Below are 112,196 nucleotides of genomic sequence, written 5' to 3' on the forward strand. Positions count from 1 at the left end.
GACCCGACCGAACCAGATCGACCAGCTGCCTGCGAAACTCCGCCGGATATGGCGGCCGATGTCTCGGCATGTGAACACCTCCTGCTCAAGGGAAAAGGTGTCCACGTAAGCGGGTCAACTCCAGCACCTCGATCCAAAATTCAGCCTCGGGAGACTGGGCCGTCGTTGCCGATCGCAATCATACATGCGGCGGAGGCGCGTATCCTCACCCACGCAGTCGCGCGGGTCCGCAGAGACACATTTGCGGCGCTCGGGTTCAGCCGGCCGGCAGACGAGGGCAGAAGCTCGATAGGACGGGTGGTCCGCTCGCTTTTGGGACGCTGATGTGCGAAGTGGGATCGAGCCGCTGCGTAGGGAGAAATGCTCCTTCTCTCGTGTCGTTCACGTGGGCGTGTCCCCATCTAGACGTAAACTTTTTGAAGTTTAGCTTTGCGGCAACCAGGGTGAATGCCCTCGCCGCGACGTGCGGCCACGAAAACCCTCACATGAGAACAATCTACCGATCGGGGGACACGCGAGAGCTTAGGTCTCGGCTTCTCCGGCTTGAATTCGCACAAAGCTTCCGCGGGCAGCCGATTCGACCGATGCTCCGAATGTATCCTGCGACACGTCCCGCGCAGGAGCACATCCTGCCGTCTCCCGTGCTCGGCAGAGCGCGTTGGATCGGCTTCGCGCCCAGAGACCTCGAAGCACTGGAGATCCTAGCTCCACGAGGCAGCGTCGGGGAAATCCGGATTGACTCGATAGCGCCATTATCGGCACTGCAACTTGCTGGCACGCTTCTGCGCCAACCAACAGCGATGGCCCGTTTCATCTATAGCCGGTTCGCAGGCGTGCACGCGACGACTGTGTTTCTGCGATCTCTCCTCGACCTGGCTCCGCTTACGAACTTTGCCGATTTCCGGAGGACGCGAACCCGGGCTTTTGAGCCGGCGGGCCTCGACGCGGCAGTTACTTCAGAGGCTCGTATCGGGCCCGTTCCCTGTTTTGTGGTCGTAGTGGGATCAGAGGATGTTTCTCCCCTGGTTCAGACCTTAGCTTCGCTGGGACAGCAAGTTGATGCAGGTTTCCGGGTCCTAGTTGGGCTACATCCCGGCGCGCATCACCGGCAGAGCGTTGAGCACATCCATCGGTCCGGTCTCGCCGACCGGGCCGAGATCGTCCAACTGACCGATCTCGATTCACCTGCCCGGGTCGCTCTCTCGCTCGCCTGTGCGAGTTCTGCCGAATGGGTGGGGTGGCTGAAGCCTGGCGATCGCCTGTCGCCGGAGGCCACTCTTATTTTACGCGATTTCCTTGCGGGCGAGCCTAGCATGAGAGCGGTGTATGCCGACAGTGTCGCATCGCCGGCTGACAGCTCTACTGCATTACCCGAACTTAAGCCCGACTGGAGCCCGACATACCTGGACCAAATCGACTATGTTGGCCGACCTTGCTTGTTCAGGAGGCACCTGCTCGAGGCTGCGGTGCACGAGATCGATGATGCCGATCCCGACCCGTGGTGGACCGCACTCAGGCTGGTTGGGAGAGGTCGGAGCCGTGGCGAGATGGCTCATCTGAAAAGGCTTCTGCTCGAACATGCGCCAGTCACGGCTCCCAAGCCGAGGGCGCTTCCATCCTCGCCCTATTCTCTCAGTTCTGCGCGGAAGGCCACCATCGTCATCCCGACGCGTGACCGGCTCGATCTGCTGCAGCGTGCTGTCTCAAGTATCCTTAAGCATTCTGGCCAGTGCGACAATTGCGAGATCCTGATCGTCGACAATGAGTCTGTTGAGGCTGATACGCTAACCTACTTATCCGCCATTGATGATAGCGAACGGGTCAGGGTGTTGCGCCGTCCCGGCCCATTCAACTTCCCCGACTTGATCAATGCCGGAGCTGAGGCGGCGGAAGGCGATCTGCTCGTTCTTCTCAACAACGACTGCGAGGCGCGCGATGGGACATGGATCGCCGCGATGGCTAGCCTCGCCTTGCAGCCGGACGTCGGCGCTGTTGGGGCAAAGCTCCTCTACGAGGATGGGCGTTTGCAGCATGCCGGAGTCGCGCTCGGGTTAGGAGGGGAAGCGGGTCACCGGGATCGGAAGCTGCCAGCTGATCACCCAGGCAATTTGAATCGGCTGAAGGTCGTGCATGAGGTGTCCGCGGTCACGGCGGCGTGCCTCGCGGTCGAGCGTCGGAAGTTCGAGGAGATCGGTGGCTTCGACCGAGCCTTTGCAGTTGCCTTCAACGACATCGATTTCTGCCTGAGGCTCCAGGTGCGCGGCTACCGCAACCTGTTGAGCCCTCACGCGGTCCTCACCCACGCCGAGTCAGCGTCGCGTGGACGAGACTCAGGCCCGAAACGAGCTCGTTTCGAGGCTGAGGCCGCCCTGTTTCGTGAGCGGTGGCTGCCGCTCATTCACGATGATCCGTTCTTCCACCCGCTTTTCTCCACCACGCGCTTCGCTGATCATCTCGGGTGAGAGATTTCAGCCGAGGCGGTGATCCTCGACCGAGAGCCAGATCAGGGCAGCGATGCTCCATAGGACGAAGAGAGCCGTCGCGATCGCGATCGAGTACTCGAAGCGCTTCGGGTAGGTGTATTCCTGCGGTAGCCCCGGCGGCACGAAGACCGACAGGTAGACGGACTGCGCCTCGGCCTGCCGCCTCGCGCGGTCGAGACCGGCCTCCGCCAGCGCATAAAGTGTCTCGGCCATCTTCTGCTTGATCGCGACCTCCTCGAACCGCGCGAGCGAGGCTGCCACGTTCCGCGCCTCCTCGCGATTCCCGGCGAGCTGGGTGCGCAGGTCCGCCGCCTGCTGCCTGAGCGCCTCTATCCGGCTCGTCAGCCGGCGGACCGCAGGCGAATCGGGAGCGAGGGACCGGCTGGCGACGAAGAGTTCACCTTCGGCCGTGATCTGGTCGGCCAGCACCTTCGTCAGAAGTTTGCCAGTCTCTGTCGCGGTCTGGATCGGATCGATCAGCCCTTCGGCGTTCCGATACCGTTCCGTATCGCGGATCGCCTCGTACATGAGAGTCTGCGCGCGCTGAACCTCCTCGGTGGCGCGCCGGAGGGCATCCTGCCGGGCACGGCGGGAGATGTCGTTGACGAGCTTCTCGCTCAGCTCGCCAATGGTCCGCACCAGGAGGACGGCATCGTCCGGACGGAAGGCGCGGACTTCCACAGTCACGATCCCCGACATGGAATCGATATAGGTGCTGACCATCCCCCGCCAGTATTCGACCAGCTCCTCGATCGAGGCGTTCGCCTTCAGACGGGCATAGAAGTCGGCTTCCGGCCGGGTGAAGATCGTACGGAGATCGACGGTTTTCTGGATGTCGTCAACGATCGCCCGGCTCTGGATGTAGCTCGTCACGACATGGGCGTCCTCGGTCGCGCTGGTCCCGCCGGATCCGGAGCCGCCTCCCTTCACGGCCGAGAGCACGGAGGCGAGCCCCTCCTTTGCAGAGCCGTCCTGCGGTCCGAGGCGGACCACGAAGCGGGCCTCCGCGACGAACTGGTCGGACGCGATGAAGGCGAAATACAGCGACACCGCGAGGGCGGGGATCAGCACACACGCGACAAAGCTGAGCTTCCCCCACGGGAAATTCGAGGTTGCGGGCTCCGGGTCGAAGACGTCGACCGGAACGGCCTGCCGCGCCAGTCGTCCGCCCGAGGCGCGACTCAGCGCCCGCTGGTAGAAGCGGGTGAGGGGTCTGAAATGCTGCTTGGGACTGAGAGGCCCGACGGTTTGCACCGTCCCATCCAGAACGGTGCTGGCCGCCGCCCTGCGACCGGCGGGGATCTGCTCTGACATCACCCTCGGCTCAGACTCGCCTCGCTCCGCCCGCCGGGCGGGCACGTCCCCATCTAGCTCTCGATTAGTGACTTTTCAAAGGCTTCCGACAGGAAGTGAAAGACGGCAATGTCATGTTCGAGGAGCCTCTCGACGCTCGGCATCTCTCGCAGCCGAGCCCCCAGCTCGCGTGCTGCCGGAATCGGCTCTACCACCGGCACCTCACCCGTATGCAGCGAGAGCGCGTCCACGAGTGCGTCCGCGAAAAGCTCGGCTCGGTGCCGCACCCCGACGATCCGGAAGCCGGACAGGACGCTGAGCGCCTGGCCTATGGACGAGGGTTTCAGGACCTCGTCCGGCAGGCGGGTGGTGAGCTGCCGTGTAACCGGGTCGGTCAGCATATTGGCGACCTCAGGGTCCATGTCGCGGAAGGCCCGGCTGAGCGCCCTGTCCGAATCGAGCGGCAGGCCTGATGCGAAGCTTTTCACGGTCTCGAAGGTGACGCTGTCCCGCAGCCCGAGGATCCCCGCCCGGTTCTCGCCGATGAGCCGCAGGAGGAGGACCCGCTCTGCGAGTTCTTCGAACGGCTCCTGGACCATCGCGACCGAGGTGTAGCCCTGATCGAGATAGTACTCGACGCTCCGATAGGAGACCCGCCCGCTGGCATAGACGGAATCCGTATTGTTCATCAGGAACATCTGGTGCGTGGTCTCAAGGCCGAAACGGTCGATGCTCGGGAAATAGAACTGAAAGCGTGGTTGCACAGCCCGATCGATGCGGCTCAAGGGTAGAAGATGCGTTTCCAAGCGGAAGATCTTCTGCCGTACGATCGCCTCCGGATTGTAGCGGCGATAGATGATGACATCGCTCTCGGCATCCCGGATCTCGAGATCCGTGATCTCGGCGAGACCCGGAATCTCGCCGTCGTCGATCGTAAAGCCGCAGAGCCCCGTTTCGTGCCGGCCAGCATGGACGAGCGATTCGCGCAGGCTGTCGGTCTGTTTCGTGAGGAGCTCGTCGCCCCTTCGCGTGACACGGATCGTCGCTCGCCCCGTGAAGCCGTCCGGCACAAGGTAGCCGATGATCTCTCGGCCGAGATCGTGCTCGATGTTGAACAGCATGGATCGGTTCGGGGTCGCCCGGCCCGTCAGGCCTGGCTTCTGCGAGCAAGCACGCTGAAGGACGGTCCGTTCGGATGGTCGGCCTGCTCGTGTGCGATCTGGAGCGTGTCGAAGCCAAGCGCCCGCAGGACGGCCAGCAAGTCGTCTCGCTCGATCCAGCGATGGTCGTCGTAGAGGCCGCCGCAGAAGGAGGCGTTCTCCTCCGCCCGATGATAGCTGCGCGGATACAGGCGCACGTTGACGCCGTGGAATGAGCGGCGCTCCACCCCGTCACGGAAGACGCCCCGCCGGATGTCGGTGGGCGGCATGGCGGTCTCGCTCATGTAGTGCGTCCAGAGAAAGAGCGCGTCGGTCGCAGCCGCCGCACGTTCGAGGAACCCGAGCGGATCCCGAAGGTGATAAAGGACGCCGGAGGCCACGATCAGGTCGTAATGGAGGTCCGGCTGCCCGAGCCAGGTGATGAAATTGCCGAGATGGAAGCGGGCCCGCTGAAGCGCGACGAGTTCCTTGAACACGAGACAACGAAGGTAGGCGAGCTTGTTGGCCTCCACCGCATCGATGCGAGCCGCTCCCGCGCGTTCGATCATGTAGGTGTGGCTGCCCTCGAGCGGCCCAAGCTCTAGCACGCTGCGCCCCTCGAGCGTCCCGTACTGCTCCAGCATCCAGCCGATCCGGTCATCGGCGTAGAGCGGCAACGGCCCGGCTTTGACCGGCATCTCGGGCGGAAAGGCGCAGGTCCATCCAGGAACCGAGTCAACCGCGTTCTGGGGCGAGGGCATCGTGTCGACATATTGCTCGAAGAGCGAGGACACGGACTTCTTGCTGGCGACCATCTCGAACTCCGGGATGCGGCCAAGCGCCGGCAAGCGGCTGTCGAGACCCATCCCTGTTTAGATTGGGCGCTTAGCGAGGATGAGGAAGCTCGTCGAGAGCCCGGAGGCCGGGCACGGAGCCGCGCGTGTCGTGCCAGGGATTATACGCCGGGTCGTCGAACAGGTGGGTCGCATGGCGCTCCCGCAGGTTCTTCTGCTCGCGTCGGAAGCGTTCGACCTTGTCAGGCGCCTCGTCGCTGCCGCGGCTGGCCGATTCGTGGTGGATGAGCGTTGCGAACGGGGTCCAAACGACACGGAACCCCTTGTCCCGGGCTCGCAGGCAGAAATCGATGTCGTTGTATGCGATGGCGAAGCGCTCTTCGTCGAACGGTCCTGCCGTCTCGAAACAGGCCCGGGATACGAGCATCGCCGCGCCGGTGACGGCCGATAACGACTGGCGCACCGCCAGACGGCCCATCGGGCCCCAGAACCGGTCCGACTTGCCTCCGAACCAATGGCCGGCGAGGCCGCCGAGGCCGACGATGACGCCGGCATGCTGGACGGTGCGATCGGGATAGAGGAGCCGCGCTCCGACGATCCCCGTCCCCTCGTAGCGGAAGCAGGACACCATCTCCTTCAGCCAGCCGGCGTCCTCGATCTCGATGTCGTTGTTGAGGAGGAGCAGGAACTCGCCCGAGGCGCGCGCCACACCGCAATTGATGGAGCGCGAGAAGTTGAACGGGCCCGGCACGGGCTCGACGACGAACGGAACCGGCCCTTCCCGATGGTGCTCGTAAAGGACCAAGGTTGCGGCATCCTGCGTGTCGTTATCCGCGACCACGATTTCGAGGTCGGGGTAGTCGGTGCCGCGAAGACCCGCGAGGACGGTCGCCATCAGGTCAGGGCTGTCGCGGTTCGGGATGATCACCGAGACCTTTGGCCACCGTTCGATCGTGAGGTCGAAGCGTAAGCGATGGAGTTCGGGCAGGAGGGCATCGTCCACGGGGACGGGTCGGCCCGGCGCGCCATAGCGCTCGGTGAGGGTGCGCCTCGCGCTTTCGACCGCGACCGGCTTGAATTCCGTCGAGAAGCTCGCTTGGTGCCGACGCCACAGATAGGCGGGGTAGGGGAGATGCAGCACCCTCGCGGGATCGATCCCGTCGAGGTACCGGAGCAGCAGGTCGTAATCCTGCGACCCTTGGAAGCCCTCCCGGAATCCGCCAATCGCGGCGAGTCGGTCGCGCCGGTAGACCGAGAGGTGGTTGATGTAGTTCACACCGGACAGGAGAACGGGATCGTAGGCGGGCTTGAGCATGTAGCTCGTGGGCTTCATGCGCCCGTCCGTGACGACCTCGTCTGTGTAGATGAACTCGGCGTCCGGCCGCGCCCTGATCGTCCGGGCGATTTCAACGACGGCTCCGGGCGAGAGCGCGTCGTCATGGTCGGCCAGACCGATCCAGGGAGTAGTAGCGTGTCGCAGCGCTCGGTTCGTCGCAGTGGCGATGCCCTGGTTCCGCTCTCCGGACACGACCCTCACCCCTGCCACCCGGGCATGGGCATTCAGCCATTCCAGCGTGCGAGGCGATTTGGAGCCGTCGTCGCTAAATATCAGCTCGGCCAGGCCTGGCGGCTGAGCGAGGAAGGAATTGAGCAGGGTGTCGAGATGTCCGGGATCCGTCTCGTAGGTGGGGACGAGAAACGACAGGAGAGGCGTCTCGCCCGCGTCAAGCTCCAGGGGAGGACGCGCTGCCGCCATGGCCAGAACCTCGGTATAGTGCTCGGCGGTGCTACGATAACGGCGCGTGTCCCGGCCCGAACCGAGGCCCTCTAGCTCGATCCGAGAACTTGAGAGGCGCTGCACCCGCGTCGGTCCGTGCCCATAGCGGTCGCGGTCGAGCCAGCGGACGAGCCGTCGCGCAAGGAAGCGACTGGGTGTGGTAAGAGCAGCGACCGTAACCCTGCCCGGCTCGGAAGACGGGTCGAACCGGACGCGCCGCACCTCGGGCATCCGGTCGAGCTCGAGCCAGCAGATCGCTCTCCCGCACGGTCTAAACGCTACGCTCTGCGCATCGGTGAACCCATGACCCGTATCCAGGAAGAGGGCCGGCTCGATCCGTACGGACACAGCGTCCGCGACCAGGATCAGGTTCCGTGGGCGTAACGGGCCTGCCACCCGGTAGATGAGCTGCGGGTCGTGGTCGAGCGCAGTCCACTGCAGGATACCGACGCGCTTAAGCCCGATGGCCTTGCGCGCCATCGCTGGGAAGATCATAGAATGCCGTGCTTCAGCCGGTCTCGAAAGGCGGCTTGGGTGGTGGGCTCTGTCGCGGCGCTTGCCACGCTTCCGGTCGCCAGGATAGCTTAACGAGATGGCAGCGCGAAAGCCTCGGCCGACGCTTTCGCGCTCGATCGACCGATGGATGCGCGGCCGCGAGCCGACCAATATAGACTTACGCCATGAATCCGCCACGGGCTGGTGACATGGGGGTAGGCCATAGCAATCCCCCGTACGCAACAGCACGCGAGCTGCCGCCACGCGACACGACAAGCCTGTCGGCGCGCCCTTTTAGGGCGTGTCGGAGAGCTTCACGAACGATGATCCAGCTCTCCAACGTCTATAAATACTACAAGACCGAAGCGCACCGGAAGGTGATCCTGGACCACGTGTCCACCGTCTTCGAGCAGGGTTGGTCTTACGGGCTTCTCGGAGTGAACGGTGCGGGCAAGTCGACGACCATGCGGCTCATCGCCGGGACGGAGCTGCCGAATTCTGGCAAGGTCCGCCGTTCGACACGCGTGTCCTGGCCGCTGGGCTTTTCGGGCGGGTTCGATCCCCTGATGAGCGGGCGCGAGAACGTGCATTTCGTAGCCCGGATCTACGGTGAGGACCCACGCAAGGTCTCGCGCTTCGTCGAGGACTTCGCCGAAATCGGCGACTACATCAACGAGCCGGTGAAGACCTACTCCTCGGGTATGATGGCGCGGCTCGCATTTGGGCTCTCTATGGCCATCGAGTTCGAATGCTACCTGATCGACGAGGTGACCGCCGTAGGTGACGCGCGGTTTCAGGCCCGTTGCGAGGAGGTGTTCCGCCGACGGCGCGAGAACACCGACCTGATCGTCATCTCGCACTCGATGGCGACCATCAAGTCCTTCTGCAGCCGCGGCGCTGTGCTCGTTGACGGTCGTTTGATGATGTTCCAGGACGTCGACCAGGCGATCGAGATGTACAATCGGCTGAATCGATAGTGTCCGACCTGACTGCCATATTCGGGCGCCTGGCTGGCCGCCCCGGAGGGGCCGGCTCATGAGCGTCGAGCCGATCACCTCGCCGGTCCGCGTCCCGGCCGCGCAGCGCGCCCAGAAGGTCTCCGAATCCCTATCGGAGGCGGCGCGCCGCCTGCGCTTCGCGACGGGCGGGCGCAGCCCCGTGCCGACCACCCATCGGGCGCGCCGGAATCGGCAGATCGCGCGCCTGGTGACCTGGCTGGGCTTCCTCGCCTTTGTCGCGGTACCCACGCTTGCGTCGACGCTCTATTTCGGCCTGATCGCGTCCGATCAGTATGTCGCAGAGGCGCGGTTTGCGGTCCGCAGCGGTGCGATGGCGGGCCTCGACGCGCTCTCCTCCCTCACCGGCATCCCGTCGATCCAGGTGATCCAGGACACCCAGGTCGTCACGAACTACATCGAGAGCCGTGCGCTGGTGGAGTTGCTGGCCGAGAAGGCCGACCTGAGGGGACGCTATAGTGTGCCGGAGGCGGATTTCTACGCGCGCCTGAACCCGGACAAGCCGATCGAGCGGATCGTCAAGTATTGGAATTCGATGAGCCATGTGGCGATCGAGATGCCGGGCGGCATCGTTGTCCTGACGGTCCGCGCCTTCCGTCCCGACGACGCGGTCGCACTCGCGAATGCTGTCGTCGACGCAAGCGAGCAACTCGTGAACGACATGAACGACCGGGCAAGGCGCGACGCCGTCGCGGATGCCGAGAGGGAACTGCAGCTTGCGGCGGGGCGTCTCTCGCAGGCGCGCGCGGCGCTGGAAGTCGCGCGAAACCAGGAAGGCATAATCGACGCACCGACCGAGGCGAAGAAGACGGATGCGCTGATCTCGGCTTTGAGGGCGCAGCAGCTTGAGTTCGAGCAGCAATATGCCGTCGCGCGCAAATCGGTGAGCGACGACGCGCCGCAGATGAGGAACCTACGCGCACGGATCGACGCGACCGCGCGGCAGGTGGAGAAACTGCAGGCCGAGCTGACGACCCGCCCGAGAGGCGATACCGCGGGCCCCGTGCTTACGAGCTCGATGACGCGGCTCTCGGCCCTCGAGCTTGAACGTCAGATCGCGCAGACGCAATACACGAATGCAGCGGCCGCCCTCGAGCGGGCGCGGCTGGCGAGCCTGTCGAAGCAGATCTACCTCACCTCCTTCGTCCGGCCCGCGGCTGCCGAGGAGGCGCGCTATCCGCGGCGGGCACTGAACATCTCGGTGACCCTCGGGGCGGGGCTCCTCGCATGGGTTTCGTTCCTCGGACTGGCGAATGTCGCTCGTGCCCGGATCGGGCGATAGACCCCGCCGTTCAATTCGACATGGTCCAGCTTCTCCGACGAAGCAGTTGAAAAGTCCTGGATCGCATTCCCGGCTTGCGATTCGCCCGCCGGACGTGCTCTAGCCTCCGGCCTTGCGCTGGGCTCGGCTTCGGGCCGGAGATGTTGGGCACGATGGTTGAAAAAGGTATCATCCTGGCGGGCGGGCAAGGGACGCGCCTCTATCCCACCACCCGTGCCGTCTCGAAGCAGCTTTTGCCCATCTTCGACAAGCCGCTCATCTATTACCCGCTCACCACCCTGATGCTGGCCGGGATTCGGGACGTCCTGGTGATCTCGACCCCTGCGCACCTGCCGCTCTTCGAGGAACTGCTCGGCTCCGGTTCGCAGTGGGGGCTGAACATTTCCTATGCGCCCCAGCCGGAGCCGCGGGGCCTCGCCGAGGCTTTCCTTATCGGAGAGCGCTTCGTGAGTGGCCATTCCTGCGCGCTGGCGCTCGGGGACAATGTGTTCCACGGTGCCGGCCTGACGGCGCAACTCGTACGCGCCGCATCGCTCGAAAGCGGCGCGGTCATCTTCGCCTATCCGGTTGCGGATGCCCGAGCTTTCGGGGTCGTCGAGGTCGACAGGACGGGGAAGGCGCTCTCCATCGAGGAAAAGCCGGCCGAGCCGAAGAGCGATCTGGCCGTGACGGGGCTCTATTTCTACGATTCCGATGTGGTCGAGGTTGCGCGGGATGTGCGGCCCTCGGCACGAGGAGAGCTCGAGATCACCTCGGTCAATGCGCATTACCTGGAGCGGGGGAAGCTGACGGTCGAGATTCTTCCGCGCGGTACAGCATGGCTCGACACGGGAACGGTCGAGGCCATGCACGAGGCCTCGGCCTTCGTGCGCGCGGTCGAGCATCGTCAGGGCTTCAAGATCGCCTGCCCGGAGGAGGTGGCCTGGCGACAGGGCTTCATCTCGACCGATGAGCTTCTTGCGATCGCCGGCACCCTGCGGAACGAGTACGGCGCCTATCTAAGGCGCATTGTGGCATCGCCGCGTCACTGATCGGATCTGGTTATGGCTACCGTGCAACTCGTGAAGCCGCGCCGCTTCGGCGACGCCCGCGGTTGGTTCTCGGAAACCTATAGCCGACGCGCCTATGAAGCTCTTGGGATCGGGCCGGAATTCGTCCAGGACAACCACTCCATGTCGGCGGCTATCGGCACGCTGCGGGGGTTGCACTTCCAGGTCCCGCCGCACGGGCAGGGCAAGCTGGTGCGCTGCACGGCCGGCGCCATCATGGATTACGCACTCGACATACGCCACGGATCGCCCACTTACGGACGGTGGCTCTCGGCGGAGCTGACGGCCGAGAACGGCTACCAGCTCTGGGTCCCGGTCGGGTTCGCGCATGCCTTCGTGACGCTGGCTCCGAACACCGAAGTCATCTACAAGGTAACCGACTACTACGCGCCCGAATGCGATAGCGGCGTCCGCTGGGATAGCGTCGGAATCGAGTGGCCGCTCCCCTTGGGTGGACCGGTTCTGTCGGACAAGGACCGCGCGCTGCCCACCCTGGCCGAGCTCGAGAGTCCTTTTCCTTATGACGGCGAGCCCCTACCGGAACGTCTGGCGTGACAACCGGAGCCTTTCGGTGACCAAACGCGTTCTCGTGACGGGCGGGGCCGGCTTCATCGGGTCGGCGGTCGTGCGCCATCTTATCGCGGAAAGCGACTACGAGGTCCTGACGCTCGACAAGCTGACCTATGCCGGGACGCTCACCTCGCTCGGGCCGGTGAGCGAAGATCCGCGGCATGCCTTCCTCCAGGCCGACATCTGCGATGCGGAGGCGGTTGCCGGTGCGTTCGCGCGTTTCGATCCCGACATCGTCCTCCATCTCGCGGCCGAGAGCCACGTCGACCGCTCGATCGACGGGCCGGCCGTTTTCGTCGAGACGAACGTCGTCGGCACGTTCCGCATGCTGGCCGAGGCGACCCGGCATTGGCAGGGCCTCGCTCCAGGCCGGAAGGAACGCTTCCGGTTCCATCACATCTCGACGGACGAGGTGTTCGGCTCGCTTGGGCCGGACGGCTTCTTCGTCGAGGAGACCCCCTACGATCCGCGCTCGCCCTATTCGGCCTCGAAGGCCGGGTCGGACCATCTCGTGCGTGCCTGGCATCACACCTATGGCTTGCCGACGCTGGTCACGAACTGCTCCAACAATTACGGGCCGTATCACTTCCCGGAGAAGCTGATCCCGCTCATGATCGTGAAGGCCCTCGCGGGTGAGCCGCTTCCGGTCTACGGACGGGGCGAGAATGTCCGCGACTGGCTGTTCGTCGAGGATCACGCCCGTGCGCTGCGCCGGGTCTTCGAGGCCGGAACGCCTGGCGAGACCTACAATATCGGCGGAAACTCGGAGCGGCGGAACATAGAGGTGGTCCAGGAGGTCTGCCGCCTCCTCGACACCATGCGCCCGCGCCCCGATGGCCGCTCCTATGCCGAGCAGATCGCCTTTGTGGCCGATCGCCCTGGCCACGACCAGCGCTATGCCATCGACGCCTCGAAGATCAGGCGCGAGCTCGGCTGGTTCCCCCTTGAGACCTTCGAAAGCGGCCTCGAGAAGACCGTCCGCTGGTATCTGGAGAACGAGGCGTGGTGGCGTGCCATCCAGACAGGTCAATACCGCGGCGAGCGGCTGGGGCTGAGGTCGGGTGAGCATCACATGTGTACGGCTCGAACGGACGTGCGGCCTTGAGAGGAAAGATGACGCGCTCGGGTGTCTGCCCCTGAGAAGTGGTCCTCCCTGAGGTATGGCTTCGAGCCATGTTGGTCCTGCCCCTGTTTGTGGTCCAGGGTCTATGCAAGTCGCCGGACTTCGATAGCTTGGTTGGCGAAGGCGCTCGGGGTCAACGCCGCCGAGGCCCGTGAGAGATCGGTTTCCGTTGTAGTCGGTCCTCCATTCCTCAAACCGATCGCGGGCATCGGCCATCGACAGGAACCATGACGCATTGAGGCATTCCGCCCGAAGACAGCTGTTGAAGGCCTCGATATAGGCATTGTCCGTGGGCTTTCCCGGCCGGGAGAAGTCGATCTCGACACCGTTTAGGTACGCCGGCCGCGCTCCTTGGAGAGCCGATCGAGGATCTCGGTGACCTGGTAGGCGCGGAAGTTCACTCTTGGGACGAGCGCAAGCGCCTCTCGCATGTGGCAGTCCACGATCGTCAGGATCCGGAAGGGACGTCCGTCGAACAGCCGATCGAATGCTCTAGGCTGGATGAGATTGGAAGTGTGGCGCCCGTCGTTCTGGGGAATGGCCGCGGGTGATGGAAGCAGAGCGTCGGCATCCTGGTCGCCCCAACAACGCCGTAATCGCTATATCTGAAGAGTGGGGAGGCTCCTTTCTTGTTCTTATTTCCTTCTTCAGCCACTTCATTCCGAGGGCCGTTCGTAGCGCAGGCTCGCGTTATCAAGGCGCTTATATTGCGCGATATTCGGACCCGCTTTTTCGGGCACGGACTGGGCTATCTCATAGCGATCGCCTGGCCTCTTGCTCACATCGTAGTTCTGATCGGAATTTGGAGCTTCATGGGGCGCGCAACTCCCTACGGCTCGAGTTTGGCCCTCTGGTTCGCTACCGGCCTCGTTCCTGTGATGTCGTTCATTTACGCGTCCCGTTGGATTATGCTTTCGGTGGTGGTCAATAAATCGCTTATGGCATTCCCCGCTGTGAAACTGGTCGATATCCTTGTGGCACGTGCAATTCTGGAGTCAGGTGCAGCGTGTTGCATGGCGCTAGCGCTCTTCGGGTTGTTTTTTGCCTTTGGAATTGATCCATTTCCAGCATCCGCCGTGGATGCAATGAAAGCTGTTGGTGCAGGTATACTGCTTGGCATTGGTTTTGGTTTTATCAATGGCGTAATCGCTGCGATCTACCAGTTATGGGTTACGGTCTATACTCTTGCGACGATCGTCCTATATATCTTGTCAGGCGTCTTATTCGTACCGGATCATATGCCAGAAGCCGCGAGAGAGGCTCTCTCGTGGAATCCTCTTGTGCACGCTGTAGAATGGATGAGACTCGCGTATTACGGAGCGTATAGCAGCAGGACATTCGACCCAATTTACCTGATAAGTTGGGGGTTGGTGACTATATTTATTGCTCTTTTGGTTGCCAGATTTGGGCGTCGTTTTGTGAGCAATGCCTGAAATATTCTAGTGGTTTCGACTGTGTCGGGCGCTGCGCGAACCTGGAGCGTTCAGGGTCGGAGTCGTGGCGACATCGCCAAGAGGCCCGCCGAAGGTGGTCAGCTCCGTGACCTCGAGCGGGTCGCCGCCCGACTTGCGAGCACCGGAGAGCGCTCCCTGGTGCATTCTCGGCTGCGCGGGTTTTCCCCTCGGGAGGGCGTTGAGGGTTGGAGCCGGGAAGCGGCGCCATTATGGTGCCGGCATGGGCCTGAGCTCATCCGTCTCGGCCCTGGGAGTTCATGAATGAAGAAGGTCTATCCTGACGCCCACGCGGCGCTTGCGGGCGTGATCAGCGACGGCATGACGATTATGGCCGGAGGCTTCGGTCTGTGCGGCATTCCCGACCTCCTGATCGAGGCCATCCGCGATTCCGGCGCGAAGAACCTGACGATCGTCTCCAACAATGCCGGGATCGACGGCGTCGGGCTCGGGGTGCTCCTCGAGACCAGACAGGTCAAGAAGATGATCTCGTCCTATGTCGGCGAGAACAAGACCTTCGCGCAGCAATATCTGGCGGGCGAGCTGGAGATCGAGTTCAACCCGCAGGGCACCCTGGCCGAGCGTATCCGCGCGGGCGGCGCCGGCATCCCGGCCTTCTACACCAAGACCGGCTACGGCACCCTGATCGCGGAAGGCAAGGAGACCCGCGAGTTCGACGGCGAGATGTACGTCATGGAGCGCGGCCTCTTCGCCGACCTCGCGGTCGTCCACGCCTGGAAGGGCGACACGGAAGGCAATCTCGTCTACCGGAAGACGGCGCGGAACTTCAATCCGATGATGGCGACCGCCGCCAGGGTCACGGTCGCCCAGGTCGAGCACCTCGTCCAGCCCGGCGAGATCGATCCCGACCACATCATCACGCCCGGCATTTTCGTGAGCCGCATCGTGCACGCTCCCAATGCCGCCAAGCGCATCGAGCAGCGCACGGTCCGCAAGGCCGCCTGAGGAGGACAGAGCAACATGGCTTGGACACGCGACCAGATGGCCCAGCGCGCCGCCCAGGAGCTGCGCGACGGCTACTACGTCAATCTCGGGATCGGCATCCCGACGCTCGTCTCGAACTACATCCCGGAGGGGATGACCGTTCAGCTCCAGAGCGAGAACGGCATGCTCGGGATGGGGCCGTTTCCGCTCGAGGGCGAGGAGGATCCGGACCTCATCAACGCCGGCAAGCAGACCATCACGGAGCTCCCGACCACGAGCTATTTCTCCTCGGCCGATTCCTTCGCGATGATCCGCGGCGGGCATATCAACCTGTCCATCCTCGGCGCGATGCAGGTCGCCGAGAACGGCGACCTCGCCAACTGGATGATCCCCGGCAAGATGGTGAAGGGCATGGGAGGCGCCATGGACCTCGTCGCCGGGGTCAAGAAGGTCGTCGTCGTGATGGAGCATTCGGCGAAGGGCAAGGACGGCTCGATGGAGCCGAAGCTGCTCCACCGCTGCACCCTGCCGCTCACCGGCACGCGTGTCGTCGACATGGTGATCACCGATCTCGGCGTGTTCACGATCGACAAGCACGGAAACGGCGGCATGAAGCTCGTCGAACTCGCGCCGGGCGTCACCGTCGAGGACGTCAAGGCGCAGACGGAGGCAAGCTTCACCGTCGCGCTCGGCGAGGCCGCTCAGAAAGCCGCCTGATCGGGCAGGGGCGCGCGGGCTCCACCCCGCGGGGTCCGCTCCATAGCCTGCGTGAGCCAGGCGATCGGGCCGAGCCCCGCCAGCACGATGACGAGGGCGGCGAGCGCGCCGTCCTCGAAGGAGCCCCTCGATGCGGCCCCGTAGACGACGGTTGCGAGCGTTTCGAGGTTCAGCGGCCGCAGCAGGAGTGTCGCAGGCAGCTCCTTGATGCAGTCCACGAAGACGAGCAGCGCCGCGCCGCCCAGGGCGGGCCGCAGGAGCGGCAGTTGCACGTGCCAGGCGAGCGCCGCCGGCCGGGCGCCGAGCACGCGCGCCACCTGGTCGATCTCCGGCGGGGTCTGGGCGAGCTGCGCGGAGAGAGCCACGATCCCGACCCGCATGAAGCGGATCACGTAGGCGATCACGAGCGTCGCGCCCGAGCCCATGAGGATCAGCCTGGCCTTCTCGCCGGTCGCGAGTTCCCAGGCCCGGCTCAGGGCCGTGTCGAGCCCGACGAGCGGCCCGAACAGGCCGAGGACCAGGATCGTGCCGGGGACGGCGTAGCCGAGTCCTGCCACGAACCCGATCCGGCGTGCGAGCCGGGTCGGACGGATCCGCGCCGCCAGCACGATCGCGATCGACCAGAGGATTACCACGGCCGTCGCTGCGAGCGCCAGGAACACGGTCGTCCAGAGATGGCCGATCAGGGCGGGCCCGGCGGCCTCGAGGAGCTCGCGCCGGACCACCTCCAGCGCCAGGAACCCGGCCGGCACGACGAAGCCGATTATCACGGGCAGGGCGCAGAGGAGGAGGGCGATGCCGGCGCGTATCCCGCGAAGCTCGACCGGCTCGCCCCGGGCGGTCGTGTTCGCGGAGCCGTGATACTGGCTCCGGTCGCGCTGAAGCTCCTCGACGACGAGGAGGAGGGCCACGACGAGGAGCGCGATCGAGGCGATCTGCGCCGCCCCCGCGAGATCGCTCTGGTTCAGCCACGCCGTATAGGCCGAGACCGTGAGGGTCCTGACGCCCAGATACTCCGTCGCCCCGATGTCGTTCAGGCTCTCCAGCAGGACAAGCGTCGCGCCGACCGCGATGGCCGGGCGGGCGAGCGGAAGCGCCACGCGCAGGAACAGATGGACCGGGCGGCTGCCCAGGGTGCGTGCGGCCGCCATGATCGAAGGGTCCCGGGCGAGAAAGGCGGCCCGCGCCGCGACGAAGACGTAGGGGAAGAGGACGAAGGCGAAGAGGACGATGCAGGCCGGAAGGGACCGCACCTCGGGGAACCAGGCATCGGCGATCCCGCGGCCGAACGCATTGCGCAGCCCGGACCGCACCGGGCCGGCCGCATCGAGAATCTCCACATAGACGAGCGCCGTGACATAGGTCGGCACGGCGAGCGGCAGCGGCAGCAGCCAGGCGAGCACCCGCGAGCCCGGAAACCGGAAGGCCGTCACGAGCCAGGCGGCGCCCGAGCCGATTGCCGTCGCCAGGATGCCGACTCCGCCAAGGAGAAGCGCCGTCTCCGCAAGGGCGACCGGCAGGACGGTGGCGGCGAGCCGCGAGAGCGCGCCCGCCCCGCCGAGCAGGGCCGTGATCGCCAGCGAAAACAGCGGAGCCGCAACGAGCGCGGCTCCGAGGAGCGGCAGCGCGAGGATCAGCGGGGGGCGAGCGCTGCGGCGCGGCAGCCAGCGCCGCCCAGGCTCGTCGGCAAGCCGCCCCGGAACGGCCTCGGCGACGATCAGCGGTCGAACCCGACCTCGTCCACGAGCTCGCTCGCCCGCTTACGCGCCTTCGCCACGTCGGCGAGGCTCATCGGGTCGGGCTTGAGCGCGCCGAAGGAGGCGACGAACGCATTCACCGGCACGCCCGCGCGGATCGGGTACTCGTAGTTGACGTCCGCGAAGACTTGCTGGGCGTCGGGGGACGTCATGTACTCGATGAGCTTGATCGCGTTGTCGCGGTTCGGGGCATGCTTGGTGACCACCGCGCCCGAGACGTTCACGTGGGTCGCGCCGCCTTCGAAAGTGGGCAGGACGGGCCGGATCGCGGCCGCCCACTTCTTCTGCTCCTCGTTCTTTCCGTTGGCCATCAGACCCACATAGTAGGAATTGCCGAGGCCGAGATCGCAGACGCCGGCCGCGATGTCCTTGGCGACGTCGCGGTCGCCGCCCGACGGCTTCTTCGCAAGGTTCGCCTTCACGCCTTCGAGCCAGGCCTTGGTCTTCTCCTCGCCCTTCTTCACGATCATCGCGGCCGTCAGAGCGACGTTGTAGGGGTGCTGGAAGGAGCGGGTGCAGACCTTCCCCTTCCACTTCGGATCGGCGAGGCTCTCGTAGGTGAGGGCGGTGTCCTGGACGCGCTCCTTGGAGACGTAGATCGTGCGAGCGCGCATGGAGAGCGCGGTCCAGCGGCCTTCCGGATCGCGCAGGTTCGCCGGTACCGCCGAGGCGACCACCTCGGATCGGATCGGGGCGGCAACGCCGAGGTCGAGCGCCTGCTGGAGGCGGCCGATATCGACCGTGATCAGGACGTCGGCCGGGCTCTTCTCGCCCTCGGCCGCGATCCGCTCGGCGAGGCCCTGCTCGGAGAAGATGGCATTCACCTTGATGCCGGTGGCCTTGGTGAATTCATCGAGCGTGGCGGAATACAGTCCCGGCTCGCGGTTCGTATAGACGTTCACCTCGCCGGCAAGCACGCCCGAGGTCCCGACCAGGAGAGCCGCCCCGAGCGAGGCGAGACGAAGCCCTTCGCGATAGGTGCGCACCTTTTCCTCCTGCTCTCGCCCAAGCGCATGGCTGGCTAAGAGCACGACCGGGTGCTCTCGCGCAAGGAAAAGCTGTGATTCGTCAGTACCTTAGATTAAGTCTAAATCGTATCTGCAGAGCTGCGGCGGGTGAGGCGGCCAGCGTCTTGCGCAAGCGCGGGAGAGTTTCGTCTCCCGGAACCTCCGATCGCGACCGCCAGGGCGCCACGCGACGGAGCTCGCAGCTCCGAGATCGCCAGAATGGCGCCTCAGGTCCGCCATCGCCGGGACAGGAGGCGCTGCCAGGCTCGCCTCTGGTCTGCCGTCCGGGCGCCGATATTCGACCTTTTCTATACGCCACCGGGGCTGAAAGGGTCCTGCAGGTGCGAAAACTCACAGAGGAATGCCCCTTGAGCGTTGACGGCGAGCGCCCCTCTGCTCAAGGGTCCGGCGCTGCGGTTGATTCCGCGACTAGAGGAGATGGCGGGAATGGCCAAGGAAACCAAGACGGCGAAAGGCGACGCGAAGCCGAAGGCGGCCGCGAAGGGCGGCGAGGGCGGCGGCCGCAAGGTCAATCCGGCTCTGATGAAGCCGATGACGCCTTCGAAGGAACTCGGCGCCGTGGTCGGCACCAAGCCGCTGCCGCGCACGGAGGTCGTCTCCAAGGTTTGGGAATACATCAAGTCGAACAAGCTCCAGAACCCAAAGAACGGCCGCGAGATCCTGGCCGACGACAAGCTGAAGAAGGTGTTCGGGACCGACAAGGTCACCATGTTCGAGATGAACAAGCACCTGTCGAAGCATCTGAGCTGAGCGCACCGGGCGTCCGGCCGATCTCCGCCCGCGATCTCCGCCCCGCCGCGCCGCGAGCGCTGCGGGGCTGCCCGGCTCGGCCGGTGCGATACCGGTCAAGGGGGGCTGCCGTGCGGCAGCCCCCCCTTGCTTGGAACGCGCCGTCAGCGCGCCACGATCGATCGGGCGCTGCTCCCTCCGGGGTGAAGGCTCCGGCGACGCGCGGCATCGGGCTGGCGCATCAGGGTGAGGGAGGCGGAAATCGCCCGCTCAAGCCAGGCGTGAGATGACAGAAGTCGAGGTCGCCATCGTCGGAGGCGGCATCGCCGGAGCTTCCGCGGCGGCCCATCTCGCGCCTCACCACAAGGTCGTCCTGCTCGAGCGGGAGGACCAGCCGGGCTATCACGCGTCCGGCCGCTCGGCGGCGCTGTTCACGGAAACCTACGGCAACGCCGTGGTCCGGGGCCTGACGGTCGCGAGCCGGCCGTTCCTCGCCTCCCCGCCGCCGGGTTTCGCCGAGCATCCGCTCCTCACGCCGCGCGGCGTCCTGCATGTCGGGGGCGAGGACGATCTCGACCGTCTCTCCGCCCTTCACGCGGAGACGAGCGCGCTCGTGCCGGACGTGCGCTTCCTCGGCGGCGCCGAGGCGCGCCGCCTCGTCCCGGCGCTGAAAGAGGGCTGGGTTCGCGGCGGGGTCCTGGAGCCGGATGCCCGGGACATCGACACCCATGGCTGTCTGCAGGGCTTTCTGCGCGTCGCCCGCGCATATGGTGCGGAGATCCTGACCCGCGCCGAGGTGGTCGGGATCGAGCGGCGGGGCGGCCGCTGGCGCCTTCGCCTGCCGGCGGCGGAGGTCTCGGCCGACATCCTCGTGAACGCCGCCGGCGCCTGGGCCGACCGGGTCGCCGCGCTCGCCGGCGTGCCGCGGCGCGGCCTGCAGCCGATGCGCCGGACGGCCTTCCTGTTCGGGCCGCCGGACGGCGTCTCGGCCCGCGACTGGCCGATGGTCGTCGGCCCGGGCGAGGCGTTCTACTTCAAGCCGGATGCGGGCCTGCTCCTCGCCTCGCCGGCGGACGAGGCGCCGAGCGAGCCGACGGACGCCCAGCCGGAGGAGATCGACGTCGCGGTCGCGGCCGACCGCATCCAGGAGATCGCCGAGCTGCCGATCCGCCGGATCCTGCGGCGCTGGGCGGGGCTGCGCACTTTCGCGCCGGACAGGACGCCGGTCGTCGGCTTCGATCCGGCTGCGGAGAGCTTCTTCTGGCTCGCCGGCCAGGGCGGCTACGGCTTCCACACCGCGCCGGCGCTGGCGGCCATCGCGGCGGGGCTGATCACCCGCAATGCCGTTCCGGAACCCGTCGCCGATCTCGGGATCGCGGCCGACCATCTCGCGCCGGGGCGTCTGCCGCCTCGCTGAGCGGAACGGCACCATCCATCACGGACGCTCATCGCAAGCCTGACGCGATTTTGTTGGCGTCGCCGGCCCGCCTTCGGACAGAAAGCGAAGCCCTGCCGGAGACAGCCATGCCGACGCTCGTCATCGCCAACAAGTGCTATTCATCCTGGTCGCTCAGGCCGTGGCTGCTGCTGAGGCAGCTCGGCATCGCCTTCGACGAGGTTCTGATCCCGCTCGGGCAGCCTGACACCGCCGCGCGCATCCGGGAGCACTCGCCGGCGGGGCGCGTGCCGATCCTGAAGGACGGCGACGTTACGGTTTGGGATTCGCTGGCCATCATGGAATACGCCGCCGAGCGCTGGCCCGAGGCGCAGGTCTGGCCTGCGGAGCGGAGGGCGCGGGCGCTCGCGCGTTCCGTGTCGGCCGAGATGCATTCCGGCTTTCAGGCGCTGCGGAGCGGCTGCCCGATGAATCTCGGAAAGAGATTCGGAGCCAGGGATCGGGGGGAGGCGGTCTCCCGCGACGTCGCCCGGATCGACGCGATGTGGCAGGACATGCGCGTGCGCTTCGGCCAGGGCGGGCCCTTCCTGTTCGGCGCCTTCTCGGCCGCGGACGCCATGTACGCGCCGGTCGTAACGCGGTTCGACACCTATTCGGTCGAGGTTTCCGGCGTGTCGAAGGCCTATATGGAGGCGATCCTCGGGTTGCCGGCCTTCGGCGAATGGCGCGCGGCGGCGCTCGCCGAGCCCTGGTTCTACAAGGAGGACGAGGTCGACGAGGAGCCGTTGGCCAACTTCCGCCCGGTCCGCTAGACGTCGGGCGACCTGGAGCGCTCCGATGAACGCGATGAACACGCATTATCCCGACCCGACCCTGGTCGAGTCGGTGAACCGGCACACGCTGGCCGTGGTGGTGGATAACGAACCGGGCGTGCTGGCGCGGATCGCCGGCCTCTTCTCGGGACGCGGCTACAACATCGAGAGCCTCACCGTGTCCGAGACGGAGCACGAGAAACATCTCTCCCGCATCACCATCGTCACCGCGGGAACCAACGCCATCCTGGAGCAGATCAAGAGCCAGCTGGAGCGGCTCGTCCCGGTGCACCGGGTGGTCGACCTCACCGTCCAGGGCGGCGCGATCGAGCGCGAGCTCGCGCTGGTCAAGGTGCAGGGAAAGGGCGAGAGCCGGGTGGAGGCGATGCGCCTCGCCTCGGCCTTCGGGGCCAAGACGGTGGATGCGACACTCTCGTCCTTCGTGTTCGAGCTCACCGGCACCACGGACGAGGTCGAGCGCTTCATCAACCTCATGGTGGCGGTCGGGCTCGTGGAAGTCTCCCGCACGGGCGTCGCCGCCATGGGGCGCGGTGCCGACCCGATGTAAGCCAGATGTACATCGTAGATTTCTGAACCGGCTCGAGGCTTCGGAACGCGAATGAAGCTCGTCGCGACCTTGCTGCCGAAGGCGATCTACGGACCAGGCGCAGGGTTTCTGGCCTGACCACGCCCCCGGGAAAGAGAAAACGAGACGGAAGGCGCATGATCTACGAGGAGCGCGACTACCGCATCAGGCCGGGCAAGCTCGCCCAGTTCGTCGCCACCTATGGCCGGTATGGCCTGCCCTTGCAGAAGAAGCATCTCGGCACGTTCGTAGCCTATTTCACGACCGAGATCGGCGAGCTCAATCACGTCGTGGCGCTCTGGGCATACGAGAGCCTCGGCGACCGCGAGGCTCGGCGGAAGGCGATGCTCGCCGATCCGGAGTGGCAGGCCTATCTCGACCGGGTCACCGACCTGATCGACATCCAGACCACCCGCATCCTGAACCCGGTCTCCTATTCGCCGCTCCAGTGAGCGGCCCGCGCACAGCAGCGCGTGGGCCTCGGGGCTGCCGAATCGGACCGACTTGACCCGAGAACGCACCCGCCGGCACTGACATACCTGTAAGTCAGGACGGCTTCGGCGTTCGCCGGCTGGACGACGGACGGAAGGGCCAGGAATTGGGCATGTACGGTCTGGAAGGACGCCGCGCGATCGTCACCGGTGCCGCCTACGGCATCGGCAAGGGTATCGCGTCGCGGCTTGCGGCCGAGGGCTGCGATGTCGGCCTGTTCGATCTCGACCTCGCCGCAGCTGAGCGCGTCGCGGTTGAGCTTTCGGGCTCCGGCCGGCGGGTCGCCGTCGCGGCGGGCGACGTCTCGTCCAAGACGGATGTCGAGGCGGGGATCGGCAGGTTGCTGGCGGAGCTCGGCGGTGGCGCCGACATCCTGGTCAACAATGCCGGCATCTGCCGCATCGGCAAGCTGCTCGAGATGAGCGAGAGCGACTGGCGTGCAACCTTCGGCATCAATGTGGACGGCCTGTTCTATGCCTCGCGCATGGTCGTGCCGGGCATGGTCGAGCGCCGCTCGGGGGCGGTGATCAACCTGGCCTCCTGGATGGGGAAGTCCGGCGCGGAGGCGTATGGTGCATACTGCGCCTCGAAGTTCGCGGTCGTCGCCCTGACGCAGACGCTGGCGCTCGAAGTCGGGGAGCATGGCGTGCGCGTGAACGCTGTCGCGCCCGGCCTCGTCGTGCAGACCAAAATGCGGGACGAATCGGAGGAGAGGCGCCGCCGCGAGGGGCTGCCGCTCGCGGAGGAGCGCGCCAAGGCCATCCCGCTGCGGCGCGCCGCCGTGCCGGAGGACATCGCAAAGGCGGTGGCGTTCCTGGCCTCCGACGAGGCGGCCTATATCACGGGGGAGACGCTGAGCGTCACCGGCGGCGTCTGGAACGACTGACCCCAACCGAGACGAGGGACATGCCGCGCCCGACGCTGTCGAGCCGGACTCGCGTCGTCGAGAGATGTGCGTCGATCACAAGAGCTGGACCGTCGAGAAGTGCTGCTCGATGGCCGATAGCAGCGAGCGGCTGACGATCCAGGACGTCTTCGGGTTGTCGGGCGAAGGACGGTTCACGACCGAGAGCTCCAGGCTGCCGAGCTCGCTCGCGACCGCGATGCCGTGCGTGTTGCCGCGCGCCTCCGGGTCGACCACCACGGAGACCTCCGTCCTGTCGAAGCCGATCCCGGCAAGCGCCAGCGTCGCGGCGACGTTCAGGTTGGCGGGATACCGCGCGGCCGCCTCGCGCGCGCTGCCCTCGAGCAGCGTGACGGGACGGGCCGGGCGCTCCACATGGCCGAGCCGCCGGAGCTCGTCGGCCCAGGCTGCAGGCGGTTTGCGCGACTCGTAGCGGATGCGCAGGTCGCCGGCGGCGCGGGCCGCCAGCACGTAGTCCAGCCCCGCCAGGGCGCCCGAGGGCAGGTACAGGCGCGTTCCGGCGGCTTCCGCCGCTTCGACGAGGGCCGCGCGCAGTCCGTCGTCGTGCAGCGCACCGACGGATGACAGGAGGAGCGGGACGCCGAGCCCGAGGGAAGCGGGTCCCCATTCGCGGACCGCTTGCGCGCCGGCCGCCTCCACCACGATCGCAGGCCGGAAGGCGGCCAGGGCCGCGGGATCATGAACTGTGACGCAGTCCGGACCGACCTGCCCGGCGCGCGACGAGCCGGGCCGGAGCACGACCGCGACGGCGTACCCGCCGCGCCGGAGCAGGGCGGTCGCGAGTTCGCGGCCGATCGCGCCATGGCCGATGATCGCGACGCGCCGCATCACGCAAGGCCCCGGGCGAAGACCGCGACGTCGCGGGCGAACTGGTCCGCGCGGGTCACGGGGAAGAAGTGGCCGCCGTCCGGATACGTGATCGCCTGCGGGCGCCCCGGCAGGGCCGCCGCGAGTTCCTCCTGCAGGAAGGCGGGGACGATGACGTCGTCCGCGGCTCCGAGGACCAGCGCCGGGCAGGCCAGGGACGAGATCCAGGCGGAGCCGTCGAAGGCCAGCAGCGCGTCGATCCGCTCGCTCACGATGCGCCGGGCCGCGTCCGACGCAGGCGGCCTGGCGATTGCCGCCTCGTACACGTCCCAGTTCGCTTCGAGCCAGGCCGGCGCATAGCCCAGCACCGCCCCGGTCGCGGCATAGATGCGCGGGTCGAGCTCGAGGATGCGGCGCCGCGCGGCGAACAGCGCACCCATGTAGCGCGAGGGCCTGAGCCAGGTCGCGCTGAGAACGAGGCCGCGCAGGCGTCCTGGCGCGATATGTGCGAGCGTCTGCCCGATGGCGCCGCCAGTCGAGTGGCCGACCAGAACCGCATCGGCGATCCCGGCCGCGTCCATGACGGTGAGGCAGTCGCGCGCGAGCTGGTCGATGCTGCAGGCCGCCGTGCCCCGGCTGCTCGCTCCGATGCCGCGCTGGTCGAAGCGGGTGACGCGGAAGCTCGGCGCCAGCCCGGGGAGGACGGGCGACCAGAAAGCCGCCGTGCCGCCGAGGCCGGACACCAGGAGGATGTCGGGGCCATGGCCTTCCGTCGTTATGGCGAGCCGGGCACCGTCAGCCGTCTCCGCATGAGGCATCACGGCCCTCCATCAAGTCCGATCCATCACACCGAGCCGGGGGTCCCTCCCGGGCAGGAATACCGGCCGACCAACCGATGCCTCTCGCCTGGATTGGATATGATATTCGATCGCCTGATCCGTCGTCGCTTGGCAATGCTCCTCAATTCGCTACCGCGGCGCGATCTCCTCTGCCGACGCTTGCACATTTTCGACGTGGATGAATATCGTTTCTAGTGATGCCGATTGGCCGCCAGTCTCTGACGGACGTGGCGTTCATGAGAAAAGTTCCCGTGCGACCGGCGGGTGAGTGCCGGGCTGCCCCACCTTCCCGGCGGCTGCCGCCGCGAGCTGTCGCGAGGCGCGCGGTCGAGGACATCTGCGACGGCGAGGCCAGTGCGGCCAGATCGAGTTTCCAAACCGAACGCACAGGAGCAGCGACATGGATGTGCTGGACCACGGGAAGCAGGAGATCGAGGTCTGGCGGGACGGCGTGAATACGCGCATGCGCGTGTCGGCGCTCACCAACTCGCATCAGCTCCTGATCTTCGAGCAGTTCTGCGATCCCGGGCACGGCGCGCCGATGCACATCCATGCGGTCGAGGAGGTTCTCGAGGTGGTGGAAGGCGTTGCCGAGATATCTCTGGGCGACAGCAGCCGTGTCGTGTCTCCCGATCAGTCGGTCGTCGTCCCCGCCGGCATGCGCCACGGCTTCAAGAACATCGGAGACGGAATCTTGAAGGTCAGGGCCACGATGGCAGCGCCCATCTTCGAGGCGAGCTACGACGTAAGAGGCGAGATCGCTCGCCGGTACAGCCCCTCTTGAAGCGTCTTGCGGGCGAGCGCCGTCACGGTACGGCCGTGCGCCCATAGAAGGACGGCTCCCGCAGCCAAGTTTTCGTCGGGTCCCAGTCGGTGCTCGGCGATCGCAGGCGCATCTCCTGGGCTGCGCGACGCAACGGAACCAGGAAGCCCTCCTTTGCGTCCGTCTCGCGCTCAGGCTTCCCGAGATGGTGTCGACGCTGATCGAAGCCAGGAGCCGGCCCTTGCCGTCGCGGACCGATACGGCCAGTCCGCAGGTCGAGCTCGCCATCCACCCAGGCGAAGCCGGATTGCGCGACCTTGGCGAGTTCCGCACGCAGGAAGAGCGTCCAGGTTCCGCTCCAATAGGGGCGGACGGCTCAAGGAGCGCCGACGTGATCAGCCGGGTTCTGGTGCGGTGCGGCGCGCATTCATCGTGAGCAGATCGTAGCGGGCGACGGTTTCGCCGTTCTGGTTGAACACCTCCGCGTCCCAGCGCACCTCGCCGTAATCGGGCTGGCGGGCGGCGTTCTTCGACTTCACCGTGAGCCGGACGCGGATCGCGTCGCCCGGCGAGACCGGCTTCAGGAAGCGCAGGCCGTCGAGGCCGTAATTCGCCAGCACCGGCCCGGGCGGCGGGTCGACGAAGAGCCCGGCCGCGAAGGATAGGATCAGGTAGCCATGCGCGACGCGGCCGGGGAAGAACGGGTTCGCCCTGGCGGCCGCCTCGTCCATATGGGCGTAGAAGGTGTCGCCCGTGAAATGGGCGAAGTGCTCGATGTCCTCGAGCGTGATCGTCCGGCTCGCCGTCTCGATCGTGTCGCCGATCCTGAGCTCGTCGAAATCGAGGCGGAACGGGTGCCGCGCGCTGGCGGGCGCCGGCGCGCCCCTGATCCAGGAGCGGGTGAGGGCGGAGAGCTGCTTCGGCGAGCCCTGGATGGCGGTGCGCTGCATATAGTGGAACACGCCGCGGAGGCCCCCGAGCTCCTCGCCGCCGCCGGCCCGGCCCGGCCCGCCATGGACGAGGCCGGGAAGGGGCGCACCGTGCCCGGTCTGCTCGCGCCCGCAATCGCGGTCCACGATCAGCAGCCGGCCATGGAATGCCGCGATTCCGAACGTCACCGTCGCGGCCACCTCCGGGTCATAGGTGTAGAGCGAGGCGACGAGGCTTCCCTCGCCCCGAGCGACGAGCTCGACAGCCTCCTCCAGACTGTCATAAGGCATCACGGTCGCGACCGGCCCGAAGGCCTCGACCGTGTGGATGGCCCGCGCCTCGGCCGGCCGCTCGCAGCGGAGCAGGACCGGCGGCATGAAGGCCCCGCCGTCCAGCCCGGCCGGTTCGGCGGCGGGATTGCCCAGGACGATCTCGGCCTCCCGCGCCAGCTCGCCGACGGCGTTTCGTACCGCCTCCCGCTGCGCCCGGCTGACGAGCGCCCCCATCCGGGCATCCTCGGCCGAAGCTGGGCCGAGCCTGACCTCCGCAAGCGCCGCCCTCAGGGCTACGACGGCTGCGTCGGCGGCCTCCCGCGGCACCAGCGCGCGGCGGATAGCCGTGCATTTCTGGCCCGCCTTCACGGTCATCTCGCGCACGACCTCCCGGACGAAGAGGTCGAATTCGGGCGTGCCGGGCCCCGCATCCGGCCCCAGGATGGCGGCGTTCAGCGAGTCCCGCTCCGCGATGTAGCGTACGGCGTTGCGGCCGATGCCGGGATGGATGCGGAGCTTCTCGGACGTCTCGATCGATCCCGTGAAGGACACCACGTCCTGGCCCGTGAGATGGTCGAGGAGATCCCCCACCGAGCCGCAGACGAGCTGCAGCGCGCCGGGGGGCAGGATGCCCGATTCCACGATCAGCCGCACCAGCGCCTCCGTCACGTAGGCGGTCGCGGTCGCGGGCTTGGTGATCACCGGCATCCCGGCCAGGAAGGCGGGCGCGAACTTCTCCAGCGGCCCCCAGCACGGGAAATTGAAGGCGTTGATATGGACCGCGACGCCGTGCAGCGGCGTCAGGATATGCGTGCCGACGAAGCCGCCGGACTTCGACAGCGTTTCCACCCCGCCCTCGACCACGAATCGCTCGGAGGGCAGCTCGCGCCGGCCGCGCGACGCATAGGCGAAGAGGGTGCCGATGCCGCCATCGACGTCGAAGGCGTTGTCGGCCTTCGTCGCTCCGGTATCGGCGGAGAGGCGGTAGAGCACCTCCTTGCGCTCGTTCAGGTAGCCGGCCAGCGCGCGCAGCCTGTCGGCGCGCTCGTGGAAGGTCATGGCCCGGAGCGCCGGCCCGCCGATGCCGCGGGCGTGGCGGACCATGGCGCCGAAATCGAGCCCTTCGCTGGAACAGGTCGCGACGATGCGGCCGTCGATCGCGCTCGGGATCTCGATGAGCTGGCCTGCAGGTGCGACCCATCTGTCCTGAGCGTAGCTTTCGAGCGCGACCGCCATCACGTCCTCCCGGAGCCCTCCCGGCTGTTGCGCCGGCTGAGCCGGGCTTCTGGCACCTGCGCGCATGCGGCGCCAGGGGGAGGGAAGGCGAAAGGACGGCCCCGCCGCCGCGGGCGGGCGCCTGCTCCCGCGCCTCTCCCGAAGCGGCCCCGCCGGCGGGCGCGGAACTTGTCACCGCCGAGCCGGTCCCCCATAGCACGTCAGAACGGTTTCAAGCTGCGGGCGCGCCCGCGCGGGGAAGGGACATGGAACTGCCCGAACGGGAATCGATGGAGTACGATGTCGTGATCGCGGGCGGCGGGCCGGCCGGGCTCGCGACCGCGATCCGGCTGAAGCAGCTCGCCGCGGAATCAGGCTCCGACATCTCCGTCGTCCTGGTCGAGAAGGGCTCCGAGATCGGCGCGCATATCCTGTCGGGCGCCGTGATCGACCCGATCGGGCTCGACCGGCTCCTGCCCGAATGGCGCGAGGCGTCGGACCGGCCGCTGACGACGGAGGTGACCAAGGACGAGTTCCTGTTCCTCGGCCCGGGCGGCGGCGTGAAGATCCCGACGATCGGCCTGCCGCGGCTGATGGACAATCACGGCAACTTCATCGGCTCGCTCGGCAACGTGGTGCGCTGGCTCGGACAGCAGGCGGAGGCCCTCGGGGTCGAGATCTATCCCGGCTTCCCGGCGGCCGAGGTGCTGATCGAGGACGGGAAGGTCGTCGGCATCGCGACGGGCGACATGGGGATCGGCCGCGATGGGAAGCCCAAGAGCGACTACACCCGCGGCATGGAGCTGCGCGGCAAGTACACGATCCTTGCCGAGGGCGCCCGCGGCAGCCTGACGAAGGGCATCATCCAGCGGTTCGAGCTGAACAAGAACTCCGACCACCAGAAATACGGCATCGGCATCAAGGAGCTTTGGCAGGTCCAGCCCGACAGGTTCCAGAAGGGCCTCGTCCAGCACTCGATGGGCTGGCCGCTGCCGAACAAGGCCGGCGGCGGGTCCTGGCTCTACCATTTCGACGACAACCTCGTGTCGGTCGGCTTCGTCGTGCATCTCAATTACGAGAACCCCACCCTGTCGCCCTTCGACGAGTTCCAGCGCCTCAAGACGCACCCGATGATCCGCGACACCTTCGAGGGCGGCAAGCGGATCGGCTACGGCGCGCGCGCCATCATGGAGGGCGGCTGGCAATCGGTGCCGAAGCTGGTCTTCCCGGGCGGATGCCTGGTCGGCGATTCGGCTGGCTTCGTGAATGTTCCCAGGATCAAGGGATCCCACAATGCGATCCTGTCGGGCATGCTCTGCGCCGAGCATGTCGCGGCCGCGATCGCCGAAGGCCGCCAGCACGATGAGATATCGGCGTACGAGAATGCCTGGCGCGGCTCGGAGATCGGCTACGATCTTTTCCGCGTCCGTAACGTGAAGCCGCTCTGGTCGCGCTTCGGCACAATCGTCGGCATCGGGCTCGGCGGGATCGACATGTGGGCGAGCGAGCTCCTGGGGACCTCGCTCTTCGGCACGCTCTCGCACGGCAAGCCGGATCACGCGACGCTGAAGCCGGTCGCGGAGGTGAAGCGGATCACCTATCCCAAGCCGGATGGCGTGCTCACCTTCGACCGCCTCTCCTCCGTCTACCTGTCCAACACGAATCACGAGGAGGACCAGCCGGTCCATCTCCAGGTGAAGGACATGGACTTGCAGCGCCGTTCCGAGCACGACGTCTATGACGGCCCCTCCGCCCGCTACTGCCCGGCCGGCGTCTACGAATGGGTGGAGGAGGGCGGCGCCCCGCGCTACGTCATCAACGCGCAGAATTGCGTGCACTGCAAGACGTGCGACATCAAGGATCCGAACCAGAACATCAACTGGGTGACGCCCGAAGGCGGCGGCGGGCCGAACTATACGGGGATGTAGGTTCGGAACCGGACCCGCCTCTCCGGGCTTCTTGGGGTTTGGAATTCCAAGGAGGCGACGATGAGTCTGTTCAGCTTTATCAAGGAGGCCGGCCAGAAGCTGTTCGGCGGCGGCGCACAGGCGGCGACCGCCGACGATCTCAAGAAGGAGGTCCAGGGGCACGGATTCGACGCCACGAAGCTGCGGATCGATGTCGAGGGGGACAAGGTGAGAGTCTCGGGCCAGGCGAAGACGCAGGAAGAGGCGGAGAAGCTCATCCTCTCGCTCGGCAACACGATCGGCGTAGCGCAGGTAGACACCAGCGATCTCAAGGTGGATCAGCCGGCGTCCGAGGCGAAATTCTACACGGTCAAGAAGGGCGACACGCTCTGGAAGATCGCCGAGGAGCATTACGGCAAGGGGAACGGGGCGAAATACACCGAGATCGTCAAGGCGAACTCGCCGCCGGTGAAGAACCCCGACCTGATCCAGCCCGGCTGGGTCTTGCGCATTCCGCCGCTCGCGGCGTAACTCGGCCCGCACATGCGCCGGCGCCGCCTCGGACAGCGCGGCGTCGTTGCGCCTTGCCCGCCCTGGGCGAACCCGCCATGGTGACCCGGCGCAACGCAGCAGCGGCGGCGCCTGGTTCTTCTGCGGCGGAGAAGCGGAGCCGAGATGGTGGCCTGGTTGAGGAAGCGTTCCCTCGCGGGATCGGTCGGGGCGGCGCTTGGCCTCGCGCTCGGCCTCGGGATCCTGCCGGCGCTGGCCAAACGCGGCCCCGCGGCTCCGGGTGTCGAATCGAAGCTTGGCTACGGACCCGCCGCGAGCCTCGAGGGAAATTATCTGGCGGCCTACATCGCCGGGAACGCCCGCGACACCGCGGCTGCGGCGATGTTCTATCGCGAAGCGCTCAAGGAAGACCCGCGCAATCCCGAGCTGCTGGAGCGCGCCTTCATTTCGCTCCTGGCCGATGGCGACGTGAACGGCGCCGCGAAGGCTGCGGAGCGGATCGTGCAGCGCGATCCGCAGAACGGCCTCGCCCAGCTCGCGCTCGGGGTCCGCGCCATCAGCGCGAAGCGATATGCAACCGCCCGCTCGCTTCTGGTCCGCAGCGGCCGGGGCAGGGCGGCGGACGTCACGGCCGCGCTGCTCACGGCCTGGTCCTTCGCGGGATCGAGGGAGAGCAAGCGCGCGATCGAGGCCGTCGACCAGCTCCGCGGGGAGCGCGGCGTGGCCGCCTTCCGCGACTACCATGCCGGGCTCATCGCCGGCCTACTCGGCAACGAGCCCGAGGCGGAGAGGCGGCTGAAAGCGGCCTATGACGCCGAGAAGACGACGCTCCGCATCGTCGACGCCTATGGCCGGCTGCTCGCACGACGCGGCAACACTGAGGCGGCGCTCGCGGCCTATCGCGGCTTCGAGGCGCTGTCTCCCCGGCACCCGATGGTGAAATGGGCCATCGACCAGCTCACGGCGGGCAAGCGCCTCGGACCGCTCGTCGCCAGCGCCCAGGAGGGTGCCGCCGAGGTTCTCTACGGGCTCGGCTCGGCCGGCAGTCAGCAGGGCGACGAGCTCGCCTCCATCGTCTATCTCCGGCTTGCGCTGCAACTCCAGCCGGATCACGATCTGGCGCTCCTCACGCTCGCCGAAGTCTATGAGCGCCTGAAGCGAACCGAGCAGGCGATGGAGATCCTGAAGGCGATGCCCGCGGCGTCGCCGCTGCGTCCGAGCGCAGACGTGCAGATCGGGATCAGCCTGGAGCAGCTCGGCCGCGGCGAGGAGGCCGTCCAGCACCTGGAGCGCCTGGGCAGGCAGCGGCCGGACGACAACGACGTGCTCGTCGCACTCGGCAACGTCTACCGCTCGCGCAAGCAATACGCCCAGGCAGCCGAGATCTACGGGAAGGCGATCGAGCGCACGCCGCCCGGCGACCCGGGGCTTTGGCCGCTCTACTACTATCGCGGCACGGCCTATGAGCGGGCGAAGGACTGGCCCAAGGCGGAGGCCGACCTCAAGAAGGCGCTGGAGCTGGTTCCGGACACCCAGCCGCTCGGGAAGAGCCAGGTCCTGAACTATCTCGGCTATTCCTGGGTCGATCAGAACATCAACCTGGACGAAGCCTTCAAGATGCTGCGCCGCGCCGTCGAGCTGAACCCGCGCGACGGCATGATCATCGACAGCCTCGGCTGGGCTTATTACCGGTTCGGGCAGTACGAGGACGCGGTCCGGGAGCTGGAGAAGGCGGCCGAGCTGAAATCGGGCGATCCGGTCATCAACGACCATCTCGGGGACGCCTATTGGCGCGTCGGGCGGAAGCTCGAGGCGAAATTCCAGTGGCAGCACGCCAAGGATGCGGGTCCCGAGCCGGAGGACCTGAAGAAGATCGAGGAGAAGCTGAGGAACGGCCTGCCGGACGAGCCGAAGCCGGCCGAGGTTCAGACCAGCGTGCCGCCCGGCGAGGCGAAGAGCGGCGGTTGATGCCCTCCGGCGTGCTTGCGACGCGCGCCCCCGCCAAGGTCAACCTCACGCTCCACGTTCTCGGCCGCCGTCCGGACGGCTACCACGAGCTGGAGAGCCTGGTCGTCTTCGCGGGTGCGGCCGACCGGCTGGAACTGGAGCCGGGGGATGGGCTGTCGCTCCGGATCGAGGGCCCGACCGCGGCCGCGGCCGGCCCGGCCGACGACAATCTGGTGCTGCGGGCCGCGCGCCATCTCGCCGAGCGAGTGGCCTTCCTGCGCATGGGCACTTTCCGCCTGACGAAGAACCTTCCGGCTGCGGCCGGGATCGGCGGCGGCTCGTCCGACGCCGCGGCCGCCCTGCGGCTCCTCGCCTCTCTGAACGGCCTGCCGGCGGACGATCCCCGCCTCTTCGACGCTGCCCGCCGCACAGGCGCCGACGTGCCTGTCTGCCTCGACCCGCGGGCCCGAATGATGCGCGGGGTCGGCGAGCGGATCGGGCCGCCGCTCGACCTGCCGCCGCTGTTCGCCGTGATGGTGAACCCGCGCGTCTCCGTCCCGACCCCGGAGGTGTTCCGACGCCTCGGCCGCGTTCCGGGCGATCTCGGGCCGCCGGACCATCCCGCCGTCCCCGGCCGGATCTCGGCTGGGGATCTCGTCTCCCTGCTGGTGGCCGGCGGCCGGAACGATCTCGAGCCGCCGGCCATCGCGGCCGAGCCCGTGATCGGGACGGCGCTGTCGCGCCTGCGGGCGCTCGATGGCTGCCGCCTGGCCCGCATGTCGGGCTCGGGCGCGACGGTGTTCGGCCTGTTCGACGACTGCCGCGCCGCCTCCCGCGCAGCCCGGGCGCTCAGGGTGGCGGAGCCTTCCTGGTGGGTGAAGGCGACTGTCTTCCGGTAGCCTCAGCTCACCCGCGCGATGCAGAAATCCACCGCCCGGAGCAGTGCCGTCTTCATCTGGCTCTTGGGGAAGAGGGCGAGCGCATCGCGCGCGATCGCCCCGTAGTGGCGGGCGCGCTCGATCGTGTCCTCCAGCGCCCGGTGCCGGCGCATGATCTGGTGGGCGCGCTCGAGATCGCCCTCCTGGACGTCGGCCCGCTCGAGGGTGCGTCGCCAGAAGGCGCGCTCCTCCTCGTCGCCCCGTCGGAAGGAGAGCACGACGGGGAGGGTGACCTTCCCCTCGCGGAAATCGTCGCCGACATTCTTCCCGAGCGCCGAGGACGTGCCGCCGTAATCGAGCGCATCGTCGACGAGCTGAAAGGCGATGCCGAGATTCATGCCGTAGGAGCGGCAGGCCGCCTGCTCCGCCTTCGAGCGCTCGGCGATGACCGCGCCGACCTCGCAGGCCGCCGCGAAGAGCTCGGCCGTCTTGCCGCGGATGACCGCGAGGTACTCGTCTTCGTTGGTCTCGGTATTCTTGGCTGCCGAGAGTTGGAGGACCTCGCCTTCGGCGATGACCGCGGCCGCTGAGGACAGGATCCCGAGTGCCGGAAGAGAGCCCACCTCGACCATCATCTTGAAGGCCTGGCCGAGCAGGTAATCCCCTACCAGCACGCTCGCTTCGTTGCCCCACTTCATCCGGGCCGCGATCTTGCCGCGCCGCATGGTGGAGGAATCGACCACGTCGTCATGGAGCAGCGTCGCCGTGTGCATGAACTCGACGGCGGCCGCCAGATTGATGTGGCCGGTCCCGCGATAGCCGGCGAGCGCGGCGGTCGCGAGCGTCAGCATCGGGCGCAGGCGCTTTCCGCCGGACGAGATCAGATGGTTGGCGACTTCCGGGATCATCGTCACCCGGGAGCCCGTGCGCGAGATGATCAGCCGGTTCACGCGCTCCATGTCGTCCCGGACGAGCGCAAGGAGGTCATCGAGGTCCGGCGGGGTGCCGGGCGCTCTTTCCTCGAATGACAGCACGACGCCCACGGGCTACTCCCAACAGCCGAACGTGCCGGCCGGACGGCGCGGACGCTCGCACGACCCGGCACCTGCCGCAACGGGCGGGGTTGACGCAAGAGGGATGCAGGGAACGGCATGATCGAACTCGTGCGGACCAACGACCTCGTGCTGATCGACTTTCTCGAAAGCCTGCTTCATGCGGACGGAATTCCCGTCCTGGTCGCCGACGGCCATATGGGCGCGCTGGAAGGCTCCATAGGCGCTTTCCAGCGGCGCCTCCTCGTGCCGGAAGACTGGGCGCGGCGCGCCCGCCAGGTCGTAACCGAGGCAGGACTGGCAGCCGAGCTCAGGGATGAGTGACCCGCTGGCGGAAGTCACGGAGGACCGGCTCCTTGGCGGGGCCGTCAGGCTGCTCCAGCTGCGCCGCGGCCACCGCGCCGGCACGGATGCGGTTCTTCTCGCCGGCCTGGTGGAAGCGACGCCCGGCGACATCGTAGCCGATCTCGGCGCGGCAACTGGGGCGGTCGGGCTGATGGTCGCCGCGCGTCAGCCGGATGTCCGAATCCTGCTCGTCGAGCGCGAGCCCGTGCTCGCGGCGATCGCGGACCGGAACGTCGTGCTGAACGGCCTCGGAGAGCGGGCGAGGGTGATCCTGGCCGATCTGTTCGCGCCGAAATCGGCCAGACGGGAGGCTGGCCTTGAGGCCGGGATGGTCGATCTCGTTCTGACGAACCCACCCTTCTTCGAGGGCGTGACCCGTCCTTCGCCGGAGCCCGGCAGGCGCTCGGCCCATGTGATGGAAGGCGGGAAGCTGGCGGAGTGGCTCGCCGCGGCCGCGAACCTGCTTCGCCATCGCGGCCGGCTCGCCCTGATCTACCGCGCAGATGGCCTCGCACGCTGTCTCGCCGCCCTGGGGCGGCATTTCGGCTCGGTGCTGTTGACCCCCATCTACCCGCGGGAGGGGGAGCCGGCCACGCGCATCGTGGTCCAGGCCGTGAAAGGCGGACGAGCCCCGCTGCGCATCGCGCCCGCCCTGATCCTGCATGCGCCCGGCGGCGGCTTCACGGCGGCCGCGGAACGGCTTCACGGGCCGCCGGCGTGAAAGAGGGGCGCCGAAGCGCCCCATCAGAACCTACCAGCGTCCAGAACCTACCAGCGTCGCCAGCAGACCCGCCGGGGTCCCCATGGCGTCGGCCGGAACCGGCACACTACGCGAGGTCCGTAGTAGCGACGAGGTCCGTAGTAGCCGTAGCCTGGGCCCCAGTGCCGACGCGGGCCCCAATACCGGCGCGGACCGTAATAGCCCCAGCCGGGCCCGTAGCCCCACTGCACCGTCTCGGCCGCGGTCGGAACCGCGATCCCGCCGCCGGCCGGAACCGGGGCGGCCGAGGCCGAGCTGGCGATCGCGATGCCGCCAGCCAGGACGGCCGCCGCGAGGATCATGGACCGAATCCACCCATCGTGCTCTCCTCCGGATTGCGCCCGCCCGCACGGATCGATCCGCCTCCACAGGCTGGACGAGCGAAGCTGAACGGAACCCGACGGCGCAGGTGTCCCCCGGTTCACTTCGAGGCGGACTTCGCGGCCGCACCGGCGCAGGCTGCCCGGTCGGCCTCGCCATAGCCGGCATAGACGACCTTGACCTTGCGGGTGCAGGGAGAGGCCGGCTCGGGCACCGCGACCGGCGTGGTCACGGCGACCGAAGCCGGTACGGAGGTGGAGGCCGGAGCGGCGGCGGCAAGGGTCGCTTCGCCCGCCGCCGGCTTCGCCATGGCGGAACCTGCAATGGCGACGCTGCCCAGAAGAACGGTCGCAGCAACAAGACGGATTGCGATGTGAGGCGTGACCATGTCCCGATGTCTCCCGCCGGCTCTGTCCTGCTCTACTTGGCGGACCGGCCGGCCTTTAGCTGTGCGGCGTCACACATGAAGCGTGGCGTCCTAAGTCGGGTGAAGAATGCGGGGCCGAGCTTGAATGTTCCCCGCCAAGCTGCGGATACGGTTACGACTTGCCGACTGCGTTCGGTGAGCGGACCGTTACTTTCCCGGCCAGCTTGACAGGAGGGGGCTCGCCCTTATCGGTGCCCGCATGACCACCACCACAACCGGCCAGGGCGCCGCGACGGCATCGTCAGCCCCGGCCGCCCTTCCGCATATGCGCCCGGAACGCTCGTTCCAGGGCCTCATCCTGGCGCTCCAGACCTTCTGGGCCGAGCAGGGCTGCGCTGTCCTTCAACCCTACGACATGGAGGTCGGCGCCGGGACCTTCCACCCGGCGACGACGCTCCGTGCGCTCGGTCCGCGGCCCTGGCGCGCCGCCTATGTCCAGCCGTCCCGGCGGCCGAAGGACGGCCGCTACGGCGAGAACCCGAACCGGCTGCAGCACTACTACCAGTTCCAGGTGATCCTGAAGCCGAACCCGCCGAATCTGCAGGACCTCTACCTCGCCTCGCTCGCGGCGATCGGTGTCGACGCCTCGCTGCACGACATCCGCTTCGTCGAGGACGACTGGGAGAGCCCCACGCTCGGCGCCTGGGGCCTCGGCTGGGAATGCTGGTGCGACGGAATGGAGGTTTCCCAGTTCACCTATTTTCAGCAGGTGGCGGGCTTCGAATGCGCTCCGGTCTCGGGCGAGCTCACCTACGGGCTCGAGCGCCTCGCCATGTACGTCCAGGGCGTCGAGAACGTCTACGACCTGAACTTCAACGGGCGCGACGGGGACGAGAGGGTCACCTACGGCGACGTCTTCCTCCAGGCCGAGCGGGAATATTCGAAGCACAATTTCGAGGTCGCTGACACGGAGATGCTGTTCCGCCACTTCCGCGACGCCGAGAAGGCGTGCCGCGACTACCTGGAGGCGGGCTGGAACGCGGACCGGACGGCGCACGCTATGGCGCTGCCGGCCTACGACCAATGCATCAAGGCCTCGCACATCTTCAACCTGCTCGATGCGCGCGGCGTGATCTCGGTGACGGAGCGGCAGAGCTACATCCTGCGCGTGCGTGAGCTCGCTAAGGCCTGTGGGGCGGCCTGGCTCGCGACGGAAGGCGGGAGGCTGGCGGCGTGAAGCCCGGATCCTCGCGCAACATCCATATCTCGATCACGCGGGTCGCCTACGACCTCGTTCTGACGGCCACGAACGACACGGGCGTGGCCAAGCTCACCGGTGTCGGCGCAACGGCAGAGACGGGCGAGGAGATCGGCGACGTCGACATCACCATCTGGGGCTCGACGCCGGCCCAGCTGAAGATGCGCGCCCGCTCCTGGCCGGATCGCTTCGACCGCGTCGAGGACGATTATTTCGGCGTATCGAGCGCAGGCGAACAGCGCTTCGACATCTTCCTGTCGGGCGAGCGCTTCTTCCGCCTGCTCGATCTCGCCCATGGTTCCCGCCGCGCTATCATCCGGCTGCGCTGCGACGTGTCCGAAGACGGCCAGTACGACCTCGTGCGCGAGGTGGAGATATCGGCGGGGCGGGGGTGACGATGTCGGGCTGCCGTCATGGTACGGGGTGACAGGCTAGGACCGTCAGATTATACATTTTGGCCGTTTGATATAATCTGATCCGGCTCGATGATACCTGATGAAAAAGGCCGATTTCGAGGGTTCGCCCAGCGGGAGGCTCGTTCCGACCGAGCGGGGGCAATGGGCCTTCGTTCCGAACGATCTCCCGCCGCCGGCCTTGGACCTCGGCTCGCTCGCTACGCCCTTGGGCGAGGCGTACCAGGCGCTCGGTGAGCTGAACGGGATGGGTCGCATCCTGGGCGACCCATATCTTCTGATCAGGCCTCTTCAGAACCGAGAGGCCCTGGCCTCGTCGAGCATGGAAGGGACCTACACGACGATCGACGATCTCCTCCTGGCAGATGCAGGGTCGGGCGAGGCAGGCCAGACTTCCGATACGCGAGAGGTGCTGAACTATCGGATTGCCCTCGCACAGGCGCTCGAAAGCATGGAGAGCCTGCCTCTCTCGCTTCGTACGTTACGGGATGCGCATCGCGTTCTCCTCCGCAGCGTCGCCCGTCATCGCGGGAGCCGCGCCCTGCCGGGAGAGCTCAAGCAACACCAGAACTTCATCGGCGCCTTCACCATCGAGGACGCCCGGTTCGTACCCCCGCCTCCAGCCGATGCGCTCCGGTGCCTAGACGCCCTGGAGCGGTTCATTCACCGCGAGGACCGGCTCGGAATACCGGATCTCGTCGATGCGGCATGCATCCACTACCAGTTCGAGACGATCCACCCTTTTGCGGACGGAAATGGTCGTGTCGGGCGAATGCTGATCCTCCTCCACCTCGTGATGCGCGGAGTGATCCGACAGCCGACGCTCTATCTCAGCCCGGTGCTCGAGACCCGTAAGGACGAGTACATCGACCTGATGTTCGAGGTCTCGCGCCGAGGCGCCTGGCTGCCCTGGATCAGGTTCTTTCTCGAGGTCGTGAAGGTCGCCGCAAACGAAGCTGTCTCAACGGCGGAGGCTCTGCTCGCGCTGCAGACCGACTACCGGATCCGGCTTCAGCGAGCGGGACGATCGGCAAATCTCCTGGCGATCGTCGATCTGCTGTTCAAGCGGCCGGTCGTGACGATTCCGCAAATTGCCGAGCACCTGGGCGTGACCTATCGCTCGGCCCAGCTTAACACCGAGACGCTCGTCGCTGCCGGGATCCTGTCGGAGCGCCCAGGGACCAGCAATCCTCGTTTCTTCGCGGCGCGCGACGTGCTGACGATAATCTCCGGATCCCACTGACCGTGCCCGACCTTCTGCTCGAACTCCTGTCCGAAGAGATCCCGGCGCGCATGCAGGCGCGGGCTGCGGACGACCTCAAGAAGCTCGTCACCGACGCTCTCGTCGAGCGCGGCTTCCTGTACGAGGGTGCGGTCGCCTTCGCCACGCCGCGCCGGCTCGCGCTGCACATCGCCGGCCTACCCGCCAAGGGGAAGGACGTGCGCGAGGAGCGCAAGGGTCCTCGCGTGGGCGCCCCGGACGCGGCGCTGGCCGGCTTCCTGAAAAGCGCAGGCCTGTCCTCCAAGGAGGAACTGAGCGTCCAGTCCGACCCGAAGAAGGGCGACTTCTACGTCGCGCTGATCGAGCGGCCCGGCCGGCCGACGCCGGAGGTGCTGGCGGAGATCATTCCCGATGTGATCCGCTCCCTCCCCTGGCCGAAATCCATGCGCTGGGGCGCGGCCTCCGCCGAGCCGGGCTCCCTGCGCTGGGTCCGTCCGCTGCAATCGATCCTGTGCGTCTTCGGGGCGGAAACGGAGACGCCGGAGGTCGTGCCCTTCTCGGTCGGGAGCATCGCGGCAGGCGACATGACGCGGGGCCACCGCTTCCTTGCGCCGGCGGAGTTCCGGGCCCGGCGTTTCGACGAGTACGTGGCGGGGCTGGAGCGCGCGAAGGTGGTGCTCGATCCTGCCCGCCGCCGCGACATGATCCGCCACGACGCTCGCGACCTCGCCTTCGCGCAGGGGCTCGAAGTGATCGAGGACGAGGGCCTGCTGGAGGAGGTTGCGGGCCTCGTCGAGTGGCCGGTCGTGCTGATGGGGAGCTTCGACGAGAGCTTCCTCGACGTCCCGCCCGAGGTGATCCGCGCGACGATCCGGGCGAACCAGAAGTGCTTCGTGCTGCGCAAGCCCCACCTCTCCCCGGCGGGGAGAGGTCGGACCGAAGGTCCGGGTGAGGGGGCTGCGAGTTCTCCGGAAAGTGCGGTTCCCCCTCACCCCAACCCTCTCCCCGGCGGGGAGAGGGAGCGCGGCGGTGCTTCCCTCGCCAACCGCTTCATCCTCGTCTCGAATATCGAGGCGCGGGACGGCGGGGCGGCGATCATCGCCGGCAACGAGCGCGTGGTGCGTGCCCGGCTGTCGGACGCGAAGTTCTTCTGGGACACGGACCGCAGGACGCCGCTAGAAGCCCGGCTCGATAAGCTCAGGAGCATCGTCTTCCACGAGAAGCTCGGCACGCAGTTCGAGCGCGTGGAGCGCATCGCCGCCCTTGCGTGCGAACTCGCGCCCGTGACAGGCGCCGATCCGGACCTCGCCGAGCGCGCCGCCAAGCTGGCGAAGGCCGATCTCGTGACCGAGATGGTCGGTGAATTCCCCGAGTTGCAGGGTCTCATGGGCCGCTACTATGCGACCGCCCAGGGCGAGAATCACTCCGTCGCGGCCGCAATCGAGGAGCATTACAAGCCGCTCGGCCCCTCGGACCGCGTGCCCACCGACCCGGTCTCGGTCGCGGTGGCCCTCGCCGACAAGCTCGACACCTTGGTCGGCTTCTGGGCCATCGACGAGAAGCCGACGGGCTCGAAGGACCCCTACGCCTTGCGGCGCGCAGCCTTGGGGGTGATCCGGCTGGTGCTGGAGAACGGGCTGAGGGTGCCGTTGCACGCCGTCATGGCCGGGCTTGACCCGGCCATCCAGAAGAGAAGGACCGGAGCTGCCGGACTGGATCCTCGGGTCAAGCCCGAGGACGACGGTGCCTGGGCGTCCGACCTCCTCTCCTTCTTCCACGATCGCCTCAAGGTCTATCTTCGCGATCGCGGGGCGCGGAACGACCTCATCGACGCCGTGCTGAGCGCTGGCCCTGTCATCCCCGGCGAGCGCGGCGAAGCCGGCGCGAGGGAAGGGGATCCAGGGGCTCGCGAGACGGCTGGACCCCCTTCTCCGTCCGCTCCTTCGGAGCGTCCAGCCGGGGATGACAGGGCGTCCAACGACGACCTCCTAACCATCGTCCGCCGGGTCGAGGCGCTCGGGCGCTTCCTCGACACGGAGGATGGCGAGAACCTGCTCGCCGGCACGAAGCGCGCCGCGAACATCCTGCGCATCGAGGAGAAGAAGGACGGCCGCGCCTATGACGGCGCGCCGGATCCCTCCGCCTACGTCCTGCCGGAGGAAAAGGCCCTCGCGGCCGATCTCGACACCGCGTCCGCAGAGGCCGCCGGCGCGATCGAGCGGGAGGATTTCGAGAGCGCCATGACCGCGCTCGCGCAGCTGCGCCCCTCGGTCGATGCCTTCTTCGACAAGGTCACGGTCAACGACCCCGACCCGCGCCTGCGCGAAAACCGCCTGAAGCTCCTGGCCGGCCTTCGCGCGGCGACGCGGGCGGTCGCCGATTTCTCGAAGATCGAAGGGTAGGTTTTCGGCCGCCGGGAGCGTGACGCCTCCGGTCGCCAGCCGTATATTGAGACGCGGGAGAACCCCATGGCGTCTTTGACCATTTCCGTTCCCGCCGCGCTCCACGAGCGGGTCGAGTCGCGTGTCGAAGCCGGCACCTATGCGGATGCGGGCGACTGTATCCGTGACCTGATCCGCCGAGACCTAACGGCGACGGGCGACGATGAAGCGCTGGCGGCCTGCCTGGCCGAAGGCGAGGTGAGCGGCGTCAGCGAGCGACAGGCGCCTGACATCCTTGCCGCCCTCCGGCAGGAGCTTCGCGGCACCGCCGCTTGAGCTACTATCGGCTATCCCGGCGCGCCGATCGCGACATCGAAGGCATTGTTCGCTTCACCGTCGGACGCTGGGGCTGGTCTCAGGCCGAAGCCTTTATCGGCGTCTTCACCAAGCCTTCGAAACAGTCGCTCGGTTTCCAGAGATCGGCCGCCGGATCGACCAAATCCGGCCCGGCTATTTCCGGTTCGAGCACGCGAGCCACTCCATCTTCTACCGGATCGTGCCGGACGGCGTACTCATCGTCCGTGTGCTCCACGCCAGAATGATGCCTCAGGGACGTCTTTGACGGTCATCAATTGGGGCTATTGAGCCCCGACCCGCGCCAGATCCGCCAGGATCGGGCAGTCGGGCCGGTCGTCGCCCGCGCAGCAGCGGGAGAGCTCGCGCAAGGTGTCGGCCATCGCCTGCATCTCGGCGATGCGCGCCTCGAGATCCTGGATGTGGCGCTCGGCGATGGCCTTCACCTCCCGGCTCGGGCGCTGTCGGTCGCGCCACAGCGAGAGCAGGCGCGCGATCTCCTTGACGGAGAAGCCGAGCGAGCGCGCCCGCTTGACGAAGCGGAGCTCGTTCACGTCGCGCGCATCGAAGGAGCGGTAGTTGTTCTGCGCCGAGCGGTCCGCTCGGCCGATCAACCCGATCTCTTCGTAGTAGCGGATCATCTTCGCCGAGACGCCGGACGCCCGCGCGGCTTCGCCGATATTCATGCCGGGCTCCGTTGCGGCTGGAAGCGCCGGAGGCGCAGCGCATTCGCCACCACGCTGACGCTCGAGAGCGCCATCGCGGCGGCAGCCAGCATCGGCGAGAGCGTCCAGCCGAGGACGGGCGTCAGCACGCCGGCCGCAGGCGGGATGAGCAGGACGTTGTAGCCGAAGGCCCAGCCGAGATTTTCGCCGATGTTGCGCAAAGTCGCGCGGCTCAGGCGGACGGCATCCGCGACGGCCCGCAGGTCGCTCGACATCAGCACCACCTCGGCGCTCTCGATCGCGACATCCGTCCCCGTGCCGATCGCGATGCCGACATCGGCGGCCGCGAGCGCCGGCGCGTCGTTGATGCCGTCGCCCACGAAGGCGACGCGGCCATGCCGGGCGGCGAGCTCCTTCAGGGCCGCGACCTTGCCCTCGGGCAGGACCTCGGCCACGACCTCGTCGATCCCGAGCTCCGCCGCGATGGCCTCCCCCGTCCGGCGATTGTCGCCGGTGATCATCGCGACCTTCAGGCCGAGACCGCGCAGGCTCCGGATGGCCTCGGCCGTGGTCGGGCGCAGCGGGTCGGCGACCGCCAGGATCGCAGCGGGCCGGCCGTCGATCGCGGCATAGAGCGGCGTCCTCGCCGCTTCGGCGAGCCGGGTGCGGGCGGCGTCGAGAGCCGAGACATCGATGCCGAGCTTCGCCATGAAGCGGTCGGCTCCGACGGCGACGCGCCGGCCCTTCACCTCGGCCGAAGCTCCGAACCCGGCCACCGCCTCGAAGCGCTCGGCCTGCGGGATGGCGAGGCCGCGGGCTTCCGCCGCCCCGACCAGGGCGCGGGCGATCGGATGCTCCGACGAGCGCTCGACAGACGCCACGAGCGACAGGACCTCCGCCTCGTCGAAGCCGGGCGCGACCTCGATGTCGGTCAGCGCGGGATGGCCGAGCGTCAGGGTGCCGGTCTTGTCGAGCGCGACGAGCTTCACATCGCGGAGCGCGTGCAGCGCGTCGCCCTGGCGGAACAGGATGCCGAGCTCGGCCGCCCGCCCGGTCGCGACCATGATCGAGGTCGGCGTCGCGAGCCCCATCGCGCAGGGGCAGGCGATGATTAGCACCGCGACCGCGTGGACGAGCGCCGGCCCGATGGCGGGAGCCGGCCCGAAGGCGAGCCACCCGACGAAGGTGGCGGCCGCGACCGCCATCACGGCCGGCACGAACCACATCGTCACCCGGTCGACGAGGGCCTGGATCGGCAGCTTCGACCCCTGCGCCTCCTCGACCATGCGGACGATGCGGGCGAGGACGGAATCCGCCCCGACGCTCGTCGCGCGGTAGGTGAAGGCGCCCGTCGTGTTCAGCGTCCCGCCGACGAGGCGGGCGCCGGCCGCCTTCTCCACCGGGGCCGGCTCTCCGGTGATCATCGATTCGTCCACGAAGGAGGAACCGGACACCACCTCGCCGTCGGTCGGCAGCCGCTCGCCCGGCCGCATCGCGATCATGTCGCCGCTCTGCACCGCTTCGATCGGCGTCTCGACCTCGCTTCCGTCCCGGACCACGCGCGCGGTCTTCGCCTGGAGCTTGACGAGACGCCGGATCGCCTGGCTTGTGCGACCGCGCGCGCGAGCCTCGAACCAGCGGCCGAGGAGGATCAGCGTGACGATGACCGCGGCCGCTTCGAAATACACCTCGTCGGCGCCGGCCGGCATCAGGCCGGGAGCGAGCGTCGCGACCCCCGAGTAGGCCCAGGCCGCACTCGCACCGAGCACCACCAGCGAGTTCATGTCCGGTGCGAGGCGGAGCAGGTTTGGCACGCCGATGCGGTAGAAGCGCAGGCCCGGGCCGAACAGGACGAACGTCGCGAGGACCAGGCTGACCATGCGCCAGGCCCGGTCGCCGATGGTCGTCCCGACCCAGTGGTGCAGGCCGGGAAAGATGTGCCCGCCCATCTCCAGCAGGAACAGCGGAGCGGTTGCGACCGCGGCGAGCAGGACCGAGCGGCCGAGCGCCGCCGTCTCGGCTTCGCGCGCGGCCTGTTCCCGATCCGGGCGGGTCGTATCCGACGCGGTGACCGGCGCCGCCTTGTAACCGGCCGCCGCGACAGCGGCGGCGAGCGCGGCCGCATCGACCGCGCCCGCGACGATCTCCACCTCGGCACGGCCGGTCGCGAGATTGACGCTCGCGCTCGTGACGCCAGGAACCGCCTGCAAGGCACGTTCGACCCGCCCGACGCAGCCGGCGCAGGTCATGCCGGTCACCTCGAGGGTCAGCTTCCGGATCGCCGGAGCGTAGCCTGCCTGCCGGATGGCGGCCGCGACCGCCGCCGGCTCGCCGCCTTCCACATGCGCCCTCTCGGTCGCGAGATTGACGTTCGCCGTGGTGACACCGGGAACGGCCTTAAGGGCGCGCTCGACCCGGCCCGCGCAGCCGGCGCAGGTCATCCCCGTGATCGGGATGTCGAGGATGGATTGGGCGGGGTGGGCCATGACGGGTCGCGGGAGAGAGGCTTGCACCCGGCTCATGTAAGGCTTCCCATGATGGGAGGGTCAAGGGGCCAAAGCGAGACTTCCGCGCTTGCATGTCCGGGTTCCGTCGGTTTGCATATACGCAAATGCCTCACAATCGGTCAGAAAAACACCAATAATTCCAGCTGTATGACCGCTTATTGTGGAGCGATCGAAAGTCATCGATGACAATCTGAAAGTTCGTCAGGGTAGGATGCCGCCTACCAAGGATTGCCGGAGACTCGTCTGATTCCGATATTGGCGATATGGATATTTAAGGGAATGGCTCTTATTCCGGGCCGGGGCAAGGCCGTCAGAGCGCAGCCAACGCATGAACGAGTCCGATCGCAGCATGCCCGCGCCGGGCGCGGTGAAGCTGTCCGAAATCCTGAGCGCGTTCAGCTTCGCTCTCGACATGACAGAAGGTCAGCCGGACGGGCATTGCGTGCGCTGCTGCTGGATCGGCATGCATATCGGCCGCGAGCTTGCGCTGTCGCACGCTCAACTCTGGGAACTCTACTACGCGCTTCTGCTGAAAGATCTCGGAGGATCGAGCAACGCAGCGCGGATTTGCGAGCTGTTCCTGACAGACGATCTCCGCTTCAAGCGCGACTTCAAGCGGGTCGGGGATGGCCTGTCGGAGGTTGTGCGGTTCATCCTGTCCCACACGGGCCAGAAGACGAATCTGTCCGCACGGTTCCGCGCGATCCTCAACGTGGTGCGCAACAGCTCGAAGATCGCGCGCGAGTTGACCGCGACCCGCTGCCAGAGGGGAGCGGAGATCGCCCGCCGGCTCCGCTTTTCCGACAGGGTCGCCGAGGGCATAGCGTGCCTCGACGAGCACTGGGCCGGCAGTGGCAGACCGCGCGGACTCGCGGGCGAGGCGCTGCCGATCTATTCCCGAATCGCCCTGCTTGCGCAGGTGGTGGACGTCTTCCAGATGGCAGGCGGGCGGGAGGCGGCGCGGGCGGAAGTGGCCGCCCGGGCGGGCACCTGGTTCGATCCGACCGTGGTCGCGGCTTTCGAGCAGGTGGCCGCCGGTCGCGCCTTCTGGTCCGGCCTTGCCTCGCCCGATCTCGCCCGCGCCATCTTCGAGCTGGAGCCCGCCCAGCACAGCCGCCCCGTGGAGGAAGATTACCTCGACGACATCGCGGAGGCCTTCGCCCAGGTTGTGGACACGAAGAGCCCCTTCACGAGCGGGCATTCGACCCGCGTCGCGTTCTTCGTCGATCTCACCGCCGCGGAGCTTGGCTTCGCCCCAGAACGGCGGCGCTGGCTACGGCGTGGCGCCCTCCTGCACGATCTCGGCAAGCTGGGCGTCTCGAACTCGATCCTCGACAAGCCGGGGCGTCTCGACGAGGCCGAATGGGAGATCATGCGTCAGCATCCGGCACAGACGGCGCGCATCCTGTCGCGTATCGAGGCCTTCCGCGATCTCGCCCGGATGGCCGGCGCCCATCACGAGCGCCTCGACGGCAAAGGCTATCCGGACGGGCTTACGGCGGACCGGATTCCGCTCGACACGCGCGTCATCACGGTCGCCGACGTCTTCGACGCGCTGACGTCCGACCGTCCCCATCGGTCCGGGATGACGCCCGGCGAGGCGTTCCGCGTTCTCGACAGCGAGGTCGGAACGACGGTCGACGGCGAGTGCCTGGCCGGGCTGAAGAAAGCCCTGGACGGGCTCGGACGGGCGATTCCGCAGGCGCAGGCTGCGGCCTAGGACCGGGCGGGATCGCGGGCGAGCGCGGCGAGCGCCGTAGTCCCTTCGACGCGTATGCCCGGCGGCCAGACCCACCAATCGGCGCGGCCGGTCACCGCGGCCTCGAGACGGCGCTTGTAGTCTCGCCGCGGGATCTCGATCGCGCCGAGCGTGGCGAGATGGTCCGTTCGGAACTGCGCATCGAGGAGCGTGAAGCCGCCCACCCGGAGCCGCGCAGCGAGGTGGACGAAGGCGACCTTCGAGGCGTCCCGCTCGCGGTGGAACATCGATTCCCCGAAGAACGCCGCCCCGAGGCTCACGCCGTAGAGGCCGCCCACGAGACGTCCGCCGCGCCAGGCCTCGACCGTATGGCAATGGCCGAGATCGAAGAGCTCGCCGTAGAGCCTGCGGATGCGGGCATTGATCCAGGTCCGCTCGCGGTCGTCGCCCGGTGCCGCACATCCCGCGATCACGCCTTCGAAATCCGTGTCGACCCTGATCTCGAAGAGATCCTGGCGGACGGTGCGGGCGAGGCGGCGGGGGATGTGCACGGCGTCGAGCGGGATGATGCCGCGCGCCCGCGGCTCCACCCAGAACAGGCTCGGATCCTCGGCATCCTCCGCCATCGGGAATATGCCGGCCGCATAGGCCCGCAGCAGGATCTCGGGCGTAATCTCGACGCGGGGAGAGCCGGCCATGGCTCGGATTCGTCTGAAGGAAAGCTCAGGAGCGATCGCTGCCGACGGCGTCAGGCAGCCAAGGCCCGAGCACGTCGCTGTTTGAAAACCGCGTCTCGCCGAAGCGCCGGCTCGCGGCGGGCGACCATTCCCCATGTCGGGGCAGGCTGACCTCCGCAAGCTTTCGCGCCTTGCGCTCCGCCCTATCGAGGCTGTCGGGCAGAGAGGCGCGAAGGCTGGGGCTCTCATCGAGCAAGGACTCCACCTCGATGCGCTCGCGCATGACCGTTTCGACCCAGCCGCCGCGTGGGTCGGCGGCTGTCGAGACCCCGAGCTTCAGGAGGTGCTCGATGATGGTCGCGAGCCGGTTCCGCAACTCAGACCGAAGCGACCGTCCCAAGCCGTCGATCTTCTCGGCGAGGTTGTCCCAATCCAAAGGCAGGTTCGTGCCAGAAATCCCCGCAGCCCGCAGAGCATGCGCCTGCTCCTCAGACCAGCGGACGAAATCCTGCTCATAGAGCGACAGCCCGTCGGCCATGACACCGCCTCCTGGCAAGCTCGGTTCGGCCATCCCCGAAAAGCTAGCCAGCGCACCGCGGGACAACAAGGGCTTCAGGCGGGTGCGGTTTCGGCCGCGAGATGTTTCTCCAACCAGTGAATATCATACAGACCGTTCTGGATATCGGCGTTGCGCACGAGCTTGCGGTAGAGCGGCAGGGTCGTCTCGACGCCGTCGACCACGAACTCGTCGAGCGCCCGGCGCAGCCGCATCAGGCATTCGTTCCGGGTGCGGCCGTGGACGATGAGCTTGCCGATCAGCGAGTCGTAATGGGGCGGGATGCGGTATCCCTGGTACGCCGCCGAATCGACCCGCACGCCCAGGCCGCCCGGCGGGTGGAAATAGGTGATGAGTCCGGGCGAGGGCCGGAAGGTCGAGGGATGCTCCGCATTGATGCGGCACTCGATCGCGTGGCCGTTGAAGCGGACCTCCTCCTGCGCCACCGAGAGAGGCGATCCGGCTGCGACCTTGATCTGCTCGTTCACGATGTCGATGCCCGTGATCATCTCGGTCACGGGATGCTCGACCTGCACCCGGGTGTTCATCTCGATGAAGTAGAACTCGCCGTCCTCGTAGAGGAACTCGATCGTGCCGGCGCCGGAATAGCCGAGCTTCTTCATCGCGTCCGCGACCGTCGCTCCGATGCGGCTTCGCTCCTCCTCGTTGAGGGCCGGGGAGGGCGCCTCCTCCCAGACCTTCTGGTGCCGGCGCTGCAGCGAGCAGTCGCGTTCGCCGAGATGGATCGCGTCGCCCTGGCCGTCGCCGAGCACCTGGATCTCGATATGGCGCGGCTTCTCGAGGTACTTCTCCAGATAGACGGAATCGTCCCCGAACGCGGCTTTCGCCTCGACCCTCGCGGTGGCGAGCGCGTCCGAGAGCTCCTCCTCCGTGCGGGCGACCTTCATGCCGCGACCGCCGCCGCCGGAGGCGGCCTTCACGAGCACCGGATAGCCGATCTCGGCCGCGACGCGCTTCGCCTCGGCATCCTCCGTGATGCCGCCATCCGAGCCGGGCACGCAGGGAATGCCGAGCCGGCGCGCGGTGCGCTTGGCCTCGATCTTGTCGCCCATCACGCGGATATGCTCCGCCTTCGGGCCAATGAACGTGATGCCGTGATGCTCCAGCACCTCGGCGAAGCGGGCGTTCTCCGACAGGAAGCCGTAACCCGGGTGGATGGCGTCCGCGCCCGTGATCTCGCAGGCCGCGATCAGGGCCGGTATGTTCAGGTAGCTTTCGCGGGCGGGCGGCGGGCCGATGCATACGCTCTCGTCCGCAAGCCGCACATGCATCGCGTCGGAATCGGCGGTCGAGTGCACGGCCACGGTGGCGATGCCGAGCTCCTTGCAGGCGCGAAGCACGCGCAAGGCGATCTCGCCCCGGTTCGCGATGAGGATCTTGTCGAACATGCGGGGCTGGCCGCTACTCGATCACGATCAGCGGCTCGCCGTATTCGACCGGCTGGCCGTCCTCGACGAAGATCGCCTTCACGGTGCCTGCGCGCGGGGCGATGATGTCGTTGAAGGTCTTCATGGCCTCGATGAGGAGAAGCTTGTCGCCGGCCGCGACCGTCGAGCCCACTTCGACGAAGGGCTTGGCGCCGGGAGACGGCCGGCGATACGCGGTCCCGACCATCGGCGAGGTCAGCGCGTCCGGATGATGGCGCGGATCGAGGGGGTCCGCCGCTGCCGCGGGGGCGAGGGCATGGACCGGCACGGCCGGCGTCGCGTGAACGGGCGCGATCGAGGTCTGCGCAACCGTGACGCTGCGCGCCACGCGGATGCGCAGGTCGCCCTTCTCCACCTCGATCTCGGTCAGGTCGGTCTCGGATAGGAGCGAGGCGAGCTCGCGCACGAGCGCGGGGTCGAACGGGTGCGGATCGGACATCTGATGTGGGTGCCTGCTGGCGGGTGCCTGTGGAACGTATTGGGTCTCAGCAGACCGCGTGGCCGCATTGGCGCATGCCGGCGATCGCCTGCCGGAGCGGACCGGCGCCGACCGCGCCCGGAATGACCTCCTCGCCGATGATGAAGGCGGGGGTCCCGTTGATGGCGAGCCGCTCGGCCAGGCGCCGGTTCTCGTCCAGCGCGGCAGCCACTTCCGGACCGGCCGCGTCCTTCTGCAGCCGCGCCACGTCGAGCCCCATCTCGCGCGCCAGCCCGAGGGCGCGCTCGGCGCCTACGCGTCCGCGGGTCGCGAGGAGGCGGGTATGGTATTCGAAGAGCTTCTCGCCGCTGAGCTGCGCCTTGGCGGCGAGCGCGATCCTGCTCGCATCCAGGGACTCCTGGCCCAGCACCGGGAGGTCCCTCAGGACGACGCGGAGCTTCGGATCGGCCTTGATCAGCCCCTGGATGTCGCCGACGGCATGTTTGCAGTAGCCGCAATTGTAATCGAAGAACTCGACCAGCGTGACGTCGCCTGCCGGGTTGCCGACGATGTTCCCGTGCCTGGAGGCGAGGAGCTCGTTCCGCGTCTCCCGGATCGCGACCGTCTGGGCCGTCTTCTGCGCTTCGGTCTGACGCCGCTCGAGCTCGACGATCGCCTCCTGGATCACCTCGGGATTCTGGATGAGGTACTCCCGGACGATCCGACCGATCTCCTCCTTCTGCGCTCCGCCGAATGTCTGGGCGCCGGCCGGCAGGGCGGCCGAGACGGCGGCGAGCGCCATCGCGGCGAGGCCGAAGCGTTTGAGCGGGCGAGAGAGCATGCGGGCCATCCATGCGGCCCGGGTCTCCGTCTTGCGGAGCCGGGCCGGAAGCGTGCGGTGATATCGCCGGGCGGGCAGGCCCGGTCAACCTGCGGCTTGAGCCGCAGGCCTGGAGGGTTTAGCGAGCCCGGCTCTTTGGACGCTCAGCATCGATGAACGGCATCAGGAACCGGGCGCTCGGAACGGCGACGCGGCTTCAGCGCGTCGAGCCGTTTCTCGCCATGGATGTATTGGCGGCAGCCGCGGCGAAAGAAAGGCGCGGCGACACGGTCGTGCATATGGAGGTCGGGCAGCCATCCGCGCCCGTGCCGCGCCTGGTCAGGGAGGCGGCCGCTCGCGCCCTGGAGGAGGGCCGCATCGGCTACACGGAGGCGCTCGGGATCGCGCCGCTCCGGGACCGGATCGCCCGGCACTACAGCGACAGCTACGGCCTGGAGATCGCGCCGGAGCGGGTCGTGGTCACTACCGGCTCCTCTGCGGGGTTCGTGCTCGCCTTCCTGGCGCTGTTCGAGAAGGGCGCGAGGGTCGCGATCTCGGCTCCGGGCTATCCAGCCTATCGGAACATCCTGGCGGCGCTCGATCTGGAGCCCGTTCCGGTGCCGCTGCGCGCTGCCGACTGCTGGCGGATGACCGCCGCCGGCATCGAGGCCGCTCAGGCACAGGGCGACCTCGCGGGCGCGCTCGCGATGAGCCCGGCCAATCCGTCCGGCACCATGATCCCGCGCGAGGGCCTCGCCGAGATCGCCGCGACCTGCCGGCGACACGGCCTCTGGCTTATCTCCGACGAGATCTATCACGGGCTGACCTACGGCGCGCCGGCCGAGACGGCGCTTTCGGTCGAGCCGGACGCCGTCGTCATCAACTCGTTCTCGAAATATTATTGTATGACCGGCTGGCGGATCGGCTGGCTCGTCGTGCCGGAGAGGCTGGTGCGGCCGATGGAGCGGCTCGCGCAGAACCTCTACATCTCCGCCCCTTACCTCTCGCAGGTGGCGGCGCTGGCGGCATTCGAGGCGACCGAGGAACTCGAGGCCGTGAAGGCCGGCTATGCGCGAGCCCGCGAACTGCTCCTCAACGAGCTGCCGCGGCTCGGGATAACCGAGTTCCATCCGGCGGACGGCGCCTTCTACATCTATGCGAATATCGCGCGGTTCACGAACGATTCGATCGGCTTCTGCCGCCGCATGCTGGAGGAGGCGGGCGTGGCCGCGACCCCCGGGATCGATTTCGATCACGAGAACGGCGGGCATCATCTCCGCCTCTCCTTCGCGGGGGGCGAGGATGTCTGCCGCGAGGCGATCGCCCGCCTCGAGCCCTGGCTTCGCTGAATCGGGAACGGGGTGGAGTTGGTCGGCCAGGCGGGGCGGGCGCTGGAGCGGATCGTCGGCCAGATCGGCGCGATCAATGCGGTCGTGACCGAGATCGCAACCTCGGCCAAGGAGCAGGCCACGGGCCTCGCCGAGGTGAGCACGGCCGTCAATCAGATGTACCAGGTCACGCAGCAGAATGCCGCCATGGTCGAGCAGTCGACCGCCGCGAGCCACCCGCTCGCGCAGGAGGCCGAGGAGCTGGGCCGGCTTCTGGCCCGGTTCGACTTGGGATAGCGGTCAGCCGTCGCGATCGCCGCGCCTAAGCGGCCCGGACCTGTGCAGCGCGGCGTGACGGCACTGAAGAGCGTCGGCGGCCGCGGCGTCTCGGCTCTGCGCAAGCCGGCGCACGAGAGTTGGGAAGAGTTCTAGGGCGAGCCGCTCTCGTCGGCGCGGGGCCAGCGCAAACAAAAGGCCGCGGAGCGATCCGCGGCCTCTCTTCTGTGCGGCTATGCTGCCGATGCCGGTTCAGGACCCGCCGAGCGCAGCCTTGGCCTTGGACCACCAGCCGCCGCGCTTCGGGCGGTTCGGATCGGGCGGCGTGAGCACGATGGCGACCGGCTCCGGCTCGGGCTCGGCAGCGGCCTGGGGCTGCGCTGGCTCTTCGGCGACCTCCCCGACCGTGCTCCGGTGCGCGCCGGGCGAGGTCTCGATGTGGATTGCATCCGGTTGCGATTGCGGCCGGTCGGGCGCGTACTCCGGATGGGCCGAGGAGCCGGTGGCGGGCTGGTCTTCGTAGCGGGGCAGGGTCGCGACGACCTCGTCATCGTCCTCCTCCCTGCGGGACGAGACTTCCTCGGCAGCCGAAGCGGCGCGGAGATCGGTCCCGCTCGCCTCGTCCTCCTCGTCGCCTTCCTCTTCGTCCTCCTCGCCCGAGCTCTCGCCCTGTCCCTGCGCGGCCTCGAACTCGCGCGGCCCGCGCCCGCGCCGCCGGCGCCGACGACGGCGACGGCGGCCGTTCTCGCCGGCGCCCGCCTCCTCGGACGCGGCCGAGGCGGGCTCGGAGGCGTCGGCCTCGGCCTCCTCCTCTTCCTCGCGCTCGTATTCGAGCGTGGGCTCGATCTCGATCGGCTCGTCGACGGGCGTCACGGTCTCCATCCGGACGCCGGTCGAGCTCGGCCGACGTTCGGCCGGCGTCGCGGGCTCGCCGCGGTCGATGGCGAAGGTGACGCTGCCGGAAAGAGAATCGTCGGCCACGACCGTGACCGTGATCCCGAACCGGGTCTCGATGTCCCGCAGGTGACCGCGCTTCTGGTTGAGAATGTAGAAGGCGGCCTCGGCCCGCGTGCGGACGATGAGGTTGTGGGTCGCGCTCCGCAGGAGCGACTCCTCGATCGAGCGGAGGATCTGCAGCGCCACGGACGGCGTGGAGCGGACGAAGCCCGACCCGCCGCAATGCTGGCATACCACGGAGGAGGATTCGAGCACGCCCGTGCGGATGCGTTGGCGCGACATCTCCAGGAGACCGAAGGGCGAGATGCGGCCGACCTGGATGCGCGCCCGGTCGTTCTTCAGGCACTCCTTCAGCTTCTTCTCGACCGCGCGGTTGTTCCGCTTCTCCTCCATGTCGATGAAGTCGATGACGATCAGGCCGGCGAGGTCGCGCAGCCTGAGCTGTCGGGCGATCTCCTCCGCGGCCTCCAGATTCGTCCGCAGCGCGGTGTCCTCGATGTTGTGCTCGCGCGTGGAGCGGCCCGAGTTCACGTCGATGGAGACGAGCGCCTCGGTCGGGTTGATGACGAGATAGCCGCCCGATTTCAGCGTCACATGGTTGGAGAACATCGCGTCGAGCTGAGCCTCGACGCCGTACTGGGCGAAAAGGGGCTGCGGCTCGCGGTACAGCCTGACCGCCTTCGTTTGCGAAGGCATGATCATGCGCATGAAGTCCTTGGCCTCGCGGTAGGCCTCCTCGCCCGCGACCACGACCTCGTCGATGTCCTTGTTGTAGAGGTCCCGGATGGCCCGCTTTACGAGCGAGCCCTCCTCGTAGACGAGGGCCGGGGCGGAGGAGGAGAGCGTCAGCTCACGCACGCTCTCCCAGAGTCGCATCAGGTACTCGAAGTCGCGCTTGATCTCCTGCTTGGTCCGGTTGGCCCCGGCGGTCCGCAGGATGATCCCCATTCCGTCCGGCACCTCCAGGTCCTGCACGACCTCCTTCAGGCGCTTGCGGTCCTCGGCATTGGTGATCTTGCGCGAGATGCCGCCGCCCTTGCCGGTATTCGGCATGAGCACGGCGTAGCGGCCGGCGAGCGAGAGATACGTCGTGAGCGCGGCACCCTTGTTGCCGCGCTCCTCCTTCACGACCTGGACGAGCAGGATCTGGCGGCGCTTGATGACCTCCTGGATCTTGTAGTGGCGGCGCTGGATGCGCGGGCGCTCGGGCACCTCCTCGAGGGCGTCGCCGCCGCCGACCTGCTCGACGATCTCATGCTCCTCGAGCTCGTCGTCGTCGTCGTCATCGTCGTCATTCTCCTCGCCATCCTCGTCTTCCTCCTCGTCCTCTTCCTCGTCGTCATCTGACGTGGCGCGAGCGGTGTCGGCCTCGAAGGGCGCGGAGGCGTCCGCAAGGGTTTCCACGTCGCCGGAAGCCGGCTCCCCGGCGGCCGGGTTCGGCGCGGCCGCGCCGTCTGCAGGCTCGCCGGACGTGGGCGCCTGCTCCGTCTCGGCAGCCGCGACCGGCGCCCCCGCATCCGCAGGCTCGACCGGCCTCACCTCGATGTCGGACGGCACGGACCCCGTATCGGCTTCGGCCGCTCCGGGCTGCTCGCTCGCGACCGCTCCGGCAGGCTCGGCTTCTCCGGTGGGCTGGACCTGAGCCTCGCCATTCCCCGACCCGAGCTCATCCTCGGACCCGGCATCGCCGCCTCCTGCGAAGGCCGCGGCCTCGTCAGCGGGACGGGTCTCGCCCTCGCTCTCCTGGCCGAACTCCTCCGGCCGTGCCGAAACCGTGGCGTCGCGCTCGTGGCGGCGGCGCGAAGCGCCTCGCCGGCGGCGTCCGCGCGGGCGCTCGGCCTCCCGCTCCGCCTCGCGCTCGGCACGCTCCTCCTCCTCCAGGAGGGCCTGCCGGTCCGCGACCGGGATCTGGTAATAGTCCGGGTGGATCTCGCTGAAGGCCAGGAAGCCGTGGCGGTTCCCGCCATAATCGACAAAGGCGGCCTGCAGCGAGGGTTCGACCCGGGTGACCTTGGCGAGATAGATGTTGCCGCGCAGCTGGCGGCGGCTCGCCGATTCGAAATCGAATTCCTCGACCTTGTTGCCGCGAGTTACGACAACGCGCGTCTCCTCCGGGTGGGAGGAGTCGATGAGCATCTTGTTGGCCATGTTCGACTCTCGGAAGGGCGTGCGACGGGCCGGTCTCCGGGGAGGCCGCGCACGATGCAGGCGGTGTCGGTCGCGGCTCCGGGCTGTGCGGAGGCGGGACCGGCAGGCTGCCGGCACGCCATGGCGCGCCGAGATGCGGCGCGCCGGGGTTGCATGATCGTGGGATGTCCGTCGCCGGATTGGGACGACGGGCGGGTGTCTCGGGTGATCACGGCTCGGGCGTCAGCACGGGTGGACAGCAACGCTGATCCCGCTCCTCTGCCCATGCCTCGTATCCTTCGACGGCGGCGTGCAGGAAGCTGCGCGCCGAAAGCGGCTTTGGATCGCCGCGAAACGACTTCGTCTCGGCTTGACCGAAAGAGGGGAGGGCGAAGCAGCTCCGGCAGACGGCGCTCCGCGACCGCGGCCACCAGCCGGACGAAGTCACGTCCATTACATATGTCGGACGCGCTTTGACAAGTGCAATGCCGCCGATGCTGCACAAGTTAGGCGACCATCCCGCGGGCCGGTCCCTGGGCGCAGCCGGCGCCGACAAGCGGCCGTTAACCAAAGCCGTTCAAACCGGCCAAGACGCCGCCGGAGACCTCCCACATGCTCGACGCGTCCGCCGGACGCAGGACCGCGAAGGCCGTTGGGCTCGCGCTGGCGCTCGGCGCGGCCCTGTTCGGCCGGCCCTGCGCGGCGACGCAGCCCGGCCCGGCAGACCGCGCGGTGGCGATCGCGGCCGAAGTCGCGGCCGAGGGGTCAAGGACCCTGCTGACCCTCACGCTGTCCAGGCCCGTCTCAGCCACGGCGTTCCTGATGGAACGGCCGGACCGAGCCGTCCTGGAACTACCCGAAGTGAACTTCCAGCTCGGCGGCGAGGGAACGAAGCGGCGAGCCGGGGTGGTGTCCTCCTTTCGCTGCGGGCTGTTCGCTCCGGGCCGCTCGCGCATCGTGATGGACCTCTCTGCGCCGGCGCTGGTCACGCGCGTGGAGAGCCGGGAGGCCGGCCCCGCCGGGGCGAGTCTGCTCACCGTCGAGCTGACCCGCACCGACCGCGAGACCTTCCGCCGGACCGCGGCCGCGGACCAGGCCGACCTGACGCTCACGACAGGATCGCTGCCCGCGCCCCAACCCGGCGAGGACCGGCGGCCGCTCGTCGCCATCGATGCGGGTCATGGCGGCGTCGATCCCGGCGCCACCGCCCCGAACGGAACGCTCGAGAAGGATGTCACCTTCGCCTTCGCGTCCGTGCTGCGCGACCGCCTCGCGGGCGATGGGCGCTACCGCGTCCTGATGATCCGCGATCACGACGTCTTCGTGCCGCTGGAGGAGCGCGTCCGGCGCGCCCGCGAGGCCGGGGCCGACCTCTTCCTGTCCATCCACGCCGATTTCATCGGCAGCCCGCAGGTCAGCGGGGCGACGATCTACACGGGCAGCGACCGGGCCACCGACCACGAGGCGGCGAGCGTCGCCGAACGGGAGAACGCGGCCGACCAGGCGGGCGGCCTCGTCCGGGCGAGTGCGCCGGGCGAGGTGGTCGACATCCTCCAGGAGCTGACGCTGCGGGAGACGCGCGCCTTCTCGCACCGCTTCTCCGGCCTGCTCCTGCGGGATCTCGCGCCCGTGATGCGCTTCAGCGCGCAGCCGCAGCGCGAGGCGGGCTTCAAGGTCCTGCGCACGCCCGACCTGCCTTCCGTGCTCATCGAGCTGGGCTACCTGTCGAATGCGCGCGACCTCGAGCACCTGCTCTCGCCCGAGTGGCGTGAGCGGACATCCGCCGCGATGGCGACCGCGATCGACCGCTTCTTCTCCGCGCGGGTCGGCGCCCGTGCCCCAATGTCACCATAGAAACGGTGTCGAAGGAGGGTTCGCTGACTGCGCCGCATTGACAGGGCCCACGATCGGGGGCCACGTCCGAGCACGGCGAAGCGACACCGGGCACCGCCCTTGCGGGGCCATGGCGGATTGGAGCGGATGCGGTTCATCCTTCGATTCTTCGGCTTTCTGTTCTCGGTCGGAGCGATCGCCTTCCTGATCGCCGCGGCTGTGGCCGGGTATTTCTACTGGACGTATAGCCAGGACCTGCCCGATCACGCCGCGCTCGCCAATTACGAGCCACCGGTGACGACGCGCGTCCACGCGGCCGACGGTTCGCTCCTTGCCGAATATGCGCGCGAGCGCCGGTTGTACCTGCCCATCCAGGCCGTGCCGAAGCTCGTGGTCGGCGCCTTCCTGTCGGCCGAGGACAAGAACTTCTACAAGCATAGCGGCATCGACCCCGAGGGCATCGTCCGTGCCGCGCTCAACAACTTCCGTTCGGGCAGGCGCCAGGGTGCCTCGACGATCACCCAGCAGGTGGCGAAGAACTTCCTGCTGAGCAACGAGCAGACGATGGAGCGCAAGATCAAGGAGGCGCTGATCGCGCTCCGGATCGAGGCGACCTACTCCAAGGACAAGATCCTCGAACTCTACCTCAACGAAATCTTCCTCGGCACGATCATCCCGGGCCGGAACGTGCACGGCGTGGCCGCTGCCGCACTGGAGTACTTCTCCAAGTCCGTGCACGAGCTGACGCCGGCCGAGGCGGCATATCTCGCGGCTCTGCCCAAGGGCCCGAACAACTACCACCCGTTCCGCCGGACGCAGGAGGCGCTCGCACGTCGGAACGACATCCTCGATCTGATGGCGGCGAACGGCTACATCACGCGCGACGAGGCGGTCCGCTCCAAGGCCTTGCCGCTCGGCATCAACGTGCGGAGCATCTCGCCCAACAGTTCCGCCTCGGGCTTCTTCGCCGAGGAGGTCCGCCGCGAGCTGTCCGACCGCTACGGCGAGAAGGCGCTGTATGAAGGCGGCCTGTCCGTGCGGGCGACGCTCGATCCGAAGCTCCAGGCTTTCGCCCGGGCGGCGCTCATCAACGGGCTGATCCGGTTCGATGAGTCCCAGGGTTGGCGCGGCGCACAGCTGAACATCCCGCTCGCGGGCCGCGAATGGGGGATGGCGCTTGCCGAGGTGCCTGCGCTTGCCGACGTGCAGCCGTGGCGGCTGGCCGTCGTTCTCGACACATCCGGCGGCCAGGCCCGCATCGGCCTCCAGCCCAGGAAGGAGCCGAACGGCCAGGTCGTGCGCGAGCGCGAGCTCGGCGTCATCCCGGCCGAGGGCCTGCGCTGGACCCGTCGCACCGCCGCTCAGGCCTTCCAGGTCGGCGACGTCGTCTATGTCTCGCCCATGGCGGACAAGCCCGGGCAGTTCCGCCTGCAGCAGATCCCGGAGGTCTCCGGCGGCCTTGTGGCCATGGATCCGAACACGGGCCGCGTGCATGCCATGGTCGGCGGGTTCTCGTTCGATCAGAGCGAGTTCAACCGTGCCACCCAGGCGCTCCGGCAGCCTGGCTCCGCCTTCAAGCCCTTCGTCTATGCGACGGCGCTCGACAACGGCTACACGCCATCCTCGATCGTTCTCGACGAGCCGATCACGATTGAGGGTGGTCCCGGCCAGGAGGCCTGGTCGCCGCAGAATTTCGAGGGGAAGGCGACCGGCCCGCATACGCTCCGCTACGGCATCGAGAAGTCCAAGAACCTGATGACCGTGCGGCTCGCGCGCGAGGTCGGCATGCCGCTGATCGCCGAATATTCGCGGCGTTTCGGCATCTACGACGATCTCGCCCCGCTCCTGCCGATGTCGCTCGGCGCGGGCGAGACGACGGTGCTGCGCATGACCGCCGCCTATTCGATGCTGGCCAATGGCGGCAAGCGCATCAAGCCGACGCTGATCGACCGCATCCAGAACCGGACCGGCCAGACCATCTACAAGCATGACGAGCGCGAATGCATCGGCTGCAGCGCCGAGAGCTGGGCGAACCAGGACGAGCCGAAGCTCGTCGACAAGCGTGAGCAGGTGCTCGATCCGCTGACCGCCTATCAGATGGTCTCCATCCTCGAAGGCGTCGTCCTGCGCGGGACCGCGGCGCGGCAGAAGGCCATTATCGGCAAGCCGGTGGCGGGCAAGACCGGGACGACGAACGACGCCAAGGACCTCTGGTTCGTCGGCTTCTCGCCCGACCTCGCCTGCGGGGTCTATATCGGCTACGACAAGCCGCGCTCGATGGGCGACAGCGCTCAGGCCTCGCAATATGCGGCCCCGATCTTCGGCGAGTTCATGAAGCACGCGCTCGCCGACAAGCCGCCGACGCCCTTCCGCGTTCCGCCGGGCATAAAGCTCATCCGCGTCAGCCTCGCCACGGGGCAGCGCGCGAGCGGCGGCGAGAGCGCCGGCACCATCCTGGAGGCCTTCAAGCCGGGCACCGGTCCCACCGAGAGCTACGCGACCGTCAGCTATGGCGGCGGGGGCGGAGCGGGCCCGGACAATGAGCCGGCCGTGAGCACCGGGACGGGCGGGCTCTACTGAGCGACCTTCCCGGCGCTTCCGCCGGGATCGGTGCTGCGACGGTTTACAGCTGCCGCCGCGGTGCCTATCTGTCCTCCGTTCCCCGACAGGATTGCGCGGACCACAACGCAGATCTCATGCGCGCCGAAATCGTTTCGCTCCTCGAAGCCGCCAAGCAGTCGATCGGGCTGCTGAGGAGGCATCTTTGACTGGGATTCCGTCGACCGCCGCCTCGGCGAGCTGAACGCTCGCTCTGAGGATCCCGACCTCTGGAACGACCCGGAAGAGGCCCAGAAGGTTATGCGCGAGCGCAACGCGCTCGACGAGCAGGTGACCGCGATCCGCAGGCTCGAATCCGAGCTCGAGGACGGGGTTGGCTACATCGAGCTCGGCGAGGCCGAGGGCGACGAAGCCACGATCGCCGAGGGCGAGGAGATGATCCGCCGCGTCCAGGCCGAGGCCGCGCGCCGCCAGGTCGAGACGCTGCTCTCGGGCGAGGCGGATGCGAACGACACCTATCTCGAGGTCCATTCCGGAGCCGGCGGCACGGAGAGCCAGGACTGGGCGCAGATGCTCGCCCGCATGTATGCCCGGTGGGGCGAGAAGCATGGCTACAGGGTCGAGCTGCTCGAGCAGCAGGACGGCGAGGAGGCCGGCATCAAGAGCGCGACGCTCCTGCTGAAGGGCCACAACGCCTATGGCTGGCTCAAGACCGAATCGGGCGTGCACCGGCTCGTGCGCATCTCGCCCTTCGACTCGAACGCGCGCCGGCACACGAGCTTCGCATCCGTCTGGGTCTATCCCGTCGTCGACGACCGCATCCAGATCGACATCAAGGAATCCGACTGCCGGATCGACACCTACCGGTCGTCGGGCGCTGGCGGGCAGCACGTCAACACGACCGACTCGGCGGTGCGCATCACGCATATCCCGTCCGGGATCGTGGTCGCGTGCCAGCAGGAGCGCTCGCAGCACAAGAACCGGGCGACCGCCTGGAACATGCTTCGTGCCCGCCTCTACGAGGCCGAGCTGAAGAAGCGCGAGGAGAAGGCGAATGCCGAGGCGGCCTCCAAGACCGATATCGGCTGGGGCCACCAGATTCGCTCCTATGTCCTCCAGCCCTACCAGCTCGTGAAGGATCTCCGGACCGGCGTCACCTCCGGCGTTCCTTCCGACGTGCTCGACGGCGACCTCGACCGCTTCATGGAGGCCGCGCTCGCGCAGCGTGTCTATGGCGGTGCGGCCGAGGTTCAGGACATCGACTGAAGCCCGCCATGCGGTGGGCGGGGTGGGCAGCGCGCCCTAGCCTCGCAGGTCACGCCGGCTTCGGGTGGGGTCACCCACCCTCCTCGAGCGCGATGGCGTCGCGCTTGCGCCTGAGGGTCGGCAGGGTGGCGGAGACAAGGAGCGCCGCCGCAAGTAGGAGGCAGGCCGCCGAGATCGGCCGCGTCAGGAACCCCGAAAGCTCACCCTGCGACAGGATCAGCGCCTTACGCAGATTGTTCTCCAGCATCGGCCCGAGCACGAAGCCGAGTACCATCGGGGCCGGCTCGTAGCCGAACTTGCGGCAGAGATAGCCGAACAGCCCGAAGCCGATCATCACATAGATGTCGAAGACGTTGTTCTGGCTCGCATAGACGCCGACGATCGAGAACAGAAGGATGAGCGGGAAGAGGAGGTTGTAGGGAAGGCGGAGAAGCTGCACCCACATACCGATGAGGGGCAGGTTCAGCACGAGCAGCATGACGTTGCCGACATACATGCTGGCCACGATGCCCCAGAACAGGCCCGCATTCTGGGTCATCATCAGCGGCCCGGGCTGCAGCCCGTGCACCACGAAGGCGCCGAGCAGCAGCGCCATCACGACGTTCGGCGGGATGCCCAGCGTCATCAGCGGGATGAAGGCGCCACCCGCCGCCGCGTTGTTCGCGGCCTCCGGCGCGGCCACCCCCTCGATGGCGCCGCGGCCGAAGCGCCCGGGATCGCGCGAGAAGCGCCGCTCCAGCGCATAGGCCGCGAAGGAGGCGATCACGGCGCCGCCGCCCGGCAGGATGCCGAGCAGGAAGCCGAGCACGGTACCGCGCCCGATCGGGGCCGCGCTGGCCCGCCAGTCGTCCCGTGTCGGCAGCAGGCTGCCGATGCGGGCGGCGATGACGTCCCGGCTGAGCCTGCGCTCGATATTGGTCAGGACTTCCGCGACTCCGAAGAGTCCCATGACCAGCGGCACGAGCCCGATTCCGTCGAAGAGCTCCAGCCGGTCGAAGGTGAGGCGCGGTTGCGCCGTGATGCTGTCTAGGCCGATGAGCCCGATCACGCCTCCCGCCGTCGCCATGATGAGCGACTTCAGGATCGCGCCCTGGGTGAGAAAGGCGAGCAGCGTCAGCCCCAGCACCATCAGGCTGAAATATTCGGCCGGCCCGAAGGCAATGGCGACCCGCGACAGGGCCGGCGCCACGAACATCAGCGCGATGATGGCGAGCGTGCCGGCGATGAAGGAGGAGAGCGCCGCCATCCCCAGCGCCGGGCCGGCGCGGCCCTGGCGTGCCATCTGGTGGCCGTCGAGGCAGGTGACAACGGAGGCGGCCTCGCCCGGGATGTTGACCAGGATGGAGGTGGTCGAGCCGCCATACATCGAGCCGTAATAGATGCCGGCCATCATGATGATGCCGGCCTCCGGCGTGCCCGAGAGCGTGACGGGCAGAAGGAGGGACATGGCGGAGATCGGCCCGATCCCCGGCAGCACCCCGACCAGCGTGCCGATGAAGACGCCGATGAAGCAGGCCAGGAGGTTCAACGGCTGGAGCGCGACCCCGAACCCCTGTCCGACGCTCGCGAGGATCTCGGGCATCGCGCCGCCTCAGCCCAGGGGTCCGGCCGGAAGCTGGATGGCCAGGAGTCGCGCCAGAACCCACCAGACGACCAGGGTCGCGCCGAGCGCGATCGGAACCGCTTGCCGCCAGGGGACCGGGTCGACCACCCGCAGGAGGACCAGCATGAGCGGCGGCGTCGCGAGCAGGAACCCGAGGGTGGTCAGGGAGACGGCATAGGCCGCGAGCGCGGCCGACACGATCAGGACGCGATCCGCTCGCGCTCCCTTCCAGAGCGAGGCGAGGCTTTCGGGCGCGCCGCGCACGCTCTCGACCGCCATTCCGGCCGCAAAGAGCGCGATCAGCACGCCGCCCCAGAAGACCAGGAAGCCGCTGCCCGGCTCGCTCGCGCTCCCGATCCCGAGATCGCGTCCGGCCACGATCAGGAAGGCGGCGAGGCTCAGCCAGAATGCGGCCGCGACAGCCTGGGCGTTGATCCGCAAGGCCGGCCTGCGTTCGTCTATGTGGAGCCGCTAATTGCTCGCCCGCGCCAGGCCGAGCTGCTCGATGATCTGCCGCTCGGCCGCGATGTTCTCGTCGATCGCCTTCGCGTAATCCGCCGAGTTCTTGTAGTTCACGACCATGTCGTATTTCGTCAGGGTCGCCTGGACGCCCGGATCGTCCAGCGCCTTCTTGAAGGCGTCGTGGATCTTGGCGACGATCTTCGGATCCATGCCCTTGGGCCCCGCGATCCCGAAAGGCGAGTCGAAGACATAGGGCATCCCGAGGTCGCGCAAAGTCGGGACGTCCGGGAAGTCCTTCAGCCGGTCGGCGGTCCAGACCGCCAGGAGGCGGAGCTGCCCGGCCTGGACGAGCGGCTTCCAGCCGGAGGAATCGGCCGCCACCATCGTGTGGCCGCCGAGCACGGCGGCGTTGGTCTCGGCATTACCCTTGAACGGAACGTGAGTGAACTTCACGCCCTGCCGGGCCGCGATCGTCTCCATGCCGATATGGAGCGAGGTGCCGGCGCCCGGCGTGCCGTAGGTGACCTTGCCCGGGTTCGCCTTCGCGAAGGCGATCATGTCGCCGAAGGTCTTGAAGGGCCCATCCCCCTTGGCGATGATCCCGAACGTATAGCCCGTGAGGTGGATGATGTAGGTGAAGTCCTTCTGGGCATCCCAGGAGGTCTTCTGCATGAGCGGCAACCGGAACACGGTCACGGGGATCTGCGAGAGCGTGTAGCCGTCGGGCTTCGCGGTTGCGGCCATGGTGGCCGGCCCGACCGTGCCTCCGCCGCCGGCCCGGTTGTCGATGACGATCGGCTGGCCCAGATGCTTGGCCGCCACCTCGGCCATGGCCCGCATGGTGATGTCGGTCGAGCCGCCCGCGGTCCAGGGCACGATGAGGGTGATCGGCTTGGTGGGATAATCCTGCGCCGCCACCGCCGTGGCTCCGGGGCACGCCGCTCCCAATATCCACGCGGCCAGCACCGCCCGGCGGCTCACCATCGGCATTCCCTCCCGTTGCGCGCAGGGACGCTGCCCTGTCTTGCGGCAATCCCACCATGTCTCGGGGCGACGGTCAAACGCTTGGCCGCACGTTCCGGGAAGGCCGGCGGGTGGCCTCCCCTGCTGCGCCGCGAGCCGACTACCCGCCTGCCATTGTCCCGGGCGGTAACCATATCCCGCGCTGGTGCGCGGGAGCCCAATTATCCGGCTTTCCATTCAGAACAAAACATGAACATACTAGGGCCGTAAACGACGGAGGAGCTGATGTTCGGGATGCGGCAGAGCCGGAGCTGTGAGGCGGCGGGTATCGGTCTGCCGGTCTGGGCGGGTCGCCGGCTGGATCAGGTCGAGACCGACGAGCTGCTCGGGCGCATCGGGTCGCTCCGCGAGGAGATCGCGCGGGTTCGCGGCCAGCTCACCCGCGAATCGATCCCGGAGGCGACGCTCGGCGCGCTCGCTTCCGCGCTCGACCATACCGCGCGGCTGATCACGGGCGGCGAGGGCTGCGCCGGGCGGGGGCGCGGCGCCTCTGCCGTGCTGGCGCGCCGTCTCGGCTGACGCTCAAGGCACTTGTGCGAGCAGCGCCTCGAGCGCGAGCTCGTAGGAGAGGGGGCCGAAGCCCGCGATCACGCCCCGGCACACGGCCGAGATGTAGGACCGGTGCCGGAACGGCTCGCGGGCATGCGTATTCGAGAGATGAACCTCGATCGTGTCCGCCTTCGCCCCGGAGATGGCGTCGCGCAGGGCGACCGACGTGTGCGTATAGGCGCCGGCGTTCAGGATGACGCCCGCGCCTTCCTGGCCGGCCTCCTGGATCCAGGTGACGAGCTCGCCCTCGTGATTCGACTGCCGGAAAACGATCTCGGCTCGGTCACCGGCGCGTGCGCGCAGCCGCGCCTCGACATCGGTGAGCGTCAGCGTCCCGTAGATGCCGGGTTCGCGCGTGCCGAGCAGATTCAGGTTGGGTCCGTTCAGGACGAAGATGCGGGCCATCGGGAGGTCTCGTCGGACGGATCGGGCTGTCCATCGTCGGATAGCGGCTTCCCGGGGCGGGTGCCACCCTCGGGGTCGTGCTTCGGTTCCGTCCGCGCGCTATAGCGTCGGGGAGGGAGGACGCCGGGCCAGGCCCGGCGAGAACGGCCGGATGCAAGATTTCGGAACTTACGACTACGTCGTGGTCGGGGCGGGCTCGGCCGGCTGCGTGCTGGCGAACCGGCTGTCGGCCGACCCAGGAAACAAGGTCCTAGTGCTCGAGGCCGGCGGCCGCGACCGCTGGATCTGGTTCCACATCCCGGTTGGCTATCTTTTCGCGATCGGCAATCCGCGCGCCGACTGGATGTTCATGACGGCGCCGGAGACCGGGCTCGGCGGGCGGACGATCGCCTATCCGCGCGGCAAGGTGGTCGGCGGCTCCTCGGCCATCAACGCGATGATCTACATGCGCGGCCAGGCGGCCGATTACGACGGCTGGCGCCAGCTCGGGCTCGCGGGCTGGGGCTGGGACGACGTGCTGCCCTACTTCCTCAAGCACGAGGACCATATCGACCCGCCGAACGAGTTCCATGCCTCCGGGGGCGAGTGGCGGGTCGAGCATCCGCGCCTGCGCTGGGACCTGCTCGATGCGATCCGTGACGCGGCCGCGCAGGCCGGCCTCCCCAAGATCCCGGACTTCAACACCGGCGACAACGAGGGCTCGTCCTATTTCCAGGTCAACCAGAAGCGCGGCCGGCGCTGGAGCGCCTTCCGGGGCTTCCTCAAGCCGGTCCTGAACCGCGCCAATCTCCGGCTCGAAACCGGCGTCCATGTCGAGAAGGTCGAGCTTACGGGCGGGCGCGCCACGGCCGTGATCTTCTCGCGCGGCGGCGAGATCTACCGGGCTGCGGTCGCGGGCGAGGCGATCCTCTCCGCGGGTGCGGTCGGCTCGCCGGTCCTGCTCGAATCGTCAGGGATCGGCGACGGCGAGCGGCTGTCCGGCCATGGCATCGACACCGTCCGGCACCTGCCCGGGGTCGGCGAGAACCTGCAGGACCATCTGCAGATCCGCCCCGTCTACAAGGTGACGGGCGTGCGCTCCCTCAACACCGATTATGCCAATCTCCTGCGCCGCGCCTGGATGGGTGTCGAATACGCCCTCTTCCGCACCGGGCCCCTCACCATGGCGCCGTCCCAGGTCGGGGCCTTCGCGAAATCGTCGCCGGACTACGCGACGGCCAATCTCGAGTTCCACTTCCAGCCCCTCTCGCTCGACAAGTGGGGCGAGGGCCTGCATCCCTTCGCGGCCTTCACGGCCAGCGTCTGCAATCTTCGGCCTTCGAGCCGCGGCAGCGTCCATCGCGGGCCTGAGGGCAAGCCGCTGATCCAGCCGAACTACCTGACCACCGACGAGGACCGCCGCGTCGCGGTCGACTCGTTGAAGCTCGCGCGCAAGATCGTGAGCCAGCCGGCGCTCGCCCGCTACGGCCCGGTCGAGCACCTGCCGGGGCCGGGCGTCGAGACGGACGAGGACATGCTCGTCGCCGCGGGGCGGCTCGGCACCACGATCTTCCACCCGGCCGGCACGGCCGCCATGGGCCCGGACAACAACCCGATGGCCGTCCTGGACGAGCGCCTGCGCGTGCGCGGCGTCGGCGGGCTGCGGGTAATCGATGCCTCGGCCATGCCGCGCATCACGTCCGGCAATACCAACTCGCCGACCATCATGATCGCCGAGAAGGGCGCCGCCATGATCCTCGAAGACGCGAAGGCGGCGCGGCGCTGATCAGGCGCCGCGGAAAGCGGGCTTGCGCTTGTCCAGGAAGGCGCGGCGTCCCTCGTCGAAATCGGCCGACGTGAACAGAAGCGCCTGGGCGTCCGCCTCGGCGCGCAGCATCTCCTCCAGATCGCGCGGCATCCGCGCAAGCAGCGCCTTGGTGTAGCCGTTGGAGAGCGGCGAGACGGCCGCGAGCTCTTGCCCGATCGCAACCGCCTCTGCGAGCGCCCTTCCGGGCTCGCACAGAACCTCCGCCAGGCCCCAGCGCTCGGCCTCCTCGGCCCCGAAAGCCTGGCCGCGCAGCATGATGTGCTTGGCGCGGCCAAGGCCCATCCGGAGCGGCAGCGTCCAGGCCGCGCCGAGATCCGGCATGAGGCCGATGCGGTTGAACGAGCAGGCGAATCGGGCGTCGCGGGCGGCCACGACGATGTCGCAGGCTGCCGCCAGCGAGAGTCCCGCCCCGTAGGCGTAGCCCTCCACGGCCGCGATCACGGGCTTCTCGCCCGCGACCAGCAGGCGGATCAGACGATGCACGTTGCTGAGGCGCTCGCGCCCGCCCACGCCCGTCACCCCCTCCATGCTGGAGATGTCGCCGCCGGAAGAGAAGTTTCCCTCAGCACCCGCGAGCACGATCGCGCGGATATCGCGGTCAGTCATGGCGGCCCCGAGCGCCTCGGCCAGCGCCGCCCGCAAGGGGAGGGACAATGCGTTCCGCCGTTCCGGGTAGTTCATGGTCAGGATCAGGACGGCTCCGTCCCGCTCCTGCCGGAGGATGCTGCTCGACTCGGTCGTCATGTGGATGCCCTTACGGTCTTCTGCTCAGGGCACATGCGTGAAAATCCCGCTCGCGCGCAAACCGTCGAGGACGAACTGCATCGCAAGCGCGGCGAGGAGGATACCGGATACCCGCGCGACCACGTTGACGCCCGTGATTCCGAGGAGCTGGACGAGCCGCGGCGCAAGCAGGAGCGTCAGCGCCGTCGCGATCATCACGACCAGGAGCAGGCCGAGCACGAGGCTCATCTCCGCCGTGCCGGAGGCGCGCTGCATGAGGAGGATTACGGCCGTCATCGCGCCGGGGCCGGCGATGAGAGGAATCGCGAGCGGGAAGACCGCGATGTCGTGCGTGGCGGCGGCCTCCCTGGTCTCGTCCGTCGTGATCGAGGAAAGCCCCGTCCGATGTGCGAAGATCAGGTCGATCGAGGCGAGGAGCAGAAGCAGCCCGCCTGCGATCTGGAAGGCCGCGGTGGAGATCTGGAGGAGTTCGAGGAGCTGGGCGCCGCCGAGCGCGAAGACCAGGAGCACGGCCGTCGCGATCGCGACGGCGCGGAGCGCGATCGCGCGCCGCTCGTCCATGCCCATGCCCGGCGTGAGGCCGAGGAACAGGAGGGCGGTCCCGAGCGGCTCCACCGTCACGACCAGCGTGACGAGAACGGACAGCGCGAAGTTGCTCATCGCCCGGCGCGGCCCCGATCGCGCGAGGCTCGGCGCTACCCGACCCTTCCGCTCTGCACGCGGCCGCCCGGCAGCCTGCACAGGCAGCGGGCACCGCGCGGGGCCGAGGCCGGGCAGGTCACGCGCGGCGTAGCGCAGATGCCTGCGCCCCTCCGGCCTACGGGAGGCTGCGGGACCGCGAGGCGCCGCCCGGCCGGAGGTCCGCCGTAATCCGGTCCGCCGCCCACCGCGCCGAAGCCGCCATAGCCGCCGCCCCTCGCCGTATTCTGGGCTTGGGCGGGCAGCGAGAAGGCTGCCGCGAGAAGGAGGGCGGCAAGGGCGATGCGCTGCATGGCGGCCTCCCGGCGCGTCCCGCGCCGACGATCCCTTGTAGCGGAGCGGGAGCGGGGCGAACAGCAGCACCGCAGGTTGCGGCGAAAGGGGGGCGTAGCTATCTCGCGCTCAAACTTGCCAAGAAGAACGGTGGTCCCGCCATGGAGCCCCTCAAGCTCGCCGCCTTCGACGCCGACGATCTCGCCGTACTGTCCGCCCATCTGCAGGACGCGGTCGTCCGCGTCGCCGACCTGACCTACCTGCCCGGGCAGCGACGCTTCGCGCTCGTGGGCAGGCGCTTCGACTGGGAGGCTGGCGAGCGCGAGGCGCGCCGCCGCCTGACCGGTTGCCATTTCGAGCGCGTCCTGTCGGTCAAAACGCGCGGCATCGACCGGAGCCATCCGGAAGCGATCCTCAACCTCCTCGCGATCACGTTCGAGCCGGGCGAGCCGCCGTCCGGCGCCGCCATCTTGCATTTCGCGGGCGGGGCCTGCATCCGCCTGAATGTGGAATGCATCGAGGCGCTGATGAAGGACATGGGCCCGATCTGGGCGGCAAGGCAGCGCCCGGCGCACGACGTGGAGCGCGCCTGATGCCGCAGCGGCTGGACGCCGCGCGGCCCGATTTCGAGCAGGCGTTCGCGGCCCTCCTGGCGGCCAAGCGGGAGGTGTCGGAGGACGTCGATCGCGCCGTCGCCGCCATTGTCGCCGACGTGGTGGCGCGGGGTGACGAGGCCCTGGTCGAGCTGACGCGGAAGTTCGACCGGTTCGAGATCGCGCCCGAGACGTTGCGCGTCAGCGATGGGGAGATCGAGACGGCGTTCCGGGCGTCCGACCCGGAGGCGCTCGAAGCCCTGCGGCTCGCGGCCGGGCGGATCGAAACCTACCATGCCCGGCAGATCCCGCCCGATCACGACGGGACCGACGAGGCGGGCGTCCGGCTCGGCTGGCGGTGGACGCCGATCCAGGCCGCGGGCCTCTACGTGCCCGGCGGGACGGCGAGCTATCCGTCCTCCGTCCTGATGAACGCGATCCCGGCCAAGGTGGCCGGCGTGGAGCGCGTGGTCATGGTCGTCCCGACGCCGGACGGCGTTCTCAACCCCCTGGTGCTGGCGGCGGCCCGCATCGCCGGGGTGGACGAAGTCTACCGGATCGGCGGCGCGCAGGCCGTCGCCGCGCTTGCCTACGGCACGAGAACCATCGCCCCTGTGGCGAAGATCGTGGGGCCGGGCAACGCCTATGTGGCGGCCGCAAAGCGCCGCGTCTTCGGCCAGGTCGGGATCGACATGATCGCGGGCCCTTCCGAGGTGCTGATCCTGGCGGACGGGCAGGCGAATCCCGAATGGGTCGCGGCCGATCTCCTCGCCCAGGCGGAGCACGACGCGGCCGCCCAATCGATCCTGGTGACGGACTCAGCCGAACTCGCCGATGCCGTCGAGCAGGCTGTCGAACGCCAGCTCGCGACGCTGCCGCGGGCGGAGATCGCGGGCGCGAGCTGGCGAGATTTCGGCGCGGTCATCCTCGTGCCTGATCTGGAGAGCGCGCTGCCCCTCGTGGACCGGGTGGCGCCGGAGCATCTCGAGATCGAGGCCGAAGCCGCGGATCTGCTCGCCGCCAGGGTCCGCAATGCCGGCTCCATCTTCCTCGGCTCCTGGACGCCGGAGGCGATGGGGGATTACGTGGCCGGGCCTAACCACGTCCTGCCAACGGCACGCTCGGCCAGGTTCTCGTCCGGGCTCGGCGTGATCGACTTCATGAAGCGCACCTCCTTCCTCCGCTGTGACCGGCGCTCGCTCGCGACGCTCGGGCCGGCCGCCATCGCGCTCGGCCGCGCCGAGGGTCTGGAGGCGCATGCGCGCTCGATCGCGATCCGGCTCGGGCGTTGACCGGATGAGCGACAAGGCGCCGCCCGAGAAGAGGAACCGGCTCGTCGCCGTGACGCTCGACGAGACCTCGATCGGCCGCGGCAATCCGGACCAGGAGCACGAGCGGGCGATCGCGATCTACGACATCGTCGAGGAGAATTCCTTCGGGGTCCCCGAACACGACAGCGGCCCCTACACGCTCCATCTTGCCATCGTCGACAAGAAGCTCGCCTTCGAGGTCAAGGCCGCCGACGGCTCGGGCTGCGTCACGCATTACCTCTCGCTCACGCCCTTCAAGCGCGTCATCAAGGACTACGAGCTCATCTGCGATAGCTACTACAAGGCCATCCGCTCCGCCTCGCCAGCCCAGATCGAGGCCATCGACATGGGGCGGCGCGGCCTCCACAACGAGGCCTCCGAGCTCCTCGTCCAGCGGCTCGAGGGCAAGGTCGATATCGACTTCGACACGGCGCGCCGCCTCTTCACGCTGATCTACGCGCTCCACTGGAAAGGCTGAGGGTTGGCCGACCCGTCGCCGCTGCCGCCGGGTGATGCGCCCCGCCGCAAGGTGCAATCGGTCCTGTTCGTCTGCGCGCACAATTCCGTGCGCTCGCCCATGGCCGAGGCGCTGGCCCGCCACTATTTCGGCAAGTCCATCTACGTGCAGTCGGCCGGCGTGCGGGCGGGCGAGCGGGACCCCTTCGCGGTCGCGGCGCTCGACGAGCTCGGAATCGACGGCTCGAAGCACAAGCCCCGCACGCTGGCTGAACTGGAGGAATGGGAGGGGCTTAATTTCGACCTGATCGTCTCGCTCTCGCCGGAGGCGCACCATGCCGCGCTCGAGCTCACCCGCACGCTCGCCTGTGACGTCGAATACTGGCCGACCGCGGACCCGACCATCGTCCAGGGCTCGCGCGACCAGATCATGGACGCCTACCGCAACACGCGCGACGGGCTCTCCTACCGCATCCGGCTTCGGCTCAGATCGGAAGGAGGAGCCTGATCCCGGCCGCCACGCCGAGCCCGGCGGCGAGCGCCAGCACCTCGTTGCGGACGAGCGCCATGGTCAGGACGCCGGCCACGATCCCGGCGATCGCATCCGGCCCGGACCGGGCCGCGATGGGCAGTACGGTCGCGGCCACGATGGAGCCGGGCAGCGCCGCGAGCGCCCGTTGCACGGCGGGCGTCAGGCGCACGCGGCTCATCAGGACCACGCCCGACACGCGGCACAGATAGGTCGCGGCCGCCATGGCCAGGATGGCGAGCGCCGGCCCGTACCCGCCCAGATCACCCGCGGTCACGGACGAGCGCTCCCGTGAAAGCGCCGGCGAGCGCGCCGGCCACGATGAAGAGGTAGCCGGGCACGAGCGCCTGCACGGCGAGCCCGACGAGGCCCGCGACGGCCCAGGGCAGGGCCGAGGCACGGAGACCGCGCCAGAGCGGCACGGCCATCGCGGCGAAGAAGACCGGCATCACGAGGTCGAGGGCAAAGCGGCGCGGCTCGGCGACGAGCGAGCCCGCGAGGTAGCCCGGGATGGTGCCGGAAACCCAGACTACCCAGCTCAGCATTCCCGATCCGAACAGGACGCCGAGGTCGCGCCCGCCCTCCTCGCGATAGCGTGTGGCCAGGATCCAGCTCGCATCGACCAGGAAGAATAGGCCGAGCGCGCTGCGCACCGGTGGGCCGCCCCGGAGCCAGGGCTGGATGGAGGCTCCCATGAGGGCGAAGCGCGCATTGACGGTCGCCGTGACGAGCGCGACCGTGAGCAGGCTCGCGGCGGTCCAGGTGGATTGCCAGAGCTCGAGCGACACCATCTGCGCCGCCCCGGCATAGACGATGGCGCTCATGGCCGTGGCTTCGGCAAGGGTCAGCCCGCGATTGGCCGAAGCCGCCCCGAAGGCGAGCGAATACACGACCAGGCCGGGCAGCACCGGCACCAGCATCCGGGCGCCGAGGAGGCAGCCCTGCAGGGTCAGGGTGGGGCGGGACGACGGCAGCGACACGATGCGAGCTCCGGCCGGGCTTCGCCGACTCGGGCATGGGCGTCAACGGCGCGAGCCGCGAAACGGGGCTCGTCCTCTCGCGAGGCCGACCGCAACCGGCTATGCCAAGGCCATGCGGCCGATCTCGCGTCCCGAGCACTGGGCGGGCGAATGGCCCGCGGTCGTCGTCGCGGCGGCGGGTCGGGACGAGCGCCGGACGCTGCTGCGCGCGCTCGCCGCCCGCATGCTCGATCTGTCCCCGAACGAGGTCTCGATCTCGCACGGGGAGGGGCGGGCGCCTCGCCTGACCAGGCCCGCCGGAACCCGCCTTTACCTGTCCTGCGCGGGCCGCGCAGGCCTCGCGGCGATGGCGGTCGGCCGTGCGCCTATCGGCGTGGACGTCGAAGCGGTCGAGCCGGAAGCCGAGCCGGCCTGGAACGTGCTGCACGCCGAAGAGCAGGCCTTCCTGTGCCGGCTCGCCCCCGGGGAGCGCGGGGGGGCCTTCGCCCGGCTTTGGGCGTGCAAGGAGGCCTACCTGAAGGCGCTCGGAACCGGCCTTGCGCGCGAGCCCTCGAGCTTTGCGGTCCTGCCCGGGCCGGACGGATCGGTCTGCGTCCGCGACGCCCACGCGCCGGCCGCGGGCATCGCGCTCTCGGCGGCCTGGGTCGCCTTCGAGGGGCGGGATTTCGCGGTCGCGCTTGCAGAATTGGGCGCCGCGAGCCGCAGGACGGGATCACGGGATGCAGGGATGCCGTGATCCTTGCCGCGGTCGCTGCCATCCTTGCTCCGGCGCATCTCAGGTTCGCCGGATCATGGCGGACCAGGAACCAGGATCATGCGGGAATCGCTTCCCGCGGGGACCCCGGAGCGACCCTGCTTTGAAGGGCGCGTACCCCTGTTGACTCTCTTCAGTTCCAGAACAAAATAGGAACATCGAAATCCAGGGCGGTTGACCATGGCCGAGCTTCGATGCGGGAACGTCACCCATGCGGCGGAGGGACCGCGCGAATCCGACCGGGAGGTCGCGGCCGCCATCGACGCCTATCTGAAGCTCGCCAACGGCGATCTCAGGCTCGCGCTCGCGGTCTCGGTGGCCGACGGCATCGCCGTATCGAAGCTTGTCTCGACCGGCTTCGCCCGCTGGCGCCAGCCGAGATCGCGCAGGGGGGCCTGAGGTCCGCGCCGAAGGTGCCCGTCACAGGCCGCGGCTGAGCAGCCAACCCACCGCGGAGAGCGGGGCGACGATGCCGAGCAGGGTCGGCAGGATGTGCCGGGCCATGGGGGCCTCCTTGTCGGCGAGCTTTTCGCGGGACCGCGTTGCGGCCGGATGTCTCGAAACGGGACGTTGTTCCGGGGCGGTTGCGCCCCCCGTTCGACGGCCGCCTGCCCGGATGTTAGGCAGCGGGCGACTCGCCGGACCGGGCGAGCCTCCGGTCGCGGTCGTGTTCCTCGCTCTTCTCTTCCCCTACCTGCTCAGCCAGTTCTATCGCGCCTTCCTGGCCGTGGTGGCGGGCGACGTCTCGCGCGACCTGGGCCTGGACGCGGCGGGGCTCGCGAGCCTTCAGGCCGCCTTCCTCCTCGCCTTCGCGCTGTGCCAGATCCCGGTCGGCGTGGCGCTCGACCGATTCGGGCCGCGCCGGACGCTGGCCTGCGGCATGTGCTCGGCCGTGATCGGCGGCGTGCTCTTCGCCTTCGCCGGCAGCCTGTCGCAGGCCCTGGCTGCCATGGCGCTCACCGGCGGCGGCTGCGCGCCCGTGCTGATGACCGGCTTCTACCTGATCGCCCGCACCTATCCGGCCGCGCGCTTCGCGACGCTGTCCTCCCTGCTCCTCGGCCTCGGCTCCCTCGGCGATCCCCTGAGCGGGACGCCGCTGGCGCTCGCCGTCTCGGCATTCGGCTGGCGCCCGACCATGCTTGGGATCGCGGGGATCGCGGCCCTGAGCCTCGTCTGCGTCTCGCTCGTGCTGCGCGACCCGCCGCGCGCCGATGCGCCGGGCGGCGCCGTTTCGCCGCTCGCCGGCGCGCGGCAGATCCTCGCCATGCGGGCGCTCTGGCCGATCTTCCCCATCGCGCTCGTCAGCTATGCCTGCGTCATCGCCACCCGCGGCCTCTGGATCGCCCCGTATCTGGATACGGTGCACGGCTTCTCGCCCGAGCTGCGCAGCCTCGGCGCGACGGCCATGGGCTTCGCCATCGCGGCCGGAGCGCTCCTCTACGCGCCGCTGAACCGGCTCTTCGGCAATGCCAAGTACACGGCGGCCGCGGGCGTCGGGATCTCGGTCGCGGCCTGGCTCGTCCTCGGGCTCTTCGGCGAGCGGTCGGGCGCACTCGCGGTGACGCTCCTCCTGCTCGTCGCCTGCCTGGGAGCGCCCTTCGCCATCATCATGGCGCATGCGCGCTCCTTCATGCCGACCCACCTGCTCGGGCAGGGCGTCACGATCATGAACCTCGCCTTCATGGGCGGGGCCGGGCTCGGGCAGTGGTTCTCGGGCCGCTATGTACGGGCGGCGGAGCTCGCCGGCACCGCGCCGTCCGACCTCTACGGGCGGCTCTTCACGGCTTTCGGGCTGGTGCTCGGCGCGACGCTCGCCATCTATCTCCTGGCCCCGCGCGAGCGGCGCTGATCCTATTCGCCAGGCGCCCGCGCCCGGATCGCCAGCGCGTGGAGCCCGTTCGGCCCGAACGCGTCCGCCAGCGCGGCATTCACCATGCGGTGGCGCTCCACCCGGCTCTTGCCCGCGAAGGCTTCCGACACGACATCGATCCTGAAATGCGTTTCACCGCCTTCCCGCCAGCCGGCATGGCCGGCATGCAGATGCGATTCGTCCTCGATCGTGAGCTCCAGCGGGCGAAGCTCCCGGGTCACGATTTCGACCATCCGATCCCTTAAGCTCACTTCGTTCCTCCATGTGCGAGGCGGCGTTCCCTCGGCTTGCCGCTTCGTCCCGCGCCATCGATAATCGGTTCGTCATGGGTCTCAATTCGCCGCTGTTCGACAAGGTCCGCATCAAGCCGCGCTGCGAGGAGCCGCGGCGGGACGCGCCGACCTGCGAGCGCGCGGGCTGCACGCAAGCGGGGCTCCACCGCGCCCCCAAGGGGCGGGGGCGGGAGGGCCAGTACTGGAACTTCTGCCTGTCGCACGTGCGGGAGTACAACGCCGCCTACAACTACTTCGCCGGCATGTCGGACGAGGACGTCCAGGCCTACCAGAAGGAGGCCGTGGTCGGGCATCGGCCGACCTGGAACATGTCGGTCAATGGCGGCCACCGCCGCCGGGACGGGGCGGCGAACCCGGACGAGTTCGATTATCTCGATCCGCTCGGGATCATGCGCTCGGCCGGATTCGAGCGGGCAAGGGCCACGCCCGAGCCGGCCCGGCCGCGCCGTCCGGGGCCGGTCATGCAGGCACTCGAGACGCTCGGCCTCGACGAGAGCGCCGGCGCGGTCGAGATCAAGGCGCAGTACAAGACGCTCGTGAAACGCTTCCATCCGGACGCCCATGGCGGCGACCGCTCCTACGAGCCGCGCCTGCGCGACATCATCCGCGCGCATGACACGCTCAAGGCCGCGGGCCTGTGCTGAGCGGTACGCAACGGACCCCGGCGCCCGGGCAAATTGCGCCCGGGGCAGGGCGCCGCTAAGGACAGGACGTATCCCAGGTCACCCCACCAGGATCGCCGCATAGAGCGCGGCAGGGCTCTTGCAGAGCCGCCGCCGAAGAGGCTTCTCGATGCTCGCCACTGACAGTTCCGTTCCTGGCATGCCGGACATGAAGGTGTCCGTCCGGCAGGTCTTCGGGATCAATTCCGACCTGGAGGTTCCGGCCTATTCGCAGACGGACCCGCATGTCCCGGACGTCGATCCGGACTACCTCTTCGATCCGCCGACGACGCTGGCGATCCTGGCGGGCTTCGCCCGCAACCGCCGCGTCATCGTCACCGGCTATCACGGCACCGGCAAGTCGACCCATATCGAGCAGGTGGCCGCGCGGCTGAACTGGCCCTGCGTGCGCATCAACCTCGACAGCCACGTCTCTCGCATCGATCTGGTAGGGAAGGACGCGATCGTCCTGCGCGACGGCAAGCAGGTGACCGAGTTCAGGGACGGCATCCTGCCCTGGGCGTACCAGAACAATGTCGCACTCGTCTTCGACGAATACGATGCCGGCCGGCCGGACGTGATGTTCGTGATCCAGCGGGTGCTCGAATCGTCGGGGCGCCTGACGCTCCTCGACCAGAGCCGCGTCATCCGCCCGCATCCCGCCTTCCGGCTCTTCGCCACCGCCAACACGATCGGGCTCGGGGATACGACAGGCCTCTATCACGGCACGCAGCAGATCAACCAGGCGCAGATGGACCGCTGGTCCATCGTGACCACCCTGAACTACCTGCCGCATGACGAGGAGGTCGAGATCGTCCTGTCCAAGGCGCACCACTACCGCACGCCGGAGGGCCGCGACATCGTAGGCAAGATGGTGCGCGTGGCCGATCTCACCCGCAACGCCTTCATCAGCGGCGACCTTTCGACCGTGATGTCGCCCCGCACCGTGATCACCTGGGCGGAGAACGCGGAGATCTTCGGCGATATCGGTTTCGCGTTTCGGGTGACGTTCCTGAACAAGTGCGACGAGCTCGAGCGGACGCTCGTCGCCGAGTTCTACCAGCGCTGCTTCGGCAAGGAGCTGCCCGAGAGCGCGGTCAACGTCGCCCTGAGCTGAGGAACGCCGCCGCGGGAGCGCCTCGATCTCTGCTATCATCGGGCTCGGCAAGGGAGGCTTTCATGAGCCACTCCGCGATCAAGAACAGGCCCGATTCACCCGCCCGGGCCGCCACGCGACACGACGAGGATCTCTACACCTGGGTGCAGGAGCAGGTTGCCCTGCTCCGCGCCGGACGCCTCGACGCGGAGAACATCGCCGAGGAACTGAGCGACGTGGGCAAGAGCGAGTTCTCCAAGCTGCAGAGCGCGCTCGAGATCATCCTCGCCCTCATGCTGAAATGGAATCATCAGCCCGAGCGGAGAAGCCGGAGCTGGGCCAACGCGATCGCTGCGCAGCGCGGCGAATTCTCCGACGTCCTGACCGACAATTCGGGACTGAAGTCCCGCCGCTCTGAGGCGTTGCGGCGAGCCTATAGGACGACGCGCCTAGCCGCGTCGTCCGAGACGAACCTTCCGAGTGAGAGCTTTCCAGACGAGTGCCCTTATGGTTGGGAAGAGATACTTGACCGTCCGTTCATCTACGAACCGCTTGCCTCCTCGGGTGGGAAGCACCGCTGATGTCCATCTCCAACCGTAAGCCGGGCGAGCGCAAGGAAGCCCCGAACGAGCCGCTGAAACGGGCGATCGCGGGCGCCATGCGGGCGCTCGCGCGCCAGCCCGATCTCGAGGTCACCTACGCGTCCGACCGCCCGTTGCTCACGAGCGGCAAGGCGCGGCTCCCGGAGCCGCCCCGCAAGCTGTCGGCCGAGGACGTTGCGATCGTGCGCGGCCACGCCGACTCGATGGCGCTCCGCCTCGCCTGCCACGACGCCGCCTTGCATCGCCGCCATGCGCCTCAGGGCCAGGCGGCCCGGGCCATGTTCGACGCGGTCGAGCAGGCGCGGGTGGAGGCCATCGGCTCCCGTCGCATGGAGGGCGTCGCCGGCAACATCTCGGCCATGATCGAGGACCGCTATCATCGCGGCGGCAAGTACGAGGACATCACCGACCGGGCGGACGCTCCGCTCGAGGACGCCGTCGCCCTCCTGGTGCGGGAGCGTCTGACCGGCTTGAAGCCGCCCGAGGCCGCCGCGAAGATCGTCGACCTGTGGCGCGACCACATCGAGCAGAAGGCCGGACACGACCTCGACGGCCTCCTGAAGAACATCGAGAACCAGCGCAGCTTCGCCCGTTCGGTCCGCGATCTCCTCGCCTCGCTCGACATGTCGGACGAGAGCGCGCTCGAGCGCGACGAGCAGGAGGACGAGGACGAGAATCAGACCGAGAGCGAGGAGCAGGGCGGCGAGGGCGAGGCGGAGGAGCAGCGTCAGGGCGAGCGGGCGGAGGTCGATCTCCAGGAGGAGGCTGCCGACGAGCTCGAGGACGGCGCGATGGAGGCGGCGGACGCGCCGTCCGGCGAACTGCCGGAGGAGGCCGACGACACCGATTCCGAGGCCGCATCCGAATCCTGGCGGCCGCCTGCGAACCGCGGCAACGAGCCGCGCGGGCCGGAATACAAGGCGTTCTCGACGAAGTTCGACGAGGTGGTTGAGGCTGACGAGCTGTGCGACCCCGACGAGCTCGCGCGCCTGCGCGCCTATCTCGACAAGCAGCTCTCGCACCTGCAGGGCGTGGTCGGGCGCCTCGCCAACCGGCTGCAGCGGCGGCTTCTCGCACAGCAGAACCGCTCCTGGGACTTCGACCTCGAGGAGGGGATCCTCGATCCGGCGCGGCTCGTCCGGGTCATCATCGATCCGCACCAGCCGCTCTCCTTCAAGCAGGAGAAGGACACGCAATTCCGCGACACGGTCGTCACGCTGCTGATCGACAATTCCGGCTCGATGCGGGGCAGGCCTATCACGGTTGCGGCCACCTGCGCCGACATCCTGGCCCGCACTCTCGAGCGCTGCGGCGTGAAGGTCGAGATCCTCGGCTTCACGACGCGCGCCTGGAAGGGCGGGCAGTCGCGCGAGGCCTGGCTTCAGGCCGGCAAGCCGCCGAATCCCGGCCGGCTGAACGACCTCCGCCACATCATCTACAAGCCTGCCGACGCGCCCTGGCGCCGGGCCCGCAAGAATCTCGGCCTGATGATGCGCGAGGGATTGCTGAAGGAGAACATCGACGGCGAGGCCCTCGACTGGGCCCATAAGCGCCTGCTCGCCCGGCCCGAGCAGCGCCGCATCCTGATGGTGATCTCCGACGGCGCGCCGGTTGACGACTCGACGCTCTCCGTGAACCCAGGCAACTACCTGGAGCGGCATCTCCGCTTCGTCATCGAGGAAATCGAGACGCGCTCGCCTGTCGAGCTGATCGCGATCGGCATCGGCCACGACGTGACGCGCTACTACCGCCGCGCCGTGACCATCGTGGATGCCGAGGAACTCGGCGGAGCCATGACGGAGAAGCTCGCCGAGCTGTTCGACGAGACGGCGCCGCCTGCCATCGGCTACCCGCGCCCGCGGTACGCCGCTTGAGGCTCAGCCGCCGGGCGGCGCTTGCGTTCGCAGGCGCCGCTGCCCTTGCTCCTGTCGGCCTGCACTTCGCCAGGGCGAGGGGGCCGGGCGAAAGCGATGGGCCGCGTCCCTCCCTCCTCCATGCCAGACCGATCCTGGCGCTTCTGCCCAGAGAGGCCGAGCGACGCCGGTTCGGCGCGCTGACCTTCAGAGCCGGGCTCGAGCTCTGGTCGGATGATCCGGACTTCGGCGGCTGGTCGGGCCTGTGGCGCTCGCCCGACGGGCGCCGCCTCGTCGCGGTTTCGGACCGGGCGCATTGGCTGACAGCCATCCCGCACTATGAGGAGGGGCGGCTGGCAGGGCTCGACGAGGCCGTTGTCGCGCCCATTCTGGGCAGCGACGGGCGGCCGCTTCGGGGCGGGCGCGCCTTCGATGTCGAGGCGCTCGCGATCGCCGACGGCGCGGCCTTCGTCGCGATCGAGCGGGTTCATGAGGTGAGGCGCTTCGACTGGGACCGTGACGGCATCAGGGCGAGGGGAATCCCCGTCCCGCTGCCCTCGGAGGCGGATCGCCTCCCCTTCAACGAGGGGCTCGAGGCGCTGGGCGTCGCACCGCCGCGCCATCCCCTCGCGGGCTGCCTCGTGGCCATAGCGGAACGGGCTGCGGCAGGGGACGAGGCGCCCACCCGCGGCTGGGTCGTGACCGGGCCGAACCGGTTCGCCTTCACTGTCAGGCGCTCCCTCGGCTTCGACGTCACCGACATCGTCTTCCTCCCGTCAGGCGAGGCGCTGCTGCTCGAGAGACGGTTCAGCATTCTGAGCGGGGTGGCATGCCGCATCCGGCGCCTCGCGCGGGACGCCTTTCGACCCGACGGGGAACTCGACGGCGAGGTCGTTTTCGAGGCCGACCGCGGATACGAGATCGACAACATGGAGGGAATCACGGCCCACCGCGATCCGGCCACCGGCGAAACGGTCGTGACCCTCATCTCGGACGACAATTTCTCCTTCCTGCAGCGGACGGTGCTGCTGGAATTCTCGCTCGCTCCCTGAGCTCAGCCGCCGAAGCGGAACGCCTTATCGAGCCGCCACGGCCCGCCGAGATAGCGCCACAGGTTCAGGCCCTCGGCGCGGGCGGTGAATGGGCGGAAGCTGCCTTCCAGCTCGCGCAGGGTGACGCGGGCGACATCTGCGCCCGCCTTGTTCTGGATCGTCACGTGCGGGGCGATCTTCGCCGTATCCTGGGGCGTGAGCCAGTCGCGCCACTCGCGGGCCAAGGTTTGGCGGAGCTGAACGAGCTCGGGGGACGCGAAGGAGATCGCGACGCCGTAGCCCAGGAAACGCAGGCCCGTCGCCTGGAGAGCGAAGGGCTTGTGCCGTCGGCAGATCCCGGCGAGCTCGCGCCGAACCCGCGCAGCCTCTTCGCCGGGCAGTGCGTGGAACAGCGTCAGGTGGGCGGGAACCTGGTTGCGCTCGGGCGGGTAGTGCCGGCGCCGCAGCGCGTCCAGGTAAGCGAAGGCCGCGCCGTCCAGGGCGAGGGTGAGAATGAGCGGCCGTTCCCGGTCGCTCATCGGGGCCCGGCCCGGTGCGGAGCCGCCCCGGTCTACAGCTTCAGCGTCTCGCGGGCTTCCTCGAGCTGCCCGATCGTCTCGTCATAGGCGCGGCGGGCGAAGTCGTCGTCGGTGCCGTCGCGGCGGGTCTGGAGCTCGGTGATCTCGCGGTCGATCCTCTCGGGCGTCAGCTCCTCGACGGGGGTCGCCCGCTCGGCGAGCACGATGACGCCCGCGGCATTGATCTCGGCGAAGCCGCCGCGGACGAGGACGCGCTCGCCGTGGTTCTTCGAATCGGTCGCGACCACGAACCCGGCCTTCAGCGTCGTGATCGCGGGAGCATGGCCCGGCATCACGGTCATGTCGCCTTCCGTGGCGGGCAGGAGAACCGCATCCACCTCGCCAGAGAACAGGATGCGCTCGGGCGAGACGAGCTCGAAATGCATGGTTGCCACGTTCGGAATTCCGTAATCAGCGGCGCCGGCGGTCGAGAGCGAAGCCGGCCAGAAGGCCGATCATCGCCCCGCCGATCGCGAAAGCGCCGACATGCTGCCACTGGCCGGTCGTCATGGCGCCCCGGTCGCGAGGCGAGGCGGCTCGGTCGGACTGAACCTCGATCGAGACCGGGCCGAGATTGAGCTGCGCCGCCTCGGGCCGGGTTAAGTACCCGACCAAGCCGCCGAGCAGAAGACCGGCGACGAGAAGAACCAGCTTGAGGTTCATCGGGTCAGGCGCTGGCCGCGAGGCGCTGCGCCTTCTCGACCGCCTCCTCGATCGTGCCGACCATGTAGAAGGCGGCCTCCGGGAGATGGTCGTACTTGCCCTCGACCAGGCCCTTGAAGCCCTTGATCGTGTCTTCGAGCGCGACGAGTTTGCCCGGCGAGCCGGTGAAGACCTCGGCGACGAAGAAGGGCTGCGACAGGAAGCGCTCGATCTTGCGGGCACGGGCGACGGTCAGCTTGTCCTCTTCCGACAGCTCGTCCATGCCCAGGATCGCGATGATGTCCTGGAGCGACTTGTAGCGCTGCAGCGTCTGCTGCACCTGGCGGGCGACGTTGTAGTGCTCCTCGCCGAGGATCTGGGCCGACAGCATGCGCGAGGTCGAGTCGAGCGGATCGACGGCCGGGTAGATGCCCTTCTCGGCGATCGAGCGCGACAGCACGGTCGTGGCGTCCAGGTGGGCGAAGGAGGTTGCCGGCGCGGGGTCCGTCAGGTCGTCCGCGGGAACGTAGATCGCCTGCACGGAGGTGATCGACCCCTTCGTGGTCGTGGTGATGCGCTCCTGCAGCGCGCCCATGTCGGTCGCGAGCGTCGGCTGGTAGCCGACCGCCGACGGAATGCGGCCGAGGAGCGCCGAGACCTCCGAGCCCGCCTGCGTGAAGCGGAAGATGTTGTCGACGAAGAAGAGCACGTCCTGGCCCTGGTCGCGGAAATGCTCGGCGACGGTGAGGCCGGTCAGGGCGACGCGGGCGCGGGCGCCCGGCGGCTCGTTCATCTGGCCGTAGACCAGGGCGCACTTGGAACCCTCGGTGGAGCCGTGCTCCTTCGGGTTCTTGTTCACCCCCGACTCGATCATCTCGTGATAGAGATCGTTGCCCTCGCGGGTCCGCTCGCCGACGCCGGCGAAGACGGAATAGCCGCCATGGGCCTTGGCGATGTTGTTGATCAGCTCCATGATCAGCACGGTCTTGCCGACGCCGGCGCCGCCGAAGAGCCCGATCTTGCCGCCCTTCGCGTAGGGGGCGAGGAGGTCGACGACCTTGATGCCCGTGACCAGGATCTCGGCCTCGGTCGCCTGCTCGGCATAGCTCGGGGCCGGCTGGTGGATGGCGCGGTAATCCTCCGCCGGGACCGGGCCCGCTTCGTCCACCGGCTCGCCGATGACGTTCATGATGCGGCCGAGCGTGCCGTTGCCGACCGGCACGCGGATCGGGGCGCCCGTATCGCGCACTTCCTGGCCGCGGACGAGACCCTCGGACGTGTCCATGGCGATGCAGCGCACGGTGCTCTCGCCGAGCTGCTGGGCGACCTCGAGGACGAGCCGGTTGCCGCCGTTCGTGGTCTCGAGCGCGTTCAGGATCTCCGGCAGGTGCCCGTTGAACTTCACGTCGACGACGGCGCCGATCACCTGGGTAATGTGGCCGGTCGTAGTGGCCGGCGGCATGGCCAAAGCGGCTGACATGATGCTTCCCTCGTATCCTGCTTACTTGGCTCAGAGCGCCTCGGCGCCCGAGATGATCTCGATGAGCTCCTTGGTGATCATCGCCTGGCGCGTCCTGTTGTAGGTCAGCGTCTGGCGCTTGATCATGTCGCCCGCGTTGCGGGTGGCGTTGTCCATGGCGCTCATCCGGGCGCCCTGCTCGGAGGCGGCGTTCTCCAGCAGCGCCCGGAAGATCTGCACGGCGATGTTGCGCGGCAGAATGCTCGCCAGGATCTCGCCCTCGTCCGGCTCGTATTCGTAGACCGCATCGGTCGCGGTCGCGGAACCGGCCTCGAACTGTGCCGGAATGATCTGCTGCGCGGTCGGGATTTGCTGGATCACCGAGCGGAAGCGCGAGTAGAACAGCGTGGCAACGTCGAACTGCCCTTCGTCGAACAGGCGCAGCACCTTGCCGGCGATCATTTCGGCCTGCTCGTAGCCGACCTGCTTCACCGAGCGCAGGTCGACGAGTTCGATGATCTGCTTCTCGAACTGCCGCCGCAGCAGGTCGAAGCCCTTCTTGCCGACGCAGAGGATCTTGACCGTCTTGCCCTCGTTCATGAGGCGGACGGCGTGGTCGCGCGCGAGGCGGGCGATCGAGGAATTGAATGCGCCGCACAGGCCGCGCTCGGCGGTGCAGACCACGAGCAGATGGGTCTGCTCGGAGCCCGTCCCGGCGAGAAGGCGAGGGGTGTCGGGCCCGATCGTGATGCCGCCCGCGAGGTTCGCCATCACGGCCGTCATCCGCTCGGCGAAGGGGCGCGCCGCCTCCGCGGCCTGCTGCGCGCGGCGCAGCTTGGCGGCCGCGACCATCTGCATGGCCTTGGTGATCTTCTGCGTCGCCTTGACCGAGGCGATGCGGTTCCGAAGGTCTTTTAGCGAAGGCATGGCCTTTTCTGCACCCCTGACCCGTCATGCCCGGGCTTGGCCCGGGCATCTACGCAAGGTTGCGTCGAGCCAGGCAACGTGGATGGCCGGGTCAAGCCCGGCCATGACGGCGTGAGACTACGTGAACGATTTCGCGAAGGCCTCGACCACGCTCTTCAGCTTGGCCTCGGTTTCGGAGGTCAGATCCTTGGAGGTCCGGATCGAATCCAAGATCTCGGCATGTTTCCCCCGCAGCGTGGCGAGCAGGCCGTCCTCGAAGGCGCGCACCCGGTTCACGGGCAGGCTGTCGAGATAGCCGTTCACGCCCGCATAGATCACCGCGACCTGCTCCTCCATCTTCAGCGGCGAGAATTGCGGCTGCTTCAGGAGCTCCGTCAGCCGCGAGCCGCGGTTGAGGAGGCGCTGGGTCGTGGCGTCGAGGTCGGAGCCGAACTGCGCGAAGGCCGCCATCTCGCGATACTGCGCGAGCTCGCCCTTGATCTTGCCGGCCACCTTCTTCATCGCCTTGGTCTGCGCGGCGGAGCCGACGCGCGACACCGAGAGACCCACGTTCACCGCCGGGCGGATGCCCTGGTAGAAGAGGTCCGTCTCCAGGAAGATCTGCCCGTCCGTGATCGAGATGACGTTGGTCGGGATATAGGCGGAGACGTCGTTCGCCTGCGTCTCGATGATCGGCAGCGCCGTCAGCGAGCCCGCGCCCATCGCGTCCGACATCTTGGCGGCGCGCTCCAGCAGGCGGGAATGGAGGTAGAACACGTCGCCCGGATAGGCCTCGCGGCCCGGCGGGCGGCGGAGCAGGAGCGACATCTGGCGATAGGCGACCGCCTGCTTGGACAGGTCGTCATAGGTGATCACGGCATGCATGCCGTTGTCGCGGAAGAACTCGCCCATGGCGCAGCCCGAGAAGGGCGCCAGGAACTGCATCGGAGCCGGGTCGGAAGCGGTCGCCGCGACGACGATCGAATATTCGAGCGCGCCGTTCTCCTCGAGCGTCTTCACGAACTGGGCGACGGTCGAGCGCTTCTGGCCCACCGCGACATAGACGCAATAGAGCTTCTGGCTCTCCGGCGCGCCTTCGACGTTCAGCGGCTTCTGGTTGAGGATGGTGTCGAGCACGATCGCCGACTTGCCGGTCTGGCGGTCGCCGATGATGAGCTCGCGCTGGCCGCGGCCGATCGGGATGAGCGCATCGACCGCCTTGAGGCCGGTCGCCATCGGCTCGTGCACGGATTTGCGCGGGATGATGCCCGGCGCCTTCACGTCGACGCGGCGGCGCTCGGTCGCCTGGATCGGACCCTTGCCGTCGATCGGGTTGCCGAGCGCGTCGACGACGCGGCCAAGCAGGCCCTTGCCGACCGGCACCTCGACGATGGCGCCCGTGCGCTTCACCGTCTGGCCTTCCGCGATCTCGCGGTCGGAGCCGAACACGACGACGCCGACATTGTCGACCTCGAGGTTCAGCGCCATGCCGCGCACGCCCGACTCGAACTCGACCATCTCGCCCGCCTGGACGTTGTCGAGCCCGTAGCATCGCGCGATGCCGTCGCCGACGGACAGGACCTGGCCGACCTCGGAGACCTCGGCTTCCGTGCCGAAGTTCTTGATCTGGTCCTTGAGGATCGCCGAGATCTCGGCGGCGCGGATATCCATTACCGGGCCTCTTTCATCGCAATTCGCATGGAGTTCAGCTTGGTCCGAAGCGACGCATCGACCATGCGCGAGCCGATCTTCACGACCAGCCCGCCGATCAGCGCCGGATCGACCTTCACGTCGACATCGACCTCGGAGCCCGCCATCTCGCGGAGCGCCGTCTTGATCTCGTTCAGAATCCGCGGCGAGGGCTCCTCGGCCACCGTGACGCTGGCCGGCACGATGCCACGCGACTTGGCGACGAGCGCACGATAGGCGCGGATCATGTCCGGAAGAACGAAGAGGCGGCGCTTGGACGCCGCCAGCCGGATCAGGTTGCCGGCGAGCCCGCGGATGCCGGCCCGGTCGAGGATCGTGCCGACCGCCCTAGATTGCTCCTCGGCCGTAAAGATGGGGCTCTTCACGAGCCGGAGAAGGTCGGGGCTCTCGGCCAGCATGCGGTCGAAGCTGTCGAGGTCGCGGGCGACCTGGTCGATCGCATTCTCTTCGCGCGCGAGCTCGAACAGGGCGGAGGCGTAGCGGCCGGCGACGCCCGATACGCCATGAGCTTCAGCTTTGCCTTTGTCCGCCACCTGTCACTCGTCGCTGTTCGCCCGAACCCGCTGCTTCGCCCTGGAGCAGCGCGCCCAGCCTGGCACGTCTGGAAGTTGGACGCCCGGATCCGCCCGCCCGAGAGGGGGCGCTCGCAAGGCACGGCGGTGCCCTAGCATGCACGTCCGGGTGGGGCAAGAAGGAGGGAGTCCCCCCAGACCAATGGCGGGACCGCACCCGGCATGAATTGCTTCCGGACCCTGTTCCAGTGCGGACAGGGTCGGAAAGCCGTCCGCGTATCGGCCCTACTCGCAGCGGATCATCGATAGCGGGCTTGCGGCGCCCTCCTCGACCGGCTCGAAGCGTCGGGTCTCCGGATTGCGCACCAGGAGGCGCCCGGTCGCGACCCCGAAATAGGCCCCGTGCAGATGCAGCTTGCCGCGCTCGACGAGGATGCGCACGCAGGGAAACGTCATCAGGTTCCTGAGGCTGAGCTCGACGCAGGCGAATTCGAGCCGCGTCAGGTATTCCGCCCGACCCTCGCCCTCCGGGGCGGGGCCGAGGCTCTCGGCCGCGGGCGCGATCTGCGACATCCAGCGCCCGATGAAATCGCCGGGCGAGAGAGGTTCCTGCTCGTCCGCGAAGGCCCGGATGCCGCCGCAGAGCGCGTGGCCCAGAACCACGATGTGCTTCACCCGCAGCGCCTGGACGCCGAATTCGAGCGCGGCGCTCGTTCCGTGCTGGGTGGTAGAATCCGGCTCGTAGGGCGGGACGATGTTGGCGACGTTGCGCACCACCAGGAGCTCGCCCGGCGCGGCGTCGAAGATCACCTCCGGCGAGACGCGGGAATCGACGCAGCCGACCACCATGATCTCGGGCCGCTGCCCCTGCTCGGCCAGCGTCTGGTAGCGCGAACGCTCGCTCGCGAAGCGCCGCTCCAGGAAACCGCGATAGCCCTGCCGCAATCGTTCGGGAAACATGGGACGTCCATGACCGATCCGCGGCCGGCACGCAATGCCGGGAGAGGGTCCGGAGCCCGTCACAGCTCCTTGAAGAACAGCACCGTCGTGCAGGGACGGCCGTCAGGGAGAAGCGCGTAATTCGGAATCGTGCCCACGCGCATCCAGCCGGAGCGCTCGTACAGCCTCTCCGCCTCGGGGCTCGCGGTATCGAGCACGAGCAGCGTCTTGCCGGCGTGGCGGGCTTCCTTCTCGACGGCCGCCATGAGCGCGGCGCCGATCCCGCGGCGCCGGGCGGCGGAGCGGACCAGCATCTTGGAAACATCCGCCCGATGCGGCTGGTTCTCCGGCTGCGCCGTCACGAGCTGCACCGTGCCCAGGACCTCGCCGGTCCCGGGCTCCTCGGCTACGAGCAGCACCCGCTCGCCCGCCCCGACGCTTGCCGCGACGCCGTCCCAGAAGTCGCGCGCCTTGTCGAGCCCGAGGGGCGACATGAAGCTCACCGACGCCCCGCCTTCGACGCAATCGACCAGAACCTCCGCGAGCGCCCCGGAGAGGGTTCGGGCCTCCGGGCCGGCGAGCCGGCGGATCCGGATCCCGTGACCAGGCATGGCCGCATCCCACGGAACCGTCCCCGCGGCGTGCCTCGCTTCCACCCCTCTCCTCCCTCGGCCGAACGGATGCGGGGTTTGCATAACCCATGCCCAAACGAGGAGAGAACCGGCTGCCGCACCGACCCGCCGCGACCGAAAATCCGGCCCGCTCCGCTTGCCCTCCCGGATCGCGGCGGCTATAGGCTCCCCCGCTCAGTCGGAGTGTAGCGCAGTCTGGTAGCGCACCACGTTCGGGACGTGGGGGTCGCAGGTTCAAATCCTGCCACTCCGACCAAAAATCCCGTGAGCGCTAGGACTTTCTCGAAGACCTCGCCGGCATGGCGTTGGTAGGGCATGATGCCCGGGAACGGATCGCTCGCCGGCGGGCGCCGGCCCGCAGCATCCGGCTTGGTTCCCCCAACCGTCTTCGCAAGTCGGCTGCGGCCGACGTCCACCGATCCTCGACATCCGCGAAGGGCGCCCGGTTTGCCGAGCCGCTGCGGAGGGACGGGGCGCCTGCAATTCTTCCCGCATGTTCGGGGCCGGCACGAATGGCAGGTGGCGAACCTCCGCGGCAGGCTCAAGGCTGGGAATCTCGGGCCTGCTTTCCATCTACTTGGACCAGCTCGCGCCATTCCCGGCGCAGACCGAAGAGGAGACAGAGATGCCGAGCGAAGACCCGCTCGTGGTGCTTGAGGTCGGCGAGCTCAAACAGAATACGCTCGTCCCGAACGAGGTCAGGAAGATCGCCATCCGGGCGAGCTCCATCCTGCGCATCGAGGCACGCACGGATAGCGCCGGTACGCCCTATTGCGAGGTGCTGCTCAAGTCCGAGGAGCTACCTGTTCTGGCCGTCTATGACGAGATCGGGCTGCTCGTCGCATCGATCAACGCCTTGACCGCGAGCTAGCCGCAGCAGGCCAGCCACTGGGCCGGCGCCGAGTCCTTGCCGCCTCGTCGCGTCGCGCGGTCCAACTCTCTCTCTCTCTTTCCGCCGTGCGATCCGCGAGCTGATCGCGCCCGTCGGAGAGGAGGGGGCTGGGCTGTGCGGGCGCGAGACGGTCCGTGTCGGACGAGACCGCGGGTTATGCTGGATAGTTACGGGGATAGATCAACGGGTTAGGCCGAGATCGTCACGCCGATAGAGAGCCGCCGCTTTGAAGCCCGGGACCGCAGGCGTCGCGACTCGGAACGGCCGCTGGTTGTCACCGCGTGGCGGCAACTGCCTTGTCGAAGCCCTTGAAGGGGAGGGTGAATTTCACGCCTTGCCCGGCGATGCTGAACATCGTCGCCTCCACACTGTCGGAAGCCGATGCGTCGCGGATAAAGGCATCGTCCATCTCGAGGCTCGCTTCGCAGCGGGTCGTGTCGCAATTCACGAAGGCCGCCTTGCGCGGGGTCCCGCGCGCGAGCTTCACCTCGACGCCGGGCGCGAGCGTCACGCCGGTCGGCGTCTGCAGCACGCTGATCAGCTTGCCCTCGTTGTTCTTGCCCAGCACCCACGTGAAGAGCACCTGGTTGTTGCCCTGCTGGACGACCTGGAGGACCGCCGAGCAGCTGCGCCGCCTGTCGGCGAAATCGCGGCAGGTCACGGTCCAGTTCTCGTGCGGGACGATCTCGGTGCGCACGGGCTGGGCCTGGGCGGGAGCCTGCCCCTGCGGCGCCGGCTGAGCAGGAGCCTGGGCCTGACCTTGGGCCGGCTGCGCGGGCCTCTGCCCCTGCGGGTTGGCCGGACGCTGCTGCGCCAGCGCCGCCCCGGAGGCCAGCGCGAGGCAGGTCGAGATGGCGAGGGCTCGCGTCGCGGAGGCCATGAGATTTCCCGAACCGCTGCAGTCGCGGCAAGACAACGCGCCCGCTTAACCTAGCCGCGACGCAACATTCAATATGACGGGCCCTCCTGCTATAAGCCGACGACCTTGGCCGGACGGCGTGGCGATCGTCACGCTTCGGGCCAGCGGCCTGCGCTAGACGGTCGGTATGGGGATGTCGCGGCAAGGGAGCCTTCGCGGCACGGATGCGCAGCCGGCGGCCGGCACCGCCGCGAGGATGCGCGCCCATGAGCTCGGCAGGCGCCCCGTCCGCGCCCCCGCCAGGCGTCAGGGGATGGGGCTCGCCCTCAAGCTGATCCTGGCCGTGCTGGTCGCCTGGGCTGCGGCCGCGACCTGGTTCGCCTGGTCCGGCCGAGCCCGCATCGCGCTGCTCCAGGAGGAGCAACTGGAGATGCGTCTGGCGCACGACGAGAAGGAGAAGGCGCTCGTGCGGCGGCTCGTCGGCGTCGCGAGCCACGGCATTCTGGAGCAGGAGGGCCTCTCGGGCCGACTCGCCGACATCATCTCCCGCCAGGTCGAGCTCGAGAACCGGCAATGGACCTTGATGCAGATGAGCGACCGCGTGGCCGGCGGGCTCGCAGCGCCGTCCGGGGCTCCGGGCAGTACGGTCTCTCCCGCGGCCTCGGGGCGGAGCGAGGACGGGGTGCCTGCGGCGAGCCGCCCCCGCGGCATCGGGCAGGAGCCCTCGGCACGGGCGGCGGAGCCTCCGAAGCTCCGCCTCGGAGCGCCTAGGCCCGGCGAGCCTGCTCCCGCGGCACCCGGCCCGCGCTCGTCGCTGGACCTGCCGGGCGTCGCCAGCCAGGCCCCCCGCGCCTCGCGCCTCCTCGACGGGGTGCAGAGCCTGCCGCTGCGCGAGCAGTTCGGGGCGCTCGAAGCTTCGATGAGCCGGCTGGAGGGTGCCCAGATCCGCTATCTCGGCGCGCTCGCGAGCGGCGCGCAGAACGGCGTCGCGCTGATCCGCGCCTCGCTCGCGACCCTCGGACTCTCGGTCGAGCCCGCGGCCGTGCCGGAGCGCCAGCCTGCCCGCAGCCTCCGCCTGTCCACGCGCGCCGCTGCCCTCAACCCGTTCGAGGCGAAGCTCGCGAGCCTGGAGACGGAACTTGTGCGGCTCGATCGCTGGCGCGGGCTCGTGGACGCGGTGCCGGTGCGGCGGCCGGTCGAAGGCGAGGCGGGCCTGACGAGCAATTTCGGCCTGCGGAAGGATCCTTTCACGGGCGCCGCGGCCATGCATGCGGGTATCGATTTCCGCGGTCCCTTGGGGACGCCGATCCGGGCCGCCGCAGCCGGCCGGGTGGTCTCCGCGGAGGTGTCGGGCGGCTACGGCAACCTCGTTGAGCTCGAGCACGGGAACGGTCTCGTGACGCGCTACGCGCATCTCTCGGCGCTCAACGTCTCGGCGGGGCAGAGCATCGGCCCCGGCACCGTCGTCGGCCTGCTCGGCTCGACGGGCCGCTCGACCGGGCCGCACCTGCATTACGAGACGCGGCTCAATGGGAGCGCGGTGGATCCTATGCGGTTCCTGCTCGCCGGGGCACAGCTCTTCAACCATCCGGCCCCTGTCGAGATGACCTCCGGGCCCGACGACGACACGGCCTTCGACTGACGCCCGAATTTGCCTCGCCAGGAGGTCGGAGCTAGGATCATTAGTGGAATCCAGCCTCCGCCCGGTGCATGCGCGCCCTCCTGACGCTGATCGTCGGCGTTATCCTTGTTCTCGCCGCGGAGCCCGCCTGGGCCGCCTCGGACCGGAGAATCGCGCTCGTCGTCGGCAACTCGGCCTATCGCAAGTTCCCGTCGCTTCCGAACCCGAGGAACGACGCTGAGGACGTCAGTGCGGTTCTGAAGCGCGTCGGCTTCACGGTGCTCGGCGGCACGGACATGACGCGCGAGCAGATGCGGGACAGCCTGCGGCAATTCGCCCGCGCCGCCCAGGACGCAGAGGCTGCCCTTGTCTTCTACGCCGGGCATGGCCTGCAGTACCGGGGCCGCAACTACCTCGTTCCCGTCGACGCCAAACTCGAGGACGAGTTCGATCTCGAATACGAGACGGTCCGGGTCGACGACGTGGTCGAGGAGCTGAACCGGGCCGACGGGCCGCGGATCTTGGTGCTCGACGCCTGCCGCAACCTGCCGCTTTCGACCCGCAGCCGCGACCCCTTCTCCTCGACAGGTCTCGCGAAGCTCAGCGGGCGCGGCCTCATCGTCGCCTATGCGACGCAGGCGAACCAGGTCGCCTATGACGGCACCGGCCGGAACAGCATCTTCACGGGCGCCTTCATCAAGGCCCTGCCGGAGCCGGGGCTCGACGTCGCGCAGGTCTTCCAGCGCGTCAGCATGAACGTGGATCGGGTCACCGGCGGGCGGCAGACGCCGGAACTCTCGCTCTCCTATCCGGGCCAGTTCTACTTCAACAAGGGCGAGACCGAGCGCGAGGCGTGGCCACGGGCGCGGGCGAGCAACGACCCGCAGGTTCTGCGCGATTTCATCGCCAAATACCCCAACAGCTTCCTGGTGGACGATGCCAGGGACCTGATCCAGCGCCTCGAGGCCCGAGCCCCTGCCAGGGCCGACGGCCCGGTCATCGCGCAGGCGGAGCGCAGCGTCACGGCCCAGGCCGAGCGCGGCGGCGCGCCGCAGCCGGAAAGGGCACCGACCCTCCAGCTCGCGCGTCGCCCGGAGGACCTCGCTTCCGCTCGCGCGCGGGAGGAGGCCGAGCGCCTCGCCTGGCAGCGCCTGCAGGAGGAGCAGGAGCGTCGCGCCGAGGCGCGCAGGCAGGCCGAGCGCGAGAGGCTGCTGGCGGAGGAGCAGGAGCGGCAGCGGCTTGCCCAGGAGGAGGAGCGGCGGCGTCAGGAGGCGCGTCGGGCCGAGCAGGAGCGGCAGGCCGAGGAGGCGCGGCAGAGGAAGCTCGCGGAGGAGCGGGCCGCGGCCGAGGCGCGTGAGCGCCAGCGCCTGGAGCGCGAGGCGCGGCTGGAGGAGGAGCGGCGGCGTCAGGAGGCGCGCCGGGCCGAGCAGGAACGGCAGGCCGAGGAGGCGCGGCAGAGGAAGCTGGCGGAGGAGCGGGCCGCGGCCGAAGCGCGCGAGCGCCAGCGCCTGGAGCGGGAGGCGCGGCTCGAGGAGGAGCGGCGGCAGGCGGAGGCGCGCAGGCTGGAGCAGGAGCGGCTGGCCGAGGAGGCTCGGCAGAGGAAGCTCTCGGAAGAGCGGGCCGCTGTGGAGGCGCGCGAGCGCCAGCGGCTGGAGCGGGAGGCGCGGCTCGAGGAGGAGCGTCGGCAGGTCGAGGCGCGCAGGCTCGAGCAGGAGCGGCAGGCGGAGGAGGCTCGGCAGAGGAAGCTCGCCGAAGAGCGGGCCGCGGCCGAGGCGCGCGAGCGCCAGCGTCTGGAGCGGGAAGCACGGGTGGAGGAAGAACGGCGGCAGGCCGAGGCGCGCAGGCTGGAACAGGAGCGGCTGGCCGAGGAGGCGCGGCAGCGCAGGGTGGCGGAGGAGCGGGCCGCAGCAGAGGCGCGCGAGCGCCAGCGGCTGGCGGAGGAAGCCGCTCGCCGCGAAGACGAGCAACGGCGGGTCGAGGCCGCCCGGGCCGAGCAGGAGCGCCTGCGCCTTGCGGCGGCCGAGCAGGAGCGGATAAGGCTCGCGGCGGCCGAGCAGGCCGAGCGCGAGAGGCTCGCCTGGCAGCAATTGGAAGAGCAGCAGCGCCGCCGCGCGGCTGCCGCTCAGGCCGAGGCCAGCGCGCCGGTTGCGGCCGCCCCGGCGGTGCAGACGGCTGTGGCCGCGCCGGCAGACGGATCGGTCCAGACGACGCTCGACGCCCTGAAGGCCCCTCGCGCCGCTCCCTCGGCGGCTCTGGTGCCGAGCGCCGAAACAGGCGCGCCTCCGGGCGGGCAGAATCCGGCTCAGCTGCGGCTTGCATTGAACGACCCGACGCAGCCTCTCGCTGCCAGTCCGGCCCAGCCGAGCGCCTTTCCGAAGGCGGTCCTCGACCAGGACAGGCTCGTGCGCGAGACCAAGGCCGAGCTCGAACGCATCGGCTGCTACGACGACGAGCCGGACGGGACATGGGACAGGGATGCCCGCGACGCCCTGCGGCGGTTCGGCCGGCAGGTGAAGCTCTCCCCGATACCAACGGATCCGAGCCCGGAACTCCTCGAGGATCTCAAAGGACGTCCGGCGAATCTGTGCCCGCTGGAATGCGGGGCCGGCGAGCGCGTGCAAGGTGACCGCTGCGTCGCAATTGCCCGGCCCGAGACCAAGCCGGTGCGGCGCCGCGAGCCGAAGCCGCGCGCCGTCGCCCAGGAGCGGCGCACCCCCGCTCCGGAGCCGCGCGCCGTGCGGCCGCGTCTGGCGCCGGCCCAGGCGCCCGTCTCCACCGCGAGCGCGCCGAAACCGGCCGCTCCGCGGGCGATTATGGGCGTCGGGTTCTGAGCCCGGCCCGGCGGACGGACCCGATGTCTTCCGACATCGTCCGGGAAGCGGCCTGCCTTCGGCCGAGCGTGGGGCCGCCCGATCGGCTGGTTCCGAGCGGATATCCTCAGTAGTCGAACCGCGTTCCGCCGCGCGCCGTGACCTTCAGGAGGTCGCCGCAATTTCCGATCGGCGCGCCGGATGCTCCCGTGCAGGCGAGCACGTCGTTGACGAGGACCCGGCCGATCTCCGGGCAGGCCGCCCCGTTGAGATCGAAAGGCACGACCTTGGTCCGTTCAGGGCGGATATCCGGGAAGGTGAGGCCGATGCGGCGCGTGATCTGGCCGCCCCCATCGAAGATGAAGGTATCCAGGCGGAGCTCCTTTACCCCCTCCTGCGTGCGGTTCTCGACCACGAAATAGGCCCGGCAGCCGCCGCTCCCCGGCTCGAGCTTGTTCAGCTCGAGCGTGATCGAGGGAGCGGCACGCTTCGGGTCGGGGGCGCCCTGAGCGAGCGCGGGGCCAGCCGAATGAGCGGCGAGAGCGAGCACGGCGATAAGGCGGGCGGTCAAGGCGAGGCTCTCCGGACAGAGACGGGAGGCTGGAAGAACGGCGTGCTTCCTATCACGCGATATCTCGCGGCAGAACGCTGCGAGAGCAGAATCTGGGCGGGCACTCAGCGCTGCCCGGCTTCGGGCTCGTCCTCGTAGCGGTAAAGCTGGCCCCACTCGGCCTGCCAGAGGTTGTCCGGGTCCATGACCACCATCGGAACCTTGAACTCGTTGGCGAGACGGACCGCTGACCGGAAAGCCTCCTTGAGCGGCAACTCGCCGCTGGAGAAATCCTTCGGCAGCCGCCCCTGAGACGCCGAGCGCGGGCATTCGATGATCCCGTATTGCTTCTCGCCCTCCCGCCCCAGCACCAGGGTCATGGCGTCCTCGGCCCGCTCGTCCACCTGCTCGAAACGATTGCTGGTCATGGTCCCGCCTTTCGGTACCTCACCCTGTGCGGGCGAGCTCGCTTCAGCCGCCTCTTGGTCCTCGACAGCGCCTTGCCCGCCGGAGAGAGACAGGGCCTTCGCCTCGGCCGAGACGATTGCCGGCCCGTTCTCTTCCACTGGATCGCTTCTGGCACGGATGGAAACGCTGCCATAGCCGTAGATCCCCGCGCCGCGGCGGCGAACGCGCCTGGCTCAGCGGCTCTGCCACTCGCTGCCGAGATCCGCGATCGATTCCCAGGTGTCCATGGCGGCGAAAACAACCGGCAGGCCCTTGGTGGCGACCCGCGCCGCCGGCGCCGCCGTGGCGCGCAGCCCGGTGCTCGCCATCCGGGCCTGGTTTTGAGCGATCCTCCGCTCCAGCGATTTCCGGTATTTTGAGCGCGTCGCCTTCTCCAGGCTGGCGGAGAGGCTGCGCACCTTGCCGACGGCTTCCTGGAAGAGCTGCTCCTGGACCGTCAGCGCTGCGGCCGCCTTCTCGGCGCCGCGGTTCGCGCCCTCCTTTGCAAGCTCTTTGCCCTCGTCCCAGGCGACAACCCCGACATCCTTGCCCTCGGCGACGTTCTTGGCCGCGGACTTGGTCAGGCTGAACACAAGCGAAATCCCGCCGGCGGTCGCCGCGAGCGTCACCCCGCCTACGGCCGCCGCGCCGATTGGCGCCCAGGCGAGGAAAAGGCAGCTCCCTGCCTTCACGGCTGCCAGCGTGTTGATGGAGAAGCGCAGGCGGTTGTCGATGGCCGTGTTGATGGTGCGCGCGGCGGTGAAGTAGTTCTGCACCTCGGCCAGCGCTCGCGCCTTCTCCTTCTCGAGCACCTCGAGACAGCCGGCTACCTGGGCCGGGCCCTTGCCCGACTGCTCCAGGATGTCGGCGACGTATTTCCGTGCGAAGCGGTCTCGCTGGCTCTCGATCGCACGCATGTCCTGCTCGACGCTGGCGAAGCCCCCTTCGCCCGTGCAGGCCATGATCAGCGCGTTCATGATCCCGTTATCGGAGAAGCGCCCGAGCTTCACGCTCGTGCCGAGCGCGGCCGCTTTCGCGTAAGCTACGCTGTTCGCGAATCCGACCATTCGCCTGAGATCGTAGGCGGCGACGTTGTGCCTTTTTCCCCCGCTCTGCGCCATTTCAGTCCCCAGTTCGATGGTTGATGCGGTTCGCGGATCAGGCGGGGCTGGGCGCGTCCGGCCGAGGCTCGTCGACCGGGAAGGCCGGTAGGTCTTTGCCGAGAGGGCCCGCAATGGCAGCACCGTCCGGCAGCTCTCCCGTTCTGTCGGAGTCGTCATTCCCTGGAGCGGGCTCCGAAGACGAGGAGATCGGCTCCGGATCCGTCGACGATCGCCACGAATAGGCGAAGTGGCCGTCCCTGACGGTGACGCGCGCTTCCGTCAGCTCCTCCTTGGCGAGCGAACGATTCAGGAATTCGCGCGACAGTGCGGGCAGCAGCGTGTTCGTGATGATGTTGTCGATCATCCGGCCGCCGGAATCCGGGTCGTTGCAGAGCGACACGATGTGATCGACGACCGCATCGTCGTAGACGAAGTCGGCATCGTGGTTCTCGCGGATGCGGCGCCGGATGCGGTCGAGCTGCAACCGGACGATGCCGCCGAGCATCGAGGGCGAGAGCGGGAAATAGGGTATCGTCACGATGCGCCCGAGGAGCGCGGCCGGGAAGACCTTGAGGAGGTCGGGCCGGAGGGCTTGCGCCAGGGCGTCGGGGTCGTTGCGGTAGCTCGGGTCTCGCGACAGGTGCATGATCAGATCGGTCCCGACATTGGAGGTCAGGATGATCAGGGTGTTCTTGAAATCGATCCGCCGCCCGGTCCCATCCTCCATCACGCCCTTGTCGAAGACCTGGAAGAAGATCTCGTGGACGTCCGGATGCGCCTTCTCGACCTCGTCGAGCAGGATCACGCTGTAGGGCTTCCGCCGCACCGCCTCCGTGAGCCGTCCGCCCTCGCCGTAGCCGACATAGCCCGGAGGCGCGCCCTTGAGCGTCGAGACGGTATGCGCCTCCTGGAACTCGCTCATGTTGATGGTGATCATGTTCTGCTCGCCGCCATAGAGCGCTTCGGCGAGGGCGAGCGCGGTCTCCGTCTTGCCGACGCCCGAGGGCCCGACCAGCATGAAGACGCCGATGGGCTTGTTCGGATTGTCGAGCTTGGCGCGGTTCGTCTCGATACGCTTAGCGATCATCGACAGCCCGTGCGACTGGCCGACGACGCGCCGGTTCAGGGTCTCCGGCAGGCGCAGGACGTTCTCGATTTCGTCCTTGACCATCCGGCCGACCGGAATCCCCGTCCAGTCGGAGACCACGGAGGCGATCGCCTGCTCGTCCACATGGGCGTAGATCATCCGCCGCTCGGGATCGATCTCCTCCAGCGCGGTCGACCGCTCCTTCAGGGCCGCGCGCACGTCCTCGGCCCCGTTCGGGACTGCCGCATCGGGCTGGCCCGAGCCATTCGGCTGCCCGGCCGCCTTGGCGATCGCCTCCCGCAGCGAGCGGATCTCGTCGACGATCGCGGTCTCGGCCTGCCACTCCGTCTCGAGCTTGGCGAGCTTCGCTTCGAGATTGGCGATCTCGCCTTCGAGCTCGGCGATGCGCTCCTCGTCTCCGACGCCGAGATCGCGGTCCTTGATGAGCGCCTCCCGCTCGCCCTGGCGGGACGAGATCGCGACGCGCGTGTCCTCGATCGCGGCCGGGATTGCCGTCTGGCTGATCGCGACGCGGGCGCAGGCCGTATCCAGCAGGCTCACCGCCTTGTCCGGTAGCTGGCGCGCGGGGATGTAGCGGGAGGAAAGCGTCACAGCGGCCACGATCGCCGCATCCGAGATGCGGACCTTGTGATGCTTCTCCATTTGGCCGGTCAGCCCGCGGAGCATGTCGCAGGCGGTCTCGATCGAGGGCTCGTCGACCTGGATGGGTTGGAAACGCCGCGCGAGCGCCGGGTCCTTCTCGAAATAGAGCCGGTACTCGGCCCAGGTCGTGGCGGCGATCGTCTTCAGGGTGCCGCGGGCAAGCGCCGGCTTCAGGAGATTGGCCGCGTCGCCCGTCCCGGCCTGGCCGCCGGCTCCGATGAGCGTATGCGCCTCGTCGATGAAGAGGATGATGGGGATCGGCGAGGACTGGACCTCGTCGATCACCGAACGGAGCCGCTGCTCGAACTCGCCCTTCATGGAGGCGCCGGCCTGCATAAGCCCGATATCGAGGGCGCAAAGGCGCACCCCCTTGAGGGCCTGCGGGACGTTCCCGGCCGCGATGCGCTGCGCGAAGCCTTCCACGACGGCCGTCTTGCCGACGCCGGCTTCGCCCGTCAGGATCGGGTTGTTCTGCCGCCGCCGCATCAGCACGTCGATGAGCTGGCGGATTTCCTCGTCGCGGCCGCGAATGGGATCCATGTCCCCCGAGGCGGCTCGGGCGGTCAGGTCCTGCGAGAAGCGGTCGAGCGCCGTCTGTCCTTTCTGGCCGGCGGCCTCCGCGCCGGGCGTGCCGGCCGCGATCGCGCCGGACCCGTCCATGGGGCGCAGGTTCTCCTCGTCCGACTTCGACCAGATCCCGCGATGCTCGGTCGCGAGTGCATCGACTGGGATCTTCGAGAATTCCTGGCTGGTATTGACCAGCGCGCGCTTCAGCTCGTTCGATTTCAGGATGGCGACCAGGATGTGGCCCGACCTGATCTGCGTCTCGCCGAAGAAGAGCGTGGCGTAATGCCAACCTCGGTCGAGCATATCGACGACGGTGTTCGAGATGCCGGGCATCTCGGTCTCGTTCTTGCGGAAACCGTCCACCACCCGAGCGATGTCGGAGAGGAGCTTGCCGCGATCGAGCTTGAACCGGTCCGCCGTCAGGGACAGGTCGGCGTCGTTCTTCTGCAGAAGATGGAAGAGCCAGTGCGCGAGTTCGACGTTGCGGTTGCCGGCGCTCTTCGCATGCCGGAGCGCCTGGATGAAGGCTTCGTAGCCGATCCGGTTCAGCTTCCCCGTGACCGTCTCGAGACTGATATCGGCCATCGCCACCCCCTGTTGTCGGCTCAGGCTCGCGCCCGGCGTGCCTCGGCGATCCGTTCGGCAGGGCTGAAGCGCGCGTCGCGCCGGAAGCCTTCGCCGGGAGCGCTCTCCTTCTGAAGCCAGGTCGTGTAGCCCAGCCTGCCGAAGCTCCCCAGGCAGACTGACTTCACCTCCCGGGACGGCAGCGCGAGCTCGAGATCCCAATCGAGCTCGTGGCCGAGATAGAAGAATACGAGATCGGCGACGGGTTCGCACCTGTCTCCACTCGGCAGGAAGCGCTCGTAATCTGCCATGTTCTTGGTCACGATGCGCAGCCGGATCTTGTCCTCGACGCTGAAGACGCTCGCCCCGACCAGGAGATCGATGCCGAGGCGCGCATGTTTCTGGCCGAGGCGGGTGCGGTCGGCCGGGTCGAAGGGCAGGTAGGCGCCGACGAATTCCTCGATCTCGACATCGACCCTGAAGAGGCCTGCGATCGCGTTCTGGAGCCGGGTGGCGGATTTCGCCTTCGGGGCAAGCAGGCCCGCATAGGCGAGCTTCGCCGCGTCCGGCACCGAGTCCAGGTCGCGATAGACGGCCGAGCCGAGCCCGACCGCGCTGCCGACATAGGCCGAGAAGCGATCGAGATCCGGCCGGTCGTGCTGGGCGATGGGGCGGGAATCCGCCCAGGCGCGGAAGAAGAGCTGCAGGAAGCGGTTGTTGAAGAGGTCGAGGAAGCGCGGAAAGGCGTCGTCGCGTGCGAGCCACCAGCCATAGGCCTCGCTCGTGGTGGCGAGCGGGAGTGGTCCCTGCGGCCCGAGCAGCCCCAGGAACTTGACGAAGAGCCGGATGCGGCCCTCGCGATCCTGGTCGACGCGGCTGATATTGGACGGGGGAAAATCGAGGAACGGATCCTCCCCGAGCGCCACGTATTCGTCGCGGATCGAGGCGCTGTCGCCGATCCGCGGCCGCCCGGGGAAGCTGCGCTCGATCGCGCGCAGGGTCGCGAATAGGTCGTGGGCCCAGGGCTCGCGCTCGAGATCGACGCGCAGCGTCACGGCCGCACCTCTGCGCGGGCGGAGACTGAAATCGCGGTCACAGGAGCCGCCTCGATCCGGCGCGCGGCGGCCAGCGGATGATCTCCCCTCGCTCGACGGTGCGGATGACGGTCTGGGTGAAGTGGTTGAGCGATGCGTATTCCGCGAAGAAGCGATCGAGGATCGCACCGAGCAGGAAAGGGCCGGTTCCCTCGAAGGCCTTCTCGTCGAGCGTCACGATGATCTCCGTGCCGCGCGCCGTGCCGGTGCCCGCCCGCTGGCGCAGCCGGCGCACGACCGCGCGGCTGTCAACGCTGCGGATGCCGCGGATGCGCCGCTCGGTTGCGGAATCCGTCAGGTCGGCGAACAGCGTCAGCATCTCGCGGAGCGCCCGCGCGCCGGCTCCCGCCCCGCGCTGGACGATCCCGAGGTGGTTCAGGCTCAGCATGTTGATGAGCCGCCACGTGACCGCGCCCGTATGCACCGTCTCCGTCCGGCTGCGGATCTGGGCGACGATGGGCTCGCGCGGCAGCGTCGGCCCGGAGACGCACATCACGTCGAGCGTCGCGTCGTCCGCGAGCCGGAAGTCCGCGCCGCCCTCGCCGACCGGCAGCTGCTCGGGCAGGTGGCGATTGGAGCAGAGCGCGCGGATGCTGAGCTCGGCGACGCGCGGATCGGTATCGATCCCGGCTGGCTCCAGCAGGGACAGGAACATGTCGGTGCCGGTGTAATCCGAGGTCACGCCATAGGTCCGCTCGCGCGTGGAGCGTCGGCGGGGAAGGCGGCGGATCGTGTAGAAGAGCCCGGCCTGGCCGTTGCCGTTGCCCGAAGCCGAGTAGAGCGGCTGGACCGGCACCTTCTCCGGCCGGCCGGCATAATGGGCATGGACGTCGAGAACTCGGTGCAGCTCGAAGTCGAGATAGCGGCTGCGGTCGGGGATCAGGTGGTATTCGTGCTGCCGCGCCCTGACGGGCACGCGGTCGAGCTGCATCTCGAAGAGGTTCACGGCCGGCGCGGCATAGAGCGCGAAGGCGGGAGTCTGTACCGCCGAGAGAAGCCGGCCGTTCACCTCGTTGAACGTGAAGAGGACGTCGATGCTCTTCGCCTTCGCCTGCGCGATCAGAGGTGCAAGGCCCGTGAGGCGGAAGGCGAGGAACTTGCGCGGGAACATGAAGTATTCGCGCAGCAGGTCGAAGCCCTCGAAGATGCGCCCGTCATTGGGGATGAGCGCCTCCTCGCGCGCGAACCCGACAGGTTGCACGCAATCGGCCGGCGCCTCCAGCACCACCGGGTCGCCGAACTCGTCGAGGAAGCGCAGATGAACGCCGACCCGGTCGGCGAAGATCTGCTCGCAGATCGCGACCGCGTCGGATTCGGGCGCGAGGACGTGGACAGGCAGCTCGCGCAGCCCGCAGCCGGCGAACCGTGTCGCCGGGTCCTTCGCGGCCTCGTTGTCCGTGGGCTCGTCTTCGGGGCGTGAAGCGGCACGGTGCGTGAGCGAGAGCCGCAGCCCGGAGGCGACCTCCGGGCCGGTCGAGAGGCCGAGCGCCTGCAGCGGTCCTGGACTTCCCAGGTACTCCGCCGCCGTGATGTCGAATGGCCAGAGCGTGATGTCCGTGGCGAGCCTGTAGCGGCAGGCGACCCGGCGCTCGCGCTCGCGGTAGGTTGCATCGAGATAGGCACCGCGCGGAATGCGCCGTCCCTCCCGCAGCCCGGGATCGCCGTAGGGCGGCTGCACCCTTGCGAGCAGGGCCGAGGGTGTCGGGGCCAGGTAGTTGGGGACGAGCTGTTCGAGGAGGTTGCTCGTGAATTCCGGGAATTCGTGCTTGAGCTTCAGCTGAACGCGGGCGGCCAGGAACGCCGCGCCTTCCAGCAGGCCCGCGATCATCGGGTCGGAGCGGTCCTCGACCAGCCCTCCGAGCCGCTCGGCGATGCCGGGATATTCCTCCGCGAACTCGCGCGCCTGCTCCTGGAGGAGCTTCAGCTCGCGGTTGTAGAGATCGAGGAACTCCCGGTTCATGTGGCCGAGATCGGCCTGCGCCGTTCAACCATGCCATGCCGGCGGAGCCCTGCCCGGATCATCTCGCGTTCGCCCTGCGGATCGGAGCGGCGGGTGTCACCACCTCGGTTCACCGGCGCTTGATGGTGATCTTGCCCGTGTCCCGCTCCAGGTCGGCGACGAACTCGACGGGGAGGTTCAGCGGGTCACAGTTGAGGTCGGCACGCACAATGAACCTGATCTTGAGCTCGTCCGCGGTCACGCTCCGGTCGCGGAGGACCTGGATCGATCCGGGTAGGAGGCGCGGCTCGTAGGTCCTGAGCGCCGTCTGGATCTCCTCGCCGATATCGTTGACGCCGATCTCGTCGATCGTCCGATGCACGACGTCCGCGAAGCCGTAATTCAGGATCGAGCGTCTCACCGCCTCGTGCTCGTCGAGCTTGATCGTGGCATCGAGATTGATCGTGTTCATGAGGTTTTCGAGATCCTCCCCGACCGCGCGCTGGAGCGCCGCTTCCGACATCGTCGCCCGGCCGGTCGCACGACGTCCGGCGACGACGCGCTCGCCGGCCTCGTCGCGCTCGTCGATGCGCTGCTTGGCATCGCGCTCCTCGAAGGCCTGCCGGAACGCCGCCATGAAAGGCGTCCGCATCCGGGTGGACTTGCCTGGACCAGCCATCGCAGCTTCACCCTCTCGCCCGACATCACGCGGCTCCAGAGGAGATGCCCCGAGCCCGCGACCCGTAAAACGAAAGCGCCGCTGCTGAGCGGCGCCTGGTCAGCCCGCCTCCTGCGGAGAGCGGGCCACGAATGAAGCAGCGAGCGAGCGCCCGCCGCCGCTCGTCACGCCGAGGTGTTCTTCTGGATGTCCCCACTTGGCCTCGATCTCGGGGCCGGCGGAACCGTCCTTGGCCTATTGCTTCGCTGCCGGGAGGCGGGACACCAAGCTCATCCCGATGTCCATGCCCTCAAGCTGATAATGCGGCCGGAGATAGAACTTGGCCGTGTAGTAGCCCGGGTTTTCCTCGTCCTCGAAGATGTCCACACGGGCATCGGCCAACGGCTTGCGCGCTTTGGTCTGCTCGGTGGAGTTGGCGGGATCGCCGTCGACGTATTGGTTGATCCACTCCTGCAGCCACTTGGTGAGCTGCGCCTTCTCCTTCGTCGAGCCGATCTTATCGCGCACCATGCATTTGAGGTAATGGGCGAAGCGCGACACCGCGAACATGTAGGGGAGGCGCGAGGACAGATTGTCGGAAGCGGTCGCCTCCACGCCCTTCTCCCCGAAATAGGCCTTCGGCTTGTAGAGCGACTGCGCGCCGATGAAGGCAGCCTTGTCGGAGTTCTTGCGGTGGATGAGCGGGATCAGGCCGGACTTGGCGAGCTCGGCCTCACGCCGATCACTGATCGCGATCTCGGTCGGGCATTTCATGTCCACCCCGCCGTCATCGGTCGGAAAGGTGTGGGTGGGCAGGTTGATCACCTCGCCGCCCGATTCCACGCCCCGGATGCGGACGGTCCAGCCGCATTCCTTGTAGGCGCGGTTGATGTTCACTGCCATCGCATAGGCCGCGTTCATCCAGGCGTATTTCTCGCCCGAGTGACCGTCTGTCTCCTCCTCGAACGCGAACTCCTCCACCGGCTCGGTCTTGGCCCCATAGGGCAGGCGGGACAGGACGCGCGGCATGCACAGGCCGACGTAGCGGGAATCGGGATTGTCGCGCAGCGACTTCCAGGCGGCGTATTCCGGCGTGTCGAAGATCTTGCCCAGGTCGCGCGGGTTGGTGAGCTCGGTGAAGCTGTCCATCCCGAGCAGCGTCGGGTCTGCGCCCGCGAAGAAGGGCGCATGCGCCGCGCCCGCCACCTTGGAGATGTCGCGCAGGAGCTGCACGTCCTGCGGCAGGTGGCTGAAATAATAGTCGGCTACGAGACAGCCGAACGGCTCGCCGCCGAGCTGGCCGAACTCCGCCTCGTAGATCTTCTTGAAGATCGGACTCTGGTCCCACCGTGCGCCAGGGAAGAGCTTGAGGTTGCGGGCGAGCTCGTTCTTGGAGACGTTCATCACCCTAATCTTCAGAGTGGAATCCGTCTCCGAGTTCATTACGAGGTAGTTCAGCCCGCGCCAGGCGCTCTCGACCTTCTGGAACTCCTCCGCGTGGAGGATCTCGTTCACCTGAACGGTAAGCTTCTCGTCGATACGCGCGATCATTTCCTCGATCGTGTCGAGGACATCGTCCTTGATCAGGCTCGTGTCCGAGAGCGCCTGCCGGACCAGCGTGCCGACGGCGTTCTCTACCTCGGTCGCCGCACGTTCCGTGCGCGGCTTGAAGCTCTGCTTCAGAAGATTTGCGAACTCGTCGGCTTCCGCCGTCTCGACGACTGCGCCCTGGCGTTCGGCATCGGCAAGTTGTGAAGACATGTTCGCCTCGTCAGATTCCGTCTAGCCTGGGCGGCGGCGCGTCGGCGCGGTCCGCTCCCCGACACGCCTCGGCGGCGCCTCAGGCGTCCTTCTCGGCGCCGTCTTCGCCTCTCTTCTCGGCCATGCGGGACTCGATCGCCTTCATCAGGTCGGGGTCCTTCAGCAGCGCCTTGAGCTGGTCGGATGCGGCGACCTTGCCGTCCATGTAGCGGAGGAGGTTCGAGAGCTGTTCGCGCGCCTCCAGGAGTTTCGCGAGAGACGGGACCTGCCGGGCGACGGAGGCGGGACTGAAATCCTCCATCTTGTTGAAGCGCAAGGCGACCGAGAGCTGTTCCTTCGAGTCCGGATCGAGCTTGTTCTCGACGCGGAACTTCACGCCAGGTTGGATGGCGGCCATCCTCTGGTCGAAATTGTCCATGTCGAATTCAGTGAATTTCCGGTCGGCGATATCCGCCTTCTCGACACCGGGATCGTTGCCGGAAAGATCGGCCATGACGCCCATCACGAAGGGCAGCTCGATCTTCTTCTCTGCGTCGTAGGGATCCTCGTACGTGATATGCACGCGCGGCGGGCGGTTGCGCTTGATGAACTTCTGACCCGTGTCGGCCATGGTCCTGCCCCCGCTGTCCCGCCGTGGTTACGACCCGGCGGCCTTGTTTCGTGCCGTTCTGTTTCCGGATTGTGTCGCGGTCCCAGAAAAAGTCGCCCGACCTTGATCCGGAACTCCCGTCTCGGGGATTGAAGGCGAAAACCACCCCCGCGTCAACGCGATATCAACCTTCATTCCGACCTGGGCACGAGGTCGGGCAAGACGTCCTTAAGAATCGTCATGAAATCGCGATCGATCATCCCGCGCGCCCGCTCGGTCAGGAGCGGGATAGGGCTGGATGGTTCGGCCGAACGGTAGAAACTGCTGACCTGATCGAGAAGAGACGCGGCATCGGCCCGGCTCTTAACCTCGATGAGCGGCCGCGCGGGCGTATCCTCGCTCTCCGCCTGTTCTGTCCCGGCATTCTCCGTTTCGTCCCTCCCGCCGGCTCCCTCGCTCTCGTCCGACGACCAGGAGGACCAGCCGCCGTCGTCAGAGTTCTTGGCGGGCTCCTCCGCGGCCCAGGCTTCCTGCGGGTCGGGGAATTGCTCGAAGCTAAGGCCGAACAGCCTCTCGGCTCCGAGCTGGATCCGCGCCTGGTCAGCGTAGGCCGGCACGAGAATGCGGACGACCTCCGGGAAGGATTTCCCCATCAGCCTCTGCGCCTGCTGAACCAGGATCGCGGCGGGGTTCGACGGCTCGAACTGCCGAAAATAGCCGTTGAGCGCAGCGAGGGCGTCGCGGACGTCGGCCAGGCTCGTCACACGGCCGCTGGCTATTGCGGGGGAGGGGGCCGGCCCGGCCCCGGCTGCGGCGGGGAGGGCGCCTCCGGACGTCCCGGATGCGGGCTGGGCGCCGCTCGGGTCGCGTGCGGCGAGCGCTCCTTCCACCGCCTCCAGCATCTTCTTGGCGAGGGGCGGCAGCTTCTCGAGGATGGCGGCCTGCTCGTAGCCCGCCCGTTCGATGGTGATCGCCTGGATCGCTTTGGCCCCGTCCACGATCCTGCGCAGATCGGCCGCCGTGGCCTGCAGGAGCTCGAGCTCGGCCTCGCCGAAGGCGCGCTCGACCGTTCCGCGATCCACCGCCGTCTCGTCGTCGCGCGGCTTCATTTCGCCGTTCGCGACCATGATGGACCGATAGCTGATAGGGCCCGCGCGCCGGCTCACCACGAGGGGGATGTGCTGCAGCGGCAGGACGACGCTCGGGTTGTCGTCGAGCGCCTGCAGGACCGCAACCCTCAGGCTGTAGTCGCCGTCCTCGCCCTTCGGGTGCACCTCGGCCCAGCGCTCGCGCAGGAGCGCCGCCACGGCCTCCATGCAAGACGCGAAGCCCGCCAGGTCGCGGTTCAGCGCGAGCAGGCGACCATAGATCGTGAGCAGGCGAAGGTCCCGCGTCTCTCCGAGCAGCCGGTCGAGCGTCTTGAATTCCGACCCGAAGTCGATGGTCGACCTGTCGAAGGGCTGGAGGCGGCCCTCGTCGTCCCGGGTGAAGAAGGAGGCCGGAAAAAGGCCCTCGGCGCGCGCTACGAAATTCGCGAAATCGGGATCGCCCTCAAGGTCGAGGTCCGGCCCGCAAGGATCGGTGGCCGAAAGCGGCTCCGTCAGGACCGCTAAGCTATGGGTCGCCATCCGAGGCGGGCTCCGGCACGCCCTGCCGTAAGCGGCGGACGCTGCTCGCTCGAACCTCTACTCGGTGCGAAGCCGCGTCTCCACCCGGCGGTTCGTCGAAGCCAGCGGATTGCCGCCGATCGGTTTCTGCTTGCCGTAGCCCTTTGCCTCCAGCCGGGCGGTGTCGACGCCTTGGGCCGTCAGGTACTCCACCACGGCATTGGCGCGCCGTGTGGACAGATCGAGATTGAACTCGTCGCTCCCCTTGCCGTCCGTATGCCCCTCGACCAGGAAGGCGGCGGAGCCGAGGCGCGGGTCCTTCAGGGCCTTGGCGAACTCGTCGAGATTGCTTTTCGCCGCCTTGGTCAGCGTCGCTGAATTGTACTCGAAATTGACCACGAGATCGAAATTGCCGGCCGGTTTCGGCTTCGGAGCGATCGCCTTGGCGCATTCGCTCTCGGTCCCGATGCAGAGCGCGCGCGGCGGGCCGAGATCCGGCTGCGGAGCGAAGTGCGAGACGATGTCGGACGCCTTGTAGGCCGGTCTCGGGTTTGCCTGGGCAAAGGCGCTTTGTCCCAGGCCAGCCGCCGCAAGGGCTGCCAGCGGGAACAAAATCTTACTGCACATCGCGAGTTGCCCGAAAACAGCACCTCGAATATGGCTGAGGCATTCCGCCGCGTCAAGCGAGCCGGTTCAGTCGAGAGCGACTCATGCCCGTCCAAATCGACAGCTCCGCGACCCAGGCCAAGAGGATCGCAAAGCTCACGACGCCGCTCGGTCAGGATCGACTTCTTCTGCATCGCTTCGAGGGTGTGGAGGGACTGAGCGAACTCTTCGAATATCGGGCCGAAGCTCTCAGCGACGACATGGATATCGATTTCACCGGCGGGATCGGAAAGAATTGCTCGGTCTCGTTCGAGTCCTACAATGGTGGCCAGCGGCAGTTCAGCGGCGTCCTGACGGAGGCGCAGTGGATCGGCGCGCGCCAGGAGCGCTACGCCTACCGCCTCACGCTGCGGCCCTGGTTCTGGCTCACCGGGCGGATCGCCAAGAGCCGCATCTTCAAGCGCAAGACCCTGGAGCAGATCTTCAACATCGTCTTCACGGATAACGGCTTCCGCTCCAAAGTCATCATGAAGATCCGCGAGGCCACGCAGGAGCTCGAATACGTCACCCAGTATCGCGAGACCGACCTCGCCTTTGTGGCGCGGCTCGCCGAGGAATACGGGATCTACTGGTATTTCGAGCACAAGCAGGACGATCACGTCCTTCATCTCATCGACTCGCTGTCGGATCTGCCCTCGGCCCAGTTCGGCGGAGGCGGATCGGTCCTGCCCTACAACCCGCTGGCCGGGCAGGACCGGCGCGATCGCGAACACATCTACGAGTGGCGCGCCGAACGGCGGTTCCGGACCGGTCGGGTGGAACTGCGCGACTACGACTATATGCAGGCCGCCAAGCGGACGCTCGTCGCCGACAAGGATGGAACCGAGGGCTACGAGCATTCGCGGCTCGAAGCCTATGACTCTCCCGGCCGCTTCACGACCGAGGCGCAGGGGAAGCACCTCGCCCGGGTACGGCTCGAGGCCGAGCAGTCGCTCGATCACCGCAAGTTCGCCTCGGGCGACGCCGTCAGCCTCTATCCGGGCGCGACATTCTCGCTCATCGGGCATAGGGCGGATTCGGGCGAATACTTCGTCGTTCGGGCAAATCACGCCTTCGTGGCCGAGGATTACCGCTCCGGTCCGGGCGGGGACGCGGAAGAGGTCTATCGGGGACAGTACGAGTTCCAGGACAAGGCGCGCCCGTTCCGGGCGCCGCAGCTCACGCCGAGGCCGCGCGTCTATGGTCCCCAGACGGCCTTCGTGGTCACCGAGTCGAAGGGCTCCAAGGAGGAGATCGACGTCGACAAGGAGGGCCGCATCTTCGTGAATTTCCACTGGAATCGCGAGGACAAGAACGATTCCTGCTCGCGTGCGGTTCGGGTGGCGCAGATGTGGGCCGGCAAGCAGTGGGGATGGCAGGTCATCCCCCGCGTCGGCATGGAGGTCGTGGTCGAGTTCCTCGAAGGCGACCCGGACCAGCCGCTCGTCACCGGCGCGGTCTACAACAGCGACTTCCCGTATCCCTACACGCCGCTGCCGGACAAGAAGAACATCTCAGGCGTGAAGACGGACTCCACGCTGGGTCATGGCGGCTACAACGAGTTCATCTTCGACGACTCGAAGGACAAGGAAAAGGTCCAGTTCAGGGCCGAGAAGGACCTCGATTCCAACATCCGGAACACGGAGAAGCGGCGGATCGCCGAGAACTTCAAGGGCGGGAGCAGCGACCCGTCGCGCTCGACGGAGCTCGTTCACGGGACCGACAAGCTCAAGATCAGCGACGGCGACTGGGACGTCAACGTCTCCGACAGCATCAAGATCGAGGCGAAGAAGAGGATCGAGGTAATCTGCGGGACGAGCAAGATCACTATAACTCCTTCGGAGATCAAGGTCGAGGCCGGGCAGATCAAGCTCGAAGGCACGGCCGAGATCACCCAGAACGCTCCGATGATCAAGCTGAATTGAGGCCGAGGAATGTCGCGCCTGCGTTTCCTGACCGCCCGGGAGGTCTTCGAGTCGTTCCCCGGCCTGGCGGACGACATCAGGAGCGCGGCGACCGCGGACGCGCCGACGGCGTTCGTGCGCAATCTTGCGGCGGGGGACACGCCGGAGGATGCGCTCACCTTCTGCGCCTATGCGCTGGCGCGGCGCGAGGCGGTCTGGTGGGGCTGCCAATGCGTGCGCGCGGTCGCGGAGATCAGGCCGGGCGAGGAGGACCCCTCGCTCCTTGCAGCGGAAGCCTGGGTGCGGGAGCCTGACGACGAGCATCGGATCGCGGCGCTTACCCTCGGCAACGAGAGCGACCGGCGCGGGCCGACGCCCTGGCTCGCGCTGGGGGCGGGCTGGTCGGGAGGCAACATCTCGCTGCTCGGCGGAGCCTCGGTGCCGAGCAAGCCCGACATGACGCCCAAGGCGGTCCGCACCGCGATCCTGGTGGCCCTCGCCCGGGTCGGCGCGAAGGAGCGGGCACCGCGGTTGAACTTCTGCGTCGAGGGCGGGCTCAGGCTGATGCAGCACGAGGCGCAAGGCGCCTGACGTCTCAGGCCACACTTTGACGCAGCACTTCGTCGGGCGCGATCGTCGCGCGCCACCCCCGACCGCCTCGTGCTATAAACGGAGCCGGCATGGAGCGTGGTTCTGCGTCGGCTGACCCGTCACGCCATGCGGTGCGGCCGGGATGGGGTTCGGCAAGATGGCGGTTCACCTCACGATCGAGAACGAGACGAGCCTGCCGGACGGGGGTCCGCTGAGCTACACGATTACGGGCAAGCGGGGCATCGATATCGGCCGCGACGCCTATCTCGACTGGTGCCTGCCCGATCCCACCCGCACCGTCTCGGGCAAGCATTGCGAGATCCGCTATCGGGATGGCGGCTACTGGTTGCACGACGTGTCCCGCAACGGCACCTTCCTGAACCGCAGCGCGTCCCGGATGCAGGAGGCGCACAGGCTTCGGGACGGCGACCGTATCGAGATCGGCCGCTACATGATCCTGGTCAGGATCGATGGCGAGGAGGCTGCCGCCGAGCCGTCCGGTAGCGGTGCGGTCACGCCGGCAGCTCCGGCCGACTACTGGAACGCCGCCTTCGATGCGGCTCCGCCCATCTCGCCCAGGGAATTGCGGCCCGCGCGCGAGTCCCGCCCGGTCCAGGCGGATTTCCGGGAATGGGCGATCGACGTTCCCCCGCCATCGCCGGGCGGCTTCGCCCATGAGGCGCCTTCGTACCCCGTACCGCCGCCGCCTTCCTTCGAGGACATGGCTTGGGCGAAAGGGCCATCCGCGCCGCCTCCGCCGGCCGCCCCCGCCGTTCCGATGCCGAGCCCCCGCCGGCCGGTTGCGCCGCCCCCCGGGACCAGCCCGTGGGACGCTCCAGAGACGCCGGTAGCTCCCGCGAGTTGGACGGCGCCGGCCTTCGACCCGCCTCCTCCCGCACCGGCTCCCGACGCTTGGCCGGCGCCTCCTCCTCCGACCTCTGCGGCCGAATGGGCCGCCCCGCCGCTTCAGCCCGTCGCCCCCCCTGCGAGCGACAATCCCTGGGGGCGGCCCTCGCTCGGCCCGGATCGCGCACGCGCCCCGGGCCCGGTGTCACCGGTTCTCGCGCCCGACGCCGAGTCCTTCCCTACGACTTCTCGGCCGGCCCCCGGCTCTCCGTCCGCTGCGGCGGAGTTCGTGGCCCGTTTCGCCAAAGGCGCGGGCGTGCCGGCCGACATCCTCGACTGGCGGGATCCCGGCGACATGGCGGAGGAACTCGGCGTCCTCACGAGGCTTGCGGCCGAGAATCTGAAGCAACTCCTCTCGGCCCGGGCGGAATCGAAGCGCGCCGCCAGGACCGGCAGCCACACTATGATCCAGGCGCTCGACAACAATCCGCTGAAGTTCTCGCCGACGATCGACGACGCGCTGAAGATCATGCTGGGCCGGCCGTCCAGCGGCTATCTCGATGCGAGGCGGGCGCTCGAGCAGAGTTTCAAGGACCTCAAGGTCCACCAGGTGAAGACTTACTCCGCCATGCAGCACGCCTTGCGCCTGCTCATGGAGGACCTCGACCCCGCCGCCATCGAGGAATCGATCGGGGGCGACCGCGGCATCGGCGGCCTGCTCGGATCGAAGAAGGCGAAGCTGTGGGACCTCTATGTCACCCGCTGGGATACGCTGACCTCGCCGCATGAGGATGGCATGGTGGACGCCTTCATGATGTTCTTCGCCGAATGCTACGACCGGGGCGGGGGAAAGACCGGAGGCGGGAGCTAAGCTGCTTGGCGACGTCTTGG

The 112,196-nt window shown here is 68.2% G+C and carries 104 protein-coding genes, 1 tRNA gene and 3 pseudogenes; 56 read left to right on the plus strand and 52 right to left on the minus strand.

Features of this window, described 5'->3' with window-relative positions; translation table 11 throughout:
* The first annotated feature begins 593 nt into the window (after positions 1-593).
* Positions 594-2,462 (plus strand): glycosyltransferase family 2 protein, encoded by a 1,869-nt coding sequence (locus HJG44_RS19420; protein WP_171220011.1) that lies wholly within the window; start codon positions 594-596, stop codon positions 2,460-2,462.
* 6 nt (positions 2,463-2,468) lie between these two features.
* Here the strand turns inward: HJG44_RS19420 and HJG44_RS19425 are convergent, their stop codons facing one another.
* From HJG44_RS19425 to HJG44_RS19440, 4 genes are all read right to left on the minus strand, one after another.
* Positions 2,469-3,797: a KpsE/RkpR family capsule polysaccharide export protein gene (locus HJG44_RS19425; protein ID WP_171220012.1), complete on the minus strand. Its 1,329-nt coding sequence runs from the start codon at positions 3,795-3,797 to the stop codon at positions 2,469-2,471.
* Positions 3,798-3,850: 53 nt separating this feature from the next.
* Positions 3,851-4,897 carry a hypothetical protein gene (locus HJG44_RS19430; RefSeq protein WP_171220013.1) on the minus strand — a complete coding sequence of 349 codons (1,047 nt, stop codon included), beginning with the start codon at positions 4,895-4,897 and terminating at the stop codon, positions 3,851-3,853.
* A 26-nt stretch (positions 4,898-4,923) separates the two neighbouring features.
* Complete coding sequence (locus HJG44_RS19435) at positions 4,924-5,730, minus strand: class I SAM-dependent methyltransferase (protein WP_171220014.1); 807 nt, start codon at positions 5,728-5,730, stop codon at positions 4,924-4,926.
* Between the two features lie 70 nt (positions 5,731-5,800).
* On the minus strand, positions 5,801-7,966 hold the full coding sequence (locus tag HJG44_RS19440) for a glycosyltransferase family 2 protein (RefSeq protein WP_210261247.1): 2,166 nt from the start codon (positions 7,964-7,966) through the stop codon (positions 5,801-5,803).
* A 338-nt stretch (positions 7,967-8,304) separates the two neighbouring features.
* Between HJG44_RS19440 and HJG44_RS19445 the strand changes: the two genes are divergently transcribed.
* The 5 genes from HJG44_RS19445 to rfbB all read left to right on the plus strand — a co-directional run bounded on the left by HJG44_RS19445 (position 8,305) and on the right by rfbB (position 13,003).
* Complete coding sequence (locus HJG44_RS19445; RefSeq protein ID WP_171220016.1) at positions 8,305-8,958, plus strand: ABC transporter ATP-binding protein; 654 nt, start codon at positions 8,305-8,307, stop codon at positions 8,956-8,958.
* A gap of 58 nt (positions 8,959-9,016) precedes the next feature.
* Positions 9,017-10,279: a KpsE/RkpR family capsule polysaccharide export protein gene (locus HJG44_RS19450; RefSeq protein WP_171220017.1), complete on the plus strand. Its 1,263-nt coding sequence runs from the start codon at positions 9,017-9,019 to the stop codon at positions 10,277-10,279.
* Between the two features lie 152 nt (positions 10,280-10,431).
* On the plus strand, positions 10,432-11,310 hold the full coding sequence (gene rfbA / locus HJG44_RS19455) for a glucose-1-phosphate thymidylyltransferase RfbA (protein ID WP_171220018.1): 879 nt from the start codon (positions 10,432-10,434) through the stop codon (positions 11,308-11,310).
* 12 nt (positions 11,311-11,322) lie between these two features.
* Complete coding sequence (gene rfbC, locus HJG44_RS19460; RefSeq protein ID WP_171220019.1) at positions 11,323-11,883, plus strand: dTDP-4-dehydrorhamnose 3,5-epimerase; 561 nt, start codon at positions 11,323-11,325, stop codon at positions 11,881-11,883.
* A 16-nt stretch (positions 11,884-11,899) separates the two neighbouring features.
* Positions 11,900-13,003, plus strand: coding sequence for a dTDP-glucose 4,6-dehydratase (rfbB, locus tag HJG44_RS19465; RefSeq protein WP_346767220.1), 1,104 nt, complete (start codon positions 11,900-11,902; stop codon positions 13,001-13,003).
* Between the two features lie 101 nt (positions 13,004-13,104).
* On the opposite strand, the pseudogene HJG44_RS19470 reads toward rfbB, so the two are convergent.
* Positions 13,105-13,506, minus strand: a pseudogene (locus HJG44_RS19470) (integrase core domain-containing protein); the annotation flags it as partial.
* Between the two features lie 144 nt (positions 13,507-13,650).
* Between HJG44_RS19470 and HJG44_RS19475 the strand changes: the two are divergent.
* The 3 genes from HJG44_RS19475 to HJG44_RS19485 all read left to right on the plus strand — a co-directional run bounded on the left by HJG44_RS19475 (position 13,651) and on the right by HJG44_RS19485 (position 16,134).
* Positions 13,651-14,454 (plus strand): ABC transporter permease, encoded by an 804-nt coding sequence (locus HJG44_RS19475; RefSeq protein WP_171220021.1) that lies wholly within the window; start codon positions 13,651-13,653, stop codon positions 14,452-14,454.
* A gap of 282 nt (positions 14,455-14,736) precedes the next feature.
* Complete coding sequence (locus HJG44_RS19480) at positions 14,737-15,438, plus strand: CoA transferase subunit A (protein WP_171220022.1); 702 nt, start codon at positions 14,737-14,739, stop codon at positions 15,436-15,438.
* 15 nt (positions 15,439-15,453) lie between these two features.
* Positions 15,454-16,134: a 3-oxoacid CoA-transferase subunit B gene (locus HJG44_RS19485; protein WP_171220023.1), complete on the plus strand. Its 681-nt coding sequence runs from the start codon at positions 15,454-15,456 to the stop codon at positions 16,132-16,134.
* Here the strand turns inward: HJG44_RS19485 and HJG44_RS19490 are convergent.
* Both HJG44_RS19490 and HJG44_RS19495 read right to left on the minus strand, forming a co-directional pair.
* Positions 16,119-17,798 (minus strand): ABC transporter permease subunit, encoded by a 1,680-nt coding sequence (locus tag HJG44_RS19490; protein WP_171220358.1) that lies wholly within the window; start codon positions 17,796-17,798, stop codon positions 16,119-16,121. The two genes, HJG44_RS19485 and HJG44_RS19490, sit on opposite strands and share 16 nt — an antisense overlap.
* A gap of 53 nt (positions 17,799-17,851) precedes the next feature.
* Complete coding sequence (locus HJG44_RS19495) at positions 17,852-18,877, minus strand: extracellular solute-binding protein (protein WP_171220024.1); 1,026 nt, start codon at positions 18,875-18,877, stop codon at positions 17,852-17,854.
* A gap of 468 nt (positions 18,878-19,345) precedes the next feature.
* Here HJG44_RS19495 and HJG44_RS19500 point away from each other — a divergent pair, with 468 nt between their 5' ends.
* The 6 genes from HJG44_RS19500 (at position 19,346) to HJG44_RS19525 (ending at position 23,820) form a co-directional block, all read left to right on the plus strand.
* On the plus strand, positions 19,346-19,669 hold the full coding sequence (locus tag HJG44_RS19500; RefSeq protein ID WP_171220025.1) for an SWIB/MDM2 domain-containing protein: 324 nt from the start codon (positions 19,346-19,348) through the stop codon (positions 19,667-19,669).
* A gap of 265 nt (positions 19,670-19,934) precedes the next feature.
* Positions 19,935-21,065, plus strand: coding sequence for an NAD(P)/FAD-dependent oxidoreductase (locus HJG44_RS19505; RefSeq protein ID WP_171220026.1), 1,131 nt, complete (start codon positions 19,935-19,937; stop codon positions 21,063-21,065).
* Positions 21,066-21,172: 107 nt separating this feature from the next.
* On the plus strand, positions 21,173-21,856 hold the full coding sequence (locus tag HJG44_RS19510) for a glutathione S-transferase family protein (RefSeq protein ID WP_171220027.1): 684 nt from the start codon (positions 21,173-21,175) through the stop codon (positions 21,854-21,856).
* 25 nt (positions 21,857-21,881) lie between these two features.
* The gene (gene ilvN, locus HJG44_RS19515) at positions 21,882-22,424 is read left to right on the plus strand and encodes an acetolactate synthase small subunit (RefSeq protein ID WP_171220028.1); all 543 of its coding nucleotides are present in this window, start codon (positions 21,882-21,884) and stop codon (positions 22,422-22,424) included.
* A 155-nt stretch (positions 22,425-22,579) separates the two neighbouring features.
* Positions 22,580-22,894, plus strand: coding sequence for an NIPSNAP family protein (locus tag HJG44_RS19520; protein WP_171220029.1), 315 nt, complete (start codon positions 22,580-22,582; stop codon positions 22,892-22,894).
* Between the two features lie 152 nt (positions 22,895-23,046).
* The gene (locus HJG44_RS19525) at positions 23,047-23,820 is read left to right on the plus strand and encodes an SDR family NAD(P)-dependent oxidoreductase (RefSeq protein WP_171220030.1); all 774 of its coding nucleotides are present in this window, start codon (positions 23,047-23,049) and stop codon (positions 23,818-23,820) included.
* A 75-nt stretch (positions 23,821-23,895) separates the two neighbouring features.
* Here HJG44_RS19525 and HJG44_RS19530 read toward each other — a convergent pair whose 3' ends face one another.
* Positions 23,896-24,687: an aspartate dehydrogenase gene (locus tag HJG44_RS19530; protein ID WP_171220031.1), complete on the minus strand. Its 792-nt coding sequence runs from the start codon at positions 24,685-24,687 to the stop codon at positions 23,896-23,898.
* Positions 24,687-25,484 (minus strand): alpha/beta fold hydrolase, encoded by a 798-nt coding sequence (locus HJG44_RS19535; protein WP_171220032.1) that lies wholly within the window; start codon positions 25,482-25,484, stop codon positions 24,687-24,689. Before HJG44_RS19535 ends, HJG44_RS19530 begins: the two co-directional genes overlap by 1 nt.
* 421 nt (positions 25,485-25,905) lie before the next feature.
* On the opposite strand from HJG44_RS19535, the gene HJG44_RS19540 reads away from it, so the two are divergent.
* Entirely contained in the window at positions 25,906-26,289 is a 384-nt protein-coding gene (locus HJG44_RS19540) for a cupin domain-containing protein (protein WP_171220033.1), read from the plus strand.
* 374 nt (positions 26,290-26,663) lie between these two features.
* Here the strand turns inward: HJG44_RS19540 and paaZ are convergent, their stop codons facing one another.
* A complete protein-coding gene (paaZ, locus tag HJG44_RS19545) occupies positions 26,664-28,706 on the minus strand; it encodes a phenylacetic acid degradation bifunctional protein PaaZ (RefSeq protein WP_171220034.1) in 2,043 nt (680 codons plus the stop codon).
* 245 nt (positions 28,707-28,951) lie between these two features.
* Here paaZ and HJG44_RS19550 point away from each other — a divergent pair, with 245 nt between their 5' ends.
* From HJG44_RS19550 to HJG44_RS19565, 4 genes are all read left to right on the plus strand, one after another.
* Positions 28,952-30,613 carry an electron transfer flavoprotein-ubiquinone oxidoreductase gene (locus HJG44_RS19550; protein ID WP_171220035.1) on the plus strand — a complete coding sequence of 554 codons (1,662 nt, stop codon included), beginning with the start codon at positions 28,952-28,954 and terminating at the stop codon, positions 30,611-30,613.
* 60 nt (positions 30,614-30,673) lie between these two features.
* Positions 30,674-31,123, plus strand: a complete 450-nt coding sequence (gene lysM / locus HJG44_RS19555; RefSeq protein WP_171220036.1) for a peptidoglycan-binding protein LysM — start codon at positions 30,674-30,676, stop codon at positions 31,121-31,123.
* A gap of 144 nt (positions 31,124-31,267) precedes the next feature.
* Complete coding sequence (locus tag HJG44_RS19560) at positions 31,268-33,070, plus strand: tetratricopeptide repeat protein (RefSeq protein ID WP_171220037.1); 1,803 nt, start codon at positions 31,268-31,270, stop codon at positions 33,068-33,070.
* Entirely contained in the window at positions 33,070-33,948 is an 879-nt protein-coding gene (locus HJG44_RS19565; protein WP_171220038.1) for a 4-(cytidine 5'-diphospho)-2-C-methyl-D-erythritol kinase, read from the plus strand. The genes HJG44_RS19560 and HJG44_RS19565 overlap by 1 nt, the downstream gene beginning before the upstream one ends.
* 2 nt (positions 33,949-33,950) lie before the next feature.
* Here HJG44_RS19565 and HJG44_RS19570 read toward each other — a convergent pair whose 3' ends face one another.
* The gene (locus tag HJG44_RS19570) at positions 33,951-34,970 is read right to left on the minus strand and encodes a polyprenyl synthetase family protein (RefSeq protein ID WP_346767221.1); all 1,020 of its coding nucleotides are present in this window, start codon (positions 34,968-34,970) and stop codon (positions 33,951-33,953) included.
* A 108-nt stretch (positions 34,971-35,078) separates the two neighbouring features.
* Between HJG44_RS19570 and HJG44_RS19575 the strand changes: the two genes are divergently transcribed.
* On the plus strand, positions 35,079-35,303 hold the full coding sequence (locus HJG44_RS19575; protein WP_171220039.1) for a putative signal transducing protein: 225 nt from the start codon (positions 35,079-35,081) through the stop codon (positions 35,301-35,303).
* On the plus strand, positions 35,296-36,045 hold the full coding sequence (locus HJG44_RS19580) for a tRNA1(Val) (adenine(37)-N6)-methyltransferase (RefSeq protein WP_171220040.1): 750 nt from the start codon (positions 35,296-35,298) through the stop codon (positions 36,043-36,045). Before HJG44_RS19575 ends, HJG44_RS19580 begins: the two co-directional genes overlap by 8 nt.
* A gap of 47 nt (positions 36,046-36,092) precedes the next feature.
* Here the strand turns inward: HJG44_RS19580 and HJG44_RS19585 are convergent, their stop codons facing one another.
* The gene (locus HJG44_RS19585; protein WP_171220041.1) at positions 36,093-36,386 is read right to left on the minus strand and encodes a hypothetical protein; all 294 of its coding nucleotides are present in this window, start codon (positions 36,384-36,386) and stop codon (positions 36,093-36,095) included.
* A 119-nt stretch (positions 36,387-36,505) separates the two neighbouring features.
* Positions 36,506-36,793, minus strand: coding sequence for a hypothetical protein (locus tag HJG44_RS19590; protein WP_171220042.1), 288 nt, complete (start codon positions 36,791-36,793; stop codon positions 36,506-36,508).
* 238 nt (positions 36,794-37,031) lie between these two features.
* Between HJG44_RS19590 and HJG44_RS19595 the strand changes: the two genes are divergently transcribed.
* The 7 genes and pseudogenes from HJG44_RS19595 to HJG44_RS24480 all read left to right on the plus strand — a co-directional run bounded on the left by HJG44_RS19595 (position 37,032) and on the right by HJG44_RS24480 (position 42,668).
* On the plus strand, positions 37,032-38,009 hold the full coding sequence (locus tag HJG44_RS19595) for a glycine--tRNA ligase subunit alpha (protein ID WP_171220043.1): 978 nt from the start codon (positions 37,032-37,034) through the stop codon (positions 38,007-38,009).
* Positions 38,006-38,425 (plus strand): hypothetical protein, encoded by a 420-nt coding sequence (locus HJG44_RS19600; RefSeq protein WP_171220044.1) that lies wholly within the window; start codon positions 38,006-38,008, stop codon positions 38,423-38,425. Before HJG44_RS19595 ends, HJG44_RS19600 begins: the two co-directional genes overlap by 4 nt.
* A gap of 100 nt (positions 38,426-38,525) precedes the next feature.
* Positions 38,526-39,686, plus strand: a complete 1,161-nt coding sequence (locus tag HJG44_RS19605; RefSeq protein ID WP_171220045.1) for a Fic family protein — start codon at positions 38,526-38,528, stop codon at positions 39,684-39,686.
* 2 nt (positions 39,687-39,688) lie between these two features.
* Positions 39,689-41,509, plus strand: a pseudogene (gene glyS, locus HJG44_RS19610) (glycine--tRNA ligase subunit beta); the annotation flags it as partial.
* A 135-nt stretch (positions 41,510-41,644) separates the two neighbouring features.
* Positions 41,645-42,067: pseudogene (locus HJG44_RS24295) on the plus strand (DALR anticodon-binding domain-containing protein); the annotation flags it as partial.
* Between the two features lie 66 nt (positions 42,068-42,133).
* Complete coding sequence (locus HJG44_RS19615) at positions 42,134-42,382, plus strand: ribbon-helix-helix domain-containing protein (RefSeq protein WP_171220047.1); 249 nt, start codon at positions 42,134-42,136, stop codon at positions 42,380-42,382.
* The gene (locus tag HJG44_RS24480; protein WP_171220048.1) at positions 42,342-42,668 is read left to right on the plus strand and encodes a type II toxin-antitoxin system RelE/ParE family toxin; all 327 of its coding nucleotides are present in this window, start codon (positions 42,342-42,344) and stop codon (positions 42,666-42,668) included. The genes HJG44_RS19615 and HJG44_RS24480 overlap by 41 nt, the downstream gene beginning before the upstream one ends.
* Positions 42,669-42,684: 16 nt before the next feature.
* Here the strand turns inward: HJG44_RS24480 and cueR are convergent, their stop codons facing one another.
* On the minus strand, positions 42,685-43,086 hold the full coding sequence (gene cueR / locus HJG44_RS19625; protein WP_171220049.1) for a Cu(I)-responsive transcriptional regulator: 402 nt from the start codon (positions 43,084-43,086) through the stop codon (positions 42,685-42,687).
* Positions 43,083-45,551, minus strand: a complete 2,469-nt coding sequence (locus tag HJG44_RS19630; protein WP_171220050.1) for a heavy metal translocating P-type ATPase — start codon at positions 45,549-45,551, stop codon at positions 43,083-43,085. The genes cueR and HJG44_RS19630 overlap by 4 nt, the downstream gene beginning before the upstream one ends.
* Positions 45,552-45,900: 349 nt before the next feature.
* Between HJG44_RS19630 and HJG44_RS19635 the strand changes: the two genes are divergently transcribed.
* Positions 45,901-47,292 (plus strand): HD-GYP domain-containing protein, encoded by a 1,392-nt coding sequence (locus HJG44_RS19635; protein WP_246736384.1) that lies wholly within the window; start codon positions 45,901-45,903, stop codon positions 47,290-47,292.
* On the opposite strand, the gene aat is transcribed toward HJG44_RS19635, so the two are convergent.
* The 5 genes from aat to HJG44_RS19660 form a co-directional block, all read right to left on the minus strand.
* Positions 47,289-47,969, minus strand: coding sequence for a leucyl/phenylalanyl-tRNA--protein transferase (gene aat, locus HJG44_RS19640; protein ID WP_171220051.1), 681 nt, complete (start codon positions 47,967-47,969; stop codon positions 47,289-47,291). The genes HJG44_RS19635 and aat overlap by 4 nt on opposite strands.
* Positions 47,970-47,994: 25 nt before the next feature.
* On the minus strand, positions 47,995-48,486 hold the full coding sequence (locus HJG44_RS19645; RefSeq protein WP_171220052.1) for a DUF29 domain-containing protein: 492 nt from the start codon (positions 48,484-48,486) through the stop codon (positions 47,995-47,997).
* Positions 48,487-48,560: 74 nt separating this feature from the next.
* On the minus strand, positions 48,561-49,913 hold the full coding sequence (gene accC, locus HJG44_RS19650; RefSeq protein ID WP_171220053.1) for an acetyl-CoA carboxylase biotin carboxylase subunit: 1,353 nt from the start codon (positions 49,911-49,913) through the stop codon (positions 48,561-48,563).
* Positions 49,914-49,926: 13 nt separating this feature from the next.
* Entirely contained in the window at positions 49,927-50,391 is a 465-nt protein-coding gene (accB, locus tag HJG44_RS19655; RefSeq protein ID WP_171220054.1) for an acetyl-CoA carboxylase biotin carboxyl carrier protein, read from the minus strand.
* A 46-nt stretch (positions 50,392-50,437) separates the two neighbouring features.
* Positions 50,438-51,211 (minus strand): DsbA family protein, encoded by a 774-nt coding sequence (locus HJG44_RS19660; RefSeq protein WP_171220055.1) that lies wholly within the window; start codon positions 51,209-51,211, stop codon positions 50,438-50,440.
* A 152-nt stretch (positions 51,212-51,363) separates the two neighbouring features.
* On the opposite strand from HJG44_RS19660, the gene HJG44_RS19665 reads away from it, so the two are divergent.
* Together HJG44_RS19665 and HJG44_RS19670 are read left to right on the plus strand one after the other, a co-directional pair.
* Positions 51,364-52,539, plus strand: a complete 1,176-nt coding sequence (locus HJG44_RS19665) for a pyridoxal phosphate-dependent aminotransferase (protein WP_171220056.1) — start codon at positions 51,364-51,366, stop codon at positions 52,537-52,539.
* A gap of 12 nt (positions 52,540-52,551) precedes the next feature.
* Positions 52,552-52,815: a methyl-accepting chemotaxis protein gene (locus HJG44_RS19670; protein ID WP_346767222.1), complete on the plus strand. Its 264-nt coding sequence runs from the start codon at positions 52,552-52,554 to the stop codon at positions 52,813-52,815.
* A gap of 231 nt (positions 52,816-53,046) precedes the next feature.
* Here the strand turns inward: HJG44_RS19670 and HJG44_RS19675 are convergent, their stop codons facing one another.
* Positions 53,047-55,899: an Rne/Rng family ribonuclease gene (locus HJG44_RS19675; RefSeq protein ID WP_171220057.1), complete on the minus strand. Its 2,853-nt coding sequence runs from the start codon at positions 55,897-55,899 to the stop codon at positions 53,047-53,049.
* 591 nt (positions 55,900-56,490) lie between these two features.
* Here HJG44_RS19675 and HJG44_RS19680 point away from each other — a divergent pair.
* From HJG44_RS19680 to prfB, 3 genes are all read left to right on the plus strand, one after another.
* A complete protein-coding gene (locus HJG44_RS19680) occupies positions 56,491-57,732 on the plus strand; it encodes an N-acetylmuramoyl-L-alanine amidase (protein ID WP_171220058.1) in 1,242 nt (413 codons plus the stop codon).
* A 126-nt stretch (positions 57,733-57,858) separates the two neighbouring features.
* Entirely contained in the window at positions 57,859-60,291 is a 2,433-nt protein-coding gene (locus tag HJG44_RS19685) for a penicillin-binding protein 1A (RefSeq protein WP_171220059.1), read from the plus strand.
* A gap of 116 nt (positions 60,292-60,407) precedes the next feature.
* A protein-coding gene (prfB, locus tag HJG44_RS19690; RefSeq protein ID WP_171220060.1) for a peptide chain release factor 2 occupies positions 60,408-61,536 on the plus strand; the annotation gives its coding sequence in 2 pieces (ribosomal slippage) (positions 60,408-60,476 and positions 60,478-61,536; 1,128 coding nt in all).
* 70 nt (positions 61,537-61,606) lie between these two features.
* On the opposite strand, the gene HJG44_RS19695 is transcribed toward prfB, so the two are convergent.
* The 3 genes from HJG44_RS19695 to HJG44_RS19705 are packed head-to-tail and all read right to left on the minus strand — an operon-like array spanning position 61,607 to position 64,585.
* Entirely contained in the window at positions 61,607-63,118 is a 1,512-nt protein-coding gene (locus HJG44_RS19695) for a tripartite tricarboxylate transporter permease (protein ID WP_171220061.1), read from the minus strand.
* Between the two features lie 9 nt (positions 63,119-63,127).
* Positions 63,128-63,580 carry a tripartite tricarboxylate transporter TctB family protein gene (locus tag HJG44_RS19700; RefSeq protein ID WP_171220062.1) on the minus strand — a complete coding sequence of 151 codons (453 nt, stop codon included), beginning with the start codon at positions 63,578-63,580 and terminating at the stop codon, positions 63,128-63,130.
* A gap of 30 nt (positions 63,581-63,610) precedes the next feature.
* Positions 63,611-64,585, minus strand: a complete 975-nt coding sequence (locus HJG44_RS19705) for a Bug family tripartite tricarboxylate transporter substrate binding protein (RefSeq protein WP_171220063.1) — start codon at positions 64,583-64,585, stop codon at positions 63,611-63,613.
* A 264-nt stretch (positions 64,586-64,849) separates the two neighbouring features.
* Between HJG44_RS19705 and HJG44_RS19710 the strand changes: the two genes are divergently transcribed.
* Positions 64,850-65,143, plus strand: a complete 294-nt coding sequence (locus HJG44_RS19710; protein WP_171220064.1) for a hypothetical protein — start codon at positions 64,850-64,852, stop codon at positions 65,141-65,143.
* 3 nt (positions 65,144-65,146) lie between these two features.
* Here the strand turns inward: HJG44_RS19710 and aroQ are convergent, their stop codons facing one another.
* Entirely contained in the window at positions 65,147-65,578 is a 432-nt protein-coding gene (gene aroQ, locus HJG44_RS19715; RefSeq protein WP_171220065.1) for a type II 3-dehydroquinate dehydratase, read from the minus strand.
* 151 nt (positions 65,579-65,729) lie between these two features.
* Here aroQ and HJG44_RS19720 point away from each other — a divergent pair, with 151 nt between their 5' ends.
* Positions 65,730-67,343 carry a GMC family oxidoreductase gene (locus tag HJG44_RS19720; RefSeq protein ID WP_171220066.1) on the plus strand — a complete coding sequence of 538 codons (1,614 nt, stop codon included), beginning with the start codon at positions 65,730-65,732 and terminating at the stop codon, positions 67,341-67,343.
* Here the strand turns inward: HJG44_RS19720 and HJG44_RS19725 are convergent, their stop codons facing one another.
* Genes HJG44_RS19725 through HJG44_RS19735 form a run of 3 tightly spaced genes read right to left on the minus strand, consistent with a single transcriptional unit; the run spans position 67,344 to position 69,121 of the window.
* Positions 67,344-68,129, minus strand: coding sequence for an enoyl-CoA hydratase/isomerase family protein (locus HJG44_RS19725; protein ID WP_171220067.1), 786 nt, complete (start codon positions 68,127-68,129; stop codon positions 67,344-67,346).
* Between the two features lie 24 nt (positions 68,130-68,153).
* Positions 68,154-68,789, minus strand: coding sequence for a MarC family protein (locus HJG44_RS19730; protein ID WP_171220068.1), 636 nt, complete (start codon positions 68,787-68,789; stop codon positions 68,154-68,156).
* 35 nt (positions 68,790-68,824) lie between these two features.
* The gene (locus tag HJG44_RS19735) at positions 68,825-69,121 is read right to left on the minus strand and encodes a hypothetical protein (RefSeq protein WP_171220069.1); all 297 of its coding nucleotides are present in this window, start codon (positions 69,119-69,121) and stop codon (positions 68,825-68,827) included.
* A 141-nt stretch (positions 69,122-69,262) separates the two neighbouring features.
* On the opposite strand from HJG44_RS19735, the gene HJG44_RS19740 reads away from it, so the two are divergent.
* Genes HJG44_RS19740 through HJG44_RS19755 form a run of 4 tightly spaced genes read left to right on the plus strand, consistent with a single transcriptional unit; the run spans position 69,263 to position 71,968 of the window.
* Positions 69,263-69,694 (plus strand): DUF2948 family protein, encoded by a 432-nt coding sequence (locus HJG44_RS19740; protein WP_171220070.1) that lies wholly within the window; start codon positions 69,263-69,265, stop codon positions 69,692-69,694.
* A complete protein-coding gene (gene hisD / locus HJG44_RS19745; RefSeq protein WP_171220071.1) occupies positions 69,694-70,986 on the plus strand; it encodes a histidinol dehydrogenase in 1,293 nt (430 codons plus the stop codon). The genes HJG44_RS19740 and hisD overlap by 1 nt, the downstream gene beginning before the upstream one ends.
* 4 nt (positions 70,987-70,990) lie before the next feature.
* On the plus strand, positions 70,991-71,482 hold the full coding sequence (locus tag HJG44_RS19750) for a UPF0262 family protein (RefSeq protein ID WP_171220072.1): 492 nt from the start codon (positions 70,991-70,993) through the stop codon (positions 71,480-71,482).
* Positions 71,483-71,485: 3 nt separating this feature from the next.
* A complete protein-coding gene (locus HJG44_RS19755) occupies positions 71,486-71,968 on the plus strand; it encodes an arsenate-mycothiol transferase ArsC (protein WP_281411551.1) in 483 nt (160 codons plus the stop codon).
* On the opposite strand, the gene HJG44_RS19760 is transcribed toward HJG44_RS19755, so the two are convergent.
* Complete coding sequence (locus tag HJG44_RS19760) at positions 71,946-72,266, minus strand: AzlD family protein (RefSeq protein ID WP_346767223.1); 321 nt, start codon at positions 72,264-72,266, stop codon at positions 71,946-71,948. The two genes, HJG44_RS19755 and HJG44_RS19760, sit on opposite strands and share 23 nt — an antisense overlap.
* Positions 72,253-72,969, minus strand: a complete 717-nt coding sequence (locus tag HJG44_RS19765) for an AzlC family ABC transporter permease (RefSeq protein WP_346767224.1) — start codon at positions 72,967-72,969, stop codon at positions 72,253-72,255. The genes HJG44_RS19760 and HJG44_RS19765 overlap by 14 nt, the downstream gene beginning before the upstream one ends.
* Positions 72,970-73,081: 112 nt before the next feature.
* On the opposite strand from HJG44_RS19765, the gene HJG44_RS19770 reads away from it, so the two are divergent.
* The 3 genes from HJG44_RS19770 (at position 73,082) to HJG44_RS19780 (ending at position 75,572) form a co-directional block, all read left to right on the plus strand.
* Positions 73,082-73,705 carry a 4'-phosphopantetheinyl transferase family protein gene (locus HJG44_RS19770; RefSeq protein WP_171220073.1) on the plus strand — a complete coding sequence of 208 codons (624 nt, stop codon included), beginning with the start codon at positions 73,082-73,084 and terminating at the stop codon, positions 73,703-73,705.
* A 198-nt stretch (positions 73,706-73,903) separates the two neighbouring features.
* Positions 73,904-74,122: a hypothetical protein gene (locus tag HJG44_RS19775; protein WP_171220074.1), complete on the plus strand. Its 219-nt coding sequence runs from the start codon at positions 73,904-73,906 to the stop codon at positions 74,120-74,122.
* 268 nt (positions 74,123-74,390) lie between these two features.
* Positions 74,391-75,572 (plus strand): MFS transporter, encoded by a 1,182-nt coding sequence (locus tag HJG44_RS19780; protein ID WP_171220075.1) that lies wholly within the window; start codon positions 74,391-74,393, stop codon positions 75,570-75,572.
* Positions 75,573-75,574: 2 nt separating this feature from the next.
* Here the strand turns inward: HJG44_RS19780 and HJG44_RS19785 are convergent, their stop codons facing one another.
* Entirely contained in the window at positions 75,575-75,826 is a 252-nt protein-coding gene (locus HJG44_RS19785; RefSeq protein ID WP_171220369.1) for a BolA family protein, read from the minus strand.
* A 92-nt stretch (positions 75,827-75,918) separates the two neighbouring features.
* Here HJG44_RS19785 and HJG44_RS19790 point away from each other — a divergent pair, with 92 nt between their 5' ends.
* The 5 genes from HJG44_RS19790 (at position 75,919) to HJG44_RS19810 (ending at position 81,151) form a co-directional block, all read left to right on the plus strand.
* On the plus strand, positions 75,919-76,530 hold the full coding sequence (locus HJG44_RS19790) for a J domain-containing protein (RefSeq protein WP_171220076.1): 612 nt from the start codon (positions 75,919-75,921) through the stop codon (positions 76,528-76,530).
* Positions 76,531-76,678: 148 nt separating this feature from the next.
* Positions 76,679-77,665: a cobaltochelatase subunit CobS gene (cobS, locus tag HJG44_RS19795; RefSeq protein ID WP_171220077.1), complete on the plus strand. Its 987-nt coding sequence runs from the start codon at positions 76,679-76,681 to the stop codon at positions 77,663-77,665.
* A gap of 62 nt (positions 77,666-77,727) precedes the next feature.
* The gene (locus HJG44_RS19800) at positions 77,728-78,225 is read left to right on the plus strand and encodes a DUF29 domain-containing protein (protein WP_171220078.1); all 498 of its coding nucleotides are present in this window, start codon (positions 77,728-77,730) and stop codon (positions 78,223-78,225) included.
* Positions 78,225-80,120, plus strand: a complete 1,896-nt coding sequence (cobT, locus tag HJG44_RS19805) for a cobaltochelatase subunit CobT (RefSeq protein WP_171220079.1) — start codon at positions 78,225-78,227, stop codon at positions 80,118-80,120. Before HJG44_RS19800 ends, cobT begins: the two co-directional genes overlap by 1 nt.
* Positions 80,117-81,151 (plus strand): esterase-like activity of phytase family protein, encoded by a 1,035-nt coding sequence (locus HJG44_RS19810; protein ID WP_171220080.1) that lies wholly within the window; start codon positions 80,117-80,119, stop codon positions 81,149-81,151. The genes cobT and HJG44_RS19810 overlap by 4 nt, the downstream gene beginning before the upstream one ends.
* A 2-nt stretch (positions 81,152-81,153) precedes the next feature.
* Here the strand turns inward: HJG44_RS19810 and HJG44_RS19815 are convergent, their stop codons facing one another.
* The 9 genes from HJG44_RS19815 to HJG44_RS19855 all read right to left on the minus strand — a co-directional run bounded on the left by HJG44_RS19815 (position 81,154) and on the right by HJG44_RS19855 (position 88,487).
* Entirely contained in the window at positions 81,154-81,669 is a 516-nt protein-coding gene (locus HJG44_RS19815; protein ID WP_171220081.1) for a 2'-5' RNA ligase family protein, read from the minus strand.
* A gap of 32 nt (positions 81,670-81,701) precedes the next feature.
* Positions 81,702-82,103: a F0F1 ATP synthase subunit epsilon gene (locus tag HJG44_RS19820; protein ID WP_171220082.1), complete on the minus strand. Its 402-nt coding sequence runs from the start codon at positions 82,101-82,103 to the stop codon at positions 81,702-81,704.
* Between the two features lie 16 nt (positions 82,104-82,119).
* Entirely contained in the window at positions 82,120-82,371 is a 252-nt protein-coding gene (locus HJG44_RS19825; protein ID WP_171220083.1) for a hypothetical protein, read from the minus strand.
* A gap of 4 nt (positions 82,372-82,375) precedes the next feature.
* Positions 82,376-83,830, minus strand: coding sequence for a F0F1 ATP synthase subunit beta (atpD, locus tag HJG44_RS19830; protein ID WP_171220084.1), 1,455 nt, complete (start codon positions 83,828-83,830; stop codon positions 82,376-82,378).
* A 30-nt stretch (positions 83,831-83,860) separates the two neighbouring features.
* Entirely contained in the window at positions 83,861-84,736 is an 876-nt protein-coding gene (locus HJG44_RS19835) for a F0F1 ATP synthase subunit gamma (RefSeq protein ID WP_171220085.1), read from the minus strand.
* A 117-nt stretch (positions 84,737-84,853) separates the two neighbouring features.
* Positions 84,854-86,386, minus strand: a complete 1,533-nt coding sequence (atpA, locus tag HJG44_RS19840; RefSeq protein WP_171220086.1) for a F0F1 ATP synthase subunit alpha — start codon at positions 86,384-86,386, stop codon at positions 84,854-84,856.
* Positions 86,386-86,958 carry a F0F1 ATP synthase subunit delta gene (locus HJG44_RS19845; RefSeq protein WP_171220087.1) on the minus strand — a complete coding sequence of 191 codons (573 nt, stop codon included), beginning with the start codon at positions 86,956-86,958 and terminating at the stop codon, positions 86,386-86,388. Before HJG44_RS19845 ends, atpA begins: the two co-directional genes overlap by 1 nt.
* 264 nt (positions 86,959-87,222) lie before the next feature.
* Positions 87,223-87,897 carry a carbonic anhydrase gene (locus HJG44_RS19850; protein WP_171220088.1) on the minus strand — a complete coding sequence of 225 codons (675 nt, stop codon included), beginning with the start codon at positions 87,895-87,897 and terminating at the stop codon, positions 87,223-87,225.
* 59 nt (positions 87,898-87,956) lie between these two features.
* The gene (locus HJG44_RS19855) at positions 87,957-88,487 is read right to left on the minus strand and encodes a GNAT family N-acetyltransferase (RefSeq protein ID WP_171220089.1); all 531 of its coding nucleotides are present in this window, start codon (positions 88,485-88,487) and stop codon (positions 87,957-87,959) included.
* A 200-nt stretch (positions 88,488-88,687) separates the two neighbouring features.
* Between HJG44_RS19855 and HJG44_RS19860 the strand changes: the two genes are divergently transcribed.
* Together HJG44_RS19860 and HJG44_RS19865 are read left to right on the plus strand one after the other, a co-directional pair.
* Positions 88,688-88,764: transfer RNA gene (locus HJG44_RS19860), tRNA-Pro, on the plus strand.
* A 369-nt stretch (positions 88,765-89,133) separates the two neighbouring features.
* Positions 89,134-89,379 (plus strand): hypothetical protein, encoded by a 246-nt coding sequence (locus HJG44_RS19865; RefSeq protein ID WP_171220090.1) that lies wholly within the window; start codon positions 89,134-89,136, stop codon positions 89,377-89,379.
* Positions 89,380-89,674: 295 nt separating this feature from the next.
* On the opposite strand, the gene HJG44_RS19870 is transcribed toward HJG44_RS19865, so the two are convergent.
* Positions 89,675-90,280, minus strand: coding sequence for an invasion associated locus B family protein (locus tag HJG44_RS19870; RefSeq protein WP_171220091.1), 606 nt, complete (start codon positions 90,278-90,280; stop codon positions 89,675-89,677).
* A 292-nt stretch (positions 90,281-90,572) separates the two neighbouring features.
* On the opposite strand from HJG44_RS19870, the gene HJG44_RS19875 reads away from it, so the two are divergent.
* Entirely contained in the window at positions 90,573-91,901 is a 1,329-nt protein-coding gene (locus HJG44_RS19875; RefSeq protein ID WP_171220092.1) for a M23 family metallopeptidase, read from the plus strand.
* Between the two features lie 68 nt (positions 91,902-91,969).
* Entirely contained in the window at positions 91,970-94,711 is a 2,742-nt protein-coding gene (locus HJG44_RS19880; RefSeq protein ID WP_171220093.1) for a caspase family protein, read from the plus strand.
* Between the two features lie 106 nt (positions 94,712-94,817).
* On the opposite strand, the gene HJG44_RS19885 is transcribed toward HJG44_RS19880, so the two are convergent.
* From HJG44_RS19885 to HJG44_RS19935, 11 genes are all read right to left on the minus strand, one after another.
* The gene (locus tag HJG44_RS19885) at positions 94,818-95,261 is read right to left on the minus strand and encodes a Tat pathway signal sequence domain protein (RefSeq protein WP_171220094.1); all 444 of its coding nucleotides are present in this window, start codon (positions 95,259-95,261) and stop codon (positions 94,818-94,820) included.
* Positions 95,262-95,365: 104 nt separating this feature from the next.
* A complete protein-coding gene (locus HJG44_RS19890; RefSeq protein WP_171220095.1) occupies positions 95,366-95,668 on the minus strand; it encodes a hypothetical protein in 303 nt (100 codons plus the stop codon).
* Between the two features lie 213 nt (positions 95,669-95,881).
* Complete coding sequence (locus tag HJG44_RS19895; RefSeq protein ID WP_171220096.1) at positions 95,882-96,754, minus strand: hypothetical protein; 873 nt, start codon at positions 96,752-96,754, stop codon at positions 95,882-95,884.
* A 91-nt stretch (positions 96,755-96,845) separates the two neighbouring features.
* Complete coding sequence (gene tssH / locus HJG44_RS19900; protein ID WP_171220097.1) at positions 96,846-99,692, minus strand: type VI secretion system ATPase TssH; 2,847 nt, start codon at positions 99,690-99,692, stop codon at positions 96,846-96,848.
* Positions 99,693-99,712: 20 nt separating this feature from the next.
* The gene (tssG, locus tag HJG44_RS19905; RefSeq protein ID WP_171220098.1) at positions 99,713-100,726 is read right to left on the minus strand and encodes a type VI secretion system baseplate subunit TssG; all 1,014 of its coding nucleotides are present in this window, start codon (positions 100,724-100,726) and stop codon (positions 99,713-99,715) included.
* A gap of 37 nt (positions 100,727-100,763) precedes the next feature.
* A complete protein-coding gene (gene tssF / locus HJG44_RS19910; RefSeq protein WP_171220099.1) occupies positions 100,764-102,725 on the minus strand; it encodes a type VI secretion system baseplate subunit TssF in 1,962 nt (653 codons plus the stop codon).
* 109 nt (positions 102,726-102,834) lie between these two features.
* Entirely contained in the window at positions 102,835-103,341 is a 507-nt protein-coding gene (locus HJG44_RS19915) for a type VI secretion system baseplate subunit TssE (protein WP_171220370.1), read from the minus strand.
* Between the two features lie 276 nt (positions 103,342-103,617).
* Positions 103,618-105,123: a type VI secretion system contractile sheath large subunit gene (gene tssC, locus HJG44_RS19920; RefSeq protein WP_171220100.1), complete on the minus strand. Its 1,506-nt coding sequence runs from the start codon at positions 105,121-105,123 to the stop codon at positions 103,618-103,620.
* 79 nt (positions 105,124-105,202) lie between these two features.
* Positions 105,203-105,733, minus strand: coding sequence for a type VI secretion system contractile sheath small subunit (tssB, locus tag HJG44_RS19925; protein ID WP_171220101.1), 531 nt, complete (start codon positions 105,731-105,733; stop codon positions 105,203-105,205).
* 170 nt (positions 105,734-105,903) lie between these two features.
* Complete coding sequence (locus HJG44_RS19930) at positions 105,904-107,340, minus strand: type VI secretion system protein TssA (protein ID WP_171220102.1); 1,437 nt, start codon at positions 107,338-107,340, stop codon at positions 105,904-105,906.
* 57 nt (positions 107,341-107,397) lie between these two features.
* Positions 107,398-107,946 carry an OmpA family protein gene (locus tag HJG44_RS19935; RefSeq protein WP_171220103.1) on the minus strand — a complete coding sequence of 183 codons (549 nt, stop codon included), beginning with the start codon at positions 107,944-107,946 and terminating at the stop codon, positions 107,398-107,400.
* Positions 107,947-108,029: 83 nt separating this feature from the next.
* Between HJG44_RS19935 and HJG44_RS19940 the strand changes: the two genes are divergently transcribed.
* From HJG44_RS19940 to tagH, 3 genes are all read left to right on the plus strand, one after another.
* Positions 108,030-109,889 (plus strand): type VI secretion system Vgr family protein, encoded by a 1,860-nt coding sequence (locus HJG44_RS19940; protein ID WP_171220104.1) that lies wholly within the window; start codon positions 108,030-108,032, stop codon positions 109,887-109,889.
* Between the two features lie 9 nt (positions 109,890-109,898).
* Positions 109,899-110,459, plus strand: coding sequence for a DUF6931 family protein (locus tag HJG44_RS19945; protein ID WP_171220105.1), 561 nt, complete (start codon positions 109,899-109,901; stop codon positions 110,457-110,459).
* A 157-nt stretch (positions 110,460-110,616) separates the two neighbouring features.
* Positions 110,617-112,176, plus strand: a complete 1,560-nt coding sequence (tagH, locus tag HJG44_RS19950) for a type VI secretion system-associated FHA domain protein TagH (RefSeq protein ID WP_171220106.1) — start codon at positions 110,617-110,619, stop codon at positions 112,174-112,176.
* The last annotated feature ends 20 nt before the right edge of the window (positions 112,177-112,196 follow it).

This window comes from Enterovirga aerilata, assembly GCF_013044135.1.
GTDB lineage: Bacteria > Pseudomonadota > Alphaproteobacteria > Rhizobiales > Beijerinckiaceae > Enterovirga > Enterovirga aerilata.

Coding starts and splice junctions, on each gene's coding strand:
- HJG44_RS19420 (WP_171220011.1), top strand. CDS start 594: ATGTATCCTGCGACACGTCCCGCGCAGGAGCACATCCTGCCGTCTCCC.
- HJG44_RS19425 (WP_171220012.1), bottom strand. CDS start 3,797: ATGTCAGAGCAGATCCCCGCCGGTCGCAGGGCGGCGGCCAGCACCGTT.
- HJG44_RS19430 (WP_171220013.1), bottom strand. CDS start 4,897: ATGCTGTTCAACATCGAGCACGATCTCGGCCGAGAGATCATCGGCTAC.
- HJG44_RS19435 (WP_171220014.1), bottom strand. CDS start 5,730: ATGGTCGCCAGCAAGAAGTCCGTGTCCTCGCTCTTCGAGCAATATGTC.
- HJG44_RS19440 (WP_210261247.1), bottom strand. CDS start 7,966: ATGGCGCGCAAGGCCATCGGGCTTAAGCGCGTCGGTATCCTGCAGTGG.
- HJG44_RS19445 (WP_171220016.1), top strand. CDS start 8,305: ATGATCCAGCTCTCCAACGTCTATAAATACTACAAGACCGAAGCGCAC.
- HJG44_RS19450 (WP_171220017.1), top strand. CDS start 9,017: ATGAGCGTCGAGCCGATCACCTCGCCGGTCCGCGTCCCGGCCGCGCAG.
- rfbA (WP_171220018.1), top strand. CDS start 10,432: ATGGTTGAAAAAGGTATCATCCTGGCGGGCGGGCAAGGGACGCGCCTC.
- rfbC (WP_171220019.1), top strand. CDS start 11,323: ATGGCTACCGTGCAACTCGTGAAGCCGCGCCGCTTCGGCGACGCCCGC.
- HJG44_RS19480 (WP_171220022.1), top strand. CDS start 14,737: ATGAAGAAGGTCTATCCTGACGCCCACGCGGCGCTTGCGGGCGTGATC.
- HJG44_RS19485 (WP_171220023.1), top strand. CDS start 15,454: ATGGCTTGGACACGCGACCAGATGGCCCAGCGCGCCGCCCAGGAGCTG.
- HJG44_RS19500 (WP_171220025.1), top strand. CDS start 19,346: ATGGCCAAGGAAACCAAGACGGCGAAAGGCGACGCGAAGCCGAAGGCG.
- HJG44_RS19505 (WP_171220026.1), top strand. CDS start 19,935: ATGACAGAAGTCGAGGTCGCCATCGTCGGAGGCGGCATCGCCGGAGCT.
- HJG44_RS19510 (WP_171220027.1), top strand. CDS start 21,173: ATGCCGACGCTCGTCATCGCCAACAAGTGCTATTCATCCTGGTCGCTC.
- ilvN (WP_171220028.1), top strand. CDS start 21,882: ATGAACGCGATGAACACGCATTATCCCGACCCGACCCTGGTCGAGTCG.
- HJG44_RS19520 (WP_171220029.1), top strand. CDS start 22,580: ATGATCTACGAGGAGCGCGACTACCGCATCAGGCCGGGCAAGCTCGCC.
- HJG44_RS19525 (WP_171220030.1), top strand. CDS start 23,047: ATGTACGGTCTGGAAGGACGCCGCGCGATCGTCACCGGTGCCGCCTAC.
- HJG44_RS19530 (WP_171220031.1), bottom strand. CDS start 24,687: ATGCGGCGCGTCGCGATCATCGGCCATGGCGCGATCGGCCGCGAACTC.
- HJG44_RS19535 (WP_171220032.1), bottom strand. CDS start 25,484: ATGCCTCATGCGGAGACGGCTGACGGTGCCCGGCTCGCCATAACGACG.
- HJG44_RS19540 (WP_171220033.1), top strand. CDS start 25,906: ATGGATGTGCTGGACCACGGGAAGCAGGAGATCGAGGTCTGGCGGGAC.
- paaZ (WP_171220034.1), bottom strand. CDS start 28,706: ATGGCGGTCGCGCTCGAAAGCTACGCTCAGGACAGATGGGTCGCACCT.
- HJG44_RS19550 (WP_171220035.1), top strand. CDS start 28,952: ATGGAACTGCCCGAACGGGAATCGATGGAGTACGATGTCGTGATCGCG.
- lysM (WP_171220036.1), top strand. CDS start 30,674: ATGAGTCTGTTCAGCTTTATCAAGGAGGCCGGCCAGAAGCTGTTCGGC.
- HJG44_RS19560 (WP_171220037.1), top strand. CDS start 31,268: ATGGTGGCCTGGTTGAGGAAGCGTTCCCTCGCGGGATCGGTCGGGGCG.
- HJG44_RS19565 (WP_171220038.1), top strand. CDS start 33,070: ATGCCCTCCGGCGTGCTTGCGACGCGCGCCCCCGCCAAGGTCAACCTC.
- HJG44_RS19575 (WP_171220039.1), top strand. CDS start 35,079: ATGATCGAACTCGTGCGGACCAACGACCTCGTGCTGATCGACTTTCTC.
- HJG44_RS19580 (WP_171220040.1), top strand. CDS start 35,296: ATGAGTGACCCGCTGGCGGAAGTCACGGAGGACCGGCTCCTTGGCGGG.
- HJG44_RS19585 (WP_171220041.1), bottom strand. CDS start 36,386: ATGATCCTCGCGGCGGCCGTCCTGGCTGGCGGCATCGCGATCGCCAGC.
- HJG44_RS19590 (WP_171220042.1), bottom strand. CDS start 36,793: ATGGTCACGCCTCACATCGCAATCCGTCTTGTTGCTGCGACCGTTCTT.
- HJG44_RS19595 (WP_171220043.1), top strand. CDS start 37,032: ATGACCACCACCACAACCGGCCAGGGCGCCGCGACGGCATCGTCAGCC.
- HJG44_RS19605 (WP_171220045.1), top strand. CDS start 38,526: ATGAAAAAGGCCGATTTCGAGGGTTCGCCCAGCGGGAGGCTCGTTCCG.
- HJG44_RS19615 (WP_171220047.1), top strand. CDS start 42,134: ATGGCGTCTTTGACCATTTCCGTTCCCGCCGCGCTCCACGAGCGGGTC.
- cueR (WP_171220049.1), bottom strand. CDS start 43,086: ATGAATATCGGCGAAGCCGCGCGGGCGTCCGGCGTCTCGGCGAAGATG.
- HJG44_RS19630 (WP_171220050.1), bottom strand. CDS start 45,551: ATGGCCCACCCCGCCCAATCCATCCTCGACATCCCGATCACGGGGATG.
- HJG44_RS19635 (WP_246736384.1), top strand. CDS start 45,901: ATGAACGAGTCCGATCGCAGCATGCCCGCGCCGGGCGCGGTGAAGCTG.
- aat (WP_171220051.1), bottom strand. CDS start 47,969: ATGGCCGGCTCTCCCCGCGTCGAGATTACGCCCGAGATCCTGCTGCGG.
- HJG44_RS19645 (WP_171220052.1), bottom strand. CDS start 48,486: ATGGCCGACGGGCTGTCGCTCTATGAGCAGGATTTCGTCCGCTGGTCT.
- accC (WP_171220053.1), bottom strand. CDS start 49,913: ATGTTCGACAAGATCCTCATCGCGAACCGGGGCGAGATCGCCTTGCGC.
- accB (WP_171220054.1), bottom strand. CDS start 50,391: ATGTCCGATCCGCACCCGTTCGACCCCGCGCTCGTGCGCGAGCTCGCC.
- HJG44_RS19660 (WP_171220055.1), bottom strand. CDS start 51,211: ATGCTCTCTCGCCCGCTCAAACGCTTCGGCCTCGCCGCGATGGCGCTC.
- HJG44_RS19665 (WP_171220056.1), top strand. CDS start 51,364: ATGAACGGCATCAGGAACCGGGCGCTCGGAACGGCGACGCGGCTTCAG.
- HJG44_RS19675 (WP_171220057.1), bottom strand. CDS start 55,899: ATGGCCAACAAGATGCTCATCGACTCCTCCCACCCGGAGGAGACGCGC.
- HJG44_RS19680 (WP_171220058.1), top strand. CDS start 56,491: ATGCTCGACGCGTCCGCCGGACGCAGGACCGCGAAGGCCGTTGGGCTC.
- HJG44_RS19685 (WP_171220059.1), top strand. CDS start 57,859: ATGCGGTTCATCCTTCGATTCTTCGGCTTTCTGTTCTCGGTCGGAGCG.
- HJG44_RS19695 (WP_171220061.1), bottom strand. CDS start 63,118: ATGCCCGAGATCCTCGCGAGCGTCGGACAGGGGTTCGGGGTCGCGCTC.
- HJG44_RS19705 (WP_171220063.1), bottom strand. CDS start 64,585: ATGGTGAGCCGCCGGGCGGTGCTGGCCGCGTGGATATTGGGAGCGGCG.
- HJG44_RS19710 (WP_171220064.1), top strand. CDS start 64,850: ATGTTCGGGATGCGGCAGAGCCGGAGCTGTGAGGCGGCGGGTATCGGT.
- aroQ (WP_171220065.1), bottom strand. CDS start 65,578: ATGGCCCGCATCTTCGTCCTGAACGGACCCAACCTGAATCTGCTCGGC.
- HJG44_RS19720 (WP_171220066.1), top strand. CDS start 65,730: ATGCAAGATTTCGGAACTTACGACTACGTCGTGGTCGGGGCGGGCTCG.
- HJG44_RS19725 (WP_171220067.1), bottom strand. CDS start 68,129: ATGACGACCGAGTCGAGCAGCATCCTCCGGCAGGAGCGGGACGGAGCC.
- HJG44_RS19730 (WP_171220068.1), bottom strand. CDS start 68,789: ATGAGCAACTTCGCGCTGTCCGTTCTCGTCACGCTGGTCGTGACGGTG.
- HJG44_RS19735 (WP_171220069.1), bottom strand. CDS start 69,121: ATGCAGCGCATCGCCCTTGCCGCCCTCCTTCTCGCGGCAGCCTTCTCG.
- HJG44_RS19740 (WP_171220070.1), top strand. CDS start 69,263: ATGGAGCCCCTCAAGCTCGCCGCCTTCGACGCCGACGATCTCGCCGTA.
- hisD (WP_171220071.1), top strand. CDS start 69,694: ATGCCGCAGCGGCTGGACGCCGCGCGGCCCGATTTCGAGCAGGCGTTC.
- HJG44_RS19750 (WP_171220072.1), top strand. CDS start 70,991: ATGAGCGACAAGGCGCCGCCCGAGAAGAGGAACCGGCTCGTCGCCGTG.
- HJG44_RS19770 (WP_171220073.1), top strand. CDS start 73,082: ATGCGGCCGATCTCGCGTCCCGAGCACTGGGCGGGCGAATGGCCCGCG.
- HJG44_RS19775 (WP_171220074.1), top strand. CDS start 73,904: ATGGCCGAGCTTCGATGCGGGAACGTCACCCATGCGGCGGAGGGACCG.
- HJG44_RS19785 (WP_171220369.1), bottom strand. CDS start 75,826: ATGGTCGAAATCGTGACCCGGGAGCTTCGCCCGCTGGAGCTCACGATC.
- HJG44_RS19790 (WP_171220076.1), top strand. CDS start 75,919: ATGGGTCTCAATTCGCCGCTGTTCGACAAGGTCCGCATCAAGCCGCGC.
- cobS (WP_171220077.1), top strand. CDS start 76,679: ATGCTCGCCACTGACAGTTCCGTTCCTGGCATGCCGGACATGAAGGTG.
- HJG44_RS19800 (WP_171220078.1), top strand. CDS start 77,728: ATGAGCCACTCCGCGATCAAGAACAGGCCCGATTCACCCGCCCGGGCC.
- cobT (WP_171220079.1), top strand. CDS start 78,225: ATGTCCATCTCCAACCGTAAGCCGGGCGAGCGCAAGGAAGCCCCGAAC.
- HJG44_RS19815 (WP_171220081.1), bottom strand. CDS start 81,669: ATGAGCGACCGGGAACGGCCGCTCATTCTCACCCTCGCCCTGGACGGC.
- HJG44_RS19825 (WP_171220083.1), bottom strand. CDS start 82,371: ATGAACCTCAAGCTGGTTCTTCTCGTCGCCGGTCTTCTGCTCGGCGGC.
- atpD (WP_171220084.1), bottom strand. CDS start 83,830: ATGTCAGCCGCTTTGGCCATGCCGCCGGCCACTACGACCGGCCACATT.
- HJG44_RS19835 (WP_171220085.1), bottom strand. CDS start 84,736: ATGCCTTCGCTAAAAGACCTTCGGAACCGCATCGCCTCGGTCAAGGCG.
- atpA (WP_171220086.1), bottom strand. CDS start 86,386: ATGGATATCCGCGCCGCCGAGATCTCGGCGATCCTCAAGGACCAGATC.
- HJG44_RS19850 (WP_171220088.1), bottom strand. CDS start 87,897: ATGTTTCCCGAACGATTGCGGCAGGGCTATCGCGGTTTCCTGGAGCGG.
- HJG44_RS19855 (WP_171220089.1), bottom strand. CDS start 88,487: ATGCCTGGTCACGGGATCCGGATCCGCCGGCTCGCCGGCCCGGAGGCC.
- HJG44_RS19865 (WP_171220090.1), top strand. CDS start 89,134: ATGCCGAGCGAAGACCCGCTCGTGGTGCTTGAGGTCGGCGAGCTCAAA.
- HJG44_RS19870 (WP_171220091.1), bottom strand. CDS start 90,280: ATGGCCTCCGCGACGCGAGCCCTCGCCATCTCGACCTGCCTCGCGCTG.
- HJG44_RS19875 (WP_171220092.1), top strand. CDS start 90,573: ATGGGGCTCGCCCTCAAGCTGATCCTGGCCGTGCTGGTCGCCTGGGCT.
- HJG44_RS19880 (WP_171220093.1), top strand. CDS start 91,970: ATGCGCGCCCTCCTGACGCTGATCGTCGGCGTTATCCTTGTTCTCGCC.
- HJG44_RS19890 (WP_171220095.1), bottom strand. CDS start 95,668: ATGACCAGCAATCGTTTCGAGCAGGTGGACGAGCGGGCCGAGGACGCC.
- HJG44_RS19895 (WP_171220096.1), bottom strand. CDS start 96,754: ATGGTCGGATTCGCGAACAGCGTAGCTTACGCGAAAGCGGCCGCGCTC.
- tssH (WP_171220097.1), bottom strand. CDS start 99,692: ATGGCCGATATCAGTCTCGAGACGGTCACGGGGAAGCTGAACCGGATC.
- tssF (WP_171220099.1), bottom strand. CDS start 102,725: ATGAACCGGGAGTTCCTCGATCTCTACAACCGCGAGCTGAAGCTCCTC.
- HJG44_RS19915 (WP_171220370.1), bottom strand. CDS start 103,341: ATGGCGGCGTTCCGGCAGGCCTTCGAGGAGCGCGATGCCAAGCAGCGC.
- tssC (WP_171220100.1), bottom strand. CDS start 105,123: ATGTCTTCACAACTTGCCGATGCCGAACGCCAGGGCGCAGTCGTCGAG.
- tssB (WP_171220101.1), bottom strand. CDS start 105,733: ATGGCCGACACGGGTCAGAAGTTCATCAAGCGCAACCGCCCGCCGCGC.
- HJG44_RS19930 (WP_171220102.1), bottom strand. CDS start 107,340: ATGGCGACCCATAGCTTAGCGGTCCTGACGGAGCCGCTTTCGGCCACC.
- HJG44_RS19935 (WP_171220103.1), bottom strand. CDS start 107,946: ATGTGCAGTAAGATTTTGTTCCCGCTGGCAGCCCTTGCGGCGGCTGGC.
- HJG44_RS19940 (WP_171220104.1), top strand. CDS start 108,030: ATGCCCGTCCAAATCGACAGCTCCGCGACCCAGGCCAAGAGGATCGCA.
- HJG44_RS19945 (WP_171220105.1), top strand. CDS start 109,899: ATGTCGCGCCTGCGTTTCCTGACCGCCCGGGAGGTCTTCGAGTCGTTC.
- tagH (WP_171220106.1), top strand. CDS start 110,617: ATGGCGGTTCACCTCACGATCGAGAACGAGACGAGCCTGCCGGACGGG.